Annotated in this window: 107 protein-coding genes and 2 pseudogenes (2 of these 109 running past the window's edge); 51 read left to right on the top strand and 58 right to left on the bottom strand. The window is 57.6% G+C overall.

Features of this window, described 5'->3' with window-relative positions:
* Together ligA and gap are read right to left on the bottom strand one after the other, a co-directional pair.
* Positions 1 to 1,239, bottom strand: the 5' portion of a protein-coding gene (gene ligA / locus LKE28_03995; protein MCH3907416.1) for an NAD-dependent DNA ligase LigA. 846 nt of this gene lie to the left of the window's left edge; only the first 1,239 of its 2,085 coding nucleotides appear in the window; the start codon lies at positions 1,237 to 1,239; its stop codon lies off the left edge, out of view.
* A 99-nt stretch (positions 1,240 to 1,338) separates the two neighbouring features.
* Positions 1,339 to 2,352: a type I glyceraldehyde-3-phosphate dehydrogenase gene (gap, locus tag LKE28_03990; protein MCH3907415.1), complete on the bottom strand. Its 1,014-nt coding sequence runs from the start codon at positions 2,350 to 2,352 to the stop codon at positions 1,339 to 1,341.
* Between the two features lie 296 nt (positions 2,353 to 2,648).
* On the opposite strand from gap, the gene LKE28_03985 reads away from it, so the two are divergent.
* From LKE28_03985 to LKE28_03950, 8 genes are all read left to right on the top strand, one after another.
* Entirely contained in the window at positions 2,649 to 4,589 is a 1,941-nt protein-coding gene (locus tag LKE28_03985) for a molybdopterin-dependent oxidoreductase (protein MCH3907414.1), read from the top strand.
* The gene (locus LKE28_03980) at positions 4,586 to 5,140 is read left to right on the top strand and encodes a ferredoxin (protein MCH3907413.1); all 555 of its coding nucleotides are present in this window, start codon (positions 4,586 to 4,588) and stop codon (positions 5,138 to 5,140) included. The genes LKE28_03985 and LKE28_03980 overlap by 4 nt, the downstream gene beginning before the upstream one ends.
* A complete protein-coding gene (locus LKE28_03975) occupies positions 5,124 to 6,014 on the top strand; it encodes an FAD binding domain-containing protein (protein ID MCH3907412.1) in 891 nt (296 codons plus the stop codon). Before LKE28_03980 ends, LKE28_03975 begins: the two co-directional genes overlap by 17 nt.
* A 2-nt stretch (positions 6,015 to 6,016) precedes the next feature.
* Positions 6,017 to 9,625, top strand: coding sequence for a DNA polymerase III subunit alpha (gene dnaE, locus LKE28_03970; protein ID MCH3907411.1), 3,609 nt, complete (start codon positions 6,017 to 6,019; stop codon positions 9,623 to 9,625).
* 12 nt (positions 9,626 to 9,637) lie between these two features.
* Positions 9,638 to 10,258, top strand: a complete 621-nt coding sequence (locus LKE28_03965) for a YggT family protein (GenBank protein MCH3907410.1) — start codon at positions 9,638 to 9,640, stop codon at positions 10,256 to 10,258.
* Positions 10,258 to 12,339 (top strand): ATP-dependent DNA helicase RecG, encoded by a 2,082-nt coding sequence (recG, locus tag LKE28_03960; GenBank protein MCH3907409.1) that lies wholly within the window; start codon positions 10,258 to 10,260, stop codon positions 12,337 to 12,339. Before LKE28_03965 ends, recG begins: the two co-directional genes overlap by 1 nt.
* A gap of 236 nt (positions 12,340 to 12,575) precedes the next feature.
* Positions 12,576 to 13,574, top strand: a complete 999-nt coding sequence (locus LKE28_03955; protein MCH3907408.1) for a hypothetical protein — start codon at positions 12,576 to 12,578, stop codon at positions 13,572 to 13,574.
* A 153-nt stretch (positions 13,575 to 13,727) separates the two neighbouring features.
* Positions 13,728 to 14,327, top strand: coding sequence for a restriction endonuclease subunit S (locus tag LKE28_03950; GenBank protein MCH3907407.1), 600 nt, complete (start codon positions 13,728 to 13,730; stop codon positions 14,325 to 14,327).
* Here LKE28_03950 and LKE28_03945 read toward each other — a convergent pair.
* Positions 14,258 to 15,184 carry a site-specific integrase gene (locus LKE28_03945; protein ID MCH3907406.1) on the bottom strand — a complete coding sequence of 309 codons (927 nt, stop codon included), beginning with the start codon at positions 15,182 to 15,184 and terminating at the stop codon, positions 14,258 to 14,260. The genes LKE28_03950 and LKE28_03945 overlap by 70 nt on opposite strands.
* 258 nt (positions 15,185 to 15,442) lie before the next feature.
* Here LKE28_03945 and LKE28_03940 point away from each other — a divergent pair, with 258 nt between their 5' ends.
* Both LKE28_03940 and LKE28_03935 read left to right on the top strand, forming a co-directional pair.
* Positions 15,443 to 16,327, top strand: coding sequence for an alpha/beta fold hydrolase (locus tag LKE28_03940; GenBank protein ID MCH3907405.1), 885 nt, complete (start codon positions 15,443 to 15,445; stop codon positions 16,325 to 16,327).
* 106 nt (positions 16,328 to 16,433) lie between these two features.
* On the top strand, positions 16,434 to 17,126 hold the full coding sequence (locus LKE28_03935) for an L-ribulose-5-phosphate 4-epimerase (GenBank protein MCH3907404.1): 693 nt from the start codon (positions 16,434 to 16,436) through the stop codon (positions 17,124 to 17,126).
* Here the strand turns inward: LKE28_03935 and LKE28_03930 are convergent.
* Both LKE28_03930 and LKE28_03925 read right to left on the bottom strand, forming a co-directional pair.
* Entirely contained in the window at positions 17,105 to 17,485 is a 381-nt protein-coding gene (locus tag LKE28_03930) for a hypothetical protein (GenBank protein MCH3907403.1), read from the bottom strand. The two genes, LKE28_03935 and LKE28_03930, sit on opposite strands and share 22 nt — an antisense overlap.
* Before the next feature lie 71 nt (positions 17,486 to 17,556).
* Positions 17,557 to 18,069: an NUDIX domain-containing protein gene (locus LKE28_03925; protein MCH3907402.1), complete on the bottom strand. Its 513-nt coding sequence runs from the start codon at positions 18,067 to 18,069 to the stop codon at positions 17,557 to 17,559.
* A 90-nt stretch (positions 18,070 to 18,159) separates the two neighbouring features.
* Between LKE28_03925 and rsmD the strand changes: the two genes are divergently transcribed.
* The 5 genes from rsmD (at position 18,160) to LKE28_03900 (ending at position 25,050) form a co-directional block, all read left to right on the top strand.
* The gene (gene rsmD / locus LKE28_03920) at positions 18,160 to 18,708 is read left to right on the top strand and encodes a 16S rRNA (guanine(966)-N(2))-methyltransferase RsmD (protein ID MCH3907401.1); all 549 of its coding nucleotides are present in this window, start codon (positions 18,160 to 18,162) and stop codon (positions 18,706 to 18,708) included.
* A gap of 135 nt (positions 18,709 to 18,843) precedes the next feature.
* Complete coding sequence (locus LKE28_03915) at positions 18,844 to 19,464, top strand: GNAT family N-acetyltransferase (GenBank protein ID MCH3907400.1); 621 nt, start codon at positions 18,844 to 18,846, stop codon at positions 19,462 to 19,464.
* Positions 19,461 to 20,660 (top strand): exonuclease SbcCD subunit D C-terminal domain-containing protein, encoded by a 1,200-nt coding sequence (locus LKE28_03910; GenBank protein MCH3907399.1) that lies wholly within the window; start codon positions 19,461 to 19,463, stop codon positions 20,658 to 20,660. Before LKE28_03915 ends, LKE28_03910 begins: the two co-directional genes overlap by 4 nt.
* Positions 20,647 to 24,045 carry an AAA family ATPase gene (locus LKE28_03905; protein ID MCH3907398.1) on the top strand — a complete coding sequence of 1,133 codons (3,399 nt, stop codon included), beginning with the start codon at positions 20,647 to 20,649 and terminating at the stop codon, positions 24,043 to 24,045. Before LKE28_03910 ends, LKE28_03905 begins: the two co-directional genes overlap by 14 nt.
* 150 nt (positions 24,046 to 24,195) lie before the next feature.
* Complete coding sequence (locus LKE28_03900; protein MCH3907397.1) at positions 24,196 to 25,050, top strand: thioesterase; 855 nt, start codon at positions 24,196 to 24,198, stop codon at positions 25,048 to 25,050.
* Here the strand turns inward: LKE28_03900 and LKE28_03895 are convergent.
* The 4 genes from LKE28_03895 to LKE28_03880 are packed head-to-tail and all read right to left on the bottom strand — an operon-like array spanning position 25,040 to position 27,621.
* On the bottom strand, positions 25,040 to 26,056 hold the full coding sequence (locus LKE28_03895) for a hypothetical protein (GenBank protein ID MCH3907396.1): 1,017 nt from the start codon (positions 26,054 to 26,056) through the stop codon (positions 25,040 to 25,042). The two genes, LKE28_03900 and LKE28_03895, sit on opposite strands and share 11 nt — an antisense overlap.
* A complete protein-coding gene (locus LKE28_03890) occupies positions 26,053 to 26,343 on the bottom strand; it encodes a leader peptide processing enzyme (protein ID MCH3907395.1) in 291 nt (96 codons plus the stop codon). The genes LKE28_03895 and LKE28_03890 overlap by 4 nt, the downstream gene beginning before the upstream one ends.
* Entirely contained in the window at positions 26,327 to 26,866 is a 540-nt protein-coding gene (lspA, locus tag LKE28_03885) for a signal peptidase II (protein MCH3907394.1), read from the bottom strand. Before lspA ends, LKE28_03890 begins: the two co-directional genes overlap by 17 nt.
* Complete coding sequence (locus tag LKE28_03880; GenBank protein MCH3907393.1) at positions 26,866 to 27,621, bottom strand: Nif3-like dinuclear metal center hexameric protein; 756 nt, start codon at positions 27,619 to 27,621, stop codon at positions 26,866 to 26,868. Before LKE28_03880 ends, lspA begins: the two co-directional genes overlap by 1 nt.
* Before the next feature lie 76 nt (positions 27,622 to 27,697).
* Here LKE28_03880 and LKE28_03875 point away from each other — a divergent pair, with 76 nt between their 5' ends.
* On the top strand, positions 27,698 to 29,653 hold the full coding sequence (locus tag LKE28_03875) for an AAA family ATPase (protein ID MCH3907392.1): 1,956 nt from the start codon (positions 27,698 to 27,700) through the stop codon (positions 29,651 to 29,653).
* Between the two features lie 30 nt (positions 29,654 to 29,683).
* Here LKE28_03875 and LKE28_03870 read toward each other — a convergent pair whose 3' ends face one another.
* Positions 29,684 to 31,153, bottom strand: a complete 1,470-nt coding sequence (locus tag LKE28_03870; protein ID MCH3907391.1) for a fucose isomerase — start codon at positions 31,151 to 31,153, stop codon at positions 29,684 to 29,686.
* Positions 31,154 to 31,334: 181 nt separating this feature from the next.
* Between LKE28_03870 and LKE28_03865 the strand changes: the two genes are divergently transcribed.
* Positions 31,335 to 31,727: a hypothetical protein gene (locus tag LKE28_03865; protein ID MCH3907390.1), complete on the top strand. Its 393-nt coding sequence runs from the start codon at positions 31,335 to 31,337 to the stop codon at positions 31,725 to 31,727.
* Positions 31,724 to 32,329, top strand: coding sequence for an alpha/beta hydrolase-fold protein (locus tag LKE28_03860; protein ID MCH3907389.1), 606 nt, complete (start codon positions 31,724 to 31,726; stop codon positions 32,327 to 32,329). The genes LKE28_03865 and LKE28_03860 overlap by 4 nt, the downstream gene beginning before the upstream one ends.
* On the opposite strand, the gene LKE28_03855 is transcribed toward LKE28_03860, so the two are convergent.
* From LKE28_03855 to rsmI, 4 genes are all read right to left on the bottom strand, one after another.
* Positions 32,289 to 32,963 (bottom strand): RloB family protein, encoded by a 675-nt coding sequence (locus LKE28_03855; GenBank protein MCH3907388.1) that lies wholly within the window; start codon positions 32,961 to 32,963, stop codon positions 32,289 to 32,291. The two genes, LKE28_03860 and LKE28_03855, sit on opposite strands and share 41 nt — an antisense overlap.
* Complete coding sequence (locus LKE28_03850; protein ID MCH3907387.1) at positions 32,960 to 34,087, bottom strand: ATP-binding protein; 1,128 nt, start codon at positions 34,085 to 34,087, stop codon at positions 32,960 to 32,962. Before LKE28_03850 ends, LKE28_03855 begins: the two co-directional genes overlap by 4 nt.
* Positions 34,088 to 34,467: 380 nt before the next feature.
* A complete protein-coding gene (locus tag LKE28_03845; protein ID MCH3907386.1) occupies positions 34,468 to 35,259 on the bottom strand; it encodes a TrmH family RNA methyltransferase in 792 nt (263 codons plus the stop codon).
* Positions 35,237 to 35,923, bottom strand: a complete 687-nt coding sequence (rsmI, locus tag LKE28_03840) for a 16S rRNA (cytidine(1402)-2'-O)-methyltransferase (GenBank protein MCH3907385.1) — start codon at positions 35,921 to 35,923, stop codon at positions 35,237 to 35,239. Before rsmI ends, LKE28_03845 begins: the two co-directional genes overlap by 23 nt.
* 123 nt (positions 35,924 to 36,046) lie before the next feature.
* On the opposite strand from rsmI, the gene LKE28_03835 reads away from it, so the two are divergent.
* Both LKE28_03835 and LKE28_03830 read left to right on the top strand, forming a co-directional pair.
* Positions 36,047 to 37,066, top strand: coding sequence for a LacI family DNA-binding transcriptional regulator (locus tag LKE28_03835; protein ID MCH3907384.1), 1,020 nt, complete (start codon positions 36,047 to 36,049; stop codon positions 37,064 to 37,066).
* 17 nt (positions 37,067 to 37,083) lie between these two features.
* A complete protein-coding gene (locus LKE28_03830) occupies positions 37,084 to 38,679 on the top strand; it encodes an ATPase (GenBank protein MCH3907383.1) in 1,596 nt (531 codons plus the stop codon).
* On the opposite strand, the gene LKE28_03825 is transcribed toward LKE28_03830, so the two are convergent.
* Genes LKE28_03825 through LKE28_03805 form a run of 5 tightly spaced genes read right to left on the bottom strand, consistent with a single transcriptional unit; the run spans position 38,641 to position 42,196 of the window.
* Positions 38,641 to 39,432 carry a YhfC family intramembrane metalloprotease gene (locus tag LKE28_03825; GenBank protein MCH3907382.1) on the bottom strand — a complete coding sequence of 264 codons (792 nt, stop codon included), beginning with the start codon at positions 39,430 to 39,432 and terminating at the stop codon, positions 38,641 to 38,643. The genes LKE28_03830 and LKE28_03825 overlap by 39 nt on opposite strands.
* 35 nt (positions 39,433 to 39,467) lie before the next feature.
* Entirely contained in the window at positions 39,468 to 40,991 is a 1,524-nt protein-coding gene (hcp, locus tag LKE28_03820; GenBank protein MCH3907381.1) for a hydroxylamine reductase, read from the bottom strand.
* Positions 40,988 to 41,335, bottom strand: coding sequence for a cupin domain-containing protein (locus tag LKE28_03815; protein MCH3907380.1), 348 nt, complete (start codon positions 41,333 to 41,335; stop codon positions 40,988 to 40,990). The genes hcp and LKE28_03815 overlap by 4 nt, the downstream gene beginning before the upstream one ends.
* Complete coding sequence (locus LKE28_03810; protein ID MCH3907379.1) at positions 41,332 to 41,514, bottom strand: ferredoxin; 183 nt, start codon at positions 41,512 to 41,514, stop codon at positions 41,332 to 41,334. Before LKE28_03810 ends, LKE28_03815 begins: the two co-directional genes overlap by 4 nt.
* 10 nt (positions 41,515 to 41,524) lie before the next feature.
* Positions 41,525 to 42,196, bottom strand: a complete 672-nt coding sequence (locus LKE28_03805; protein MCH3907378.1) for a 4Fe-4S binding protein — start codon at positions 42,194 to 42,196, stop codon at positions 41,525 to 41,527.
* A gap of 120 nt (positions 42,197 to 42,316) precedes the next feature.
* Here LKE28_03805 and LKE28_03800 point away from each other — a divergent pair, with 120 nt between their 5' ends.
* Positions 42,317 to 42,964, top strand: a complete 648-nt coding sequence (locus tag LKE28_03800) for a Crp/Fnr family transcriptional regulator (protein ID MCH3907377.1) — start codon at positions 42,317 to 42,319, stop codon at positions 42,962 to 42,964.
* Here the strand turns inward: LKE28_03800 and LKE28_03795 are convergent.
* Positions 42,954 to 44,360 (bottom strand): MATE family efflux transporter, encoded by a 1,407-nt coding sequence (locus LKE28_03795; GenBank protein ID MCH3907376.1) that lies wholly within the window; start codon positions 44,358 to 44,360, stop codon positions 42,954 to 42,956. The two genes, LKE28_03800 and LKE28_03795, sit on opposite strands and share 11 nt — an antisense overlap.
* 190 nt (positions 44,361 to 44,550) lie before the next feature.
* On the opposite strand from LKE28_03795, the gene LKE28_03790 reads away from it, so the two are divergent.
* From LKE28_03790 to LKE28_03780, 3 genes are all read left to right on the top strand, one after another.
* A complete protein-coding gene (locus LKE28_03790; protein MCH3907375.1) occupies positions 44,551 to 45,219 on the top strand; it encodes a PspA/IM30 family protein in 669 nt (222 codons plus the stop codon).
* On the top strand, positions 45,209 to 45,391 hold the full coding sequence (locus LKE28_03785; GenBank protein MCH3907374.1) for a PspC domain-containing protein: 183 nt from the start codon (positions 45,209 to 45,211) through the stop codon (positions 45,389 to 45,391). The genes LKE28_03790 and LKE28_03785 overlap by 11 nt, the downstream gene beginning before the upstream one ends.
* A 127-nt stretch (positions 45,392 to 45,518) precedes the next feature.
* Positions 45,519 to 47,456, top strand: coding sequence for a heparinase II/III family protein (locus LKE28_03780; GenBank protein ID MCH3907373.1), 1,938 nt, complete (start codon positions 45,519 to 45,521; stop codon positions 47,454 to 47,456).
* On the opposite strand, the gene LKE28_03775 is transcribed toward LKE28_03780, so the two are convergent.
* A complete protein-coding gene (locus LKE28_03775) occupies positions 47,368 to 47,832 on the bottom strand; it encodes a methylated-DNA--[protein]-cysteine S-methyltransferase (GenBank protein MCH3907372.1) in 465 nt (154 codons plus the stop codon). The two genes, LKE28_03780 and LKE28_03775, sit on opposite strands and share 89 nt — an antisense overlap.
* The gene (locus tag LKE28_03770; protein MCH3907371.1) at positions 47,829 to 48,803 is read right to left on the bottom strand and encodes a sigma 54-interacting transcriptional regulator; all 975 of its coding nucleotides are present in this window, start codon (positions 48,801 to 48,803) and stop codon (positions 47,829 to 47,831) included. The genes LKE28_03775 and LKE28_03770 overlap by 4 nt, the downstream gene beginning before the upstream one ends.
* Positions 48,804 to 48,926: 123 nt before the next feature.
* On the opposite strand from LKE28_03770, the gene LKE28_03765 reads away from it, so the two are divergent.
* The 11 genes from LKE28_03765 to LKE28_03715 all read left to right on the top strand — a co-directional run bounded on the left by LKE28_03765 (position 48,927) and on the right by LKE28_03715 (position 60,869).
* Positions 48,927 to 49,580 carry a PspA/IM30 family protein gene (locus tag LKE28_03765; GenBank protein ID MCH3907370.1) on the top strand — a complete coding sequence of 218 codons (654 nt, stop codon included), beginning with the start codon at positions 48,927 to 48,929 and terminating at the stop codon, positions 49,578 to 49,580.
* Positions 49,581 to 49,584: 4 nt separating this feature from the next.
* Positions 49,585 to 49,935 (top strand): hypothetical protein, encoded by a 351-nt coding sequence (locus tag LKE28_03760; protein ID MCH3907369.1) that lies wholly within the window; start codon positions 49,585 to 49,587, stop codon positions 49,933 to 49,935.
* A gap of 2 nt (positions 49,936 to 49,937) precedes the next feature.
* Complete coding sequence (locus tag LKE28_03755; GenBank protein MCH3907368.1) at positions 49,938 to 50,288, top strand: PspC domain-containing protein; 351 nt, start codon at positions 49,938 to 49,940, stop codon at positions 50,286 to 50,288.
* A gap of 1 nt (position 50,289) precedes the next feature.
* Positions 50,290 to 51,105: a DUF4097 domain-containing protein gene (locus LKE28_03750; protein ID MCH3907367.1), complete on the top strand. Its 816-nt coding sequence runs from the start codon at positions 50,290 to 50,292 to the stop codon at positions 51,103 to 51,105.
* 59 nt (positions 51,106 to 51,164) lie between these two features.
* Positions 51,165 to 51,833, top strand: a complete 669-nt coding sequence (locus tag LKE28_03745) for a fructose-6-phosphate aldolase (protein MCH3907366.1) — start codon at positions 51,165 to 51,167, stop codon at positions 51,831 to 51,833.
* A gap of 263 nt (positions 51,834 to 52,096) precedes the next feature.
* The gene (gene mgtE, locus LKE28_03740) at positions 52,097 to 53,452 is read left to right on the top strand and encodes a magnesium transporter (GenBank protein MCH3907365.1); all 1,356 of its coding nucleotides are present in this window, start codon (positions 52,097 to 52,099) and stop codon (positions 53,450 to 53,452) included.
* Between the two features lie 117 nt (positions 53,453 to 53,569).
* Positions 53,570 to 54,694, top strand: a complete 1,125-nt coding sequence (gene carA, locus LKE28_03735) for a glutamine-hydrolyzing carbamoyl-phosphate synthase small subunit (protein MCH3907364.1) — start codon at positions 53,570 to 53,572, stop codon at positions 54,692 to 54,694.
* On the top strand, positions 54,691 to 57,912 hold the full coding sequence (carB, locus tag LKE28_03730) for a carbamoyl-phosphate synthase large subunit (protein ID MCH3907363.1): 3,222 nt from the start codon (positions 54,691 to 54,693) through the stop codon (positions 57,910 to 57,912). Before carA ends, carB begins: the two co-directional genes overlap by 4 nt.
* 85 nt (positions 57,913 to 57,997) lie before the next feature.
* A complete protein-coding gene (aspS, locus tag LKE28_03725; GenBank protein MCH3907362.1) occupies positions 57,998 to 59,830 on the top strand; it encodes an aspartate--tRNA ligase in 1,833 nt (610 codons plus the stop codon).
* Between the two features lie 80 nt (positions 59,831 to 59,910).
* Positions 59,911 to 60,297, top strand: a complete 387-nt coding sequence (locus LKE28_03720; protein ID MCH3907361.1) for an OsmC family protein — start codon at positions 59,911 to 59,913, stop codon at positions 60,295 to 60,297.
* Entirely contained in the window at positions 60,276 to 60,869 is a 594-nt protein-coding gene (locus LKE28_03715; protein MCH3907360.1) for a hypothetical protein, read from the top strand. The genes LKE28_03720 and LKE28_03715 overlap by 22 nt, the downstream gene beginning before the upstream one ends.
* A gap of 4 nt (positions 60,870 to 60,873) precedes the next feature.
* Here LKE28_03715 and adhE read toward each other — a convergent pair whose 3' ends face one another.
* The 4 genes from adhE to LKE28_03695 form a co-directional block, all read right to left on the bottom strand.
* Entirely contained in the window at positions 60,874 to 63,537 is a 2,664-nt protein-coding gene (gene adhE, locus LKE28_03710; protein MCH3907359.1) for a bifunctional acetaldehyde-CoA/alcohol dehydrogenase, read from the bottom strand.
* 171 nt (positions 63,538 to 63,708) lie between these two features.
* Positions 63,709 to 64,431, bottom strand: coding sequence for a DUF6062 family protein (locus LKE28_03705; protein MCH3907358.1), 723 nt, complete (start codon positions 64,429 to 64,431; stop codon positions 63,709 to 63,711).
* A 54-nt stretch (positions 64,432 to 64,485) separates the two neighbouring features.
* Positions 64,486 to 65,436, bottom strand: coding sequence for a 1-deoxy-D-xylulose-5-phosphate synthase (locus tag LKE28_03700; GenBank protein MCH3907357.1), 951 nt, complete (start codon positions 65,434 to 65,436; stop codon positions 64,486 to 64,488).
* Positions 65,433 to 66,266: a transketolase gene (locus tag LKE28_03695; protein ID MCH3907356.1), complete on the bottom strand. Its 834-nt coding sequence runs from the start codon at positions 66,264 to 66,266 to the stop codon at positions 65,433 to 65,435. The genes LKE28_03700 and LKE28_03695 overlap by 4 nt, the downstream gene beginning before the upstream one ends.
* Positions 66,267 to 66,436: 170 nt before the next feature.
* On the opposite strand from LKE28_03695, the gene LKE28_03690 reads away from it, so the two are divergent.
* From LKE28_03690 to LKE28_03680, 3 genes are read left to right on the top strand one after another with little or no spacing between them, the layout of a single operon-like run.
* Complete coding sequence (locus tag LKE28_03690) at positions 66,437 to 66,799, top strand: MarR family transcriptional regulator (protein ID MCH3907355.1); 363 nt, start codon at positions 66,437 to 66,439, stop codon at positions 66,797 to 66,799.
* Positions 66,796 to 68,193, top strand: coding sequence for an FAD-dependent oxidoreductase (locus LKE28_03685; GenBank protein ID MCH3907354.1), 1,398 nt, complete (start codon positions 66,796 to 66,798; stop codon positions 68,191 to 68,193). Before LKE28_03690 ends, LKE28_03685 begins: the two co-directional genes overlap by 4 nt.
* A complete protein-coding gene (locus tag LKE28_03680) occupies positions 68,187 to 69,221 on the top strand; it encodes a DsrE/DsrF/DrsH-like family protein (protein ID MCH3907353.1) in 1,035 nt (344 codons plus the stop codon). The genes LKE28_03685 and LKE28_03680 overlap by 7 nt, the downstream gene beginning before the upstream one ends.
* A 67-nt stretch (positions 69,222 to 69,288) precedes the next feature.
* Here LKE28_03680 and xylA read toward each other — a convergent pair whose 3' ends face one another.
* The 6 genes from xylA to LKE28_03650 all read right to left on the bottom strand — a co-directional run bounded on the left by xylA (position 69,289) and on the right by LKE28_03650 (position 77,081).
* On the bottom strand, positions 69,289 to 70,623 hold the full coding sequence (gene xylA, locus LKE28_03675; protein ID MCH3907352.1) for a xylose isomerase: 1,335 nt from the start codon (positions 70,621 to 70,623) through the stop codon (positions 69,289 to 69,291).
* Between the two features lie 11 nt (positions 70,624 to 70,634).
* Positions 70,635 to 72,119 (bottom strand): xylulokinase, encoded by a 1,485-nt coding sequence (gene xylB / locus LKE28_03670; protein MCH3907351.1) that lies wholly within the window; start codon positions 72,117 to 72,119, stop codon positions 70,635 to 70,637.
* The gene (locus LKE28_03665; protein MCH3907350.1) at positions 72,119 to 73,186 is read right to left on the bottom strand and encodes a LacI family DNA-binding transcriptional regulator; all 1,068 of its coding nucleotides are present in this window, start codon (positions 73,184 to 73,186) and stop codon (positions 72,119 to 72,121) included. Before LKE28_03665 ends, xylB begins: the two co-directional genes overlap by 1 nt.
* Positions 73,187 to 73,192: 6 nt before the next feature.
* Positions 73,193 to 74,374: a sugar ABC transporter permease gene (locus LKE28_03660; GenBank protein ID MCH3907349.1), complete on the bottom strand. Its 1,182-nt coding sequence runs from the start codon at positions 74,372 to 74,374 to the stop codon at positions 73,193 to 73,195.
* Positions 74,358 to 75,923 (bottom strand): sugar ABC transporter ATP-binding protein, encoded by a 1,566-nt coding sequence (locus LKE28_03655; protein MCH3907348.1) that lies wholly within the window; start codon positions 75,921 to 75,923, stop codon positions 74,358 to 74,360. The genes LKE28_03660 and LKE28_03655 overlap by 17 nt, the downstream gene beginning before the upstream one ends.
* A gap of 72 nt (positions 75,924 to 75,995) precedes the next feature.
* The gene (locus LKE28_03650) at positions 75,996 to 77,081 is read right to left on the bottom strand and encodes a sugar-binding protein (GenBank protein ID MCH3907347.1); all 1,086 of its coding nucleotides are present in this window, start codon (positions 77,079 to 77,081) and stop codon (positions 75,996 to 75,998) included.
* A 228-nt stretch (positions 77,082 to 77,309) separates the two neighbouring features.
* Here LKE28_03650 and LKE28_03645 point away from each other — a divergent pair, with 228 nt between their 5' ends.
* Both LKE28_03645 and LKE28_03640 read left to right on the top strand, forming a co-directional pair.
* Positions 77,310 to 77,936 (top strand): hypothetical protein, encoded by a 627-nt coding sequence (locus tag LKE28_03645; protein MCH3907346.1) that lies wholly within the window; start codon positions 77,310 to 77,312, stop codon positions 77,934 to 77,936.
* Entirely contained in the window at positions 77,933 to 79,078 is a 1,146-nt protein-coding gene (locus tag LKE28_03640) for a His/Gly/Thr/Pro-type tRNA ligase C-terminal domain-containing protein (protein MCH3907345.1), read from the top strand. The genes LKE28_03645 and LKE28_03640 overlap by 4 nt, the downstream gene beginning before the upstream one ends.
* A 282-nt stretch (positions 79,079 to 79,360) precedes the next feature.
* Here the strand turns inward: LKE28_03640 and lnt are convergent, their stop codons facing one another.
* The 8 genes from lnt to LKE28_03600 form a co-directional block, all read right to left on the bottom strand.
* The gene (lnt, locus tag LKE28_03635) at positions 79,361 to 80,857 is read right to left on the bottom strand and encodes an apolipoprotein N-acyltransferase (protein MCH3907344.1); all 1,497 of its coding nucleotides are present in this window, start codon (positions 80,855 to 80,857) and stop codon (positions 79,361 to 79,363) included.
* A 74-nt stretch (positions 80,858 to 80,931) separates the two neighbouring features.
* A complete protein-coding gene (locus LKE28_03630) occupies positions 80,932 to 82,434 on the bottom strand; it encodes a glycoside hydrolase family 3 C-terminal domain-containing protein (GenBank protein ID MCH3907343.1) in 1,503 nt (500 codons plus the stop codon).
* Entirely contained in the window at positions 82,352 to 83,182 is an 831-nt protein-coding gene (locus tag LKE28_03625; GenBank protein MCH3907342.1) for a hypothetical protein, read from the bottom strand. Before LKE28_03625 ends, LKE28_03630 begins: the two co-directional genes overlap by 83 nt.
* Positions 83,179 to 84,045, bottom strand: a complete 867-nt coding sequence (locus LKE28_03620; GenBank protein MCH3907341.1) for a dipeptide/oligopeptide/nickel ABC transporter ATP-binding protein — start codon at positions 84,043 to 84,045, stop codon at positions 83,179 to 83,181. Before LKE28_03620 ends, LKE28_03625 begins: the two co-directional genes overlap by 4 nt.
* Positions 84,029 to 85,045 (bottom strand): ABC transporter ATP-binding protein, encoded by a 1,017-nt coding sequence (locus LKE28_03615; GenBank protein ID MCH3907340.1) that lies wholly within the window; start codon positions 85,043 to 85,045, stop codon positions 84,029 to 84,031. Before LKE28_03615 ends, LKE28_03620 begins: the two co-directional genes overlap by 17 nt.
* A gap of 2 nt (positions 85,046 to 85,047) precedes the next feature.
* Positions 85,048 to 85,575, bottom strand: a complete 528-nt coding sequence (locus LKE28_03610) for an ABC transporter permease (GenBank protein MCH3907339.1) — start codon at positions 85,573 to 85,575, stop codon at positions 85,048 to 85,050.
* Between the two features lie 317 nt (positions 85,576 to 85,892).
* Complete coding sequence (locus tag LKE28_03605) at positions 85,893 to 86,885, bottom strand: ABC transporter permease (protein MCH3907338.1); 993 nt, start codon at positions 86,883 to 86,885, stop codon at positions 85,893 to 85,895.
* Positions 86,886 to 86,989: 104 nt separating this feature from the next.
* Positions 86,990 to 88,777: an ABC transporter substrate-binding protein gene (locus tag LKE28_03600; protein MCH3907337.1), complete on the bottom strand. Its 1,788-nt coding sequence runs from the start codon at positions 88,775 to 88,777 to the stop codon at positions 86,990 to 86,992.
* Positions 88,778 to 88,975: 198 nt separating this feature from the next.
* Here LKE28_03600 and LKE28_03595 point away from each other — a divergent pair, with 198 nt between their 5' ends.
* Together LKE28_03595 and LKE28_03590 are read left to right on the top strand one after the other, a co-directional pair.
* On the top strand, positions 88,976 to 89,437 hold the full coding sequence (locus tag LKE28_03595; GenBank protein MCH3907336.1) for a helix-turn-helix domain-containing protein: 462 nt from the start codon (positions 88,976 to 88,978) through the stop codon (positions 89,435 to 89,437).
* A 50-nt stretch (positions 89,438 to 89,487) separates the two neighbouring features.
* Complete coding sequence (locus LKE28_03590; protein ID MCH3907335.1) at positions 89,488 to 89,907, top strand: transposase; 420 nt, start codon at positions 89,488 to 89,490, stop codon at positions 89,905 to 89,907.
* Positions 89,908 to 90,267: 360 nt separating this feature from the next.
* Here LKE28_03590 and LKE28_03585 read toward each other — a convergent pair whose 3' ends face one another.
* Entirely contained in the window at positions 90,268 to 90,732 is a 465-nt protein-coding gene (locus LKE28_03585; GenBank protein MCH3907334.1) for an ankyrin repeat domain-containing protein, read from the bottom strand.
* A 362-nt stretch (positions 90,733 to 91,094) separates the two neighbouring features.
* On the opposite strand from LKE28_03585, the gene LKE28_03580 reads away from it, so the two are divergent.
* On the top strand, positions 91,095 to 92,177 hold the full coding sequence (locus LKE28_03580; GenBank protein ID MCH3907333.1) for an adenosine deaminase: 1,083 nt from the start codon (positions 91,095 to 91,097) through the stop codon (positions 92,175 to 92,177).
* On the opposite strand, the gene LKE28_03575 is transcribed toward LKE28_03580, so the two are convergent.
* A complete protein-coding gene (locus LKE28_03575) occupies positions 92,171 to 92,827 on the bottom strand; it encodes a rhomboid family intramembrane serine protease (protein MCH3907332.1) in 657 nt (218 codons plus the stop codon). The genes LKE28_03580 and LKE28_03575 overlap by 7 nt on opposite strands.
* A 485-nt stretch (positions 92,828 to 93,312) precedes the next feature.
* Positions 93,313 to 94,134: an HAD family hydrolase gene (locus LKE28_03570; protein MCH3907331.1), complete on the bottom strand. Its 822-nt coding sequence runs from the start codon at positions 94,132 to 94,134 to the stop codon at positions 93,313 to 93,315.
* 73 nt (positions 94,135 to 94,207) lie between these two features.
* Between LKE28_03570 and LKE28_03565 the strand changes: the two genes are divergently transcribed.
* Positions 94,208 to 95,275 (top strand): Gfo/Idh/MocA family oxidoreductase, encoded by a 1,068-nt coding sequence (locus LKE28_03565; protein ID MCH3907330.1) that lies wholly within the window; start codon positions 94,208 to 94,210, stop codon positions 95,273 to 95,275.
* 10 nt (positions 95,276 to 95,285) lie between these two features.
* A pseudogene (locus tag LKE28_03560) lies at positions 95,286 to 95,890 on the top strand (RlmE family RNA methyltransferase).
* Here LKE28_03560 and LKE28_03555 read toward each other — a convergent pair.
* Positions 95,891 to 96,658, bottom strand: coding sequence for a mechanosensitive ion channel family protein (locus LKE28_03555; protein ID MCH3907329.1), 768 nt, complete (start codon positions 96,656 to 96,658; stop codon positions 95,891 to 95,893).
* A gap of 190 nt (positions 96,659 to 96,848) precedes the next feature.
* A pseudogene (gene htpG, locus LKE28_03550) lies at positions 96,849 to 98,730 on the bottom strand (molecular chaperone HtpG).
* A 109-nt stretch (positions 98,731 to 98,839) separates the two neighbouring features.
* Here htpG and LKE28_03545 point away from each other — a divergent pair.
* Positions 98,840 to 99,979 (top strand): ROK family transcriptional regulator, encoded by a 1,140-nt coding sequence (locus LKE28_03545; protein MCH3907328.1) that lies wholly within the window; start codon positions 98,840 to 98,842, stop codon positions 99,977 to 99,979.
* A gap of 182 nt (positions 99,980 to 100,161) precedes the next feature.
* Here the strand turns inward: LKE28_03545 and LKE28_03540 are convergent, their stop codons facing one another.
* Both LKE28_03540 and LKE28_03535 read right to left on the bottom strand, forming a co-directional pair.
* On the bottom strand, positions 100,162 to 100,689 hold the full coding sequence (locus LKE28_03540) for a hypothetical protein (protein MCH3907327.1): 528 nt from the start codon (positions 100,687 to 100,689) through the stop codon (positions 100,162 to 100,164).
* A gap of 2 nt (positions 100,690 to 100,691) precedes the next feature.
* Positions 100,692 to 101,261 (bottom strand): hypothetical protein, encoded by a 570-nt coding sequence (locus LKE28_03535; GenBank protein MCH3907326.1) that lies wholly within the window; start codon positions 101,259 to 101,261, stop codon positions 100,692 to 100,694.
* Between the two features lie 354 nt (positions 101,262 to 101,615).
* Here LKE28_03535 and LKE28_03530 point away from each other — a divergent pair, with 354 nt between their 5' ends.
* The 4 genes from LKE28_03530 to LKE28_03515 all read left to right on the top strand — a co-directional run bounded on the left by LKE28_03530 (position 101,616) and on the right by LKE28_03515 (position 104,680).
* Positions 101,616 to 102,350, top strand: a complete 735-nt coding sequence (locus LKE28_03530) for a GntR family transcriptional regulator (GenBank protein MCH3907325.1) — start codon at positions 101,616 to 101,618, stop codon at positions 102,348 to 102,350.
* Between the two features lie 168 nt (positions 102,351 to 102,518).
* Positions 102,519 to 103,241, top strand: a complete 723-nt coding sequence (locus LKE28_03525; protein ID MCH3907324.1) for a GntR family transcriptional regulator — start codon at positions 102,519 to 102,521, stop codon at positions 103,239 to 103,241.
* Positions 103,238 to 104,017, top strand: a complete 780-nt coding sequence (locus LKE28_03520; GenBank protein MCH3907323.1) for an ATP-binding cassette domain-containing protein — start codon at positions 103,238 to 103,240, stop codon at positions 104,015 to 104,017. The genes LKE28_03525 and LKE28_03520 overlap by 4 nt, the downstream gene beginning before the upstream one ends.
* Before the next feature lie 72 nt (positions 104,018 to 104,089).
* Positions 104,090 to 104,680 (top strand): flavodoxin family protein, encoded by a 591-nt coding sequence (locus tag LKE28_03515; GenBank protein ID MCH3907322.1) that lies wholly within the window; start codon positions 104,090 to 104,092, stop codon positions 104,678 to 104,680.
* A 3-nt stretch (positions 104,681 to 104,683) separates the two neighbouring features.
* On the opposite strand, the gene LKE28_03510 is transcribed toward LKE28_03515, so the two are convergent.
* The 7 genes from LKE28_03510 to LKE28_03480 form a co-directional block, all read right to left on the bottom strand.
* Positions 104,684 to 105,592, bottom strand: coding sequence for a transcriptional regulator (locus LKE28_03510; protein MCH3907321.1), 909 nt, complete (start codon positions 105,590 to 105,592; stop codon positions 104,684 to 104,686).
* Positions 105,589 to 106,284: a metallophosphoesterase gene (locus LKE28_03505; GenBank protein MCH3907320.1), complete on the bottom strand. Its 696-nt coding sequence runs from the start codon at positions 106,282 to 106,284 to the stop codon at positions 105,589 to 105,591. Before LKE28_03505 ends, LKE28_03510 begins: the two co-directional genes overlap by 4 nt.
* Positions 106,285 to 106,288: 4 nt before the next feature.
* Positions 106,289 to 106,978 carry an SDR family oxidoreductase gene (locus tag LKE28_03500; protein ID MCH3907319.1) on the bottom strand — a complete coding sequence of 230 codons (690 nt, stop codon included), beginning with the start codon at positions 106,976 to 106,978 and terminating at the stop codon, positions 106,289 to 106,291.
* Positions 106,978 to 107,439, bottom strand: coding sequence for a cupin domain-containing protein (locus tag LKE28_03495; GenBank protein MCH3907318.1), 462 nt, complete (start codon positions 107,437 to 107,439; stop codon positions 106,978 to 106,980). The genes LKE28_03500 and LKE28_03495 overlap by 1 nt, the downstream gene beginning before the upstream one ends.
* Positions 107,427 to 108,257, bottom strand: coding sequence for a purine-nucleoside phosphorylase (locus LKE28_03490; protein MCH3907317.1), 831 nt, complete (start codon positions 108,255 to 108,257; stop codon positions 107,427 to 107,429). Before LKE28_03490 ends, LKE28_03495 begins: the two co-directional genes overlap by 13 nt.
* A 175-nt stretch (positions 108,258 to 108,432) precedes the next feature.
* Positions 108,433 to 109,752, bottom strand: coding sequence for a transposase (locus LKE28_03485; GenBank protein ID MCH3907316.1), 1,320 nt, complete (start codon positions 109,750 to 109,752; stop codon positions 108,433 to 108,435).
* Positions 109,753 to 110,142: 390 nt separating this feature from the next.
* Positions 110,143 to 110,433, bottom strand: a complete 291-nt coding sequence (locus tag LKE28_03480; GenBank protein ID MCH3907315.1) for a hypothetical protein — start codon at positions 110,431 to 110,433, stop codon at positions 110,143 to 110,145.
* Positions 110,434 to 110,489: 56 nt separating this feature from the next.
* Here LKE28_03480 and LKE28_03475 point away from each other — a divergent pair, with 56 nt between their 5' ends.
* The gene (locus LKE28_03475) at positions 110,490 to 111,605 is read left to right on the top strand and encodes an IS110 family transposase (GenBank protein MCH3907314.1); all 1,116 of its coding nucleotides are present in this window, start codon (positions 110,490 to 110,492) and stop codon (positions 111,603 to 111,605) included.
* Positions 111,606 to 111,881: 276 nt separating this feature from the next.
* Here LKE28_03475 and LKE28_03470 read toward each other — a convergent pair whose 3' ends face one another.
* The 4 genes from LKE28_03470 to LKE28_03455 form a co-directional block, all read right to left on the bottom strand.
* Positions 111,882 to 112,382 carry a methyltransferase domain-containing protein gene (locus LKE28_03470; protein MCH3907313.1) on the bottom strand — a complete coding sequence of 167 codons (501 nt, stop codon included), beginning with the start codon at positions 112,380 to 112,382 and terminating at the stop codon, positions 111,882 to 111,884.
* 220 nt (positions 112,383 to 112,602) lie between these two features.
* Positions 112,603 to 113,907 (bottom strand): ISL3 family transposase, encoded by a 1,305-nt coding sequence (locus tag LKE28_03465; protein ID MCH3907312.1) that lies wholly within the window; start codon positions 113,905 to 113,907, stop codon positions 112,603 to 112,605.
* A 205-nt stretch (positions 113,908 to 114,112) separates the two neighbouring features.
* The gene (locus tag LKE28_03460) at positions 114,113 to 115,177 is read right to left on the bottom strand and encodes a glycoside hydrolase family 88 protein (GenBank protein ID MCH3907311.1); all 1,065 of its coding nucleotides are present in this window, start codon (positions 115,175 to 115,177) and stop codon (positions 114,113 to 114,115) included.
* A gap of 59 nt (positions 115,178 to 115,236) precedes the next feature.
* Positions 115,237 to 115,343, bottom strand: the 3' portion of a protein-coding gene (locus LKE28_03455) for an extracellular solute-binding protein (protein ID MCH3907310.1). 1,471 nt of this gene lie beyond the right edge of the window; 107 of the gene's 1,578 nt are visible here — the last part of the coding sequence; its start codon lies beyond the right edge, outside the window; it ends in the stop codon at positions 115,237 to 115,239.

The raw sequence follows: 115,343 nt of genomic DNA, 5'->3' as shown, positions 1-115,343 counted from the left end.
CGGCATCTTCCAGGTGGGGTTGCCCAGTTCGTTCTTCTCGATGACCCGTTCCACCGCCGGAATCACATCGCCCCGTTTGGATATCTCCACCGTATCGCCGATGGCCAGTTCCAGCTGGTCGACGTAATCCTGGTTGTGCAGCGTCACGTTGCTGACCGTCGAGCCACCCACCTCGGTGGGCGTGACCCGGGCCACCGGCGTGATCCTCCCGGTCCGCCCCACCTGGACGTCGATCCCGTTCAGCACCGTCTGGGCCTGCGGCGCCTCGAACTTGTAGGCGATGGCCCAGCGGGGATGGTGGCCGGTGTAGCCGAACACTTCACGGACGGAGATTTCGTTGATCTTCACCACCAGCCCGTCGATCTCATAGGGCAGCGCCTTGCGGCTCCGGGTGCGCTCTGCGATGTAGGCGGGAATGTCGGAGAACGAGCCGCTTTGTCCGGAAAGCCCGGATTTTTTCAGCCGTGCCTCGGCCTCCTCCTTGCTCTTGCAGAAATATCCGATGGTCGGATTGGTCCGGAACCCGTACTGCTTCAGCGTCTCCAGGATCTGGATGTGGTCGTCAAACGGCCGGTTCCCCTGCCAGAAGCCCTCGTAGACGAAGATGTTCAACGGGACTTTGGCCGTCTCGCTGGAATGGATGCGCCGGATCGTGCCGGCGGCCAGGTTGCGGGGATTGGCGTACGGGGGATCCATCTGGGCGTTCAGCTTGGCGAACGGCGCCTTGGGAAGGTACACTTCCCCCCGGACGGCCATGGTGACCGGTTCGGGCAGCCTGAGCGGGATGGACGGGATCGTCTTGATGTTCGGCGTCACGTCGTTGCCCACCGTCCCGTTGCCCCGTGTCACCCCACGGACCAGCACTCCGTCCTCGTAGTACAGAACCATCGAGACGCCGTCGATCTTCTCCTCAATGACGAACGAGAGCTCCTCGTCCATCTTCTCCTCACACTTCTGGATCCAGGAAAGGATCGCCTCGGATGAATAAGCCTTGTCCAGGCTGAGCACCGGGATGGTATGGCGCACCTCGGGGAAATCACTGGTCAGGTCGCTGCCAACCCGCACCGTCGGGGAATCGTCCCTGCGCAGTTCGGGATGTTCCTTTTCCAATTGGGACAGACGGTCGAACAGACGGTCGTATTCCTGGTCGCTGACCAAGGGATGGTCGTCCACGTAGTATGCTTTCTGCCAGGCCCTGAGCTTGTCGGAAAGCTCCGCCACTTCTTCTTTGATGTCCATGCCTTGGATTGTACCCCAACGGAAAAGGCATCTCAAGCGGAGACATGAAAAATGCCGGTCTTCCGAAGAGGACCGGCATGATACATACCTGAGGAAACCTCAGAGAGACGCGAACTTCTTCAGCGTGCGGATCATCTGGCAGGTGAAGCCGTTCTCGTTGTCATACCAGGAAACCACCTTGACCAGCTGCTTGTCGCCGACGGTGGAGACTTCCGTCTGGGTCGGGTCAAACAGGGAACCGTAGGTGATGCCGATGACATCGGAGGAAACAATCTCGTCGCCATTGTAGCCGAAGCTGTCGTTGTTCGTCGTGGCCTTCTTCATCACGTCGTTGATCATGTCAACGGTGACGTTCTTGGCCTTCAGCTCGCAAACCAGCTCAGTGACGGAACCATCTTTCACAGGAACTCTCTGGGCATGGCCCTGAAGCTTTCCATCCAGCTCGGGAAGCACCAGACCGATCGCTTTCGCGGCACCGGTGGAGTGCGGGATGATGTTCTCGACAGCGGCGCGGCCATTGCGAAGGTTGCCCTTGCGGTCCGGTCCGTCAAGCAGCATCTGGGTGCTGGTGTAGGCGTGAATGGTGGTCATCGTGCCGATCTCAATGCCGAACGCATCATTCAGAGCCTTGGCCATCGGGGCCAGACAGTTGGTGGTGCAGGACGCGGCACTGATGATCTTGTCGTCCTTGGTCAGGGTGTTGTCGTTGACGCTGTAGACGATCGTCTTCATCTTGCCCGCAGGAGCGGAGATCAAGACTTTCTTGGCACCGGCATCCAGGTGGGCCTGGGCTTTCTCAGCGGAGGTGTAGAACCCGGTGGACTCCAGAACCACATCAACCTTCTCGGCGCCCCACGGAATGTTGTGGGCATCCTTCTCGGCGTAGATGCGGATCTTCTTGCCGTCGACGATGATCGAATCCTCAGTGGACTCAACGGTCCCCTTGAACGTCCCGTGAGTGCTGTCGTACTTGAGCAGATGGGCCAAAACCGACGGGCTGGTCAGGTCGTTGATCGCGACCACTTCCATCTCTGTTCCAACCTCCAGAATCCTTCTGAAAGCCAGACGGCCGATTCTTCCGAATCCGTTGATACCAACACGAATCTTTGCCATAGAAAAAACTCCTTCACAGGGACCTGCCCTGTATTTATTTGTTTTGCATAGGACAGCTTACTGGATAATGGGAGAAATGAAAACTCTTTCGCCTCATCTTTCCTGCTGGCCTTTCCACTGTATCGATTTGGCGCCTCTTGTGCAAGCTGTTGTCGACACTTGTGTGAACGGGTTCAGATTAACCGTCCGATTTCCCGGTTTCTTTTCGCATGTTCGTCCGTTTGGAACGTTTTTGGAATCGCTCCAACCGGCCGTCCTTTCTTGCTAAGGGTGCTGTTCCATGGTACATTGAGCGTATGGCGAAGACATATTTCTCCCGCGCGACCATCCTCAACGGCATTGTGATCCGCTCGACGGTGGACAGCGGCATCATCGACACCATCAACCTGCCGCAACTGGGCTCCCGCTTCCTCACCATCGAAGCGAAGGACGTGCGTGGAGAGAACCGTCTGAAAGTCGCCAGCGACTACATGCCGCTGCTCTCTTCCAACCAGATCTCCTACAAGGGCCAACCCATCATGGCGCTGTTCGGCTTCGACAGTGAATCCGTCCAGCTGAAGGCGAAGGAAATCGACATCAGCTACCGGCTCACCGAAGCGGGCCAGGCGCACCAAGAGTCGGCGCCGTACATCCGCCAAGCGGGGGATATGGATGCGGTGACCAAGGCGCCCGATCTGAAATACGTCACACGGACGTATGATTACACCCGTCTGAGCAGCCCATCCTACTACATCACCCGCATCATGGCGGGGATGGACGGCGGGACGCTGCACATCGTCGCTCCGACGCAGTGGATGTTCCACATGCGGGATACCGTCAGCGACATCACGTTAATCCCCAAGAAGAAAATCGTCATCCACCGCACCCCGTTCTACGCGCCCCACGACGAAATGCTGATCACCCCGTCGGTGCTGGCGGCCATCGCCGCGCTGGCCTGCATGAAAGGAAACTATCCAGTGGAGATCCAGGACAGTTATCCGGTATACCGGCCAGCCATGCATGTCGAGCGGACCACCTGGTTCATGGGTGACGGCAAACCGGTCGCCGACGACATCAAGGCCACGGTGGACCAGGGAGCCATCCCGCTGTTCTCCGAGGAAATGTCCAACCAGATGTTCGCAGGCTTCGCCCCGCCCTGCCCGCTGGACGCCTACCGGTGCGCCATCCAGTTCTCCAGCAGTGATCTCAGCCCGGCCCATTTCTACGGGGATCTGGGCTATGGAGAGGCGCTTGCAACCACTGAATCACAGTACCACATGGTGGCGCAGCAGGCGTTGCAGAACCCTTGGGCGTGGAAGAGTCAGTTCTACGGCGCATCCGACACCCATGACGCGTTGATCCACTGCGCGCGGTATCCGGAAATGAAAACGCTGGTCAACGACCTGGTCGCCCGCAGTGATTTCAACCGCAAGTACGCCACCTTCCAGGTGCTCCGGGACGAAAACGAGAAGTTCTCCCCGTTCATCAGCTACGCCCGGGGCATCGGTTTTGCCCTTGGGCCGGGGATTGCCGGTTTCTCCAGCGACTGCAAGAACATCACGCCGTTGTCCGTCCAGTTGCAGCTGGATCCCGGGGACAAGGTGAAGGTCAACACCTGCTTCTATACCAACGGGGCCAGCGCGCGCATCTGGAAGAAGGTGATCAGCGAACAGCTGGGAATCCAGGAAGCCAACATCCAGTTTCCGGCGGACACCGACGAGATGGTGGACAGTGGTCCGTCCGTCCTGGCGTCCAACAGCGGCAGGATGCCGTCCCAGATCCAGCGGGTCTGCGAGCTGGTCAAACAGAAACGGTTCGTCAACCCGCTCCCCCTGGTGGAAAGCGTCAACGGATTTCCCAAATCGGACAGCCTGTTCTCTTCCTCCAGCTGGGTGGGGATGGTCCTGGAACTGTCCGTGGACACCATCGCGTTCCAACCCTTGGTCCGACGCATCTGGGTTTCCGTTCTGACCGGCAGAATTTTCGACGAGCAGGCATATCGGGAAAAGATCCGGCACACCATCGTCACCACCCTGTTGGAAAACGGGGCGGTCCTGGCCACCGGCAAGAACCTGACCATCGACCTGACGCTGAAAAGCGACGGGGAGGATGTGGGCTCGTCGGTGACCAGCGCCGTCCGTTCGATGACGCTGGCGACCTTCTCCATGGCCCTGGACCAGGCTCTGGGCGGCGTGCAGGTCACCCTGCCGATGAAAAGTGAAATCATTCTGAACACCATCATGAGGAAACGCATATGAATCTGGATTGCATCATTGACGGAAAAGGACTCTCCCTCTCGGTGAACTCCAACAAACCGCTGCTTCTGATCCTCACCGAGGATGTGGGATGCAGGTCGCTGAACAGCAACTGCCATGGCTCGCGGTGCGGGAACTGCCTGGTGCTGGTCAACGACATCGTCGTGCTCTCCTGTCTGGTGCCGGCTTTCCGGCTGAAGGACGCCAACATCCAGACGTTTGACGGATTTTCCAAGACGCGCCAGTGCCGTGACATCGAACGGGCCTACCAGGTGACCGGCAACATGCCCTGCCCGAACTGCTACGCGTCCAAAACGATGTTGATCGAATCCATCCTGCAGAACCTCACCGGAGAACACCACGCCGGCAAGGAAATCTCCATGCCGGGACGGCTTCGCCCGCAGATCGTCGGCGAGACCACCCCGTTGGACGAGGAGGCTGTCGCCAAGGAACTGTCCCTGAATACCTGCCAGTGCATGGATACCGGAGAGCTCCTGCAGATCGTGGAGATCGCATTGTCCTACCGGAGGAGAAAGAATGTACGAAGAGCTTAGGTCCACCACCATCCACACCCCGACCACCCTCTCCGAGTACGGGCAGATCGCCAACCGGTTCCCCGACGCGCTGAACTGGGCCGGGGGAACCTATCTGATGAGCCGGCCGGACTTTTACCCGATGGATTCCAACATCGAGATCATCGACCTGTCCGCGTTGGAGGAGCTGGAGCGGATCACCCGCACCGACCGGTACATCCAGATCGGCTCGATGGTCAACGCCGCGCAGCTTCTGGACACCGGACGGCAGATCCTTCCCAAGGTGCTGCTGGATGCCCTGCTCTCCATCGGTTCCACCATCGTGCGGCGCCAGATGACCATCGGCGGCTCGCTGTGCATCCCGGACATCCGCCTGTCCATCCCCACGGCGCTGGCCGTACTGGACGCCGTGGCGGAAGTGCGGGTGTACCTGCCCAACGGCAAATGCTCCACCCGGTGGATTCCCGTCTCCCGTCTGTACGACAAGGATGGGAAACTCACCCCGTTCGAAGGAAAATTCCTGCTCACCCAGATCCGCATCGGTCTGGAATACGGCAACTACCAGCGGTTCCTGTTGATCGGAAACCCGGCACGGGAAGGGAACGCGGCCGTCCTGCTGGCCTTCCAGGCGGAGCGGACCGCCGTGGCGTTGGGCAAGGTGCAGATGTGCATCACGTTCCCCAAGAAGGGATTTTTCATCAGCAAGGAGATCATCGGGCAACTTTCCGGCATCAACCTTCCCGTCTCTCCCAAGACGATCCGCACCATCATTGGGAACCTCAAGGGGGAGCTCCAGAAAACCTACCCCAGTCTGAGCGCGCTGCAACAGGAGCGGGCGCTTCGGATGTTCGGATCCATCCTGTATGACTTGAACACCATCTATCTGCAGAGTTGACCATGGAAGAGAAACAGACCGACCAACAACAGGAACAACCGATCTCCGATGATGAGCTCCTCGCCCAACAGGCGGAGGAAGAACAGGAAATCGAGGAAGAGGAAGAGACGGCGGCAGCCGCCCCACCCCAGCCACAGGCGCCGGCGGAGGAGAAGGCGGCGGACGAGCTGCCCGACCCAGGGTTCGTCCACCTGCACGACCACAGCGACTTCTCGCTGCTGGACGGCGCGGCGAAGATCGACCGGTACGTGGCCAAGGCGAAAAGCTACGGGATGCGCAGCCTGGCGCTGACTGACCACGGCAACATGTTCGGCGCGCTTCGCTTCTACAAGGCGTGCAAGGAAGCAGGCATCAACCCGATCATCGGCTGTGAGTTCTACTGCAACCCGGCCGACCACACGTTCATTCCGGAGCCGGGGGACCACAACCATGACCACCGCTACCATCTGATCCTCCTGGCGATGAACGAGAAAGGGTACCACAATCTGATGGAACTGAACTCCGCCGCCTGGACGGAAGGGTTCTACTACAAACCGAGGATCGACGACAAACTGCTTGAAGAGCACAACGAGGGGTTGATCTGCCTGTCGGCGTGTCTGGCCGGCGAGATCCTGCAGAACCTCCTGGGAGGACAGTACGAGGAAGCCAAGCGCCGGGCGCTGTGGTTCAACTCGGTCTTCGACGACGGACGGTACTATCTGGAGATGCAGGACCATGGGCTGGAAGAACAGAAGCTGACCAACCCGCTCTTGGTCAAACTGCACGAAGAGACCGGCATCCCCTTGGTATGCACCAACGACATCCACTACATCGAAAAGGATGACGCAGAAGCGCAGGACATCCTGCTGTGCATCGGCACCAACAGCAAGCGGGACGATCCCAACCGGATGCGCTTCCCCAGCTCCGAGTTCTACTTCAAGAGCCCCGAGGAGATGAAACAGCTGTTCTCCTGGTGTCCCGAGGCGATCGAGAATACCAACAGGATCGCCCAGCGGTGCGACATCCAGATCCACTTCCCCGGCCCGAAACTGCCTGTCTTCCAGGTGCCGGATGGATTCAAGGACACGGCGGAGTACCTCAGGTACCTGGCCAATGAAGGGCTGAAGAATCGATACGGGACAATAACGCCCCAGCTGCAGCAGCGGCTGGACTACGAGCTGGACATCATCATCAAGATGGACTTCCAAGGCTACTTCCTGATCGTCATGGACTACATCCGGTGGGCGAAGAACCACGGCATCCCGGTGGGGCCGGGACGCGGCTCCGGCGCCGGAAGCCTGGTGGCGTACTCCATCAACATCACCGATGTGGATCCGATGAAGTACAACCTGCTGTTCGAACGGTTCCTCAACCCGGAACGGGTATCCATGCCGGATTTCGACGTGGACTTCTGCTTCGAACGGCGCAAGGAAGTGATCCAGTACGTGACGGAGCACTATGGCAAGAACCGGGTGGCGCAGATCGCCACGTTTGGGACGTTGAAGGCCAAGGCGGTGGTCAAGGACTGCGCCCGGGTCTTGGACATCCCGTTCGACGAGTCGACCCGGATCTGCAAGCTGATCCCCGACGACCCGAAGATGACGTTGGCGAAGGCGTTCGCCCAGAACCCCGAACTGGGGCAATTGGAGGCCAAGGGCGGAGTGTACGCCACCCTGTTCAGCGTGGCGCGGAAACTGGAAGGGATGAACCGCAACACCTCCACCCACGCCGCCGGCGTGGTCATCGGGCAGGAGCCGCTGGTCAACTACGTGCCGCTGTACCGTGATCCCAAGACGGGCAACCAGGCCACCCAGTACACGATGGACCAGATCGAGGAATGCGGTTTGGTGAAGATGGACTTTTTGGGGTTGAAGACGCTGACGTTGATCAAGCACACGGTGGATCTGATCCACAAGAAAAAACCGAACTTCGACATCAACGCCATCGACGACCACGATCCGAAGACGTTCCGGATGCTCTGCAACGGGGACTCCACGGCGGTGTTCCAGTTCGAGAGTTCCGGCATGCAGCAGATCCTCCGGCAGGCCCATCCGGACAGCATCGAGGACATCGTGGCATTGAACGCGTTGTACCGTCCCGGCCCGATGCAGTACATCCCGACGTTCATCAACTGCAAGAACGGCAAACAACCGATCCACTACCCGGACCCCGACCTGAAACCGGTGCTGGAGAACACCTACGGCGTGATCGTCTACCAGGAGCAGGTGATGAAGGTCGCCCAGGTGATCGCCGGCTATTCGCTGGGACAGGCGGACATCCTCAGGCGTATCATGGGCAAGAAGAAAGCGGAGAAGCTGGCCCACGAACTGCCGATCTTCGAGGAAGGGGCCCAGAAGCTGGGCCGGACCAAGGCGCACGCCGACGAGATCTTCGAGATGCTCAAGCCGTTTGCCGGCTACGGCTTCAACAAGAGCCACGCAGTGGCGTACTCCCTGGTGGCCTACCAGACGGCGTTCCTCAAAGCCAACTACCCCGCCGAGTTCCTTGCGGCCAACCTGACCAACGAAATGGGCAACCCGGACAAGTTCAACGAGTACCTGGAAGTGGCCAAGGAAATGGGTCTGAAGATCCAGCCGCCGGACATCAACAAGAGTGAGTGCTACTTCACCGTCGCCGATGGCGTGATCGTCTACGGACTGGCCGGCATCAAGAACGTCGGCGAGGAACCGGTCAAGCTGCTCGTCGCGGAGCGGGAAAAGAACGGCCCGTTCACCAGTTTCGTCAACTACCTGATGCGGTTGGATGGCAGGGCGTACAACTCAAAGCTTCTGGAATCGTTGATCAAGGCCGGGGCGTTCGACAGCCTGGGGGTCAACCGTCCGACGCTCCTTGCCAACATCGAGGGAGCGGTGGCGTTCGCCACCCGGAGAAAGGAAGCGACGGCCTACGGGCAGATTTCGTTGTTCGATGAAAGCACCGAACCCCAGTTTGACGAGTACCAGATGGAGATGAAGGACGACTGGGCCCTTTCGGAAAAACTGGAGACGGAGAAACAGGTACTGGGGTTCTATGTCAGCGGGCACCCGCTGGACCAGTACCGTGAGGTGATCAAAAAATGCGTCGTCGTCGACACCTCCAAACCGGAACAGCTGCCGTTCGGCCGGGACACCAACATTGTGGCGTCCCTGACCACCCTCCGGCAGTTCACCACCAAGAAGGAGACGGTGATGGCGTTCCTCACCCTGACGGACCGCAACGCCTCTTTCAGCGCGACGATGTTCCCCAAGACGTACGCCCAGTACAAGGACATCCTGCAACAGGACGGCATCTATGGGTTCACCGGGAAATTCGACAATTCCCGGGGGATGGAGAAACTCTCTTTTTTGATCGACAAGGTGTACCAGGATCCCAACCAGCTGCCTCCCATCGCCGTCAGTGAATGCCATATCGAGATGGACAAACAGATGTGCACCAAGGATGTGCTGGAGAAGCTCCATGACAGTTGTCTGGAATACCCCGGGCAGATCCGGCTGTATCTTACCGTCAACGACCAACAGCGGAACGTGAAGACCACCATCAAGTGCGGTCGGGAATTCAGCGTCTCGTACAGTGATGTCTTCACCACGGTGATGAAGGACAGCCTGCCCATCGAATCGATATATTATGATTGACGAGGAGCTGTTATGTACGTACCACAGAATCCCACCGTATTGATGCATATCGCCAACGTGTTCGCCGCGTTGATCAGCGTCTACATGTTTCTCATCTGGATCCGGGTGATCCTCACCTGGGTGCGCATCCCCGGCCAGATGATGGAGAATCCCGTCCTGTCCTTCCTGAGGAGAATCATCGATCCGTATCTTTCCTGGTTCTCCCCGCTCACCGGACTGAAACGGTCCAACTTCGACCTGACGCCGCTTGCCGCCCTGGCCGTCCTGTCCATCCTGCAGAGTATCCTCCGGATGTTCGGAACCTATGGACGGCTTACCATCGGCATGGTGCTTGCCATGCTGGTCCAGACGCTTTGGGGGTATCTGGTAAGCCCCCTGTTCTGGTTCTTTTTGATCATTCTGATCGTCCGTGTGGTGTACTGCTACCACCGCTCCCCCACCACGATGTACACCATCAAGGTTCTGGACTCGATGATCGGGGACCTGCTTGATTTCGTCCAACGGCTGTTCTTCGGCCGCAAGGCGGTGAACAACCGGACATTGGTCTGGAGCACGCTGGTGTTCACCTTGGTCATGTACCTCCTGGCCAAGTACCTGATGGGGCTGCTGGTCTCGGCTCTGGTGCGGCTGTAATGGACGGACGGTATCTGAGGAACCTCACCGACGGGGTGGAGAAGCTCAGCGGGGTCGGTCCGGCGGCACAGGCAAGCTACCGGGAGATGGACATCGTCACGAAGAGCGACCTGCTTGCCCTCTCCCCCCGCTCCTGGGAAGACCGGTCGGTGATCCGGCCCATCGACCAGTGCGCCGAGGGCGAATACGCCAACACCCGGGTCCAGGTGGTCCGTCATGAGTTCTTCGGAGGACGCTCCTTTGCCAAACGTACGCTGAAGGTCATCGTCCGGGACTGCGAGGGAGCCCGGCGCCAGCTCTCCCTGCTCTGCTTCGGCCGCAACTTTCTGGAACACACGCTCCTCGTCTCCCATTTCTACTATCTGTACGCGTTGATCCAACAGTTCCACGGCGTCATCCAGTCCACCCAGTTCGAGGTGGTGCCATGGCCGGAGGAGGACGCGCCGCCTCCCCAGTTCGGCCAGATCCTCCCGATCTATCCACTGCGCGGTTCGTTGACCCAGCGGATCATCCGGCGGGACGTCAAGGCGGTGCTGGACAGTGTGCCGCGCTTCCAGGATGAACTGCCCGCCTCCGCCCGGGAAACGTTCCATCTGATGGACACCGATACGGCCATCCGCGCCCTTCACTTCCCGACAAGCGAAGATCAGCGGGTGCAGGCACAGCGTTCCCTGGCGTTCGACGAACTGTTCTATTTGATGTGGCTGACACGGCGTCACCGTGGCGAGGAGGCGGACCGGACCAACCGGCCCAGCGCGCCAAACAAGCTGGAGTTGAAATGCATCGAGTCCCTGCCGTTCCACCTGACGGAGGACCAGATGACCAGCCTGAAGGAGATACGATCCGACCTGGACAGCGAGACGCCGATGAACCGTCTGCTCCAAGGAGACGTCGGTTCCGGCAAAACCTTGGTCGCCTGGCTGTCCGCCCTCCACGTGCTGCCCCAGGGCAGACAGGTGGCGTTCATGGCGCCGACGGAGCTTCTTGCCCGCCAGCACGCCAACTCTGCCGCCCGGCTCCTCGAGCCGCTGGGAATCCGCCTGGCGTTCCTCACCGGGAGTGTCAAAGGCAAACAGCGGACCGAACTGTTGGAACACATCAAGCAGGGGGAGGTGGACATCGTCATCGGCACCCACGCCCTGTTCTCCAAGGAGGTGGAGTTCCACGACCTTGGCTATGTGATCATCGACGAGCAGCATCGCTTCGGCGTCGACCAGCGCCTGGCGCTGACCGGCAAGGCCAAAGTGCCCGACCTCCTTCTGATGACCGCCACCCCGATCCCCCGGACTTTGTCGCTGACCGTCTTCGGCTCGGTGAACGTCTCCACACTGAAGACGATGCCTCCCGGCAGGAAGCCGGTCATCACCTACCTGGTAAGGGAATCGTCACGGGAGCGGATGTACCAATCCATCGGCGTGGAGCTGAAACGGGGGCATCAGGCGTACTTCGTCTACCCCCGGATCGATGATTCCGGCCAGAGCGACCTGCGCGATGTGACCAGCATGTACGATTTCCTCAAGACGGAGTACCCCGGAGTCCCCGCCGCCTTGATGCACAGCAAGCTGGAGGAACAGGAGAAGGTCGATATCCTGGAGAAGTTCCAGAAGGGGGAACTGCGGTACCTGGTCTCCACCAGCGTCGTCGAAGTAGGCATCGACATCCCCAACGCCACCTGCATGGTCATCGAGCACGCCGAACGGTTCGGGCTTGCCGCCCTGCACCAGCTCCGTGGCCGGGTGGGACGGAGCGAACTGCAGTCGTACTGCTTCCTTGTCTTCGGTGATGACTTGACGGAAGAGGCGAAAGAGCGTCTCTCCGTGATGAAACAGACCAACGACGGCTTCCTCATCGCCGAGAAGGATCTGGCCATCCGGGGTGCCGGTGACCTTGCCGGTGTCAAGCAGAGCGGGTTCATCAACCTGAAGTACGCGTCCCTCTCCGACATCCCGATGCTGGAAGACGTGAAAACCTACCTGGATGAGGTGATGGCAAAGGATCCCGGACTCCTGTCCGCCGACCACGAGGTCATCCGCCGCACGCTGGATGAATCCCCGATGTACCCGGTGGAGACGGCAAGCTGAACCGTCCGTTTTTGCCGTTGTAAGAGAAAAGCAACGAAAAGCGGCTTTTTCTCATCCTAAACCGTTTCAATTTGCTAAAATCCGAATCTGCACCGAGGTGATAAACGTCATCTGATAGATTGATTGAAAACGACCATTGGCAGCTGATATACTTTGCTAAGTACGAAGGAATGATTTGTTACGAGATGTGGTAGTCCAAGAACAAGTCATTCCCGAGTACCATTGGACTACCACCCATGAAAAGAGACATCAAGACCAAGTCAAGAAGAAGGACTCCCTGGACAGAGGACAAGAATCCGACACCTCTCCAATCTTTCATAGACCGCTGTACGGAGAGGGATTACGCGCACAGGCACCCGACTTTTGAGGAGATGGACGAATCCGAGTTCATCAATTCGTACGAGCTGAAGACCTGCAGGATGTGCGGGTCCGACAAGATCGTCAAAGACGGGAAATCGAGCGGCGGTATCGCCAGGTTCAAATGCAACGCATGCGGGAGACGCTTCACCGCCATCACGAACACCATATTCGACAGCCACAAGATACCGATTTCCGAATGGATCAGGTTCCTGCTGGACATATTCGGGTACGGCAGTTTCGGCCTAACTTCAAAGGTGAACAGGAATTCCAACAATACGACGATGTATTGGATGGACAAGACATTCCTGTTGCTTGAGGGGATCCAGGACGAGGTTGTCCTCAAGGACCGCATATGGATTGACGAGACGTTCTGCAAGGTCAGGTCAGACGATATCGAGCACCATGATGACGGCACAGAGTATAGGGGGCTTTCCAGGAACCAGCTTTGCATAGGCGTCGCCCGTGACAGCCACGGACAGTCGATGTTTGTCTTCGAGGGGACAGGCAAGACGTCAGGAAAGAAAACCCTGGACGCCTTTTCAAGTCATATCGCCCCAGGTTCCACATTGGTGCACGACAAGGAAAAGTCCCACCGGAAACTGGTGGAGAAACTGAATTTGAAGAGTGAGGTATATGACTCGAGGGAAATCAAGAAGCTGCCTGACGACGACAATCCACTTGACCCGATAAACGACCTTTGCAGGCTTCTCCAACTGTTCCTGCGCGCGCATTCCGGTTTCATGAGGTTTGAACTGCAGGGCTATCTCAATATGTTCTCGGTGATCATGAACAAGCCGGAAAACAAACACGAAAAGGTTGAAAAGTTGCTGTCCAGAGCAATGGACTTCCCTGTTTTGCTCCGTTATCGGAGATAAACTGCATTCCAAGCCTCCAAATGCACTTCTCCATCACCTCGGTGCAGATTCGGATTTAAAATCAACAAACCACTATGGAGAAGCACGAGGAAGAAGCCAATTAATGCATAATCATGCAAACTTACAGATTTCCACACCTGTAAACTTCCCATTTTGACTTATTCATGGGAACAGCGTAAGCTCAGTGAGTTGGGTAAGGTTCTTACAGGGAATACACCACCTACTTCTGAAAGAGAAAATTGGGCAAAAGATGAGAACGACTACGTTTGGATTACCCCAACAGATATAAATGCGCTTAAGATGTCAGGTTCGGAACGGCATTTGACTGCAGTCGGATGGGGAAAAGCGAGATTTGTTCCTTCTAATTCTGTTCTTATTACGAGTATTGCATCCATTGGTAAAAATGCTATAAATACAGTTCCAGCAGCGTTTAATCAACAGATAAATGCAATCGTTCCGATTGGAAATAGTGCATATTTTATTTTAACAGCTATGGAAAATGAAAAAGCTCGATTTGCAGGATTGGCAGGAAAGACAGCAACAGCAATAATTAATAAAACTGAGTTTGAAAAGTTTTCGTTTTTAGTTCCGAAACTTCAAGAACAAGAGCGGATTAGTGGATTTTTTGAAAATTTCGATAACCTTATCACCCTTCATCAGCGTAAGCCGTATATTTATACCAATCAGCAAAGTCCTGAGAGGGTTCTCATTACGATGTCGATATCCTTGTTCTCCAATTCGTGGATGATATGAAGGTATGTTTTCTGTGTCGTTGTCATACTTGCATGCCCAAGACGTCGTGCCACGCTGGCTATGGAGACACCGGCAAAAAGCAACAGGGACGCATGGGTATGACGAAGTCCGTGAATGGTGATTTCCGGCAAGCCTTCTTGTCTGCAATATCGTGTAAGGATGTCATTCACCGTGGCATTGTACACATTCCCTTGCACAAAGATCGGCGCGTCTTCCGGTAATCCTTTGATCAGTTCGGAAAACTGAATGACCATTTGCCAGTCAATTTGTACCTTGCGGACGGAGGATTTGTTCTTCGTCGGGAGGAACCCTCCGTTTCCTTTATAATTCCACGTCTTGTTGATCGTAATCATCTGATGGGTGAAGTCAAAATCCTTGGGAGTCAAAGCCAGCGCTTCCGAAAACCGGAGTCCGGTCTTCGCCACGAGCAAAATGAACCAATCCCAAGAGATATGAGCCCCAAGGTGTAGTGAAGCAAGAAGCGTATGCAGTTCAAACTGATTGAGAAACTTCACTTTCTTCGCTTTTGGCTGCCTCCCTTTGATGATTGCTTTTCGCGTGGGGTCACGATCGATCAAACCATCATCCACCGCATCAATGATCGCTCCTTTCAACTGATGGTGAAAATCCATCGTGGTCTGTCGTTCATGAGCCTGGGCGTATTCGTTCAAAAGCTTCTGATACTCAATCCTGGTCAACTCTCCAACTTTCAAATCCGGCGCAAGCTTTCTTACCCAATCCTGCGTCATGCGATACTTTTCCATCGTTATGTCACGTATCGCACCTTTTTTATAAACAGTAACCCACTGTTCATAATAGTCACAAAAAAGATCATTCTTGTGCACATCATTTACCATTTGATTTTCCTCTTTCATGCATGTGTTCACCGGCTTACGAAGATGAAGAATGCAACGTCATCCTACAGGTTTTTCGCAGAGAGGTCAGAGGAGAAAAACCAGGACGAACCAAAAGCAATTGTGTTCTTTCAAGCACCACAAAATCGCATGAAACAGCCCGGTGCTGAACCGTTCGTTTTTGCCGTTGTTGGGTTTGTTTTTGTTCCATCTGTACCAACACACCTTCACATGCCATACTGCCCGCCAAGGAGTTTTACCATGAAAACAACGATTCGATTGGGTGCGCTCATCGTAATGGCCATTTCATTGGTCGCGTGCGCAACACCAAAACAGACCTCCGTTGCGGTGACCGCCCCGGTGGAAGTGAACATTGCCATCCCCTCCGGCGGACTGATGATCCCGGCCACGCTGACGATTCCCGCCATCGAGAGCGGAAAGACCGTTCCGGCGGTGGTGATGATGCATGGCACCGGCAGCAGCCGCGATGAAGCGGGAAACGGCTACAAGATGCTGGCGCCGGAACTGGCAAAAGCGGGCATCGCAAGCATCCGCTTTGACTTCCCCGGCAGTGGAGAATCCACGGCGAGCTACCGCCTGTACACCAACAGCGAGGCCGTCCGGGAAGCCAGCGCCGTCGCTGATTACCTCAGAAGCCTGCCATTCATCGATGGCAAACGCATCGGCGTGATGGGCTGGTCCCAGGGAGGGACCGACGCATTGCTCGCCGCGGCGCGGGATAACCGGTTCGCTTCCGTGCTGACCTGGGCGGGAGCGCTGGAGATCGGGGACATGGCCACCGAGGAAATGCGGAAGGAAGCCAAAGAGAAAGGATACACCCTGATGACCTTTGATTGGCGTGATCCCCTTGAACTGTCCGAACAATGGATTGAGGAAGCGGACAACGATGACGTCCTCGCCGAGGTGAAAGCCATCAAGGCTCCGATCATGATGCTCCATGGTGACCAGGACACCACCGTGCCTCCCACCGATGGCCAGAAGGTCAAGGAAGCGTCGTCCAATCCGGACAGCCAGTGGGTGTTGATCCCCGGCGCCGACCACACCTTCCTGATCTTCACCGGCGACCTGACGGCCTTCCACCTGCTGGAAGAGAAGACGGTCGACTGGTTCACCAAGACACTGTAACGATTCCCTTGCGGCCATGGCGTTCCATGGCCGCTTTCGTTGACAAAGCCACATCCCTGCCGTACCGTACTTTTGTAGATTGGAAATACAAAAGGAGTACGTCATGCTGGAAGAACTGAAACAGCGCGTCTATCAAGCGAATATGGATCTGGTGAAAAACGGACTGGTGCTGTTCACCTGGGGCAACGCCAGCGGCATGGATCGGGAAAGCGGTTGCTTCGTCATCAAGCCAAGCGGCGTGGACTACGCCACCCTGAAGCCGGAAGACATGGTGGTGGTTGACCTGAAAGGGGATGTGGTGGAAGGAAAATACCGCCCGTCAAGTGACACGGCGACCCATCTTGAGATCTACAAGCAGTTCCCGCAGGTAGGAGGAATCGTCCACACCCACTCCACCTACGCCACATCATGGGCCCAGGCGGGACGGAGCATTCCCTGTTACGGAACCACCCAGGCGGATTACTTCTACGGAGACATCCCCTGCGCCCGTTCCCTGACGACGGATGAAATCAAGAACGATTACGAAAAGAACACCGGCCTTGTGATCTGCGAGACGTTCCGTGACACGGACATTCTGGCCGTGCCGGGAGTCGTCTGCGTCAACCACGGTCCGTTCGCCTTTGGAAAAGATCCCGAAGAAGCCGTCTACCACGCCACCGTCCTTGAACAGTGCGCAAAGATGGCGTTCCTCACCGAGGAGATCAACCCACGGGTACGGACGGCGCAGCAGGCCATTCTGGACAAGCACTACCTCCGCAAGCACGGCAAGAACGCCTACTACGGCCAGAAGAGCACATAAGCCAGAACGACAAGAATTCCGACGATCAACAGGATGTCCACCAACGGCGGGAAGGAACGGCGTACGGAGAAGTGTTTCCGGGCGAATTCCTCCCGCGCGACGGGATCCAGCTTCAGGTAGGATTCCATCAACTCGGGATCCATCGGAAGAAACCGATACCGGTTGGAGAGCGTCACCTTGAAGAAGGCGCACAGTTCCTTGTCGATGAAATAGGTCTCATCCTCCAGCATCACCAGATTGGTGAACCGTCCTTCCCGTTTTTCCTTCCCATAGCGGACGATGGTCTTCTTCAGCGTCTCCATCCGGTTTCGGGCCGTGAGGTAAATGGAGGATTGGATCCGTACCAGCACGTAGTCCATGGGGACAAGGTGCCGGGTTTTTGGCTCTGGTACAAGAAAATTGTTTCGGGAGGTTTCCCGCTGTCCCCACCCTAACGGGTATGGATCGACTGGGTGTGCCTCAGGTCGAACAGCAGTTTGATCAAATTGACGTGGTACGGGATGAACGACCCATCCTTGATCATCTCCCGGATGTCCCGCTCGTTGGCACCGCGCACCTCGGCCACCTCGGACTCCTGCAGCTTCACCTTCATCACGTGCAAGATCACGGACGACCACGTAGAAGTCATGGATCGTTTCGAAGAGTACATCGTCAGCGCAGGACGGTCAAAGACGATCTCCACGCCCAGTTCCTCTTTGGTTTCCCTTCCCGCGGCGTCCCTGCTTTCCTCTCCGGAGAGCACGCTGCCGCCGGAAGAAACATCCCACAGCCCAGGCCACGCCTCTTTGTTGGCGGTACGTTTCTGGATCAACAGGCTTCCCTTGCTGTTGAACAGGCAGACATGCACCGCCTTGTGGTATTCCCCATTCTGGCACTGCGCGCCACGCTCGATCGTCCTGCCTGTCTTCAGGCCATTCCTGTCGTAGATATCCCAAATCTCCATATCCACCCCTTCAGGGCAAAGTATACTTCATTCACCCCAGCTGGTCATCCGTATCTTCGCAACTTCGCCGTTTTCCTGTAGGATGGAAGCATGCGAATCACAGGTGGACTCTATCGGGGGAGAACGGTCATCTGCCCGCCGGGTGTCATCCGGCCGGCGATGGATATGATGCGGGAATCGTTGTTCGACCAATTGGGAAGCTTGTCAGGCCACAGCTGGCTTGACCTGTTCTCCGGCTCGGGGTGCGTCGGCATCGAGGCGGCAAGCCGCGGCGCCTCCCCGGTCGTCCTGGTGGAAATGGACCGCATCAAACGACCCACGATCCTGAAGAACATCAGCTTCGTGACCAGCGACATCTCCCTGGTGATGGCCGACGTGTGGGACTACATTCCCAAGGCCGAGAGGAGTTTCCACTACGTCTATGCCGATCCTCCGTTCGCCATGGACGGGAAGATACGCCTTGCCGGGGCGGTCGACCAGGCCGGGCTCCTCGTCCCCCAGGGACTGTTCATCATCCATTACCCTGCGGAGGAGAAAGGAAGCTGGCCTGAGGTGATCGGAAACCTCCGGTTTCTGGATGAACGGAAGTACGGACGGAGCATGCTCCGCTTCTACCGCAACAGCAAGGAGGACGCATGAACGACCTGCATCCCCAGATCGCCACAGCAGAAGAGAGCGCCGAGCTCAAAGCGATGTGGAACGAGATCTTCCAGGAAGAACCGGATTTCCTGGAAACCTACTTCACCCGGCGGTACCGTCCGACAGGACGTCGTGGTGATCATCCAGGACGGGGCCATTGCCAGCAGCCTGCACGCCCTTCCCTGCACGGTGGAGGGGCAGCCGTGCCGCTACATCGTCGGAGCGGCAACCTGGCCCCGGTGGCGCCGCCACGGCATGATGGGTGCCCTCCTCTCGTTCGCCCGAACCCACTACGGCGTCCCGATGGCCCTGTATCCGGAAGAGACGGCCCGGGACCTGTACGGCAAATGCGGTTTCCACAGCCAGAGCATCTGGGTGTACGATCTTCCTGGGGAAGAAGGGGCGATCCCTCCGTCCCCAAAGGTGACGGCAGAAACGCTCGACGCGTGGTACCATGCCACCGGTCCGGCTCTGGAGCGCGATGCGTTGGCGTGGGAGTTTTTCCTGGACGAATTCCACCAGAATGGCGTGGCGGTGGACGGAGCGTATGCCTTGATCCGCTCCCAAAGCGCCGTCGAGGTGGGCTACCGCGACAGGGAAGCGTTGGAACGGCTCATCCCCGCCCTCCGGCGGCGTGGGATCCAAACGATGGTGCTTCGCCAGCATCTTCCCCTTCCCTATCCTGTCCGGTCGATGCTGGGCGGCATGTACGACGACAAGAAGCTTGCAAACGTCTTTGTGGGGGAACAGTATTGAGAATCCTGCATACCTCCGACTGGCACCTGGGGTGCGAGCTGTACGGACAACGGAGAGCGGAAGCATACGACCGGTTCCTCGCCTGGCTGAAGAAGACCATCGTCACAGAACACGTGGACGCGCTCCTTCTTGCCGGCGATGTGTTCGATACGGCCAATCCCCCGCATGGAGCGGAAAAACAGTATTATTCGTTCCTCGCCTCGCTTTTGGGCACCTGCTGCAAGGATGTGGTGGTCATCGCCGGAAACCATGACTCCCCGACCAAACTGGAAGCGGCCGGAGAGTTGCTCTCCGCACTGAACATCCATGTCATCGCCGAGCCCAACGAAGAAAAGCTCATCATCCCTGTTGGCTCTGATGTCGTCGTACTGGCCGTCCCGTTCCTCCGTCCCGCCGATTTCCTTTCCGGCGTGGAAGGAGAGAGCCAGCAGGAAAAGACGGTACGCTTTTCCCAAGCGGTCAAGGCGTACTACCAAAAGCTGGTCGACCAGGCAAAAGGAACATACCCCGGACGAAAGATCATCGCCATGGGCCACTGCTTCCTCTCCGGCTCGGTGGTTCCGGACGACATCCATGGAGGAGCGGTGCCCGTGGGAGGTCTGGAGAACCTGGGAACGGACATCTTCCCCGCTTCCGTCTCCTACGTCGCCCTGGGGCACCTGCACATCCCCCAGAAGGTGGAGAAGGAATGGATCCGCTACAGCGGCTCCCCCATCCCCATCTCGTTCTCCGAAGTGGGTCGGAACAAGGAAGTGGTGCTGCTGGATACGGATACCGATCCCATCACCATCCAACCCATACCCATCCCGGAATTCTCCCACCTGGAGGTGATCAGGGAAACAACGGTATCGGCGATGACCGACCGTCTCTCCCTTCTGGCCAAGGAAACGGAACCGGTCTGGGTGGACGCCCGATACACCGGGGAGGAACCAGTGGCCACGCTGACGGAAAGCCTGCAGGATGCCGTGCAAGGCACGTCGGTGAGCATCCTGCGTATTTCCGATGAAGCGCGTACCCGGAGGATCCTTCGGGAACAGGAACAAGCCCAGGACATCTCCCAGCTCTCGCCGATGGACCTGTTCACGCTGAAATGCAAGGAAGAAGGCGTCACCACGGAGCAGATGGAAACGCTCCAGCCGTTGTTCCGGGAGATCGAAGAAGCGGTGCGGAAGGGAGGTGGCGATGCGCATCCATAAGGTATCGCTGGAGAACATCAACTCACTGTACGGACTGCATGTCATCGACTTTGACGCACCAGAAATCGTCCAGTCCGGCCTCCTGTTGATCCAAGGGGAGATGGGTTCGGGAAAGACGACCATCATGGACGCCATCACGCTGGCGTTGTACGGGATGACACCCCGGCTGGAAGGAGAAAACAAGCCCGGCGCCGTTTTGATGAGCCAAGGGACGGGATACTGCTCCGCCGAGGTGACGTTCAGCTCGGACGGCGTCACCTACCTCGCCCGCTGGAGCCAGGCGACCGCCCGGAGGAAACCCGGAGCCAATATCCAGCAACCCACCGTACAGCTTGCCATCAAGGACGGCGCTATTCTTTGTGAGCGGCTTTCCGAATACGCCCAGGCCGTCCAGACGGTCACCCATCTGGATTACGACCAGTTCGTCACCTCGGTGATGCTTCCCCAAGGCAGGTTTGCGTCGTTCTTGTTGGAAAAGAGCTCCAAGCGTTCCCCGCTTCTGGAGCAGATCACCCGCACCGGGGTGTACAGCGACATCTCGACGGCGGTCCAGGCACGCTACTCCCAGGAAAACCGTGCCGTGGAGAACCTCAAGGCACGCCTCTCCGGCATGACGCTGCTGTCCGACGAAGAGCGGAAAACCCAGACGGAAAAACGTACGGCTCTCCAACAAAAGAAGCAGGAACTCCAGAAGCAGATCGACGACCTTTCGGAAGTCAAGATGCGGTGGGAGGCGATCGCCCGGAGGGAAGCGACCCAAGCGGAGATCACCCGGCGGGAGGCGGCGCTAACCCTCGCCCGTCAGGAACATCAGAAGGATATCCAGCGGCTTCAACGGTTTGAGGAGATTAAACCGTTGCTTCCCCAGCTCCAGGCAATCCATACGGAGCATGACAACCTCGAATCCATCGAAAAGGAATTGAAACAATCCCTCGCAACCAGGGAAGCGGTCAATCACGCCGAGACGGAAGCAAAATCGGCCCTCACCGAGGCACAGGGAAAGGCCACCGCATGGGAGAACGAACGGAAACGACGGAACGACCTGGTCACCAAGGCCCGGAACCTGGATGAGAACATCACTCGCCAAAAAGAAACGGTCGCAGCGGCCAAGACGGCATGGGAGACCGCCGACAAGCAACTCCAGACGGCCCGGGAGGCCCAACAGGAAGCGGACCAACGGTACGCTGACATAATCCAGCAGTCCCTGGACGAACAAACCTGGCGGGAAGCGCACCGTTCGGACGCCACCATCCCGACGGAGCTCTCCGGACTGGAAAGCCGGGCGGACGCGTTCGCAGCGTTGGAAGCGCAGTTGCAAACGATGGAGGAGCAACGGCAAGAGCTTTCCCAGCAGATCAATGAAGCGCAAACGGCTCTGGAAGAATCCCAGCGCACACACCAAACGGCCAAGGACGCCCTCACCGAGATCACGACCAAACGGGATGCGCTCAGGATTCAACGGGAGACGTTGCTGGACGGTCATGAACTGTCCGAGCTGTACCAGGCAAAGTCAGACCTGGAACGATCCAAGAACGCATGGACCCTGGTGCAGTCTTTCGAGGAACAACGTTCCCACCTGGTCGAGGGGGAGCCCTGTCCGCTCTGCGGCGCGACAAGCCATCCCTACGCAACCAGTCTTCCCCCCGACCCCCAGACGGAGGAGGCGATCGGGCAGCTTCAGGAACGCATCAGCAAGGTGGAGAAACTCGGAAAGCAATTGACCGGACAGGAGGACGCCATCACCAAGGCACAGGAGGCCCTCCGCCCCTTGGATACGGCATTCCAGACCCAAAAAGAAGCCCTTGCACTCCTCCATGCCAAGCTCACCGACCTCTCGGCGCGATACGACCAATCCGTCAAGGACAGGGACGCCAAACGGGAGGAACTCTCCCAGGCGGTCAAACCGTTCGGATACGACGGCTGGGATGATTCGGTTCGGAAAGCGTTGAAATCCCGGGCTGACGCGTGGAGCGAGCATGACCAGAGGGGACGCGAGCTGGTCGGAACCCTTGCCACCGGGTCGTCATCGGTGGACGCCAAGCGTGAGGCCACCGACGAAAAGTGGAACCAGCAGGAAGAAGCACGGAAAGCGTGGAATGAAGCACAGGAAATCCTCTCCTCCTGGGAAACGGAACGCGCTGGCCTTTTGGACGGCAAGAGCGCCGACCAAGAGGAACAAGCCATCCTGGCGGAAGACAAACAGGTCAAAGCGGCGCTTTCCCAGGCAGAGGGAGCCTGCCAGGAGGCCCATGACCACACCACCAAACTTGAGACGTCCATCACCTCGCTCCAAGGGCAACAGACAAAGGCCGGAACCCAGCTGGATTCCCTCACGTCGGCGTTTGAAATCCAGCTTCACCAGCGGGGAATCGCCGATGAAGCGGCATTCTCCGCGTTGGTGCTGGATGATGACGAAGCGGCGCGGATCTCTGGTCTGCGCAAGGCGGATGACGACGAGCAGACGGCCATCACCACACTGAAGGAAACAGTGGAGAAAGAACCGGCCCCCCTCCGTCCCGACCAGCCGCTTGCCGTGGTGGTGGTGGAACTGTCCAGACAGCAGGCAGAGAAGGAAACAACCGTAACGGAGATCGGCGCCATTTCCGCCATCCTGCAGGCGGATGACAAGAACCGCCAGGCATACCAGACCCAGGAAGAGGCGATCAGGCAAGCGGAGGCGGTGTGCGCCCAGTGGGCCCTCCTCAACCAGCTGATCGGCTCTTCCGATGGCAAGAAGTTCCGTGACTACGCCCAGGCCATCACGTTCCGGCGCCTGATCCAAAAGGCAAACGAACAGCTGAGAAAACTCAACGACCGGTACCTGCTCGCCGACGACCCCGAAAAACCGCTGGAGTTCTTCGTCTACGACACCTGGCAGGGGGATGCCAAACGGACGGCAAAAAGCCTGTCCGGCGGCGAGTCGTTCATCGTCAGTCTTGCCCTTTCCCTGGGGCTGGCGTCGATGAATGCCGGGACGGTGAAGATCGACTCGTTGTTCCTGGACGAGGGGTTCGGCACGCTGGGGACCGGAGGAAGCCCAGTCCGTCGTCCAGTCCCTTTCCCGCCTGGGGGGAACGGACAAGACCATCACCATCATCAGCCACGTACCGGTGCTGGAGGAATACATCAGCGCCCGGATCACCGCGGTGAAGCACCCATCCGGCAAAAGCGATCTGAAAGGGGCCGGGGTTTCCGGCTGAGCGATTCCTGGCTATATTGGAGGCAGGAGGCATCCAATGGCAAGAGTTTGGGCATACTTGGGCGAGAGTTTCAACGACCTGAGCGACAAAGACAAAGAGATGTTGGGAAACCTCCAGAAGAGCGGGAAGTTTTCCAAAAAAGAAATCTTGGCGTTCAAGAAATCCTTGGCGGCGCGCCAGTATGACGAGAAGTTGCTGCAGTCAGCCGTAGACTTGCATAAGGCAGACACCAGCAGGTCCGTCAAAGAGTGGTACGCGTTTTTGGAACAGCACGCCGAGACGTAAGCAAACAACGGGTGTACTTTTCCCCGATGGAAAGGTATACTTCGACACATATGATCATCAATACCAATCTGGTCGGAGCGGACAATGTAATGCGGCTTCGGTTCATGACGTATACGTATGAAACCGATCCGCATTATCATGCCCGTCTCCCCTTCTATTTCGGCATCGTGCAGGACATCGCAGGCTTGCACGCCGCATGCCGCCATCTGTCCATTCCGGAACTGCAGAAGCAGGGAAAGACCTGGGTGATTCTCCGGACCCAGATGAAGGTGTTCCGCTACACGGCATGGCCGGAGGATGTGCTTGCCGAAACGTGGGCCCAGGAGCCAGTGGGGCTGCACATGCCCCGTGGCGTGCGCGCCTACGACGAGCAGCACCAGATCCTGTTCGAGGCCATCACCCAGTGGGCCGTTTTGGATCTGGAGCACGGATTCCGCCCCATCCGGCCGGGAGAGATCACCGACACGCTGAAAGTGCCCGCCGCGACGGATACCGTCCACCATCTGGAAGGGAACCTCCCCAAGCGGCTGTTGTACGACGCTTCGGGATGCGGCACTTTGTCCTCCTACCAGCCGGTGATCCACCTGTTCGATACGGACGGGAACCACCACGTGAACAACATTTCCTACGTGAACTGGATGCTGGACAGCCTGCCCAACACGTTCCGGGACGCCTACAAGATCAGCGAGATCGACGTTTCCTGGATGCGGCAGACGTTCTTCGGCGACCAGGTCACCGTATATACCGGCAGCACCCAGCAGGATCCCCTCACCCAGGAGGAACCGACGTTCTTCCACAAAATCGTCCGCACGGAAAAGGATGGAAGCCTGACCACCGTGTGGGAAGGGAAAACCGTCTGGAAAGAACGGTACCAGCTGGCCCGAAAGAGCCAGTTCAGTTTATAGTCGGGAATTTGCGAAGTGTGGGGTCTTTGCCCAGCAGCAGGCCGATGGATTCGGTGACGGCGCATTCCGTCCCGTGTTTCTGGTTGGCGCTGAAGTAACAGTACCAGCACTGCTCATCCGCCTTGTAGCGGACATCACAGCTGGTGATGTACCGGCTGGCCCATCCGGACGATGGGGATGACAACACCACCGGATGGGGTGTGAACGGTTGGAAATCCACGCCGTCCGGCGAGGTATACAGCACCAGGTTGCTGCGGGTCCTCCCCGTGGTACGATCCCACCCGAAACTGCAGGCGAACGCGGCGAATCCGTCCTGCATCTGCACGACGCGCACCGAACCGGTGGCCATGTTGCGGTACGGATCGTCCGCTTTGGGCCGGAACAGGATCCGGGGATCGCCATACGGACCTTCCAGCTTGGCTGAGGCAGCCCGGGCGAAGTACGTGCTGGCCTTCTGGCCGGAATCCGCAAGCACCAGATGGGAAGCGCCAAAATACAAGACATATCCGTCCTGCGTCCGGAACAGCTGGGGTCGGGATATCCTGGCCTTCTCCAGTCCATCCTTGGCGAACGGGACACTGGTCGCCTCCAGCAGAATCTTCGGCTCACTGAACAGGATCAGATCGGAAGAGGAGCGCATCTCCACCCGGCTGGTCTGGATGACCCGTGTCTCCCGGGTCCTCCGGCTGAACTGCTGCATCAGGTTGTCATGTTTCTCATACAGCAGGTACCACATGCCGTCCTGGTAAAAGATCGACGGGGAATGCCCCCGGAACTCGATCATCTTCAACGGTTCCCACCAGATGCCATTGGCGCTGGTGAAGTGCTCCAGCCCCACCCAGGTGTGAGCGAACAGATGCCACTTGCCGTCGGGAGACTGGTCCGGGAACAGAAAGCAGGGATCACACAGACGGGGCATGTACCAACGGCTTTGGATCATCGCCTCGTCGCTGAACGGATACCAGGAGACTTTTCCGAATTGGGAAAGCTGCAACGGTTCTTTCATTCTTGCTCGGAGCGGGGCTTACGGGGATGACGCGTCCACAGCGGCGCCATCTTGTCCTCAAGGTTGAATTTACGCGAGAGGGCTTTGATGATCACCGAATACAACCAGAAACTGCCGCCAATGCTGACGATGAACGACAGGGAAATCCACAGGGGAACCAGACTGCTGTTTGGATCGACCAGCGTGGAGATCAACACGAAACAGATGAAGAAGAGGACCAGCATCAGGACGAGGTTGAGTACCGTCGCCGCCACCATGAACCAAACCGTGTTACTTTTCTTTGACATCTTTCTCCCGTTCCTTTTGCTTCAGCGTATCCGATTTGGACGGAAACAACAACGTCAGCATCAGCAGGATGGCACTGACCACCAAGGATGCGTCGGCGATGTTCCACGTCGGCCAAAATTCCATACCGAACAAACCATACACCCGGTTTGCCATGAAGTCCACCACCCGGAAATGGCGGAAGATCCGGTCGGTCAGATTGCCCATCCCCCCACCCAGGAAGACGGCCAGGATCCATCGTTGCCGTTCCGTCACAAAATTCTTGGGGGAGAACATCACAAAACCGACGGCGATGAGAAGCGCCAGCGGGATGATGATGAACCCGAACAGCTTGACCCACAGCGGAAGGTTCGTCCCCATGCTGAAGGCGATGGCGGTGTTCCGCACGTGCCAGATCTCCAGGAAATCCCCCAACAGCCGGTAGCCGACGGTGTTCTCCGGGATATGGGCGACGACCCACGCCTTGGAAAGCTGGTCGCAGAGGAGAATCACCGCGGTGAGGGAGAGGGGCGCGTATCGTTTCATCACAACCCCGTCGGATGGTCGACGAACACCGTCTTCAGACCGAATTGGTCGGAAAGGAGCCGTCCCAACGCCTGCACGCCGAACACTTCACTCTGGTAGTGCCCTCCGCCGATCATCGTGATGTGCCGCTCCTCACAGGTGGAGAACTGTTCGTGCTCCGCCGCTCCGGTGACGAAGCAGTCCAACCCAAGGTCCAACGCGGCATCCACATCATCGCTTCCCGCACCGCTGACAAAACCAACGGTGTGGATCTCCTTCTCCCCGAACGGCAGCACCACGGCATCGGAGAAGCCCAGCTTCCGGCAGATCTGCCCGGGAGAAAGGGCTGTTTCGCTTCTGCCCCACCACCCCAGGTTGATGCCGTGGTACGGGGCGAACGGCTTCAGGTCGGACAGACCGAGGATGTTCGCCATCTGCGCGTTGTTCCCCACTTCGGCATGGGCGTCCAACGGAAGGTGGCTGACAAACAAGTCAAGCTGGTGGTCCATCAACAGGCGGAGCCGCTGGTACTGGTTTCCCGTGACGGGAAGCGGGCGCCCCCAGAACAGGCCATGATGGACGAGAAGCAGGTCGGCATCCTGCCGGATGGCCAACTGGAACGTTGCCAGGCTTGCATCCACCGCGCAGACGACCCGTTGGATATCCCGGTCTTCCGGAGCGCCGACAACCAGCCCGTTGGTCGAAGGATCGATGCCTTCGAACCGGTCCAGTTCCAGATAGGAAGAGAGAAAGGTGACAAGTTCCGAACGTTTCATGAAGCCAGTATACCTGTTTTCTCCGTCCTCCGCGAGAGGGATGACCATTTACCGGTTTGCTGATATATTCACAGGCATGGCAGTGCATGATTTCACCATCCGCGAACTCTCCTATGAAGAGGCTTCGTTCGAGTACAGTCCTTCCGTGGTGAAGGACTGCCGCGGACTTTCCTACGACGGGACGATCATCGGGCAGCCCAGGGCGCTCCGCGCCTTGGCCATGGCCCTGGCGATCCAGCAGAACGGATACAACGTCTACGTCAGCGGAGACAACGGCAGCGGGCGGCTTTCAGCGGTGCGCCGCATGGCAGAGCAGTTCCGTCAGGATACCCGCATGCTGAAGGACATCCTGTACACCTACAACTTCCAGGAACCGGACAGTCCGGAAATCCTGTTGATTCCTGTCGGGGAAGGACAACGGTTCTCCGACGGCATGGACCAGTTCGCCAACCAACTGAAGAGCGACCGCACGGCGGCCGAGGCGACGTTGGACGGTCTGGAGAAGCAGTACACCGAACCGGCCTGCGTCCGCTTCTTCGAGCGGGTGCGGCATGACATCCAACGCAATGGCGCGACGACGGCGGACAAATACCGGGTGCGGCTTCTGGTCAACCACAGCGGGGATACGGAGCGCCCGTTCATCGTCGAGACCCATCCCACGTTCACCAACCTGTTCGGCTCGGTGGACAAATCCTGGCAGTACGCCCATCTGGCGCTGCACGCAGGCTCCCTGCTGCGGGCAAGCGGCGGATTCATCGTGCTGGATGCCGGACAGGTCATCGAGGAGAAGGGATTGTGGGATGCATTGAAACGATACCTCTCTGCCATCGAGGACAGCCCGCATCCCATCGGGGAACTGCAGAGCCCGCCGGTCCGGCCGGCCATCGCGGCGCTCCCGCTGAAAGTGATCATGATCGGGGACGAGGACACCTACGACAACCTCTGTGAGAAGGACGACCTGTTCCTCTCCCTGTTCAAGGTATCCGCCCAGTTCGACTATTCGATGGAAGCCAACAGCAGGAACATCTCCCTGGTGGTGACGCTGCTGGACCATTTCACCCAACAGGACGGCCTGCTTCCCCTGACGGATGACGGCATGGCGCAGATGCTCCGCTACAGCGCGTGGTACGCCGAAATGCGTGATGAGCTGACCACCCAGTTCTCCCAACTGCGGGACGTGTTGTTCGAAGCGGACTACTGGGCACGGCAGGAACACAAGACGGCCATCGACCGAGAGATGGTCCTGAAAGCCAACGACGAGCGGACGTTCTTCTCCGGCATCTCCGAGGAGCGGATCAACAAGGACATCATCAACGGAGAGCTGGTCATCAGTCTGGAAGGGACCAAGGTCGGGATGGTCAACGGCTTGGCCGTGATGGACCGCGGTTCCAGTTCTTTCGGAACTCCGACGGTCATCAGCGCCACCGTCGCCCCGGGCAACGAGGGAATCGTCAACATCGAGCACGAGGCGGGCCTGTCCGGAGAGATCCACGACAAAGGCCTGTTGATCCTCCAGGGATACCTGCGCAAGCACTACGCCCGGAACTTCCCGCTTTCCATCTACGCCGGCATCGCGTTCGAACAGAACTATTCGGAGATCGACGGGGACAGCGCGTCCTCAAGCGAACTGTACGCCCTCCTCTCGGCCATCGGGGAACTGCCCGTCCGCCAGGACGTGGCGGTGACCGGGTCGGTGAACCAGATGGGCATGCTCCAACCGGTCGGAGGCATCAACGAGAAGATCGAGGGATTCTTCAAGACCTGCCGGACCACCGGATTGACCGGCCACCAGGCGGTGATCATCCCCTACCAGAACATCCGCAATCTGATCCTCCCCTACGAAGTGCTGGAAGCGATCAAGCAAAAGACGTTCCACATCTACGTGGCGAAGACGATCGATGAAGGGATGGAAATCCTGACCAACCGTCCGGCGGGAAGACGGAACGACCGGGGCAATTTCCCGGAAGACACGTTCAACTGGCAGATCGAAAACCGCCTGAAGAAGATGTATCAGGCGGTCCAGACGAAATAAGGATGCGGCGGGTTTCCCCGCCGCGCTTGTTCAATAGGCCGCAAACGGATTCTCGTTGGGATACGGGACGTTCTTCGGACGGTTGTACCCGATCTCCTTGACGCCCAGCATCCGGAACAGGCTGAACAACGACTTGCCGTAATGGCCGAACGCCACCGCCCCGTGATGGGGGAAGTGCTGTTCGATCAACACATGACGGTAGAAACGTCCCATCTCAGGGATGGCGAAGACGCCGATGCTACCGAAGCTTTCCGTCGGCATGTCCAGCACTTCCCCTTCGGCCATGTAGGAGACCAGCTGGCCACGTGCGTTGCCCTGCAGGCGGTACAGCGTCACCGCGCCCGGTTTGAGATCCCCTTCAATGGTGCCGCGGGTGATGTCCGGTTCCCCGTTCGGCTCCAGGCTCCGCTTCATGATCAACTGGTAGCCCATGTGGGGATGGCTCAACAGGCTGGAGCAGGTGTTCCCGCAGTGGAATCCCATGAACAGGTCATGCAACGTGTACGGAAGCTTCTTTCCTTTCAGATATGAAGGAGGCACCGTGTTGTTGATGTCCAGCAGTGTCACCGCTCCACCGGAGACGCAGGTACCGATGTACTCGGAAAGAGCCCCGAAGATATCCACCTCACAGCTTACCGGAATGCCACGACCGGCCAACCGGCTGTTCACGTAGCAGGGAACGAACTTGAACTCCGTCTGGAACGCCGGCCAGCACTTGTTGGCGAACGTCACGTACTGGCTGGAGCCTTTGTGCTCCTTCGCCCAATCCAGCAACGTCAGCTCATACTGGGCCAACCGGGGGATGACCCCGCTGTACGGGTTCTTTGGTCCGAGCTCCCGTTCCATATCCTTCTGCACCTCGGGGATCCGGGGATCGTCCTTGTGCTTGTTGTAGGCGACCAGCAGGTCAAGCTCGCTGTTCTCCTCGATCTCCACACCAAGGTCGTACAACGGCTGGATCGGCGCGTTGCAGGCCAGGAAGTCCTGCGGCCGGGGACCGAAGGAGATGACCTTCAGGTGCTTCACCCCGATGTACGCCCGCGCGACGGGCAGGAACTCTTTGATCATCCCGGCCACATCCTCGGCACCACCAACCGGATAGGACGGAATGTAGACATGATCCAGCGAGCGGAGCCCCAGGTTGTACGAACAGTTCAGCATGCCGCAGTAGGCATCGCCCCGTCCGTCATACAGGTTTCCGTCCCCTTCCGCCGCGGCGGCGATCATCACCGGTCCATCAAATTTCTGGACAAGCAACGTCTCGGACGTCTCAGGGCCGAAGTTCCCCAAGAACAGGATGAGCGCGTTGCAATCATGGGCTTTCAGGTCATCCAACACCTGGGCCACCTGGGTTTCCTTCTCAATGGTGATGGGACATTCATACAGGCCATCGCCGTATGCCGCGCTGATGGCATGACGGCGTTTTTCCGACAAACTCACCGGGAAACAGTCCCGAGAGACGGCTACCAACGCCGGTTTCACAACCGGAATATTCTCCATAAGTGCACTCCTTTGCGTTAACGTACACGTACAGTATTTTCCCCTTTTGCCCGGTTGTCAACCTTTTCCGACAAAAACCCACCTCCATCTCCGCTCATCCCGAGGGGGGGCATCCCCCTCTCGGGAGAATCATCGAGTTATTCGTGCTGGCGCTTTTCCCAAAGGGCGGGAGACTGTCCCCATGCGACGCACCACCATCATCCTTGTCATCATCATCTGCCTGACGGCCGCCCTGGCCATCTGGAAGAAAACGGGACCGGAACTGCCCGATGGCGACATCCCCTCTCCCACGTTTCTGGCCGCAACCCGCTGGACATCTGAGGGAGGCGCTTCCTCCCCGACCCTTCCCGAGGTGGGGTGGGTCATCAAATCCATCACCTTCTCTGATGGCGGGGATGTCATCACCCTTTCCGCCACCGGAAAACGGGATCTTGTCTTCCGGATTGCCAATGGCACGTTGTATCGGGAAGGAAAAGACAGCGGGCTGCGTCTCCGCAAGGACGGGACGGCGACGAATGTCCTGTTCCTTTTCAGCACGGAGAGCAGAAAGCGTGTATACTTTGAGACATCATGAGCACCACGTACCTGCTGGTTCCCGACTTCACCGACCTCGCTCCGTACCTCAGTCCGCTCCCCGGCGTAGCGATCATCCCGGTGGAGCCGAAACGGAGGGGCGACGCCTTCACCCCATGGCCGGCGGTCATCCCGGCGCTCCACGGTGGCGGCCGCTTCGGAGGCAAGGCAGACGCCTACCTGGACAAGCTGATGAAGACGATCCCCACCGATGGGAAGCTGGGGATCATCGGGGTGTCGCTGGGAGGGTTGTTTGCCGTGTACGCAACCATCACCCACCCGGTCTTCTCGTTCTGCGCTTCCATTTCCGGGTCGTTCTGGTATCCGGGCTGGACGACCTGGCTTGTCGATCAGCCCATTCCTCAGACGTCGTACTACTTCTGTTCCGGAGAAAACGAGGGACGGGGAAGAAAAGACGAGTTGCGGGAGAGCAGGACGGCGACGGATTTCACCAGCACCACGTTGCGGGGCACCTACCAGACCGATCCGTACGGCCACATGCACGCCTTGGACGTACGTATGGAACAGACGCTCTCGTGGATACAGAGCCAACTTTCTCCCGTCACGCCCTCGCCTTCAGTCCACAACCGTTCAGGATCATAGCGACCACGTCATGGCCCAATGCGGTAGAGGGAGCCGCCGGATAATACGCATACCGTCCAACCTTCACCGGGGTATCGGTGCGTTTCCTCTGCTCCATGATGGCATCCGCACAGGAGATCGCATTCCGCACCGAATCGAGGGAGAGCCGGCCCAGAATCTTCTGCTTGAAATTCCGTTCTCGCTTATAAGCTTCCATTTGGGAAAAACTGCACGAGAACGTTTGGTTGATGACCTCCAGATAGTGGTTCCTGGAATCGACACGGACACGAGAAAGTTTCTCTTTGGGGAGGTTATGGAGGATGATCCAGAGATCAAAGGTGAAATTACTGTAGCCGAAGATGAAATTCACCCCTTTTTGCTTTTGCATGTCACCCAAGCAGGTTCTGAACGCGGTTTCCTGTTCATGGGTGTCTTCCTCATAATCACAGAGATGAATGACAGGGGTATGCCCGACCAGGTAGGATTTGACCAATTGCGACGGCAATCTGCATTGTTTGATGACAAACCGCACGTTTGCCGTCGCCGCTTGTTCCTTGTTGATCTGCGCACACAACCACTCCAGGTACCATTGTTCTGTAGACCCTTCCACGGAAAAGTAAAACAACTTGGTTGTTTTCTGCCGGCCGGGTTTCAACTCTTTCTCCCCTTTTTTCCATCCGAACGAGATTGCGCCTTTTGGGTGAAAAGCGGGGAAAGATCAATATGACGAACCGCACCATATTTGCCGATGAGATAATTCTTCAGGTAATCCTCTCCTTTCCGTACCGCATTCGCTCCCGTGGTGGGGAAATCGGAAAGGGCATACAGCGTACTGGCTTGGGTGTGTTCATCCCGATCAATGAATTTGATCTCATCCCGCCGGAACAACTCCCCGTCCAAATACAACGGATTTTGGGTGTTGAACAAAAGTTGGGCTCCGTTGGTATTGATTTCGTCGTTATGGAAGATTTTGATGATGTTCATGACGACGAAGGAATGCAATGACGCGTCAAATTCATCGATCACCAATGTCTTTCCGTGTTTGATCGCATCGGAAAGAAGAGGGAACAGGTTCATGAAACGTACCGTGCCCAGAGATTCAAAGGTCTCCGCGGGAAGAATGCAGGTTTTCTTGGGGTCCTGAGGTGACGGGATCAGAGAACACAACTTCGCATCCGTCTCCCCTTTGGGAGTGAAGTATCCCAACGCGTTCCCGGTAATGCCGAATTTTGGCAGTACCGGTTCCAGAAGCCGGGTGACCCGCGGGCCATTTTGGGGCGCTTGCGGGAGCAGAGGGCCGGAAGCGAGGGTGTTCGAGGAAAAGAAAACCAGCAAGTATTGACGAAACCAGTCCTGGATCGCAGCTACTTGTTTTGCTGCGTACAATGATTTGAACCCACCGGTGAGAAACAGTTCTTCAGGGTCAAGATTATCAGAACTCGCCTTGCTGAGCACAATTTTATCTTTTTGGGAAAGGGTACCTTGGTCAGAAAAGGAAACGGAAAGAGGTTGTTCCGCTTCCCTCCGGAAGGCTTCTTTTCCATCAACGACCAACACTTCTTCAAGGATTTCCCGCTTGGTTTCCGTATCAAGGAATGTGCCAATGAGAAAAGAAAGATGATACGTATAGTGATGTCCAAGATGACAGAAGGTAATGGAGAAACTGGTGGGATGTGGTTCTGTGAAGGATTGGTTCGGTATCAATTCCAATCGTTGCGCTGCGGCATCAGGATCGGGAGCGTCAATCTTGTTTCTGATGTTTCCTCGCAGAATGATCATCTTGAATACATGCAGGGCGCAAATGACGTTCGATTTTCCAGAAGCATTCGGACCATAGAAAACCGAAGAACAAAGTCCCTGGCAATCCTCCTTCCAACGTGGGTATGGAGAATACTGTACAAAAGGTCCTTTTGCTTGATCACCGGCTCCAAAGAGAGCTTTGTCTCATCACGAAAAGACTTGAAGTTCGCAAAAGAAAAGCTTACAAGCATATCAGCTCCTCAACTATCTTTGTATTATTCTTTGCAATTATTCGCTTATTACACCGTATAATATAGGTTATATTGGAAAAGTTTGCAAATATTTTGCAAGTATAAGATATCGATGGACACTCACGCAAGATGAATCCCTGCAGGCAAAGGATCAACCATCCAGTGGGTTCAAACCCAATGGGAGAGCATGATCCCCACGGCGACGGAGACGTTCAGGGAACCTTTGGTGCCGGAAAGCGGGATGGAGACACGTCCCAAGCTGTGGTCACAGAGGGAGAGCAACGCCGGTGAGACGCCCATCTCCTCGCTGCCGATGACGGCATACCCTTCGGAAGGGAACGGAAAGGAATGGATGTCCGTCCCGCCCAGTTCCAGCGCGAAGACCGGCTTGCCACGAAGCAACGAAACCATCGCATCCTCGGAGAGCACCTGGTGCGCCACGGTGTCCACCGTCCCACGGGCGGTTCGGACGCACCGGGGATGGCTCACCTGTGCCGTCCCCTCCACCATCAGGATCTCAGCGATGCCGAAGCTGTCCGCCGTCCGGAAGATGGAACCGACGTTGAACGGAGCGCGAAGACGATCCAACACCAACGTGTGGGGTTTGATGACGCGCCGCTGGGCATCCAACCTCCCCTCCGGATCGGTGAAGTCCCAATCGGACGGTTCGGCCCCCAGCACGGAAAGAAACAATTGGGAAACATCTTCCAGGGTGAACGCAAGATCACGGCCTGTCCGTGTTTCCATCAGGACGGCAAGGCCATCCAGACGCGCCAGAGCCGAAGAAGACAGGAGGGCGCGCACCTTGGGCAACGCAAACACCTCCCGAATCGAGCGGACATAGCCCATGTCGACGGGACGACCCGCAACCAAATCCATCGCCGCTTCGTGCAGCACGATGGCCGTCTTATGGACGCACACCCGGTCGGGCAGCCCTTCAAGCTTCCTCAGGGTAATCATCTTTCTCCTTTCCGGGGCGCACCAGAACGGCGAATTCCCCTTTGACGGCCGGACGGGATGAAAGATCATCCGCCACCTCCTGTGCCGTGCCGGTCAGGTACTCCTCATGGATCTTGGTCATCTCCCGGCCGACGACCACCTGCCGTACTGCGTCCAGCTGGGCGATCTCCCCCAGCGTCTTCACGATGCGGAACGGAGACTCATAGATGACGAACGCCTCGTTTCGGGCGAGCAGTTCGGTCAGGCGGCTTGTCCTCCTTCCCGCTTTGGGGGAGAGGAACCCTTCGAACGTGAAGCTTTTACCGGTGAAGCCGGCGGCGCTGACCAACGTGACCACCGCGGAAGGCCCGGGGATCGGGCAGACCGGATAGCCTGCCTGACGGACCGCTTCGGCAAGGCGGGACCCAGGATCACTGACCCCCGGGGTGCCGGCGTCACTGACATAGGCGACGGACAGTCCTTGGGCAAGCAGACCGATGATTCCTTTGGCGCTGTCCGTCTCATTGTAGGCGTGACAGGCGATCTGCCGCTTGTGGATCTCATAGTGGGAGAGCAGCAACGCCGTGTGGCGGGTATCCTCGCAGGCGATCACATCCACCGCCTTCAACGTCTCCACCGCCCGGTAGGTGATGTCCCCAAGGTTTCCGATGGGTGTGGCAACCATGTACAATGTCGCGCTCACGTCCGCTCCTCCCCAAGCCAGTATAGGAACGAAAAGAACTGTTTGCAATCCGCAATCCCAGAGAGTATACTCGTACGTGTACGTTTCCAACGCAAAGGAACAGTGATGACGATCAAGGAAATAGCGGAAAAAAGCGGAGTCTCCATCGGCACGGTGGACCGGGTGGTCCACCAGCGAGACGGAGTGTGCGAAGAAACCCGTCGGCGGGTCCAGGCGATCATCGACCAGAGCGGGTACAAGCCAAACACCTACGCCCGGAACCTCAAGCTGGGCAAGCACTACCACATCGCCGTACTGCTCCCCTACCTGCAGTCGGAATCACGATACTGGGATTTGGTGGCAAGCGGCATTCTCAAGGCGGCGCAGGAGCTGGAAAGCTTCAACGTCGTGGTGGAGATCCATCAGTTCCATCGGGAAAGCACGGCGGATTTCCTCGCGCTGTTCCAATCGGTGATGGCCACCCATCCGGAAGCGGTATTGCTTCCCCCTCCCAATTCCGAATCAATGAAAAAGATCAAGACGATGGAGGATCTTCCCCCCGTCTGTTTGATCGACTCGGCCTATCCTGACTTCCCCGCCCTGTCCACCATCGCCCAGAACGCCTACCGCGGCGGATTCGTCGCCGGCAAGATCAGCAGACTGCTTACCGGCTCTTCCGGGCGATACCTCTGCCTGCAGATCCATCCGGATGCCTACAACAGCAGGCAGCGGGCCGCGGGGTTCCGGGCCAATCTGGAAGGACAGCCTGGCAATCAGGTCACCGACGTCGTCTTCCCCACCGAGCAGGCGCTTCCCGGCATTTTGGACGGAGTCTTCGCAGAGCATCAGGACATCCGGGGCATTTTCGTCACCTCGTCCATCACCGGCGCCGTCGCCTCCTATCTGGTCTCCCGAGGCAAAAAACAGAACGTCGTGCTGGTCGGCTATGATCTCGTTCCAGAGAACCGCAAGGCGCTGGAAGACGGAGGCATCGACTGCATCATCAGCCAACGCCCGGCGTACCAGGGGTACACCGGGGTGTACCAGCTGTACAAACAGGTGGTGCTCCAGCAGACCCCGGAACCCAATGTGCATATACCCATCGACATTTTCTTCAAGGAGAATCTCGTCGATACGATTGATTGAAAAAGGAGAGGAACGAAATGGATGTGAAACAGGTAATTGAGGAGGGGAAGGCGGTCGTCGGCATCGAATTCGGTTCGACCCGCATCAAGGCGGTGATGGTCGACAGCCACAACACGCCCATCGCGCAAGGTGGGTACGATTGGGAAAACCAACTGGTCGACGGCATCTGGACGTATGACCTGGCCGAGGTCCGCCATGGCCTGCAAGCCTGTTACGCCAACCTTGCCAAAGAGGTCAAGGAGAAGTATGGCCTTCCCATCCGTCACCTCCGAGCGATGGGGGTCAGCGCCATGATGCATGGCTACCTGGTCTTTGGCGCACACCAGAACCAACTGGTCCCGTTCCGCACCTGGCGGAACACCATCACGGAAGAAGCGGCACAAAAACTCACCGCACACTTCAACTTCCCCATCCCCCAACGCTGGTCGGTGGCGCACCTGTACCAGGCGATTCTCAACGGAGAACCGCACGTCAAGGAGATCGCCCACATGACCACCCTCGCCGGCTACGTCCATTTCCTGCTGACCGGTGAGAACATCCTGGGCATCGGGGACGCGTCCGGCATGTTCCCCATCGACAGTGAAACGAAAGACTACCAGGCGAAGATGCTCACCCAGTTCGATGATTTGGTGAAGGACCACCACTTTGGGTGGCGCATCAAGGAAATTCTTCCTGAGGTCCGTGTCGCCGGACAGCCTGCCGGCGTGTTGACGGAAGACGGAGCAAAGCTCCTCGATCCAACCGGGACGTTGCAGGCCGGTGTTCCGTTCTGCCCTCCCGAAGGGGATGCGGGAACCGGCATGGTGGCGACGAACAGCGTGGCGCCCCGGACGGGAAACGTCTCGGCGGGCACCAGCGTCTTCGCCATGGTGGTGTTGGAACGGCCCCTCTCCAAGGCCTATCCCGATTTGATCGACCTGGTCACCACCCCGGACGGACTGGCCGTGGCGATGAGCCACGCCAACAACTGCACCGGCGAGTACGACCACTGGATGCATCTGTTCCAGGAAGTGGTGGAGACAGTTACCGGAGCAAAAGTGAAGAAACCGCTGTTGTATGACGCCCTGCTGGAGACGTCCCTCGATGGGGACAAGGAGTGCGGAGGACTGCTTCCGTACAACTATCTTTCCGGAGAAGCGATGACCGGCATCTCCGAAGGCAGACCGATGTTCATCCGTGAGATGAAGAACTCGTTCACCCTGGCAAACTTCATGCGCGCCCAGCTGTTCACCGCCTGCGGAGCGCTCCGCATCGGCATGGACATCCTGTTCGATGACGAACAGGTGAAGCTGGATGCCATCAACGGGCACGGAGGATTCTTCAAGACGGCCGAGGTGGGCCAGCGGATGATGGCAGCCGCGCTGCACACCCCGGTCTCCGTGCTGACCACCGCCGGGGAAGGCGGCGCCTGGGGCATCGCGCTCCTTGCCGCCTATCTGGCCGACGGAAAACGGACAAGCCTGCCGGACTGGCTGAACAAGAACGTGTTCGCCTCGGCGAAAGCCAGCACGCTCGCCCCGAGCAAAGCGGACGTGGACGGGTTCAACCTTTTCCTCGCCCGATACAAAGCGGGATTACCGGTCCTGAAGAGCGCCATCGCCCACGTGAAGTGACGCATCGCCGGCGGCATCATGGCGATACCGCCACGCGGCGAACAGACAGACAAGCAACGTCGCAAGCGCCACCAACCCCTCCAACGCCATCACCGGCACGGAGAGGATTTGGTAGCGGTACAGCATGGCCAGACTGTCCACCGCGGCGTGGAGCAGAATGGCAAGCGGATACAGCCAGACGCACCCTGGGCGCTTGACCGCTTGGAACACCAACACGCTCAAGGCGATGTGCAGGGCGATGGCGATGATCCGCTCGATCCCTCCGGCAAGCAACGTCGGAACATCCCCCGCCCCCACGGCGGCGACCGTCTGCTGGAATGCCGGGGAAAGGATCGCACCTGCATTGGAACGCAGGACGACCACCAACGTCACCAGAAGCGAAAGGCCGGAGATCAACACCGACTCCAGACCCCCGTGCCCGATGCCGTACATGATGGCGTCTTCCTTCCGGTTCTGCCGCTTCAGCAAAAACCGGAACCCGACGTAGCGGCCGGTCTCCTCAAACACGCCGGCGGCAAACGACCCGTACAGGATCATCGCCCATGGGATGGTGGGCACCGGGGTGCGCCACACCACCATGTGGAGCAATTGCTCCAACACCAAAGCGAATACGAAAAAGACCAACGCCCCCACAGCGGCATCCCGCCAGGAAGCTTTGGTCCGTTTGTGCCACCACAGAAGCAACGCCACCGGCAGCCCGATGGCCACGATGACGCTGCATCCCAACGCGAGAATCTTTGATGTCGCCACCATACCCTCCCCCTTTCAGGGGACAGTATAGATGCTGTTCACTTGTGTAACAAGCGAGCCAGATCATCCTTCGGATTGGTCACCGGAGCGATGCCGTACTGGGTGACCAGGAAATCCAGCACGCCCGGAGAGACAAACGCGGGAAGCGTCGGCCCCAGGACGATCCGCTTGACCCCAAGGTACAGCAACGTCAGCAGAATGCACACCGCCTTCTGCTCGTACCAGGACAGGACGAACGAGAGCGGCAGGTCGTTGACCCCACAACCAAACGCCTGGGAGAGCGCCAACGCCACCTGGATGGCGCCATAGGCGTCGTTGCACTGGCCCATGTCCAGGATCCGCGGCAGTCCTTCGATCGTCCCCAGATCCAGATCATTGAACCGGTACTTGCCGCAGGCAAGGGTAAGGATCACCGAATCCTTGGGCGTTTCCTTGACGAAGTCGGTGAAGTAGTTCCGTCCCGGCTTGGCGCCGTCACAGCCGCCGACCAAAAAGAAATGGGAGATCTTCCCATCCTTGACCAGCTTGACCACCTTCCCCGCCTGGGAAAGGACGGCTGCCCGGCCGAAACCGGTGGTCACCGTATCTCCTCCGTTGATGCCGGTCATCCGGTGCTTCTCCGGGTATCCTCCCAGTTCCAGCGCCTTGGCGATCACCGGGGAGAAGTCTTTCTTCTCGTCGATGTGGACCAGCGACGGATACTCCACCACCTCGGTGGTGAACACCCGGTCGGCGTAGCTGGGACGGGGCGGCATCAGGCAGTTGGTGGTGAACAGCACCGGAGCGGGGATCCCGTCAAACTCCTTCTGCTGGTTCTGCCACGCCGTGCCGAAGTTCCCTTTCAGCTGGGGGTGTTTCTTCAACAGCGGGTAGCCATGGGCGGGAAGCATCTCTCCATGGGTGTACACGTTGATGCCTTTCCCATCGGTCTGTTCCAACAGCAACTGGAGATCCTTCAGGTCATGACCGGAGACGACGATGAACGGACCCGGCTCGATGGTCAGGGGGACGACAACCGGCGTGGGATCGCCATACGTGGTGGTGTTGGCCTTGTCCAGCATCGCCATGCAGGAGAGGTTCACCTCCCCGGTTTTCAGCACCAGCGGCAACAGACGCTCCGCCGTCCACGAAGTGCCCAGCGCGTACAGCGCTTCGTGGAAGTACGCGGTGACCGTCTCGTCGGCATACCCCAGCACCATGGCGTGGTAGGCGTAGGCGGCCATTCCCTTGATGCCGAACAGGATCAAGGACTTCAGGCTGCGGATGTCCTCCTCCGCCGTCCAGATGTCCTGCATGTCATAGTCGTTGTGGCCGTAGACATGGACCTGGTCGATCAACTCCTGGATTTTGGCCGCGTCAAAATCGACGTTGGTGATGGTGGCGAACAGCGAGGTGATGACCAGCCGGTCCGCCTTCCGGTTGCCGGCGATGCCGATCAAGGCGCCGACCAGCTTGTCCTGCAGGTTTGCCACCTCGGCCGGTTTGCCGCATACTCCGGCACGCCCGGTGCATCCTTTGCACTGTGCCGTCTGCTCACACTGGAAACAAAACATCTCGTTCATACCGACTCCTTTGTTTGTTCGGGAAACACCACGGTGAGAAGCATCTTGAAATCCTCCACCGCGTACACCGCGTGGGGAACGCGCGCCGGCATAACGATCGTCTCCCCTTTCTTCACTTCAAACGGCGTACCCCCGACGGTGAACCGCCCTTTGCCATCCAACACCAGCACCATGGCGTCCCCACTGCTCTGGTGGGTGCTGATCTCCTCCCCTTTGGCGAAGGAGAACAACGTGATGCTCACCGCGTCGTTCTGGGCAAGCGTCTTGGAGACCACCTGTCCCTTCGCGACGGACACCTGGCCCGCCAGATCCATCACCTCGGAAAACGGGATGTTCTTGATCATTCCGCCTCCCCGATGGCCCCTACCGGGCATCCGTCCATGGCGTCCTTTGCCGTGGAAAGATCGGTGTCCGTTTCCTTGGCCACCGCCTTGCCTTGGTCATTCAGCGAGAAAATCTCCGGGCAGGTGCCTGCGCACAACCCGCACCCGATACACGTATCCGCATCCACATGATACTTCATTTGTCTCCTCCTATTCGATCTTGTTCCCGTCGATGGTGATGGTCACCACCCGCCACGGGATGAACTTCCCTGAATTCTTCAGCGCCGTCTTCGCCGCCGCTTCCAAGCCCCCGCAACAGGGGACCTCCATCCGGACGATCACCAGGCTTCGGATGTCATTCGACTCCAAAATGGCCTGCAGTTTCTCCGTGTAATCCACCGCGTCCAGCTTTGGGCATCCGACCAACGTGACGCGGCCCTTGATGAAATCCTGATGCATCGCCGCGTAGGCATAGGCCGTACAGTCGGCGGCGACCAGCAGGTCCGCCCCCTGGAAGTACGGAGCGGTGACCGGCACCAGTTTGATCTGCACCGGCCATTGCCTCAGCTGGGAATGGAACACCGGCGCCTGACGGGCATCATCTTCCGGTTTCATCATCCGCATCCGTGTCCCCGGGCAACCGGAAGCGGCCTTGCGGGCCTGCACCGCCTGCTTGTCGTACGGGACCGTCTCCTTCTCGATGAACGAGATGGCTCCCTGGGGGCAGGACGGCAGGCAATCGCCCATGCCATCACAGTAGTCGTCCCTGAGCAACTTCGCCTTCCCGTTCACCATGCCGATGGCCCCCTCATGACAGGCCTGGGCGCACAATCCACACCCATTGCACTTCTGTTCATCGATCTGAATGACCTGACGCTTCATCCTTTTTTCCTCTCTCTCCATCAAGAATAGAGGAACTCCCGTTCTTCGTATGTTGGAATTACAACATTTTTCCTTGACCGGAATGAAGCGTACCATGATACTTGAGACGAAGGAGAACCAATGACACTGTTCCACGGCATCACCACAGAAGAGCTCCAGGAAATGTACGGGTGCCTGGGCATGCGGCAAAAACGGTACGCCAAAGACCAGGCCATCTGGCACAGCGGCACGGTGATCCGGCAGATCGCCATCGTCATCCAGGGCACCGTGTACATCAAGTCCCACGACATCTGGGACAGGGAAGGGATCATCGGAACGGCGACGGAAGGGGATGTGTTCGGAGAAGCGTACGCCTGCGCGGGAGAACCGCTTGCCGTGGAGGTCACGGCGGCCACGGACTGTGTCATCCAGTTCCTTTCCCTGCAGAAGGTGTTCACCCCCTGCGGCAAAGCGTGCGCGTTCCATTCCCGGCTGATCGCCAACCTCCTGTCCATCATGGCATCGAAGAACCTGATGCTCACCGGGAAGATCAAGGACATCTCACCCCGGACCATCCGGGAGCGGGTCCTTTCCTATCTGTACCGGGAGGCGGTGCGCCAGCATGCCGTATCGTTCGAGATTCCGTTCAACCGCCAGCAACTGGCCGACTATCTCTGCGTGGACCGCAGCGCGCTCTCCTCCACCCTGTCCCAATTGGAGAAGGAAGGGGTCCTGTACTGCGACAAGAACAGTTTTATTCTGAAACGACCTGATACGGTTACAGGATGATGTCCAGCCATTTTCCGCTGCGATAGCGGAAGAACGTCAGGATGAACCGCATGAACTGGTCCACCAGAATGCCGAACCACGCGCCGAGCAGGCCTGCGTGCAACGGATAGACGAACAGCCAGCCGGAGAACGGCCGGATGAAGGTCACCGACACCAGGCTGATCAACGCGACGGCACGGGTGTCGCCGGCGCCCCTCAGGCACCCGGAGAAGATTACCTGTGCGATCTGCAGGATGACGATCACGGCGATGACCGGCATGATGGTACCCCCATAATCCAGGATCACCGGATCCTCGGAGAACAGACGGAAGATATCCCTCCCCACCGTACTGAAGCAGATGGCAAGGGAGAACGAGAAGATCATGCCGAAACGCTGGCAGATCCTGCCGAACATCCGGGCGAGATCGGGACGCTTTTCCCCCAGACTCTCACCGACCAGCGCCACGGCGGCGATGGAAAGCCCGTTGCCGATGGAAAACGACAGCGAGATGATGTTCATCCCGATCTGGTGGGCGGCGAACGCCACCGTACCCAGATGGGCAACGATGATGGCGTACGTCATGAAGCCGATACGGAGGAACAGTTGTTCCAGCAGGGATGCCGATCCCACGCTCCACATGCTGTGCAGGGAGAACCGGTCGATCTTCCGTTTTCCCCTCTCCCCATGGAACACGTACAGGAACCCATCCTTGTGCAGCACCGAAGCGACGGACATGACGAGGGCGACGACCGTACCGGAGACGGTGGCGATGGCATCCCCCTGAACCCCCAGGGCGGGAAACCCGAAGTGTCCGCCGATCAGGCAGTAGTTCAGCACCAGGTTGACGGCGTTGGAAGTCAGGTTGGTCTTCATGGCGATCATCGTATTGCCCGCGCCCCGCTGCGCCGCGTTGATCACCAGCGAAAACACGTTGAACGCCATCCCTCCGACGACGATGCGGAAATAGGCCACGGCCGCCTGGTGGGTGTCCGGCTGGCTGCCGGCGAACCGGATCAGGGGATCGGCGAAGGCAACGCCAAGGACGGAGATCACGACGGTGAGGATGGCGGAGAATTTCAGGGAGAACAACAGAATCCGGTTGGCTGATTCCCGGTCCCCCTGCCCCTTGCGACGGGCCACCAACGCGGAGACCGCCACGTTCAGGCTGAAGAACGGGATCAATGTGATGAACTTCGGCTGTCCACACAGTCCTACGGCGGCGATGGCGTACGCCCCCAGTCCGCTGACCATCACCGTGTCGATGAAGGAGACCAGCGAGACAAGGAACTGCTCCACGATGGCCGGCCAGGCCACCCGCATCGTCCGGGAGAGAAGACGCCCCATCGGGGGGATGGGCCCACGCTCCGGAATCGAACCAAGCATGGATTTCTTGGAGAACAGCAGGTTGATCAACATCAGAGGCTCTTTGCTCGAGGATACACGTTTTCCCTGTGGGTATCCATACCAAACCGGTGGTTAATTTTACCACTTTCCATGGCAAAACCCGCCAAAACTCTGATTTTCGCGTTGTTTTTATGGTTTTATCGAGTTGGCACGACATCTGCAATGCTATTGGTGAACGATTTTCAATCGGAAGGAGCAACAGATGAGCAACGTATGGAAACGAATGAGTGACATTATGAGCGCCAATCTCAACAGCGCATTGGACAAATGGGAAGACCCGCAGAAGATGATCAACCTGATGATCACCCAGCTGGAGGAGACGTTGGACAAAGCCCGCGCGTCCCTGGCCGACCACAAGGCGGAGAAGAAGACGTTGGAGCGGGAGAAACTGGAATTCGCCGCCGCGGCCAGCCGGTGGGAGGAACGGGCGTCAATGGCCGTCGGGCAGAACCGTGATGACCTGGCCCGTGAAGCCTTGATCGAGAAACGCACCGCCACCGAACAGGTCAAACGGGTGGAAATCCATCTCGCCGCGTTGACGGAAATCATCGCCAAGGAAGAGACCCAGGTTACGGAAATCCATGACAAGCTGGAAGAAGTGAAAGGGAAACAGGCCACGTTGGTGGAACGGGCCAAAAGCGCCCGCCAGAAGCAGACGGTGGAATCCGTCCTGAAGAAGAGCGAGTCAGTGGACATCATGCGCCATTTCCGGGATCTGGAGACCAAGATCGAGCGGATGGAAGCTGAAGCCAACCTGTCCCGTTCTCCATCGGGGACCGTCTCCACCGATGAGACCTTCGCCAAGATGGAACAGGACTCGGACATCGAGGCGCAACTGAAGGCGCTGAAGGATAAAACCCATGCGAAGTGAGTACCGGTCCCCCACCGCCCCGGTGCTGCTTGGCCTGTTCGCCACGCTTTCCCGGAAAACAGGCATCAACGCCTGGATCCTCAGGATCATCGCCGTGGTGGTGGCATGCCGCATCGGCTTCATCCCGGCGGCGTTGCTGTACGTGTTGGGGGTGGCCATCACCCCATCGTGAGGACAAACGGGGATCCGACCGGAAATCGGATCCCTTTTCTTTGTCCTTCCCTTTTGCCGGAATGCAAGAAAACCAGTATCATGGGGGCGCGTTCACTGGTGGTCCATCACCCCAGAAGGAGAAACCCATGCCCAATCTTTGGACCAATGATCTGGAATTCACCACGCATCTCTCACCGGACACGTTTGCCATGGCGGATGCTGCGGTTCGTCACACCATCATCCATACGGACCACTATGAGATGGAAAAATGCAGGATTCCCGTCCCGTTCCATGGCGGGGCGGAATGGGAACAGACACCGGACGGAGACATGGAATGGGTCTACGCGCTGTGCCGCCACTCCGTGTTCGTCGCATTGGCCAAAGCATTCGCCGCGACAGGAAACGCATCATACCGGGAAACCTGCATGGTGCTGTGGGACGACTTCCTCACCACCCAGCCACACACCAAAGCACGGGAGCAGACCAGCTGGCGAAGCTTGGAGGCAGGCATCAGGGTGGAGCATTGGCTCCGGACGCTCGAGTTGTTCCGTCTGGCAGGCTCTCCCCTGCCTGAAGCCCTTACCCAGCGGATCATCAGCAGCATCGACCAGCACGCCACCTATCTTCTGGAATCCCACACCTCGTTCCACCGCATGTCCAACTGGGGGGTGATCCAAGACCACGGTCTGCTGTTGGCCGGCATCGCCAGGGACCAGGAGGCGTGGCGCAAGGAAGCCATACGTCGTCTGGAAGAGGAACTCTCGTTCCAAGTGCTTCCGGATGGCGTGCAGTGGGAACAAAGCCCGTTGTACCACGCCGAAGTTCTTCGGTGTGTCCTGGATGCTCTGCTGATCTGCCAGCACGCATCCATCCATCTGCCCTCAGGCATCAAGGAAAAAGCCTATGCCATGGCCAAAGCTCTGGATGGGATGACGTTCGGGAAGGGAATCATCTTCCCCCAGGGGGACAGTGACCTGCTGGATGTCCGAAACCTCAGGACGGAAGCGGCGATCCTCTTCAATGAACCAACACTCTTCTCTGGAGAGGAGGAGGAAACCTATCTGGATTTTCTCTCACAGGAACGCGCATCCATCGCGGGGAAGGAACCCCTGCGCCCCACCACCTCCATCGTGGCGTCACGCAACGGAAGTTGCTGTCTTCGCAAAGGGGATTTCGAACTGTACTTCCACGCCACAGCGCTGGGAAGTGGTCATGGACATCTGGACGCGGGCCAAGCCGACCTTGCCTTCCAAGGGAAACCGGTGATGATAGACAGTGGAAGATACACCTACACCGACACCCCGATCCGTATCCGGCTGAAGGATCCTGCCGCCCACAACGTGGTGGAGACCAGCCACGACGCGCGATCCCAGGAGAGCTGGTCGTATGCGTCGCTGCTCCACGTCATAGGGTTCAGAACGGCAGTATCTCCTGAAGTCGATGCCGCGGAATGCTGGATCCGTCATCCGGATGGGATGCTCACTCGTCGCAGGATCCTGTTGTTTTCCCATCTGGCAGTGGTCTGCGATGATGTGTACGGTACAGAAGCGGCAACGCTTCGCTGGCATCTTGCCGCTTCCTGCCCCTGCCAATACCATGGGGCTCTGTGGCAATGCGGCCCGCTTTCTGTCTCCCTGTTGGGGAAAGAGATTCCCAAGCAAATGCGTGGGGAGACCAGTCCTGAGTACCGCCAGTTGCTTCCAACCACCGTACTCGAGCTTCCCATCCCCCCAAACGGGCATGCCGTCACCCTCTTCAGCCAACGGCCGTTCACCTGCAACCCCGCTTCCGCTCCATTGCGTCGGAGACGGAACTTCCATCCACGAGACGGCAGGATACGGGCTGTCCATCACCACCGAAGGACATACCCTCACGATGATCAACCGTCGAGAAGAGATCATCCATCAGGTGGATTTGGTCAGGTGCGGATCGATGGAAGGATACGGCAGCCTGTTGATCAAACAGGATGCCGACCAGCCTCTTTGCATCTGGTGATCAGCTGTTGTTCTGTTCCAGACGGAGCAACGCTTTCTTGGCGTCCAGCGTGCCCACGTAACCGACAAGCGATCCGTCGGCGCCGATGACACGGTGGCAGGGAATGACGATGGCGATCGGATTGTGGTTGCACGCCATACCGACGGCCCGCCGTGCTTCCTTGTCTCCCAGGTCCTGGGCGATTTGGGTGTACGTGGTGGTCTTGCCGTACGGAATCTTCTGCAGCTCAGCCCACACGGCCATCTCGAACTCCGTGCCATGCACCTCAAGCGGAAGGTCAAATGATTTCCGTCTGCCTGCGAAATAATCGCACAGTTGCCGGTACGTCTCATCGGTCAACGGAGTCTGCTGGTTGGTCCCGGCGAATATCTGCCGGCCCCAGTCGATGACGGAAAGTTTCCCCCCATCTTCCCCGATGGTCAGATTCAGCTCCTCGTAGTAATGGTAGTTGGTAACTGTTCTCATCCAAGCGCCTCCTTGTACTTGCGGTACAACCCACGGAACTGGTCGTAGGTCAGGCCGAGCAATTCCGCAGCCCGTTTTTGGTTTCCCCGCCCCTCTTCCAGGGCTCTTTTCAGATACAGTATATCAAATTCCTGCTTTGCTTGTTCATAGTTCATCAAGTCCAATGGAGCGGATTGTTCCGATTCCTGCGGTTTCTCGTACGGATTGGTGAACGGATGGAACTCCAGACGGTCGATCACCGGGCTATCCTGCTTGTAGACGGCCCGCTCCACCACGTTCTTCAGCTCCCGCACATTGCCAGGCCAGGGATAGGCACGAAGCTGTGCCTTCACCTCGTCGGAGAAGACGGGGATATCATCCCTTCCGCACTCCATCGCCATCTTTCCGGCGAAGAAATTGGCCAGCAGCAGGATGTCATCCCCCCGTTCCCGAAGCGGGGGAAGGAACAACACCTCGAAGCTCAGGCGGTCCAGCAGATCTTCCTTGAACTTTCCTTCCTTGCACAGCTGGGGGAGATCGGCATTGGTGGCGCCGATGATCCGCACATCACAGGTATGGGTCACCGACGAGCCGACCCGCTCGAACGTCCCGTATTCCACCACCCGGAGGATCTTCTCCTGCACTTCCAGAGGGATCAGGCCGATCTCATCCAAAAACAGTGTCCCTCCTTCCGCCTCCTCGAACCGCCCCTTGCGGGTCTTCTGGGCTCCGGTGAACGCACCCTGCTCGTAGCCGAACAACTCCGTTTCGATCAACGACGGGGGAAGGGCGGCGCAGTTGATCGTCACCAGGTTCTTCTGCCACCGGGGGGAAAGGTAGTGGAGACGACGGGCGGCGATCTCCTTGCCGGTCCCCCGCTCCCCCACCAACAGCACGCTCCGGTTCATCTTGGCGGCCAATGACAGTTTCGCCTGGAAATCCAGGAACACTTCGCTTTCCCCTAACGGGCTCTGGGTCTGCATCTCTTCCATGATAGGCGAATTATACCATCACATGGCAAAGAACACCAATCTCCTGCCCCGAAAACCGATGAAAAACCGGTGAAAACCGCTTGGCACAGTTCTTGCTGTATGATGGATGAAGGAGTAGCAACCATGGGAGTATTTTCAAGATTCCTTGATATCGTGAACGCCAACATCAACAGCCTGCTCGATCGTGCGGAGGATCCCCAGAAGATGCTCCGGATGATGATCCAGGAGATGGAGGACACGCTGATCGAGATCAAGAGCAACTGCGCTGACAAGATGGCCAGCCGCACCCGGTTGGATCGGCAGCGCTCCGATGTCCAGGCGGCGGTGAACCGTTGGCAGAGCCGGGCGGAACTTGCCGTATCCAAGGCTCGTGACGATCTTGCCCGCGAGGCGCTGGTGGAAAAGAAACGGTGCGTCGCCCAAGAGGAGCGGATCAATGAGGAGATCGCCAACTACGACAGTCTGATCAAAGACAGCCAGAACGAGATATCCCAACTGGAAGAGAAGCTCGCCGAGGTGAAGAAGAAATACAAGATCCTTACCGAAAAGCAAAAACAGGAAGCCGAACGGGCCCGTGCCCAGGAGACGATGCACAAGGATCCGATGGACCACTTCACCACGATGGAGGAACGGATCGACCGGATGCAGGCGATGAACGATCTGAACGGACAATCCCACGCCCATGATACGGAGAAGGCGTTCTCCGATCTGGAGGAAGCCGACGAGATCGACGCGCAGCTTGCGGAACTGAAACGGAAACAACAACAGGAGAAATAACCCAATGAGCGAATACATCGGGCTGTTCATCATCGCCATCATTTTCGGCAGCATCACCGTCTGGGTCGTCATCGATTCCAAGGAAAACATCAAGAAAAAGAAGATCGACGCGGCGCTCCGCATGGCGGAGATGGACAAAGGATACGAGCCGGGAACGTACAGCGAGTACCGGGACCAACCCTCCCGCAGGGGGAAGGTCAAGCGCCTCCATCAGGAGATGGAAGAGGAAAAGGATCGCGCCAGGCAGAAAGAGCTGGAGCGCGAGCGATTGAAGCAAGGCATCGGCGACCTGGAGCGTCGGCTGGACAACATCCAGACGATCATGGATGGCCGCAAAGAAGAGAAGAAGGCATGATCATGGCAAAAGCGACGACAAACAGATGGTATCGGTCCCCCAGGGGGAAGATTTTCGGACTGTGCACCGGACTTGCCGAATGGCGGGATCTTGACCCCAACATGGTCAGGATCATCGTGGCGTTGATCGTCATCTTCACCGGGGTGTTTCCCGGAGCGATCATCTACCTGATCCTTTCGTTGATCATCCCGATGCAGCCGGAAGGCTACCAGGGGACAGATACGGACGGGCAGCCCAGTGATGACGAACTGAAGCGGAAATACGACGACCTGAAGAAAAAGGTCGAAACGATGGAAAACGACATGTTCGACAAGGAACGGGATTGGGACGACCGGTTCAACACGGGGAAATGAGATGCTGAAGGATTCCAAAGCCAACAAAATCTTCCTTTTGGTGCTGGTGGCGGCGCTGGCGATCTTCTTTGGGTTCGGCGCCCTCCGCACCAAGCAGAACAGCAAAATGACGGAAACTTTCGCGCTCTCCGATTCCGCCGATCTTTCCATCCGGACGGAAAGCGACGACATCACGTTGCTGTCCGACCCCCAGGCGACAGACCTTTCCTTCGTCTATCACGGTTCGGGCAAAGCGACCACCAAACGGGATGGCGAGGATCTTTCCATCATCGTCTCGGGGGGAAGAAACGGTTCGTTGACCGTGACGATCCCGCAATCCTCCACGCTGGGCGAGCTTTCCCTCAGCACAAAGAGCGGTGCCGTCGACCTGCCATCCCTGTCGGTGAAGGATGACGTGGAGATCCGCACCATCAGCGGAAAAGTACGGCTCGCCGATCTCTCCGCCAAGGAAATCGAGATATCCACGACCAACGGGGACATCTCCCTGGCATCGGTCACCGACCGGGAAGAGACGGAAATCTCCTCCACCAGCGGCGCTCTTTCGCTGGACAGCTACCATGGCTCCGACCTGTACCTGCACACCACCAGTGGAAGCATCACCGCGGCAAGCGACATGAAGCGCGGTACCATCCGGCTTCTGTCCACCAGCGGGGATCTCTCCTTCGATCTGGTGCAGGAAAAAGCGGATTACCAGCTTGAGGCGCGCAGCACCTCCGGCCAGTTGGACCTTCCCGCCACCAAAGCGGGGGACGGAAACGTCAAGGTCACCCTCCAATCGACCAGCGGGCCGATCCGGTTCTCTTCCCAGAAACCGTGAGGTTTTCCTCCCCTTTTTCCTGAATCGGCGTATAGTGATAAAGGAAAGAGGGGACTCAGATGGAACTGTTGCTGGATACCGCAGATCTGAAGGAAATCACCGAAGGACTCAGGGACTACCCCGTCTTTGGGGTCACCACCAACCCGACGATCTTCCAGGCGGAAGGAGAGATCGATTTCTTCGAACGCCTCCGGGAGATCCGCGGCCTGATCGGAGCGAAGCGGAGCCTGCACGTCCAGGTGGTCGGGGATACGGCCGACCAGATGGTTAAGGAAGCGGAACGGATCCGCTTCGAAGTGGATGATGACGTATGGATCAAAATCCCGGTGACGGAAGCGGGGCTGCAAGCCATCCGGCGCCTTTCCGCCCAAGGGGTGAACATCACCGCCACGGCGATCCTCTCTCCGCTGCAGGGACTCCTTGCCATGATGGCCGGGGCCCGCACCCTTGCGGTGTACTACAACCGGATGCAGACCAACGGAGAGGATCCTGAGGCGGCGATCCGGCTTCTCTCCAGCCGCAAGAGCGCCGGCTGCACCATCTTGGCCGCCAGTCTGAAAGGAACGGCGCAGATCATCGCGTCCTATGCCGCCGGAGCGGACGCGTGCACCGTCTCCCCTGCCCTGCTGCACCAGGCACTGATCCAGGATGCCGTCGTCAAGGCGGTGGACGGGTTCCGGGCGAGCTGGCACGCCATCCATGGGGATGCCTTGATCACCGATCTGTAATCTTCTCCCCGATTCCTTTCCCTCTCTTTTTCCGACATCCACCGGATCTGTGGAAAAACCCTTCCCATTGGGTTGCCTCATCCCCCAAATGATGCTATAAAAAGATGTCGTTCTCCCGTACCGGAGAACAGATTCCACACAAGGAGGTCCTCCGTGAAACCGAGCAGCAGAAGTTCGAATCTGGACTACCACTTGTGTGGCTTCCCACACATCTGAGTCCCTATTCGGCTTCGCCCATCACTTTTCCATCCAGGGGGTAAGCCATGCAAGATTACCAGTACGACAAGGAAGCATTGATCGCCGATGCCGAGAATCATCGGTATGCCGATCTGAAGGAAAAACTCACCCACCTCAACGAGGTGGACGTCGCGGACTTCATCGGGGCGCTTCCTCCACCCCAGGTGATGATCGTCTTCGGCCTGCTGGAGAAGGAGGTCGCGGCCGACGTATTCGCCAACCTCCCCATCGAGAACCAGGAGCAGTTGATCAACTCGCTGGATGACCAGCAGCTTTCCACCATCATCGACGATCTGTCGGTGGATGACGCCGTGGACATGATCGGGGAACTGCCGGCCAACATCGTGCGCAAAGTACTGCGCAACGCCAAACCGGAAACCCGCCAGTTGATCAACCACTACCTGCGCTATCCGGATGACAGCGTCGGGTCGATCATGACCAGTGAGTTCGTCGACCTGAAACGGGAACTGACCATCAAGGAAGCGATTGACAGGATCCGCTCCACCGGGGAAGACAAGGAGACGATCTACACCTGTTACGTCACCGACCAGGAACACCATCTGGAAGGAACGGCCTCCATCAAGGATCTGCTCCTTGCCAAGGACGACCAGCACGTCGAGGACGTGATGGAAAAAGACATCATCAGCGTCACCACGACGGACGACCAGGAAGTGGCCGCCCGGCTGTTCAACAAATACGATTTCGTCGCGCTCCCGGTGGTGGACGCGGAGAACCGTCTGGTCGGCATCGTCACGGTGGATGACGCCGTGGACGTCATGCAGGACGAGGCGACGGAGGACATCGAAAAGATGGCCGCCATGCAACCGTCGGAAAAACCGTATCTGAAGACCGGCGTGGTGGAAATGGCCAAGCACCGGATCCTCTGGCTGCTGATCCTGATGGTCAGCGGAATGATCACCGGCTCCATTCTGGAGCGGTTCACCGACGCGTTCGTCGCCATCCCGCTGCTGGTCACGTTCATCCCGATGCTGACCGATACCGGCGGCAACGCCGGCAGCCAGTCCTCCGCCTTGATCATTCGCGGACTGGCCGTCGGAGAAGTGGAACCCCGGGACTGGGTGAAAATCATGTGGAAAGAACTCCGGGTATCCATTTTGGTCGGGCTTGTCCTGGCCGCGGTGAACTTCATCCGGATCGTACTGACCTACCGGAACGTCACGATGATGATCGCCTTCACCGTCTCGCTGACGATGTTCTTCACCGTGCTGCTGGCCAAGTTGATCGGTGGACTGCTGCCGCTTCTGGCCAAGAAGATCCACGTGGATCCGGCCATCATGGCCGCCCCGTTGATCACCACCATCGTCGACGCGATGAGCCTGGTGATCTATTTCACCATCGCCAAAGAGTTGCTTGGCGTATGATTGTTGCATAAATGTTGCATATCCGAAGAGATTCTTCGGGTATGTTGCAAATTCATGCAAGAACTGTTGCATAAATTTTCTGTCTACGCTATCATATCGTCAATTTGACGAGGAATCATGCAGCATACCATACTTCTGCTTTCTGACGGATCCTGTTGGACAGGGACCGCACATGGCTACCAGGTTCCCGAGGGCGCCGAAGCGCCCATCGCGGAAGTCGTCTTCAACACCAGCATGACGGGCTACCAGGAGATCCTCACCGATCCCTCCTATCACGGTCAGATGGTGGTGATGACCTATCCGGAGATCGGCAACTACGGATGCGACACCCCCTTCACGGAGAGTGACGGCATCAAGGCCACCGCAATGATCGTCCATGAGTTGTACCAGGGGCCGCTTCCTGAAGGGCGGATCAGCCTGGAGGAGTACCTGGAAGCCCAGAGGATCCCGATGATCAGCGATGTGGACACCCGAAGCCTGACGCTCCATCTGCGCGAGGCAGGCAGCCAGAACGGCATGATCCTGTCGGTGGACGGGCCGGTCACCGAAGAGGTAAAAGCCGACGCTCTCAAGACGTTGCGCGCCTTCCCGCTGATCACCGAGCGCGATCTGATCGACGGGGTGACGGTCAAAGCCCCCCTGGTCGATCCCTTGGTCGACGGCAAGAAAGCGGAACACCCCACCCTCCGCTTCGCCGTGGTGGACTACGGCATCAAGCGCTCCATCATCCGCCAGCTGTACCGGCGGAACGTCGCCGTGACGCTGCTTCCGGCAACGGCAAGCAAGGAGGACGTCCTGGCGACCGGCGCCCAGGCGCTGTTCCTCTCCAACGGGCCGGGGGACCCCGCCCTGCTGCAGCCATCCGTCCAGATGGTACGGAGCCTGATCGGCACGATGCCGGTGCTGGGCATCTGCCTGGGCCACCAGATCATCACCTGGGCCCTGGGGGGAAAAACGGTGAAGATGAAGTTCGGACACCATGGCGGGAACCACCCGGTGTATGACCACCAGAGCGGCAAGACGTTCGTCACCAGCCAGAACCACGGCTTCATGAGCGACCCCGCCTCCCTGCCATCCTCCGTCTCCATCTGGTTCACCAACGCCAACGACGGTTCCATCGAAGGATTGATGGACGAGGGGCGCCGCATCGCGTCGGTGCAGTTCCATCCGGAAGCCTCGCCAGGCCCGTATGACGCGTCCTGGATTTTCGACCGATTCATCCAACTGGGGGGCAACGTATGAGCAAACGGGAAGACATCCATCGGATCCTGGTGGTGGGCAGCGGGCCGATCGTCATCGGACAGGCGTGTGAGTTCGACTACAGCGGCACACAGGCGGTCAAGGCACTGAAGGAAGAAGGATACGAAGTACTGCTGGTCAACCCCAACCCCGCCACGGTGCAGACCACGGCGGGCATCGCCGACCACATCTATCTGGAACCGCTGAAAACGGAGTACGTCGAGCAGATCTTCCAACGGGACAGGCCGGACGCCATCCTGACGACGATGGGAGGCCAGACCGGGTTGAACCTGGCGATGGAGCTCTCCCGCAAGGGTCTTCTGGACAAATACAACGTGCAGGTCATCGGGGCGTCCATCAAAAGCATCGAGCTTGCCGAGGACCGGGGCAAGTTCAAGCAGGTGGTCAGCTCGCTGGGACTGGAAAGCCCCCGCAGCGAAGTGGTCCACACCATCCAGGAAGGGGTGAAGGCGAAGGACGACATCGGATACCCGGTGATCATCCGGCCGAGTTTCACCCTGGGAGGCTTTGGCGGATCCATCGCCCATGACGACGCCGAGTTCACCGATTGCATTGAGCGCGCTCTGGAGACCAGCCCGGTCCATGAGGCGCTGGTGGAGGAGTCGTTGATCGGCTGGAAGGAGTTCGAGATGGAGGTGATGCGGGACCGCAAGGACAACGCCATCATCGTCTGTTCCATCGAGAACATCGATCCGATGGGCGTGCACACCGGGGATTCCATCACCATCGCGCCGATCCAGACGCTGGACGACCAGGCCTACCAGGCGATGCGGGACGCGTCGATCAACATCCTCAGGGCCGTCGGTGTGGACTGCGGAGGATCCAACGTCCAGTTCGCCGTCAACCCGGATACCGGCAAGATGGTGGTCATCGAAATGAACCCACGGGTCTCCCGCTCCTCCGCCCTGGCAAGCAAGGCGACCGGCTTCCCCATCGCCCGATGTTCGGCGAAACTGGCCGTCGGTTACACGCTGGACGAGGTGGTCAACGAGATCACCGGCAAATCAGTCTCCTGCTTCGAGCCGGCCTTGGACTACTGCGCCGTCAAGGTGCCCCGGTTCGAACTGGAAAAGTTCCCCCTTCCCTACAGCGCGCTGGGCACCCAGATGCGCTCGGTGGGTGAAGCGCTGGCCCTGGGCCGCACGGCGCTGGAAGCGCTGAACAAGGCCATCCGGGCAAGCGAACGGAAGTTCGAAGGACTGACCGACATGCGGGAAGGCGGCAAGTACACCGACGATGAGATCGACCACATCCTGCACAGCGCCCATCCCCTCAGGCTGATGAGCGCCTACACGATGATCGTGGAGCACGGTCCGTCCATCCTCCCCGAGCTCTCCAAGCTGACCGGCTTCGACCGCTGGTTCCTCTATCAGCTGGTCCGCCAGGCAGAGATGGACAAGAAACTGTCCAAAGGACCGCTGACCAAAGAGCTGATTCTGGAAGCCAAACGGTACGGCATGAGCGACAAACGGATCGCCACGCTGAGCCACCAGAGCGAGGATGCGGTGTACCGGATGCGCACCGGGGAAGGCATCGTCGCCGTGGCCCACCACGTGGACACCTGCGCCGGTGAGTTCCAGGCGCTGACCCCGTACTGCTACACCACCTATGGGGAGAAGGATGAGACCACCCCGCTGGGAAAGGATGCCGTGATCATCCTGGCTTCCGGCCCCAACCGGATCGGCCAAGGACTGGAGTTCGACACCTGCTGCACCCTCTCGTCCCTGGCGTTCCGGAAGCTGGGCAGGAAAACCATCATGGTCAACTCCAACCCGGAGACGGTATCCACCGACTTCAACATCTCCGACCGGCTGTACATCGAACCGTTGACGGCCGAGCACGTCAAGGAGATCATGCGGCTGGAAGGGACGAAGAACGTCGTCGTTCAGCTGGGAGGCCAGACGCCGCTGAACATGGCCGATGACCTCCAGGCCGCCGGGGCCAACATCATCGGCACCAGTCTGGACGGACTGGACCGGGCAGGCGACCGGGAACGGTTCAGCCAGGTGGTCCGGAAACTCGGACTTCGCAACCCGGCCAACCAGACGGCCCACAGCAGGGACGAGATCATCCCCAAGGCGCTGGAAGTGGGTTTCCCCGTACTGCTCCGCCCCTCCTTCGTGCTGGGCGGACGGGGGATGTTCATCGTGGACGACGAGGAGGGACTGCAGGACTTCCTGGAGCACAGCGGTGTGGAGATCACGCCCAAGGCCCCGGTGTTGATCGACCAGTTCCTGGAAGACGCGTTCGAGTATGACCTGGACGCCGTCAGCGACGGCAAGAGCATCTACATCGGCGGCATTCTGCAGCACATCGAGGCCGCGGGCATCCACTCCGGCGACAGCGCCGCCGTGTTCCCGCCGTACAAGGCCATCCCGTCGGTGCTCTCCCAAATGCGGGAATGGGCACTGAAGCTGGCCCAGGAACTGCAGGTCAAAGGGTTGATGAACATCCAGTTCGCCTCCAAGGAGGACAAGCTGTACATCATCGAGGTCAATCCCCGGGGCTCGCGGACCGTACCGTTCATCAGCAAGGCCAGCGGCGTCAACCTGGTGGAAGCCGCCGTCCGGGTGTGGAACGGCGAGGATCTGGTCGCCCAGGGACTGGTCGGCAGGGAGGGCACGTTCGCCGAAGGGCACTGCATCACCGGCTGGGCCATCAAGGAAGCGGTGTTCAGCTTCGACCGGTTCAGCAACGTCGACCCGGCCTTGGGGCCGGAGATGCGCTCCACCGGAGAGGCGATCGGCATGGGCCGGAGCTTCGGAGAGGCGTACGCCAAGAGCCAGGCGGCTGCGGGCAACCGGCTGCCTACCTCGGGCAACGTGGTGATCAGCGTGACCAAGAAGGACCGGCAGACCATCGTACCCATCGCACGGCAACTGCAGAAACTGGGATTCCACCTGTTCGCCACCCATGGCACGGCGCGGGATCTGTTCGACGCCGGCATCCTGTGCAACGTGGTGCTGAAGGTCCAGGACGGACACCCCAACATCGTCGACATGATGCACGCCCGCCAGGTGGATCTGGTGATCAACACGCCGATGGGCTATCATGCCCGCCGCAGTGATGATGACATCCGGACCGCCGCCATGCGGCTGAAGATCCCCTACACCACCACCACGTCGGCGGCCGCTGCCGCCGTACAGGCGATCGCGTACGAACAGGAGGGAATCTACACCGTCCGCGAGCTTCCCCAGTGATGGTTCGAGATTGCTTTTTTCCGCTGGTTGTGGATACACTGTAGGAACATTCGCAAGAGGGTTATACATGTCAGAAGAAGTGTTCATGCAGCGCACCACAACCTGCGGGGCGTTGCGAAAGGAAGATAACGGCAAGACCGTCATTCTGAACGGCTGGGTGTTCCGTGACCGCAACCACGGCGCACTCTCGTTCATCAACCTCCGTGACCGGTACGGAGTGACCCAGGTGGTCGTCGATGACGACGCTCCGGCAGAACTGCAGGAAACGGCCGGGCAATTGAAGGAAGAGTACTGCATCGCCGTCCAGGGTATCGTCCGGCTCCGCCCGGATGACATGGTCAACAAGGAGATGCCGACCGGAGACGTCGAGGTGAAAGCCGAGACGATCCAGATCCTCTCCAAGTGCGAACCCCTGCCGTTCCGCATCGATGATCCCAATCAAGTCCCCAACGAGGATCTCCGGCTCCGCTACCGCTTTCTGGATCTCAGGACGCAGGGAATGCAGGAGCGCATCCGGCTTCGCCATGAGTTCGTCCATTCCATCCGGAATTTCCTGTGCGACGAAGGGTTCTATGAGATCGAGACGCCGACGCTGGTCCGCAAGACCCCGGAAGGTGCCCGTGACTTCATCGTCCCCAGCCGCCTGTGGCCGGGCAAGTTCTACGCCCTTCCCCAAAGCCCCCAGCTGTACAAGCAGCTGTTGATGGTCGGCGGCATGGACAAGTACTTCCAGATCGCGCGGTGCTACCGTGACGAGGATGCCCGGGGGGACCGGCAACTTGAGTTCACCCAGCTGGACGTCGAGATGAGTTTCGTCAAGCGGGACGATGTCCTGCTGCTGATGGAACGGCTGTTCGGCCAGGTGTTCAAGGAAGTGGTCCATTACGACCTTCCGGAACATTTCCGGAGGATCAAATGGTACGATTCGATGAACACCTACGGGTGTGACAAACCGGATCTCCGCTTCGGTCTGGAAATGCAGGACATGGACGAGTTCGCCGCAAAGACCAACTTCGGCGTGTTCAAGGACATTTTGGCGGCCAAAGGGCATGTGAAGGCCATCTGCGCCCCCAACCCGAAACGGGTGGAGAAGAAAGCGGTCGTCGGTCCGAAGGACAAGCCGCTGGAAGAGTACACCCGCAAGTACATCGACAGCCTGGAAGAGACGGCCAAGACCTATGGGGCCAAAGGGCTTGCCTGGGCGAAGGTCGGAGCCAACGGGACGCTCTCAGGTGGCATCTCCAAGTACCTTGCCGGCCTGGAGTCCGAGCTGGTCGCCCGTTTTGACGCCAAGGAAGGCGACCTCCTGTTGTTCATCGCCCATGAGAACTGGAAGAAGTGCTGCGCAAGCCTGGGGGCCATCCGCTCCCGGCTTGGCAAAGAGTTGTATTTGATCCCGCCCCACACCTACGCGTTCTGCTGGATCATCGACTTCCCGCTGTTCGAGTACAACGAGGAGGAAGGTCACTGGGAGGCGGCGCACCACATGTTCAGCATGCCGCAGGCCGAGTACATCCCGACGCTGGAGAAGGATCCCGGTGCGGTGATCGGAGACCTGTACGACATGGTGTGCAACGGGTATGAATGCGCCAGCGGTTCGATTCGTATTCATGACATCGAGCTGCAGAAGCGGATCTTCCGCATCTGCAACTACCCGGACGAGAAGGCCCAGGCGGCCTTCGGATTCCTGCTCGACGCCTTCAAGTACGGACCGCCTCCTCATGGCGGCATCGCCCCGGGCATCGACCGGATGGTGATGATCATCAGCGAGCAGAACTCGATCCACGAGGTCATCGCGTTCCCCAAGAACACGGTGGGGGTCTGCTCGATGGATGACTCCCCGTCGCCGGTGGACGAGGCGCAACTGACCATGGACAACATCGCCGTGCGGATGCCTCCGGCCAAAGACAAAGCGTGATTTGAAGAACGGGACTCCCCAACGGAGTCCCGTTTTGATATCCGCTGGAATTCCCGTCAAAAACAGGCTATGATACAGCCATGAGCCAAGAAAGATCCGTCCGTGCCGATTTCGTGCCGGACCATTACCAGTTCACCACCCCTTCCGGGGACGCGTACGCGTACACGCCGACCACCGGCCCGTACGAGTATCTGCTCGGGGCCTTGAGCGGATGCCTGTTCATGACGTTCAAGGACATCGCGAAGGAAATGCACGTCGGTTGGGAGCACATGAGCTTCCAGACCCACGGCGTCAAGCGGGATGAAATCCCCACGTGGCTGAAGAGCGTGGACATCCACGTCACCGTCACCGGTGCCTCCGACGCCCAGCTTTTCACCAAGGCGTTTGAGAAGGCGACGCACAACTGTTCCATCTACAACACCATCGCCAAGGTGGCCACGATGGAATGGACGGTGGAATTCGCCTGATGGAACACTTCGGCTCCGATGCGCGGTATACCTCAATGGTGCTGTTCGACGTCTTCCAGGACGCCCTCGCTGATTTGATCGCATCGGACGCCTATCTGTTCACCCGGCCCAAACACCGGGCCGCCATCGCCCATCGTCTGACGGAACACCTGGAGCGGAAGCTCAGGGAGAAACTGTCGTTGACGGTGGACGACACCTCCCCGTCCTACCGGGTGTTTCCCAAGAATCTCGTCTTTGATGTGATGACGGAGAAAAGCGACATCATCCTGCATGACCGGGCGGGAAAGACCGCCATGACGGTGATGCTGTACGATGACTACATCACCGCCAAGCAGGCCTTGCTCCTGAAGGGAATGTACGCCCCCCGCCAGCTGACGCTGGCCGTGGCGTTCCTTCCCGGAAAGCCGTACCAGTTGATCTACCGGGTCGACCGGGAAACGATGGACTACTACCACTACGACAGCTCCCTGAAGGCGTCCCGCCTGCAGATGCAACGGATCCGGGAAGACAAAGAAGGGGGCCAGTTGACCTTGCTCAGGCCGCGGCCCCGAAAACGGAAATCAGAAACGTAACAGCTCACGCCTCTTCGTGCCAGGCCCTGCCGTAGTAGCTGTCAAGGTACAGCGCCTTGATCTGGCTGATCAACGGATAGCGGGGGTTGGTTCCGGTGCACTGGTCGTCGAACGCCTTCACCGACAGTTCATCCACCGCGTCCAGGAACTCCTTCTCATCCACCCCCCATTCCTTGATGGACGGCGGGATGTTCAGCACCTTCTTCAACGCTTCGATGCCTGCGATCAAGGCCTCGACCTTCTGTTCCATCGTCATGCCCGGTTTGGTCACCACGTACGGCGTATTCTTCTGGTCGTTGACCGCCATGGCGATGTAGTCCGCCGCACGGGCATACCGGGAGACCACCGAGGGGAACTCATACTGGGGGAACGCAGCCTGTTTGGTCGGGTTGTCGTTGGCGTTGAACCGGATGATGTTGGTCAGAAGCAGGCCGTTGGCCATCCCATGAGGAACATGGAACTGGGCGCCGAGCTTGTGGGCCATGGAATGGCACAATCCGAGGAACGCGTTGGCGAACGCCATGCCGGCCATCGTCGAGGCGTTGTGCACCTTTTCCCGTGCCTTGCGGTCCGTCCCGTCGGCATAGGCGGCCGGCAGGTATTTGAAGATCACCCGGGCGGCTTCCAGCGCAAGACCGTTGGTGTAGTCGGTGGACATGCTGGAGGCAAGCGCCTCCAGGGCGTGGGTCAGCACGTCGATGCCGCAGGAGGCGGTCAGCGACTTGGGCTGTCCCATGGCCAGTTCCGAATCGACGATCGCCATGGACGGCGTGAGCGCGTAATCGGCGATGGCGTACTTCATGCCGGTATTCTCATCGGTGATGATGGCGAACGGCGTCACTTCCGATCCCGTGCCGCTGGTCGTCGGGATGCAGACCAGCTTGGCCTTCTCCCCCATGTGGGGGAACGCGTAGATACGCTTGCGGATATCCATGAACCGGAGCGCCAGCCCGTCGAACTTCACCTCGGGGTGCTCGTACAGAAGCCAGAGGATCTTCGCCGCGTCCATCGGGGAACCGCCACCGACGGCGATGAAGATGTCGGGATGGAACGCGTTGACCAACCCCAGTGCCGTGTTGATCGTCCCCAGCGTGGGATCGGGCTTCACCTGGTGGAACACCTCGCACTCGATGCCCATCTTCACCAGCGGTTTGGTCACCTTGTCGATCATTCCGCTGCCGAACAGGAAGCTGTCCGTGACGATGAACGCCTTCTTTCGTCCGGCGAGTTCCTGCAGCGCGACGGGCAGGCATCCGTATTTGAAGTATACTTTGGGAGGCAATTTGAACCACAGCATGTTTTCCCTCCTGGCGGCTACCGTCTTGATGTTCAGCAGATGTTTCGGTCCGACGTTCTCCGATACGGAGTTGTTGCCCCAGCTGCCGCATCCCAACGTCAGGCTGGGTTCCAGACGGAAGTTGTAGATGTCCCCGATGGCTCCCTGGCTGGCCGGCATGTTGACCAGCACCCGGCTGGTCTTGGCCGCCTTGCCGAACGCCTCGATCTTGTCCTGTTCCTTTTCATCCACGTACAGCACGCTGGTGTGGCCAAAGCCTCCCAGGGCGATCAAATGGACGGCCATGTCGGTGCCGGAACCGAAGTTGTCGCACCGGTACATGGCAAGCACCGGAGAGAGTTTCTCATGGGCGAACGGTTCGTCCGCCTCGATGCGGGTCACCTCCCCGATCAACACCTTGGTGTCCTTGGGAACGGAGAAACCGGCCACTTCGGCGATCTTCCATGCCGGCTGTCCGACGATCGCCGGGCTCACCGTCCCCCGCTTGGGGTCGATGATCACCGCGCGGAGCTTGTCCAGTTCCTGGTTGTTCAGGAAGTGGGCCCCCTGGGCTGCCAGCTCCTTCTTCACTTCGTCGTAGATGTCCTTGTGGCAGATGATGGATTGTTCGGAAGCGCACACCACGCCGTTGTCGAACGTCTTGGACATCAAGATGGAGGCGACGGCCATCTTGATGTTGCAGCTCTTGTCCAAAAGCGCCGGGGTGTTCCCCGCTCCGACGCCGATGGCAGGTTTCCCGGAGGAATAGGCCGCCTTGACCATGCCCGGCCCCCCGGTGGCCAGGATCAGATTGATCAGCGGATGGGTCATCAGATAGTCGGTCTTCTCCATCGTCGGTTGTTCGATCCAGCCGATGATGTCTTCCGGCGCTCCCGCAGCCACGGCGGCGTCCCGCACGATGCGCGCGGCGTCACAGGTGCATTTCTTCGCCCGGGGATGGGGGGAGAAGATGATGGCGTTGCGGGTCTTCAGGGAGATCAACGATTTGAAGATCGCCGTGGAGGTGGGGTTGGTCGTCGGAATGATGCCGCAGATCACCCCTTTGGGTTCGGCGATCTTCTCGATGCCGAAACCCTCGTCTTCCTCGATGATTCCGCAGGTCTTGTCGTCCTTGTACTTATGGAAAATGTATTCGGCGGCGAAGTGGTTCTTGATGACCTTGTCTTCCACGATGCCCATGCCCGTCTCCTGGACGGCATCCTGCGCCAGCGAGATGCGGGCGTTGTTCGCCGCAATGGCCGCCGCCCGGAAAATGGCATCCACCTTCTCCTGGGAATACGAGGCGTACAGCACCTGGGCCCGCTTGACCTTCTGGATCAAAGCCTCCAGCTCGTTCTGACCTTCAAAGCGTTCCGTTTGTTCCGTTCCCATAGCTTCGTTCTCCTTACGCTTTTTGGTATACGAAGTTCCCCAAAAAGTTTCAAGAGTCTTACAAAGTAATGTGAACATTTCAAGAAAATTGTTGCTAACTTCTCGATTAAAACGCTTAATAATGTGAATACGGTAATAATATAAGATTAATAGGAATATTATTCTTCAGTTTTAACAAATTCCCTTGCATGACCGACAAGCTTCCGAACGACCCGCTTCTGGGCATCCTCGCACCCGTTCCACGGTTTGTCGAAGTTCTCCGTCTTGTACTTCTCCGTCATCCAGGTCACCTCTCCCTGCAGTCTGGTGAGGTTGTCCATCTCCACCTGGGTGATCAGATGGACGAACGAGGCGCGGTCGGCGGGAGAGAGCGCGTCGCGGGAAATGGTGAGGAGCCGTTGGAAATGGGGGATGCAGAACCCTTTGGAATGGGCAAGGGCGTCGCGGAATTCCGGGTCCGACCCGAACAGACTGGCCGTGGTGTACAGGTACCGGACCTCCCGCTCCTCGATCTGGTGGCAGATCAGGCAGTGGGGGGCGCGGGACGCGACCGCTTTGCCGAACGCCTTCCACCGCCTTGTCCAGCTTCCGGCCCGCCTTGGCGGAAAGAAGTCCTTCCAGCGAGGCTTTCCAGGCGGCGCGGTCCGCCTCCAGGTAGGTCTCGGCCATCAGGCCAAGTCCCTGCGGTTTGCCTGCGGCGATCAACGCCTCAAAGTGACGGGGACAGAATCCGTTCTCATTGACCTTCACCCGGGTTTCCGGGTTCATCACCGACGGGCCCAGGTAGAACCGTACGGCATCCGCCTCACTCTCCGCCTTCAGGTCGCAGAGGAAGCATTCCCCACCCGCCTTCAGGGCATCCCATACCGGGATGGTCTCCAACTGCACCTTCATCTGTTCCTCCGGATATAAAACGGCCCATGGGGGATACCCATGGGCTGGTGGTCATCAGCGCTTGGCCAGCGCTTCGGCGACTTCAGCGATGTGCGGCGCGGTGAATCCGAACCGTCCGGTCAGGTAGGAAAGCGTCCCCACCTCACCGAATTCCTCGCCGACATTGACGAAATCCATCTTCACCGGGTTGGTCTTTGCCAGGTACGCGGCGATCTCCTCGCCGACGCCGCCAGGATAGCGGCCGTTCTCACAGACCAGAATGCGGCCTGTCTTGGCGGCAACCTTGGAAACCAGATCGGTGTCCAGCGGCCGGATGGTATGCAGGTCAACCAGCGTCGCCTTGATGCCCTTCTCCGCCAGGAGCTTCACCGCTTCGGTTGCGGCGTTGACCATCACCTCACCGGTGGCGAAGATGCCAAGGTCCTCCCCCTCGGACAGGACAATGCCCTTGCCCAGCTTGATCTCCGTCGTCCCGACAGGATAGCGGTAGGTGTTGGTCTTCCGGCCGGAGCGGGTGTAGGAGATTTTTCCGCTCTCGTACACCTGCCGGGTCAGCTCGTACATGCTCTGCTTGTCACTGGGGTCGATGATGATCACCCCGGGGACCTGGCGCATCAGGCCGATGTCCTCAAACGGCATGTGGGTGCCGCCGTTGTACTGGGCCAGCACGCCGGGATCGCTGCCGATCAGGTGGATCACCTGGTGGGCATAGCCGACGGAGATGTAGAACTGGTCGAACGCACGCCGGCTGGCGAAGCAGCCGAAGCTGTGGACGAACGGAACCAGACCCATCGAGGAGAGGCCCGCCGCCACGGCGACCATGTTGGCTTCGGCGATGCCACAGTTGTAGAACCGGTCGGGGTACAGCTTCTGGAAGCTGGTGCTCCCGATGCAGGAGGAGAGGTCGGCGTCCAGAAAGACGATCTCCTTGTGCTCCGCGGCAAGGTCATTGACCGACGCCATCAGGGCGTCACGCATAAACGGAATGTCTTTGGTGTCTCTCATGCTTTCACCCCCTCCCGGGCGTACAGTGCGGCGACGGCTTCTTTTGCCTGCTGTTCATTGAACGCCATGCTGTGGTTCTTCGTACTGTTCTCACCAGGGATGTACCCATGGGATTTCTGTGTGTCCATGATGATCATGTGCGGCCGTCCCGGCTCCGCCTTGGCGTGACGCACGGCGTCATCGATCTGGCGGAAATCATGGCCGCAGATCCGCTGCACATGCCAGCCGAACCCGAGCCACCGCGCGTCGATGTTGTCCATCGAGACGATGTCCTCCGTCGGACCGTCCAGCTGCAGGCGGTTGAAGTCGGTGAAGGCGATCAGATTGTCCAGCTTCCACTGGGCAGCCGTCTCCGCCGCCTCCCACACTTCGCCTTCCTGGCTCTCGCCATCCCCGATGACGACGAACGTATGGGCGTCGATGTGTTTGATCTTCTGTCCCAGGGCGATGCCCACCGCCGCGCTGATCCCCTGCCCCAGCGAGCCTCCGGTGAAGTCGATGCCCGGGGTCTTGGTCATGTCGCAGTGGGACGGAAGCTTGGTTCCGCCCTGGTTGAGCGTCATCAAAAGCTCCTGCGGAAAATATCCTTTGCTGGCAAGGGTGGCGTAGACGGCCGGGCCGGCATGCCCCTTGCTGCAGACGAACCGGTCACGGTCCTCTTTCTTGGGGTTTTTCGGATCGATACGCATCTCATAGTAATACAGGTAGGTCAGCAGTTCGACGATGGACATGCTGCCGCCGATGTGCCCGGAGCCGAAATGACCGATCTCCATGATGGTCAGCTTGCGGATCTCCAGCGCCTGTTGTTTGAGTTTCTCTACATCAAGCATTCGCAACTCCTCTTGTTTCCAAATCCAATCGGATTCCAGTGTACCACGTTTTCTCCATCGTATCACCTGGACGACATTTTTCCAGTGGTACGGCAACAAAATGTTGACAGGTTTCCAATTAGTTGCTAGTATCAATAATTGTTAATATCAAATATTTATCCGAGGTGGGTATGGTGGACTTCTGCGCCTTACGGCGCCTGATCGTGGATATCCAGAAAATCGAAGACGACATCCAGCGGAAATACCAGCTGACGTTCATGCAGGCATCCCTGCTCTGCGCGCTGGAACACGGGTACGAGGATGGGAAAAGCATCGCCTGCCAGATGCGGCTTTCCCCTTCCCGGATGACCCGGCTTCTGGATGTCCTGGAACAGAAAAAGTTGGTGGTGCGCTCCAGCTCCCCGGTGGACCGGCGGAACAACGTGGTGTCCATCACGGAGGAAGGCGAGAAAGCCCTTTCCTTGATAAAAAGCAGTGATGTGGCCATCCCGGCGTATATCAACCAGATGCTCACAAAAGGAGAAACGGAATGAGTGGCAAGACCTATGTGGTGGTGGGAGGAGTCGCCGGCGGCGCGGGTGCCGCGGCGAGATTACGGAGACTGGATGAGGACGCGACCATCATCCTGTATGAGAAGGGGCCGTACGTCAGCTTCGCCAACTGCGGGCTTCCCTACTACGCCGGAGGCGTCATCCAGGACCGGGAACGGCTGCTTGTCACCCCTCCCGCGACATTCACCGATGTGTTCGGCATCCAGCTTCACACCGACACGGAAGTGACGGCCATCGACCCCAAGGGGAAAACCGTCACGGTGAAGGGAAAGGACGGGAAAGAGCAGAAACAGGCGTATGACGCGCTGGTGCTCAGTCCCGGCGCCAAGCCGTTCGTCCCGCCGCTTCCCGGCGTGGATGACCCGGCCGTCCTGACGGTACGGAACATTCCGGACATCGACCGTGTGGTGGCCACGATGAAAAAGGCCAAGAAAGCGGTGGTCGTCGGTGGTGGGTTCATCGGTCTGGAGATGGCGGAGAACCTTTCGGAGAAAGGCATCGCCGTCACGTTGGTCGAGGCCGCCCCGCAGTGCATGACGCCGCTGGATTACGACATGGCGGTGTTCGTCCATCAGGCGCTGCGCAGCCATGGGGTCGAGCTCAGGCTCTCCAGCCCCCTGCAGAAAATCGTCCGAACCGGGGATACCGTACAGGTGGTGCTTCCCGACAAGACGATCAGCGACGTCGATCTGGTGATCCTCTCCATCGGCGTGATGCCGGATTCCCACCTGGCAAAAGAGGCGGGACTCACCGTGGATGCGAAAGGGATACATCTGGTCAACGAGAAGTTCCAGACCAGCGATCCGTTCATCTGGGCCATCGGGGACGCCATCGCCTTTCCTTCTCCGTTCACCGGAAAACCGTGGGCCGTGGCCCTGGCGGGACCGGCCAACAAGATGGCGCGGCTGTGCGCCGATTCCATCGTGCTGGGCAAGCCCACCACCCCATACCCGGGCACCTACGGCGCGTCGGTGGCCAAGGTGTTTGACCTGGCGGCGGGAAGTGTCGGAATGAACGCACGTACGGCGGCCAAGGAAGGGTTGACCTTCGGAGTGGCCGTCACCCACACGCCGGACCACGCGTCCTACTACCCCGGCTCCACCCAGCTGACGGCGAAGATCGTCTATGAGAAGCCGTCCGGCAAGCTCCTGGGCGGCCAGGTGGTCGGCTACCATGGGGTGGACAAGAAGATCGACGTGCTTTCCGTACTGCTTTCCCATGGCGGGACGGTACGGGATCTGGAGTCGTTCGAACAGGCCTACGCGCCTCCGTTCAACAGCGCCAAGGACACGCTGAACATGCTGGGCTTCATCGCGTCCAACGATCTGGATGGCCTGGACCATCTGGTCGACTGGCAGCAGGCGAGGAGATGGTGAAGAACGGCGCGTACCTGGTGGATGTCCGGACGGCGATGGAGTATTCCCTCGGTTCGATCAGCGGGGCGGTGAACCTGCCCCACGCGTCCATCCGGGAACACCTGGACAAGCTGCCCAAGGACCGCCCGATCGTTCTGATGTGCGCCATCGGGCTCAGGGGACACATTGCGGGACGGGTGCTCTTGCAGCATGGGTTCACCAACGTGGTGAACGTCACCGGAGGATACAAGAGCTGGCATGCCGTCATCGCCGACAAGGAAGCGATGACGATCAAGGAGGAACCGAAGATGGAAGCAAAAGGAGACGATTCGCTGACGCTGGACGCCTGCGGCCTGCAGTGCCCCGGCCCGATCGTATCACTGAAACAGAAGATGGACTCGCTGGATGTCGGCGAGCGCCTGATCGTCAAGGCGACCGATCCCGGTTTCCGCAGTGACGTCAAATCGTGGTGCCAGATGACCGGCAACACGCTGGAGGGCGTGACGGAAGACGGAGGCATCATCACGGCATCCATCAAGAAGGGAGAGCAGAAAGAGGCGTGTTCCATCCCGGTCTGCACCAAAGCGGCGACGATCATCGTCTTCTCCAATGATTTCGACCGCGCCCTGGCGGCGTTCGTACTTGCCAACGGAGCGGCGGCATCCGGAAAACCGGTGACGATGTTCTTCACCTTCTGGGGGCTTTCCGTCCTCAGGAAGAAGCCGGACCATCGGGTGAAGAAGGACTTCATGGGCAAAATGTTCGGCGCCATGCTTCCCAAGAACATGGATGACCTGTCCCTCTCGTCGATGAACTTCTGCGGCATGGGGCCGAAAATGATGAAGGGCCGGATGAAGAAGAAACAGGTCGACCAGCTCAAGACGATGTTCCAGACGGCCAAGCAGAACAACGTGCGGTTCATCGCCTGCCAGATGTCGATGGACATCATGGGCATCACCAAGGACGAACTCCTGGACGGCGTCGAGGTCGGGGGAGTCGGCACCTACATGGGAGAAGCGAGCAAAGGAGACGTCAACCTGTTCATCTGAGACAACACAAGGCCGCCATTCCGGCGGCCTTGCTCCTGTAAGATCCATGCAACCGCATGGATTTTTTTTACCGACCAAACAGGTAGTCGTTCAACAGGTTGTTCAGGTACTCCTGCTTCCCGCTGACCAGCCTGCAGGGCGCGTGCATGCCGTGCTCGGCCAGCTGGGCGAAATCCAGCTTTCCGTCCTCGAACTGCCTGCCCAGTCCGGTGTCGTACGAGGTGTAGCGGTCCGTAACGAACTTGTCAAGCTTGCCGTCCTGGATGATCCGGTAGGCGATCTCCAGACCCAGGGCGAACGAGTCCATCCCTCCGATGTGGGCGATGAACAGGTCTTCCGGATCGGTGGAGTTGCGCCGACGCTTTGCGTCGAAGTTCAGTCCGCCGGTGTGCAGTCCTCCGCTGCGGAGGATCACCAGCATGGCACGGGTCGTCTCGTACACATCCGACGGGAACTCGTCGGTGTCCCATCCGTTGAACCGGTCTCCCTGGTTGGCGTCCACCGAACCCAAGAGGCCGTTGTCGGCGCACACCTGCAGGTCATGGTCGAACGAGTGACCGGCCAGCGTGGCGTGGTTCGCCTCGATGTTGCACTTGAAATCCTTCTCCAGCCCGAACTCCCTGATGAACGCAATGGCCGTCTGGGCATCGTAGTCGTACTGGTGCTTGGTCGGTTCCATCGGCTTCGGTTCGATGAGGAACGTCCCGGTGAACCCAATCTTCCGTCCGTAGTCACGCGCCATGGCAAGGTACCGGCCCAGATGCTCGCGCTCCCGTTTCATGTTGGTGTTCAGAAGCGTCATGTACCCTTCCCGGCCTCCCCAGAACACGTAGTTCTGGCCACCGAGCTGCACGTTGACGTCCAGGCTGGTCTTCACCTGCACGGCGGAGCGGCAGAGGATGTCGAATTCCGGGTTGGTAGCCGCGCCATTCATGTACCGGGGATGGCTGAACACGTTGGAGGTGTTCCACAGGAGCTTCACCCCGGTGGCCTTCTGCCGTTCCAGAAGCCAGTCGGCCGTCTGGTGGTAGTTCTCCACGTACGCTTCCGCGCTGTCCCCTTCCCATGACGCATCCACATCATGGAAACAGTAGAACGGCGTGCCCAGTTTGGTGATGAACTCGAACGCGGCGTCGGCCTTCTTGCGGGCCTTGGCCTTGGGATCCGGGTCGTCCCATGGGAACTGCAGCGTCCCGCTGCCAAACTGGTCGGTGCCGTTGGCGCAGAAACTGTGCCAGTATGCCGTGGCGAAGCGCAGATGCTCGGCCATCGTCTTGCCCCCGATCTTCTTCTTTGCGTCATAAAAATGGAACGCAAGCGGGTTCTGTGACTCCTTGCCTTCATACTGGATCTTCTTGATGCCGGGGAAATACTCCCGGTCTCCGACAAAATAGTCCTGCATCCTGTACCTCCTCAGGAAAACAACGGAGCGAGGGTGTCGCTGTAGCGGAGGAACCGATGATACGCCTCATCGTACGCCGCCTTCGCTTCCCGCTCCGGCACACATGCCTTACGCGTGTCCATCCGGACATGCCTCGCCACGATGGCTGCGAGGTCGCCTCCTTCCTTCCCGGACGCCCAGAGCGCCTGGATTGCCGCCCCGAACGCAGCACTCTCCCCGATGACCGGTACGGTCACCGGAAGGGAGAACACATCACTTACCATCTGGCGCCAGATCGGGCTGTTCGCCCCTCCTCCGGTCAGGACGATCGAGGTGGGGGTGAACCCCAGCGCGACGAACGCGTCCATGCCGTAGCGAAGCGAATAGACGGCGCTTTCCAACGCCGCCCGGGCGATGACGCTCTTTTTCATCGTGTCCAACGTGAAACCGGCCAGCACCGCCTTGCCGTTGGGATAGTTCGGGGTACGTTCCCCGTTGAAATACGGCAGCATCGTCACCCCGCGGGCTCCGATCGGCTCGGTGGCCGCCATGCCGTCCAGCGTGACGACGTCCAAGTCGAACAAGGACCGTACTTCCTCCGTCGCCACGGTGCAGTTCATCGTGCACAGCAGGGGAAGCCAACCACCGGAGGAACTGCAGAAACCGGCGAGACATCCCGATGGATCGGCGATGGGCTTGCCGCTGTAGCCGAACAACGTTCCGCTGGTTCCCATGCTGACCGTCATCACCCCCTGGCTGACGCATCCCGTGCCGATGGCCGCCATCATGTTGTCCCCGCCGCCGGCGGAGACCACCACGCTTTCATCCAGCCCCAGCTGGAGCGCCGCCTTGGGCGTCAGGTTCCCGATCACCTGGGAGGAAGGAACCAGCGGGGGAAGCAGCGCGTCCCAATTCGCCTCCGGGTCGATGGCCTGGAGCACCTGGGTGGACCACGTCCTCCGGCTGATGTCGAACAACGCAGTCCCGCTGGCGTCTCCCGGCTCCATCACATACCGGCCGGTGAGATAATAGTTCACGTAATCGTGGGGAAGCAGGATATGGGCAAGACGACGGAACAGGTTTGGCTGGTGCAGCTTCATCGCGAAGATCTTCCCCGCCGTGTAGCCGGGAAGGATCTGGTTGCCGATCAACGCAAAGACCGCCTTGGCCCCCCCCAGTTTTTCGGTCAATTGGGCGCATTCCTTGGCTGTCGAGGTATCGCACCACAGTTTCACCGGAGCGATGACTTCCCCGTTGGCATCCAGCGGCACGAAGCCGTGCTGCTGCCCGGAAACCCCGATGGCGGTGACGCGCTTGCGGATTTCCCCAGGAATCTGGGAGAAGCAGGACTTCACCGCGTCGGTGAACCAAGACGCCTCCTGCTCCCGCGTCCCGTCATCCTTGCTGACCAGCGCGTAGGACGCCGATGCCTTGGCGACGACCGCCTTTTGCTCAGGATCGTAGCAGACCAGCTTGGTGCTCTGCGTACCGACATCCAATCCTGCCGTAATACCCATCACGTTGCCTCCATCGTATCACACCCGCTCCTGACGTTTTCCTTGATGAAGATCAAGGGGGAGAGGATCAGGTTGCGGTTTTTTCCCATGAATCCATTGGTTCCATGTTGCTCAATGACGGCCTCAAACAACCGTTTGACCCCTTGGTACCCTTGGTCATACGGCCATTGGGTCACCGTTGCGTCAATGACACCATCCTTCAGATAGCGCACCGTATCCGGGATGTCATCAAATGAGAAGACATGCGGCTTGTTGGGAAGCCCGCTCTCCTCCAAGGCGCGGCAGACGCCGTAGACGCCTCCCGCGACGATGAACACCGTCGTCACCTCCGGATGCAGGGGAAACAGCTTGCTGGCCACCTGGTAGGCGACGACGTTGTCATCCAGCGTCTGTTCCTTGCCAACCACCTCAAACGGAATGCCTTTCTCATGCAGTTCATCCAAAAACCCTCGGATGCGTTCGTTGTGGCCGAAGATGTCAAATGATCCGGTGAACACCAGCACCTTCTGCGGCGTGCGCTCCATCATGGAGAGAAGCCCCGCCGTCGTCTTGCCTGACTTGTAGTAGTCCGTTCCCACGTAGAACAATCGTTTGGACGAGGGGACATCGGTGTTGATGCAGGCCACCGGGATGCCTTGGTCGACCAGCGTGTCGATCTTCTGGCGGATCTCCTGGGAGTTGATCGTCGTCAGGAGCAACGCGTTGCACCCCTCTTCGATCAACTCATCGATGCCCTTCAGGTGTTTTTCCCCATCAAAGCCCCGCAGGTGCTTGATGGTCAGCGAAAGCCCGTAACAGGAGAGTTCCTTCTGCGCGGCCACCAGACCGCTCATCACGTCACGAAAGAAATCGTTGCCCACATCAGGGAGCAGGCATCCCATGCGGGTGGGACGCTTGCGCGCCGCAAGCAGGACGCCGGCGGCGTTGGCGTGGTATCCCAGTTCGGCGGCGACCTGCATCACCAGGCGGACCGTCTGGGGATTCACCCCCGGTCTGCCGTGCAGGACCCGATCCACCGTCCCACGGGAAAAGCCTGTCTTCTCTGCGATTTCCTTGATGGTCACCATGGCGTCTCAGTCGTTCTTCCTTCGTTTCTTGGAAAGGACGTCAAAGATGACCGCTGCGAGCAGTACCAGACCTTTGACCGCCTTCTGCCAGTTCGCGTCGATTCCCAGAATGGACATACCGTTGTTCAGAACGCCCATCAGAAGCGCGCCGACGATGGCGCCCCCCACCGTTCCCGAACCACCGTAGGCGCTGGCGCCACCGATGAAACAGGAACCGATGGCATCCATCTCGTACGACGTACCGGCCGACGGCGTGGCGCTGTTGAAACGCGCGCAGCAGACCAGGGCCGCGATGGCGGAGAGGAAGGCCATGTTGGTGTAGGCGAAGAACAATACTTTGTTGGTGTCAATGCCGGAAAGAATGGCAGCTTTCTCATTGCCGCCCATGGCGTAGAAATACCGGCCGGGAACCGTCCTGTTGGTGAAGTAGCCATAGACGAAGATGATCACGGCCAGCCAGACCAGCACGATGGGAAGGCCTTTGTGCAGGCCGAGCAACGTGGCGAACGCCATGGCGAACGCGCAGATCAACACCGTCTTGGTGATCATCGCCCCGGAACTTTCCGTGGCATAGCCCTTGCGGATCTTGTCCTTGCGGCTGGCGATCTCGCTGATCACGTACAGGATGCAGATCACCCCGGCGACAGAGAGGGAGACGGTCATCTGCAACGCGTCGTTGTCCGACTCCGGAATGTAGCTGGTGAACAGCCTGAGGTAGTTCTCCGGGAATGGGGAAATGGTCAGTCCGTTGAGGATGACGTTGGCAAGTCCGCGGAACAACAACATGCCGGCCAGCGTGACGATGAACGGCGGGATGCGGACATAGGCGATCCAGTAGCCCTGCCAGGCGCCCAAGAGGATGCCGAACAGCAGGCAGATGATGATGGCAAGGTAGATGTTCATCCCCATGTTGACGATCAACGTACCGGCCACCGCTCCGACCAGACAGACGATCGAACCGACGGAAAGGTCGATGTTCCCACCGGTGAGGATACACAGCAGCATGCCGACGGCCAGGATCACCACGTAGGCGTTCTGGTTGATCAGGTTGGAGATGTTCGCCGGAGCGAACAAGGAACCTTTTCCTTCAGCCCTGATCAAAATCTCAAACAGCACCATCACGGAGACCAGGGCGAGCAGAATGGCGTTCGTCCTGATCCCTGATTTCTTTTCAATCTTTCCTTCCATCTAAGTTCACTCTCCCTTTTTCACTGTTGAGGATCATGGTCAGGATCTTCTCCTGGGTAGCTTCCTCGTGCGTCAATTCTCCGGCGATCCGACCTTCGCTCATCACGTAGATCCGGTCGCACATCCCCAAAAGTTCCGGCATTTCGGACGAAATCATGATGATTGACTTGCCCTTCTCCACAATGGAGTTCATCAGGCAGTAAATCTCATACTTCGCGCCGACGTCGATGCCGCGGGTCGGTTCATCCAGGAACAGGATGTCCGGCTCGGCGAACAACCACTTGCCCAGCAGCACCTTCTGCTGGTTTCCGCCGGACAGGTTGCTGACGATCTGCTCATGGGAAGAGCATTTCGTCCCCATTTCCTTGATGTACTTCTTCGCTTCGTTGACTTCCATGTCCCGGTCAATGGTGATCTTCCGTCCCTTCTTGACGATCTTGTACAGGCTGGAGAGCGTCGTGTTGGTGGTGATTGGTTCCGGCAGAATCAATCCGTTGCCCTTGCGGTCCTCCGTCACGTAGCTCAGCTTGTGCTCGATGGCTTCCTTGGGGCTCTTCATCACCACTTCCTTGCCGTTGATGTACGTATGGCCGGTGATGTTGGTGCCGTAGCTGTGGCCGAACAGGCTCATGGCGAATTCGGTGCGGCCGGCGCCCATCAGTCCGCTGATGCCCAGGATCTCCCCTTTGCGGAGCGTGATGGAGATGTCGTTGCACACCTTTTTGTCGTGGTAGGTCGGGTGGTACACCGTCCAGTCCTTCACCTCGAAGACCACCGGCCCGATGTTGGGGACGCGCTGGGGGAAGCGATGGGCCAGATCCCGCCCCACCATGGCGTTGACGATGGTCTTTTCGTCAAAGCCTTCCTCCTTGGTCATCTCACGGATCACCGCGCCGTCACGCATGATGGTGACCGAGTCGGCGCAGTAGGCGATCTCGTTGATCTTGTGGGAGATGATGATGGAGGTCATCCCCTTCTTCTTGAATCCCAGCAACAGATCCAGCAGATGCTTGCTGTCCTCTTCGTTCAGCGACGCCGTAGGTTCGTCCAGAATGAGCAGCTTCACGTCCTTGGCCAGCGCCTTGGCGATCTCCACCAACTGCTGCTTCCCTACCCCAAGATCCTTGATCAACGTATGGGAATTCTCATGCAGGCCGACCAGCTTGAGATACTGGTCCGCTTTCCCGTACGTCTCGTTCCAGTCAATGTTGAATTTCGTTCCTTGCTCGTTGCCAAGGAACATGTTCTCTCCGATGCTGAGCATGGGGACCAACGCCAACTCCTGGTGGATAATGACGATCCCCGTCTTCTCACTGTCCCTGATGCTCTGGAATGCGCATGGTTTCCCGTCGTAGATGATCTCCCCTTCATAGGAGCCGAATGGGTAGACTCCGCTGAGGACCTTCATCAACGTTGATTTGCCGGCGCCGTTCTCCCCGCAGATCGCGTGGATCTCTCCACGACGAACGCTCAGGCTGACGTCGTCAAGCGCCCGGACGCCGGGGAACGTCTTGGTGATGTGTTTCATTTCCAGGATGATGTCATCCATCTCTACTCCCCTTCATGGAAGACAGGTGGGCGGGGTGACCCCACCCACCTGAATGATGAACCAATTTGGTTGTTATTTCAGACCAATCTGAGCTTTGGTGTAATAGCCGCTGTCCACCAGCAACTCGATGATGTTGTCCTTGCTGGCATAGACCGGTGTGCACAGGTAGCTCGGGATGATCCCGGTGCCGTTGTCGTAGGTCTTGGTGTCGTTGATCTCAGGCTTGGATCCTTTCATCAACGCATCGACCATTGCGACCACTTTCGCCGCCAGCGTGCGGGTGTCCTTGAATACGGACATCGACTGGGTTCCGGCAAGCATGTTCTTGACGGAGGTAACGTCGCAGTCCTGACCGGTGACGACCGGGAAGTTGTCCTTGGTGTATCCGGCGCCAACCAGCGCGTTGGTCACACCCTGGGCAGTGGAGTCGTTGGAGCAGAGCACGGCATCCAGACGGGTTCCGTTCGGGCCGTACTTGTTGGAGGTGATCAGGTTCTCCATACGCTTCTGGGCTTCCTCAGTGGACCAGTTGGGCGTGGAGCACTGTGCCCGTTCCGTCTGGCCGGACAATACTTTGATCTTCCCGCTCTTGATGTACGGGGTCAGGATCGACATGGCGCCGCCCCAGAAGAAGACGCAGTTGTTGTCATCCGGAGCTCCGGTGAAGAACTCCATGTTGACACTGTCGGACCGGGTGTCCAGCTTCAGCGCGTCACGAATGAACTCGCCCTGGATGACACCGACGCCGAAGTTATCAAACGTGGCGTAGTAGCTCACCGCGTCGCTGTTCATGATCAGACGGTCATAGGCGATGACGGGGATGTTCTTCTTCTTGGCTTCCTTCAAGACCTCGGTCAGGGAGGATCCATCAATGGATGCGATGACCAGCACGTCATCCTTCAGGATCATGTTCTCAACCTGGTTGACCTGGGTCGGAATATCATTGTCGCCGGCATACTGCAGGTCGACCTTGTATCCGGCCTTTTCCAACTCGGCCTTCATGTTGCTTCCATCCTGGTTCCATCTCTGCAGACTCTTGGTGGGCATTGACACACCAATGGTCTTCACGTTCGACGCAGTGCTCTCTGTGGAGCCCTGGGCGAACACCATGCTCATCGCCATCAGGGCGACCAGCAATACCACAAGTCCTTTTTTCATCCTTTTTCTCCTTTTTCGTGCTCGAGCACGTTTCCACTATCTAGTACAAACCCGAAACCAGCATCTGTCAATCTTTCTTTCCTATGGTTTGCGGATATTCCCTGAAAAACCCATACCTGGCCCAATCCGCCAGCATTCGCGCAAGGTGCACGCATATCCCCCCTACAGCTTGAGGACTCCGGCCTGTTTCGCTACAATGGCTTTCGTCACATCGGAGGAGTCATTGTCATGAGAATGTCCACTATGTTCGCAAAAACCTTGCGGGAAGCTCCCAACGGGGCAGACTGCAAAGGATATGAGTACCTGCTCAGAGCCGGATTCATCAACCAGATGAGCGCGGGCCTGTTCAGCATGCTGCCGTTCGGATTCCGCTCCAACACCAAGATCGAACAGATCATCCGCGAGGAGATGGATGCCATCGGAGCGCAGGAAATGTTGATGCCGGTGGTCAACTCCGCCGATATCTGGAAGGAAACCGGCCGGTTCTACAGCATCGACAAGGAAATGTCACGGTTCAAGGACCGTGTGGGACGGGACATGGTTCTGGCGATGACCCACGAGGAAGCGGTGACGGACGTCGCCGTGGATGAGATCGACTCGTACAAGAAACTCCCCCAGCTGGTCTATCAGATCCAGACCAAGTGGCGTGACGATCCCCGCCCCCGCGCCGGGCTGATCAGGGTACGGGAGTTCACCATGCTGGACTCCTACTCGTTCGACAAGGACGCCGAAGGGCTGGACAAGGTGTACGCCGAGCACTACAAGGCGTACTTCCGGATCTTCGGACGGTGCGGGCTGCCCGTCGTCGCCGTCGGCGCGGACTCCGGCATGATGGGGGGGAAAAGTCTCCCATGAGTACATGTACCTCTCCCCGATCGGAGAAGGACACCATCGTCCTCTGCCCTGCGTGCGGCTACACGGCCAACCGCCAGGTAGCCAAGTTCAAGAAAGAGTACCTGCAGGAAGACCCCAAGCCGATGGAAAAGGTCAAGACTCCGGATTCCAAGACGATCGACGAGCTGTGCGCGTTCCTGAAGATCGACAAGACGAAGACGGCCAAGGCGCTGTTCATGGTGGGCACGTACATCGATCCCACCAACGGCGCCGAACAGGACAAGTTGATCGTCGGCCTGGTCCGTGGCGACATGGATATCGAGGAGAACAAGCTGCAGAACGCGGCCAAGTGCAACTCGATGCGTCCCGCCCACCCGGAGGAAATCCTCGCCGCCGGCATGGTGCCCGGCTTCGGCTCCCCCATCGGCGCCAAGGAAGGGGTGGTGAAGATCATCGACGACTCGGTGGCCAACAGCAACAACCTGGTGGCCGGCGCCAACGAAGAAGGCTACCACTACCTGAACACCAACTACGGACGGGATTATGATGGTCAGGTGGCGGACATCGCCAGTGCCGCCGAAGGCTATTTCTGCCCGGTCTGCGGAGCTCCGCTCAGGGTTTCCAAAGGCGTGGAAGCGGGCAACATCTTCCAGCTGGGGACCCGCTACAGCGCGGCGATGAACCTGTACTTCCAGGATGAGAACGGCGAGCGGAAACCGGTGATCATGGGAAGCTACGGCATCGGGGTCGGACGCCTTCTGGCGTGCCTGGCCGAGGAATACCATGATGACGCCGGGCTGGAACTGCCCATCACCGTGGCGCCGTACCAGGTACACTTCGTCAGTCTGGCAAAGGATCCCGAAGTGGGAGAAAAGATCTACCAGGAACTGGTCGACGCCGGCATCGAGGTGCTGTACGACGACAGGAAGGAATCGGCCGGCGTCAAGTTCAAGGACGCCGATCTGATCGGACTACCCATCCGCATCACCATCGGAAACCGCAGCCTGCAGAACGGCAAGGCGGAAGTGAAGCTGCGCCGGGATCTGTCCACCACGATGGAATTCGACCTGGACAACCTGACGGCAGAAGTGAAGGATTTGATCACCAAGCTGACCAAGGAGATCACCGACAAGATGGTCGTCAAGGAGTGGAGGAAGCGCTGATCCTTCCACCAGCAATCCATCCGGTCCCAACGGACCGGATATTTTTTTTGGGCATGCAGCAACGTTCTCCCACCTGGACTACGTCATCGCCTCTTGCCGGCTCTCCGCCTTCATCCCCAAGAGCAGACCTTCATTCGTCCCAGAACACACTCTCATCGAACAGATGGTCAAACCGGCTTCGCCGTTTGTCCTGACGATAATGGACGATGGCAGAGAAAAGAAGCACGACAGATCCGGCCATTGCAAGATAGGCGAACAGATCGGGGAAGCGTGTGTAGAACGTCAGGCCCCTGCTTCTGCCCCAGGGGCACTTCGTACAGCCGCCATCCTTTGGTGAACGGCTCCATCGGGTCGATGATCTTCCCGGAGGGAGTGACCAGGCAGGTGATGCCGCTGTTCGTTCCCCGGATCATCGGCCTTCGGTTCTCCACCGCCCGGAAGACGGCCAACCCGAGGTGCTGCATCTCGGCGGCCACCGAACCGGACCAACTGTCGTTGGTCAGGTTGACCAGCATGTCGGCGCCGTTTCGGACGAACGTGGCGTTCAGCGACCCGAAGATATCCTCGAAGCAGATCGGCGTGGAGAAGCGGACGCCGTCGTAGGAGAAGACGGTGGCTTCCGTCCCCTTCTCCCACCACTTGTAATCGTTGGCCTTCAGCAGGGCGTACAAGGCAGGGGAATTCTTTCTCATAGGGGAAGTACTCGGTGAATGGCACCAGGTGCTGCTTGCGATATGTGCCAAGGATGTTTCCGCCCCCGAACAGAATGACGGTGTTGTACGTCTTCCAGTTCCACGACCCATCTTCCAGGAACGGGGGAAGATCCTTGTCCTTGACCAACCCTTCCGGGTTTCCCGTCACCAGCGGAACGGGAAGGCTCTTGCCGAAGCTGACGAAGTCATCCACCAGCTGGGATGTCAGATAGTTGCTGGGGTGTTCGGTGTGCCAGGAGACGGACGGAACGAACGCCGTCTCCGACCAGAGGATCATGTCAGGCTTTGCCTGGAGCGCTTCCACACTGGCATTCTTCAGCACCTGGTAGTTGGCCTTGTATGTCTCGTACCCCCCTTTCCAGCTGTCGGCGGAGTGCTGGACGGCGGCGATGCGGAACGTCCGGGACGGAGTGGCTTTCTCATAGTGATGGTACGATACCAAGCCGAAGACCAGCTGGAAGGCAACCAACACCGCGTAGACGACCATATCCACACGGCTCTCCCTGAGCGTAATGCGGCGATTCAGAAACGAGGCGATCCAGCTCTGGGGGGCGGCCATCAAGAAAACCAGGCCCCACACCCCGGTGATGGAGACGATCTGGATCAACACCGGGTAGGCGTAGAACGCAGAGGCGAGGTTGCCGTACGGATAGCCAAGGAAGCCCTGCTGCGTCAGAAACGAATAGGTGACGTACAGCAGCGTCTGCAGGAGATACCCTCGCCTCCGTGGCAACGTATGCCCCAGCTTAAGGATGGGGAACAACAGCAGGTACTGCAACGCTTCCAGCGACGGGGCGATCAAAATGGCCAGGGGATGGAACGTCTTCAGCCAGTAGTTGTACACCAGGTAGAAGACGAAACCGTAGATGGCGCCCTCCAGCCAGACGACCCGCCAATGGGCCCGGTCGATCACCCAGAAGAAGGGGATCATCGTGAAACAGGCCAGGAACCCCCACCCTGCCGCATTGAGAAAATTGGGGAACGCCAGCGCATGGAGGAACGCCGCTCCGATCAAAATCCCCGTCTCACCCAAAAATCTCCCCACTTCCCGCCAAAACCGTCTCATGCCTTCCAACGTACTGATCTTTGGGAAAAAGGAAAAGGGAGGGTTTCCCCTCCCCGATGGAACGTTTCAGTCCCTCACGTCTTTTCCGCCTTGTTCAGCGCGGCGACCAACGCCAGGGCGTCCTTCTCGGAAATCAGGCCTTGGCTGAAGTCCACCACCGCCCGAAGCGGCATGGTGGTCATCATCTGCGCCACCATCTTGTCCGTACCGGCAGCGGCAAGCGGACTGTGCGACAGGCGATCCATCACCAGCTTCCGTCCCAGTGGATGGTTCATGATCTCATCCATCGGCGTATTCAGGGAGAACACCTTGGGAACCGGGCGAGTCGAAGCGACACGCACTTTCGCCGACAAGGGAAGATCCCGGGAAGAGAATCCGACGTGGATGACGTACTCCCCGGTCGGAACCCGCCAGTCTTCGATCCGTGGCTCGAAATAGGCGAACGAACGGTACCCCAATGTGAAGGAAACGGTTTTCCGTTCTCCCGGCTGCAGTTCCACCTTGGCGAACTCCTTCAGTTCCCGTACCGGCCGGATGACCTCGTTGCTGGTATCCTGGACGTACAGCTGGACGACACACTTGCCACACCGCGCCCCGATGTTGGTCACGTCCACCGTCACGGTGACGCTCCCGGTATCCTGGATCGCGCTCTTGTCCACCCGAAGGTCGGTCAGCCGGAACGTCGTGTAGGACAGTCCGTGGCCGAAGGGGAACAGCACCGGCATCTTCCGTGCGTCATAGTACCGGTATCCGACAAAGACTCCTTCCCGGTAGTCCACCTCTCCCTGGGCGCCGGGGAAGTTCAGGTAGGCCGGTGTGTCCTCCAATCGGAGCGGGAACGTCTCGGCAAGATGGCCCGATGGGTTGTCCACCCCATACAGGATGTCCGCCATCGCCTTGCCGGAGGCCTGTCCTCCCAGATAACCTTCGACGATCCCTTCGGCTTGCCCGACCCAGGGCATCTCCACCGGTGAGCCGTTGGAAAGCACCACGACGAGGTGGGGGTTCACCTTGGCCAGCGCGGTGATCAACGCGTTCTGGTTGGGAGGAAGCTGCATGTGGGTACGGTCGTACCCTTCCGACTCATAGGCATCCGGCATGCCCGCAAACACCACCACCTTCTGGTGGGTCGCAGCCAGTTCCAGCGCCTTGGCCACCGCGGCGGGATCCTCGGCGTCCGAATCAACGGAGAACCCTTCGGTGAACGTAATCTTTCCCAGCTTCTCCATGCAGGGCAATGCCGCTTCGATCTGGGTGGGATGGACGTGGGAGCTTCCGCCACCCTGGTAGCGTGGCGTACGGGCGAACGGCCCGACGACCAGCACCGTCTCGTCGCTTCCCAACGGAAGGATCTCGTTCTGGTTCTTCAACAGGACGATGCACTCCTTGGCGATTTCCGCGGCGAGGAGATGGTGGCTGGAAAGATCGCAGGTGGCCTTGGGATCCAGATGCTTCGCCCCAGCGTAAATCAGTTCCAGGACATGGGCGACGGCTTCATCCAGCGTCTCCAGGGGGAGTGTCCCTTTCTTCACCGCCTGGATGATCTTCTTGTCGTTCAGTCCGTTGTTTCCCGGCATTTCCAGATCCAGTCCGTTGATGAGTCCCGCCACCCGGTCGTTGGTGGCGCCCCAGTCGGACATCACCAGCCCCCGGTACTTCCAATCGTCCCGAAGGACGTGACTGCAGCGTGTACGGATGCTCACAGGCGTACGACCCGTTGATCTTGTTGTACGAGGCCATGATGGTCCACGGCTTCGCTTCCTTCACCGCCGTCTCGAACGCAGAGAGGTAAATCTCCCGGAGCGTCCGTTCGTCGATGTGCTCGTCGATGGTCAGCCGGTGGTCTTCCTGGTTGTTGGCGCAGAAGTGTTTCAGCGACGTCCCCACGCCCTCGTCCTGCATCCCTTTGATGTACGCTGTGGCGCACTGGGTAGCCAGGAACGGATCCTCGGAATAATACTCGAAGTTTCGTCCGCAGAGCGGCGAGCGCTTGATGTTCACCGCAGGTCCCAGCACGACGGAGACCCCTTCCGCCTTGGCCTCATCCCCCAGCGCCTTGCCAACCGTGGCAAGGACCTTCCGGTCCCACGAGGAGGCCAGCGTCGCGCCGGAGGGGAAACAGGTGGCGGGGATGCTGTCATCCGGGCCGAACGGCTGGGGGTTCTGTTTCTGGGTCCTCAGTCCGTGCGGACCGTCAGAGACCATGATGGACGGAATGCCCATCTTCTCGTACGAAACCAGGCGCCACCAATCGGCACCGCTGACCAGACGCGCTTTCTGCGCCAACGTCAGCTTTGAGAGCCACTGCTTCACGCGTTGTTTCATTGTTTTTCTCCTTGTTGCTTGTTCTTTGCGGCGACTTCCATCGCTTTGGCATGGGTGAAATCCCATGGTTCATAGATTTTGGGAACATCGTTGATCAACCGTTTGGTGTAGCTGTCCTGGGGATGGAGGATCGCCTTGTCCGGCACGCCGTGCTCGACGAACTTCCCCCGTTCCATGATGTACACCGTATCGGACACATAGTAGGCCAGACCGATGTCGTGGGTGATGAAGACGATGGTCATCTTGGTCCGGTCGCGCAGGGCCATCAGCATGTCCAGGATGGTGGCCCGGGAACAGGCGTCGATCATCGAGGTCGGTTCGTCGGCGATCAGAATCTTCGGCTGCATCAAAAAGATCCGGGCGATCATCAGCCGTTGCATCTGCCCTCCGGAGAGCTCGAACGGATACTTGTTGGAGATCTCGTCGTAGGGAAGATTGACGAACTGGCAGGACTGCCGCATCTCGTCGGTCATCTGCTCCCTCGGCACTTTTTTCCCGGACCGGAGTTTGACGCAGTCGGCCAGGACGGTGTCCACCCGCTTGAAGATGTTGAACGTGGAGAACGGATCCTGGAAGATCGCCTGGATGTTCCTCCAGTACTCCTTCTTTTTCCGACGGGAGGAAATGTCCCTTGGTTTTCCTTGGAAATAGATCGTGCCGCTGGTTGGGGTGAGAAGCCCCAGCACCATCCGGGCCAGCGTCGTCTTGCCGCTTCCGCTTTCCCCGACGATGGAGACCACCTCCCCTTCGTGGAAATCAAAATCCACGTGGTCGACGGCCGTCACCTTCCGGGAACCGGAGCCAAAAACCCGGGTCAGCCCCCGGGCGCTGAGAAACAGCTTCGCTTCAGTGTTCTGATCCATGGTGGTTCTTCTCCTTCAGTGTCTGGACATCCAGCCGGCACCGGTAGGACCGGTCGCCTCCGGCTTCCCGCATGGCGATGGGCCCCTGGCTGCATTCCTCCGTAGCGTACGGACAGCGGGGGGCGAACCTGCAGCCTTGGGGTGGATGCTTCAGGTTGGGTGGCACCCCGGGAATCGCCTGGAGTTTGTGCCCCCGCACCCCTTCTTCCGGAACAATGATCGACTCCATCAGGCCGGAGGAATAGGGATGCAGGGGATCGAACACCACCTCCCGTGCGTTTCCCCGCTCCACCAATTGGCCGGCGTACATCACCATGATGTCATCGGTGATGTTGTACAGAAGCGGCAGTTCGTGGGTGATGAACACCATGGAGCGGATGAACCCTTTCTCCATCAGCTGGAGGAGCAGCTTGATGACGATCTTCTGCGAGGTGACGTCCAGCGCCGATGAGGGTTCGTCGGCGATCAACACCTTGGGGTTGAGCATCGTCGCCACGGCGATGACCACCCGTTGCTTCATGCCGCCGGACAGTTCCACGGCGTGCTGCTGCAACACCTGGGGGAAAAGTCCCAGTACGGAGAAACGTTCCTCCGCCTTCTCTTTGATCTCCGCCTTGCTCAGCGTGGGATCGTGGGCTTTCATCACGTCCTCGATGAACCGGATGATCCGTAGCGTGGGATTCAACGCGTTCATCGCCGCCTGAGGGATGTAGGCGATCTCCCGGCCCAAGACGTGCTTGTGGATGTATTCGGGATCCAGGGTGCTGATGTCGTTTCCGTCAATGATGATGTTCCCCTTCTGGTAGAACAGCGGCGGGAAATAATAGCCCATCACGCTCATCGCCAACGTGCTTTTTCCGCACCCGGATTCCCCGGCGATCCCCAGGCTCTTGCCATCCATCAGTTCAAAGGAGACGTCATCCACCGGGATGACCTTCTCCCCTTGGCGTGTCTTGTAATAGGTGGTCAGATGCTTCACTTCCAACAATGGTCGTTCCATGGCTAGCTCCTCAACTGGGGGTTGAACACCTGGTCAAGCCCGGAGTTCATCAGATTCAGCGAAAACGTGATCAACGCGATGGTCAGCACCGGGGGCAGAAACGCCCACCACGCTCCGGTGGACAACGCGTTGAAGCTTACCGCCCAGTTCATCATCAGCCCCAGGGACGCCACGTTCTGCGGCCCCAACCCCAGCATGGACAGCGACGCCTCGGAGAGAATACCCGAAGCGATCTGCAGGATGAAGGCCATCATCACGTAGGATGCCACGTACGGCAGGATGTCCTGCAGGATGATCATCACCGTACTGTGCCCGGAAAGCTTGGACAGGTTGACGTGGTCCCGCGTCCTCAGCGACGTCGTCTGGGCCCGTACGGCTCTTGCCGTCCACGGCCAGCTGGTGATGCCGATGACCAGCGCCGTGGTCATCGGGGTGCGGGAACTGACGCTGACGGAGATCAGAATCAGAATGACGAACGACGGGATGACGATGAAGATGTTGGTAAGCGAATCCAGAATATTGTCCAGCACCCCCCCCGACGTAGCCGGCGAAGAGTCCCACCACCAGACCGATGATGGTGGCGATGACGCCGGCAAGGAAGCCGATCAACAGGGAGGTGCGCGCCCCGGAGACCAGCTCCACCAGCACGTCACGCCCGAAGTTGTCCGTCCCCAACGGGAATTCGGCGCTGGGGGACTCAAACATCCCGCCGGTCATGGACAGGGGGTCGGTATGGTTGACCATCGGAAAGATGATGATGGCCAGGAGCAACGAAACAAAGATGACGAACCCCACCAGGAACTTGCCCGAATGGAACGCCGTCCGCACGGCATTTGCGTTTCTCATTTCACTGACCCTCCTGCTGGGCGAGCTTGATCCTCGGGTCCACGAACCCATACAGGATGTCGACGACGAAGTTGGCCACCAACACCATCAGGGTGATGACCAACGTGCAGCCGGAGATCAACGGATAATCCTGGTTGCGGATGGCAGAGTACAGTACCGTTCCGATTCCCGGATAGCTGAAGACGATCTCGGCGATCAAGGAACCGCCCATCATCGTGCCCAGGGAAAGGGCAAGACCGGTGATCTGCGGCAGCATGGCGTTGTGGAACACGTACCGGATGATCTTCCGGTCGCTGATGCCAAGGAGCCGGCTGAACTTCACGTAATCGGCGTTCAGCTCGTAGATGGACATCTCCCGCATGCCCAGTGACTGGCCGCCGACGGCGACCAGCACCATCGACCAGAACGGCAACTGGTAGTGGGAAAACACCGAACGGATGAACTCCGGGTTGCTCCAATCGATCAACAGGTCGAACCGGTAGGCCAGGTTTGCCGGAGCGATGTGCAGCGTATTGGCGAAAATCCAGACGAAAATGATGGAAAGTCCGAAGGCGGGAATGGCGTTGAGGAACAAGAACACGGTGAAGACGATGTTGTCGAACACGCCCCGCTTGTAGGCGGCCAGCACGCCCAGGATGTTGCCGATGATCCACGCCACCAGAATGGCGGGAAGCTGCAGCAGCAACGTCCAGCCGAACGCCGAACCGATGATGTTGGAGACATCACGGGGATACTGGCTGAACGAGATGCCCATCTGGCCGTGGAACAGGTTCCGTACGTAGATGAAGAACTGTTTCCACAACGGCTGGTCCAGACCGAACTGCGTCATGTACGTCTCGTACATCCGTTTCATTTGGTTGGTGTCCGCCATTCCTCTTGCCAGCGAATTGACGATTGACGCGACGGGGTTCCCCTTGATCAACCGGGGAAGCACGAAATTCAGTATGACGGCCAGCACCAGGGTGATGGCGTACCACCCCAGTTTCCGCAGCATGTATTTCCTTCTGTTCTGCATCTTCACCACACTTTTCAAAACCAAAGATCCTCCGCCTCCCCAAGGAAGGCGGAAGATCGTAGGAACGAGAACCTTACCACGCGTTATTTCTTCGCATGCAGGTTGTACAGACCCCAGATGCCATATCCATCCATGCACAGTGCCGGAGGAACGTTGGTGCCGTCACCATTCATCGGGAATCCATCCCACACGGAAGTGTTGACCGTGTAGAACACGTTCGGACGATACATCAGTCCGATGCAGGGGATGTCCTTCAGATAGATCAGGTTCAGGTCGGTCCACAGTTTCTTCAACGTGGCGGGATCCGTCTCGTTGGCGATCTGCTGGATCAGCTTGTCCGCCTGCGGATTGCTGTACCGGCCGTAGTTGTGGTATGCCGTCTGTCCGATCGCGGGAAGATCCACCGAGGACATGGCCGTACGGGCACGATCCCACGGACTGGAGATGCCGATGCCGGAATAGCTGTACATGCACAGGTCGAAGTTGCCCGTCTGCATGTCGTTGATCATCACGCCGGCTTCCGGGTAATAGGTATGGATGTCCATGCCGATGGCCTTGGTGCTCTGGGAGACGACTTCCAATGAAGCCTGCCAGTCACTCCAGCCGGAGGGGCACTCCACCTTGAAGGAAAGCTTCACGCCGTTCTTCTCGCGGATGCCATCACTGCCTTTCTTCCAACCGGCGTCATCCAACAGCTTGTTGGCTCCCGCCACATCCACCGTGGCGCCCCACTGGTATGGCTTGAGGGCGTTGGTGTCGACCAAGGACTGCTCCACATCGGTGGGCAGCAGCAACGACGGAACCATCTTCGCCGTATAACCGCTCATTGCGTTCTTGGCGATCAGGCTGTAGTCGATGCTCATGGCGATGGCGCGACGCACCACCGGATCATCCAGTCCGCTCTTGTGGACGTTGATGATCAACCAAGGAATGGTGCCCGGCACGTAGTACGGCAGTTCGCTGAGATACGTCTTGACCGGAGCTCCGCCTTCCCACATCTTCCAAACCTGGGAGATGAACTGTTGGGAGATATCCACCTGGTTGGCGCGAAGAGCCGCGTCTCCGCTGGCGTTGTCCTTGAAGATGTTGTGGGCCAGGTACTTCGGCTTAGGAAGCTTCCCGAACATCGAGGGATCCTTGCCCCAATAGTTGTCGTCACGGACCAGCACGATTTTGGTGTCATCGGAAGAATACAGCTTGTACGGACCGGAAGCCACCGTGTCCTCGTTGACGATCTGCATCAGCTTGGCGCCATCGTTCCCGGCTTCCGCCTCACGTTTCTCCCAAATGTGCTTCGGCATGATGTAGATTGCGCTGATGGCGTACTCCATCATCAACCGGTTGTAGTTCTTCGAACTGCCGACGAACTCAACGGTGTAGTCATCCACCTTGCGCACATCATCCAGATAAGACCACACCGAACTGATGTTCAGCATGTACTTCTGTCCGAGTTTGTAGGTATAGACGACATCATCGGCGGTCAGCGCCACGCCATCGTTCCAGTGGGCGGCCGGTTTCAATGTGACGGACAGCACTTTGCCGTCATCCTTCCACGTATAATCCTTGCCCAGCAGACCATACAGTTTTCCATCCATCTGGTTGTAGGCGAACAGCGTCTCATAGATCACCAGACGTGGAATGGCGTTGTTGTTGGTTATGAACGCATCCACACCGGATGCTCCGATCGGGTTGTGGCTTGCCGCCGTTCCCCATTGCAATCCATTGAAATACAGGGTTTCCGAACGCGGAAGCGACGAAACCTTCGTCGTTCCGGAAGCGGTTTCCTGAGCGCCTGTGGCGAACAGCATCGCAGGCACGACACACACCAGGGTCAAGACCAGAGCCAGACCCCGAAGTCCCCTTTTCATCATGCAAATCCTCCTTTTGCCGAAAGGAGTCCGCCCACCCTTCACATCACGTAAACCTCCATACCTCCTTGCTACGTCATGAAATGCAGACGATTATACCCCTTTCATTCTCATGCTAGTAGTTTGTAACATCTAAATATTGTATAAACGGCCTCAGTGAACTATACTTCGTTATGTGGTATCATAAGGAGGAAGTGCACTATGCCGTCGATAAAATACTTGATTGAATTATCAGATAAAGATCGCAGAAAACTGGAGGGTATCGTTAAAAAAGGGGCCTCTCCAGCTCGTACAATCATGAGAGCGAATATTCTCCTTGCCTCAGACAGAAACGGGAAGAAGCCTATGACCGTCGATGAAGTATCAATTGCCTTTCATGTTTCAAATACTACGGTTCAAAAAGTACGCACTGAATATGCCGCATATGGTCTTGAGGCCTGTATTGAGAGAAAAAAACGCACTACGCCACCTGTGCCTGCGAAAGTGACCGGTGATGTAGAGGCTCATATCATCGCTCTTGCCTGTACGGATCCTCCTGAAGGGTATAGTCGCTGGACAGTACGACTACTTGCTGACAAATGTGTTGAACTGGGCTTCATAGAGTCTGTATCTGCGATGACAATCAATCGCACGTTAAAAAAAACGAATTTAAGCCTCACCTGAAGAAATGCTGGTGTATTCCTGCAAAACAGAATGCTGCATTTGTAGCGGCTATGGAAGATGTCCTGTCTGTATACGCTCGTCCGTACGATGAGAAATTTCCAGTGGTCTGTATGGATGAGAAGCCTGTGCAATTCTTTGCTGATTTGCGAAAGCGCTTTAAGAAGCATGGGGTAGAGTATTACGATAACGAATACATCCGAAATGGAACCGCCTGCATTTTCCTGTTCACAGAACCTTTAGCAGGATGGAGATATGCTGATGCTCAGGAACGAAGAACAAAAGCAGATTGGGCGAGACAGATAGAATGGCTTCTGGATGATCAGTATCCGGATGCTGAGAAGGTTGTCTTGGTCATGGATAATCTCAATACCCATTCTATCTCATCGTTATATGATACATTCCCTCCGAAGAGAGCCTTTGAGCTGGCGCAGCGATTGGAGATTCACTACACACCGAAACATGGTTCCTGATTGGATATTGCCGAGATTGAGCTATCGGCACTTGGTCGTCAATGTCTGGGGAATCGAAGAATTCCGAATCTTGAAACACTGCGAAATGAACTCTCGCATTGGTATCGACAGAGGAATGCGAATCAGAAGGGTGTGAATTGGCAGTTCACTGCCGAGGAAGCCAGGGTAAAGCTCAAAAGGCTATACCCTGTTCTAACTTTTTGATGTTACAAGGTACTAGGTCTGTTTTCCCCAGCTGTCAAGGAACAGTCTTTTTTGGGAAAAGGAAACCAAAAAATAGATTTTATCAAAGAGATCGCTTGACAAAGGTATAAAAACGGGGTGCCTTCCGACACCCCGTTCCTTTTTTGTTGGAAAGCTTCAGTTCGCGCCAAGCTTCTTCAATTCATTGACGATGTACGTCCGCTTCTGGCTCTTGGCATACTCCAGAACGGAATGGCCCTGGTAGTCACGGGCATTGATGTCGGCGCCTTTGTTGATCAACTCGGTGACCACACGGGTCTCCGGATTGGAGTTCACCGCCATGATCAGCGGAGTCTCCCCAAGGTAGTTGCGGGCGTTCAGGTCCGCGCCAGCGGCAAGCAGCGCATCAATGATCTTCGGATTGGTGCTCTTGTTGGCGGCCAGATGCAATGCGTTGGAGCGATACTTCGGCTCGGCTTCCTGGATGTCCGCGCCAGCGGCAAGCAGGACGTTCAGCACGGCGACGCTGGGATTGTACTGGGCAGCCAGCATGATCGGAGTCATTCCCCATTCGTTCTGGGCGTGAATATCTGCACCTTCCTTGAGAAGTACTTTGATCTCAGAGGCTTTCGTTGCCGACACAGCAGCAGCAAGAAGCTTTTTGTTAAGACTTTCAACACTCTTTGCCATTTGTTGTCTCTCCTTGTTAATTCTGTTAGGAATTACACTTACCGATTCAAAGTATTCCAGATATTTAAAAAAAAGTATAGCGTTTCGCATAAAAATTGGAGATTTTAAGAAAACCGGTATTTTTGCGGAATTCCGCAGAAATACCGATTGTTTTTACTGTTTTCACGTTGCTTTTGAAACAACGCGCCAAAAAATACATAGAAAGATACCGGAAAGGTATTCCACAATATATTTGGATTTTTCCGATATTCTGAAAAAATGGAGATCAAGCCTGCTCATTTGCATCACCACGGTTGTGTGCTATACTCCGAGGCATGGTAACGAACGCGATCCTGAACGAAATCCCCAAAGTGGAACTGCACGACCATCTGGACGGTGGCCTGAGGGTCCAGACGGTCATCGACCTGGCCAAACAGGAACAGATCGCCCTGCCTTCGGATGACCCAAAGGAGCTGCATGATTGGTTCGTCCGGGGTGGCAAACAGAAGAACCTCCACCTGTATCTGGAAGCGTTCGCCGTCACCACGGCGGTGATGCAGACCAGGGAAGCGTTGTACCGTGTCGCATTCGAAGCGGTGGAAGACCTGGCGGCGCAGAACGTCTGCTACGCCGAGCTCCGCTTCGCCCCGATGCTCCACCTGACCAAGGGCCTGGCTCCGGAAGAAGTGGTCCAGGCGGTGCTGGATGGCCTGATGGCCGGCAGCAAGAAGACCGGCATGAAGGTCGGCCTGATCCTCTGCGCCATGCGCAACCAGGATCCCGACGTTTCCTTGAAGGTGGCCGAGCTGGCCGTGGCGTTCCGTGACCGGGGTGTGGTGGGATTCGACCTTGCAGGGGATGAGATGGGATATCCTCCCAAGAAACACCTGAAGGCGTTCCAGTACATCCGCAACCAGAACTTCAACATCACCATCCACGCCGGAGAGGCGTTCGGTGTGGAATCCATCTGGCAGGCCATCCAGGTGTGTGGCGCCCATCGCATCGGGCACGGCACCAGGCTGACGGAAGACATGGTGCTGGATGGCAGCCGCATCGCCCAGATGGGTACCCTCTCCCACTTCATTCTTGACCGGCGGATCCCCATCGAGGTGTGCCTTACCAGCAACGTGGGCACCGGAGCGGCAGAAAGCTACGCCGCCCACCCGTTCCCTATTTTCTTCCGCAACAACTTCCGCTGTTTCCTCTGCGCCGACAACCCGCTGATGAGCGATACGACCATCACCAAAGAGATGGAAATCGCCGTGCGGTACTACGGCCTGGATTTCGATGACTTGGAAAAGCTCACGCTGAACGCCATGAAGAGCGCGTTCATCCACAACGACCAGAAGCTGGTGTTGATCTACGACGTCATCAAGAAACGGTACGCCGAGCTCCGCGCCAAGTACCAGCCTCAGTAATCGTTGTGCAGGTAATACCGGAACACTTTCACCGGATTGATCCGTAACCTGACCAGACAGTACAGGAACGCGCCCAGCGCGCCGGCAAGGTGGGTGATGTGGGCGACGTTTCCACCGGCGCCGAACAACTGGCTGTACAGCTCGATGGCCGTGTAGATGATGATCATCAACGGCGCCTTGATGGGGATCAAACCAAAGATGAAGATCCGGGCGCGGGGATAGAAGACGGCGAACAGCACCATGACCCCGAAGATCGCGCCGGAGGCTCCGACCAGCATCACGTTGACGCCGGCGGCAAGATAACAGAGAAAGCTCACCACCCCGGAGAACACTCCGGTGAGCAGGTATGCCAGCAGGAACTCGCTGCTTCCCAGCTGGTTCTCCACCGGGATGCCGAACATCACCAGGGAGAACATGTTCCAGAAAATGTGCTGCACCCCACTGTGGACGAACATGTAGGTAAAGAATTCCCAAACCCATCCCTGGAGAATAAACGACGGGACCATGGCAAGCCGCACGCCCAGATTGGGCGACACGGAGGTCATCAGAAACACGATGACGTTCACCAGGACAAGTTTCCAGGTGACGTTCCAGGAATCATACGGCAACGTCCGCATCCGGACGGTCCTGCGTTGGGGGCTCCAGTTCATGCCATCAAGGTAGGGATTCCGGACAATTGGTCAACCGAATTGATCGATTGTGAAAAAAGTGCACAGATTGCCAGAGATGCACACCTGACGGCCCCAAATTCGTGAAAATTCAGCGAAAAAGTTGGCACGGCGATTGCATGATAGATGGTGTCAGGACAATACAACGTTTTTTCATACAACAACCTCCTTTTTCATGCAAAGGTGCCGCCCCGTCGGACGGCGCCTTTCTTTTGTCTCCATGCAGTGTGCAAATCGTGCAAACTGTTACGTTTTTGCACACCTTGAAAACGAGGATTTTCAGAAAACGCGCCGTTTTCTCTGGGATTTCCCCTGTTTTTTAAGTTGGCACGGAAGTTGCTTGATAGGAGGTAGAGCAAAGAATTCTGTTTTTTTCAATCTAACCTCCTTTAGAATGTGATTTTCTGGCGCTGGCAGCGTCTCTCCCCACCCCACAATGTAACAAGCTGCCAGCGCCTCTTTTTTGCTCACTCCCCAAAGAATATCTTGTGAATGGCGTTCCCCACGCCGCCTTGAGCGACATCGTCGGTGACCAGCCTGGCCACCTCCTTCAATGCGGGCCGGGCGTTTCCCATCGCCACGGGAAAACCGGAAGCCTTCAGCATACCAAGATCATTGTCGTAATCCCCGAAGGCCATGACCTCTTGGGGGGAAATGGCGTAATGGGTGGCAAGGATCGGGATGACGTTCGCCTTGTCCATTCCCTTGGGAGCCGTCTCGATGATGTACGGGGAAGAGAGGAACACGTCCAGGTCGTCCCCCATCCGCTCCTTGAGGGACGCGATGACGCGCCCGACCTTTTGGGTGTCCAGGCTGCGGGGCGTCAGCTTGTAGATCGGCGTTCCCTCCCGTTCGCACCGATCCAGAATATCATCCAGGTTTCCTATGGTTCCTTCCTTCCCGGACATGACCACCTGCTTGTCATACCAAAAGCCATCGTTTTCCTCGGTGTACCAGTCATCCAACCCGAACAGCTGGATGACGATCTGTTCCTTGCGGATGACCGGGAGCATCCGATGCACCAGCTCAACGGGGATGGGTTTGTCGTACAGCACCTCATCCCCCGATTGGACGTACGCGCCGTTGAAACAGCACAGGTCAACCGGTACGCCCAGTTGTTCCGCCACCGGCCGGGCGCTCGCCCGGAAGCGGCCGGAGACGATGGCCAAAGGTATCTGTTTTTCCCGGACGACCCGCTGGATCCACAACCGGTTCGTCTCGGGGAGGATGAAGTCCTTGGTGACCAACGTGCCATCCACGTCGGTACAGATCAATTTCGGAGTTTGCATGCCGTCACTGTACCATGGTCACTCAACCGGAACAACCCTACCATTTCACCCCGGTTTTCCGTATACTGGGGCCATGAACGAACTACGATATGGCTTGATCGGTACCGGTGCCATCGCGGCATCCCACGCAGAGGCGCTTCAGCATATTCCCGGCAGCAGACTGGTTGCCGCCTACGGGCATCATCCCGAAGGCACGCGGACATTCTGTTCCCAATGGCAAATCCACGGATACGACGACATCAGGACGATGGTGGCGGAAGAACAGCTCCAGGCGGTGATCATCGCCACGCCGCACGCCACCCATTCCCTGCTGTCGCAGGAGGCGCTGGAGGCCGGTGTCAACGTATTGAGTGAGAAGCCCATGGCCATCACGCCGGCGGAATGCGCGAAAGAGCTGAAGATGGCGGAGAAACGCCATCTGCAGATCGGTGTCATCAGCCAGAGGCGCTGGTTCCCCTCAACGCAGCGGATGCGAGCGGCAATCGATCAGGGGAAGATCGGGAAGGTGATGCTCGGCCAGGTGATGGTCCTTGAGTGGAGGGACGCCAAGTACTACGCCTCCGCCCCATGGAGAGGCAAATGGGCCACCGAAGGTGGTGGCATCACCATCAACCAGTCGGCCCATCAGATCGACCTGCTCTGCTGGTTTCTCGGACCGGTCAAGGAGGTGTATGGCTGCTGCACCAACATCAACCACCCGTACATCGAGGTGGAGGACACCACCGTCGCCACGGTGAAGTTCCAAAGCGGCGCCACGGCCAGCCTGATGCTGTCCAACTCCCAGAATCCCGGACTGTACAATACCGTCCACCTGTTCGGGGACAACGGGGCGGCCATTGGCGTGCAGACCGACGGAGGGGCGGCGACCGCCACCCCGTCCTCGGGAGACGCGCCGTTCAACGACCTGTGGACGATCCCGGGCGAGGAATCGATGCTTCCCGTATGGAAGGAAGAGGATGCCAAGCTGTTTGCGGCCCACCCCGGTTCGTACTACTTCCTCGGCCAGCAGATCGCAGATTTCTCCGACGCCATCCGGGAAGGGCGGAAGCCGAAGGTCACCGGCTACGATGGAATGGAAGCGGTCAAGGTGATCGACGGCATCTACGCATCCTCCCGTACCGGCAGACCGGTCGTCTACTAGGGAGCGTTCCATGCCGAACATCAACAGCAGAAGAGACAAGGCGGACAGCTACACGCAACGGGCCCACAAGGAAGGATACCCAGCCCGAAGCGTCTACAAACTGGAGGAGATCCAGAAGAACTTCCGGTTGATCAAAAAGGGAGACAAGGTGCTGGATGTGGGGGCGGCCCCGGGATCCTGGACGCTGTACGTCTGCAGGGAACTCCTGAAAGGGGAAGGCTCCATGGTCAGCGTCGATCTGAACCCGCTGTCCATCTCCCCCATCCCACCGATCGTCACGGCGTTTGTCGGGGATGCCTTCTCCAAAGAGATCCGCGCGAAACTGGTGGAACTGGGGCCGTATGACGCCATCATCAGCGACGCGGCGCCGATGACCACCGGCAACCGCTCGGTGGATACCTCCCGCAGCGAATGGCTCGCCGAGCAGGTGGTGCTGCTCTCTGAAGAGCAGCTCAGACCGCACGGCAATCTGGTGCTGAAGATCTTCCAGGCGGCGGCCAGGTGGAGATCATCCGGACGATGCGGCAGCGGTTTGCCAAAGTCAAACCGTTCAAGCCAGAAGCGTGCCGGGAAGATTCGTTCGAGATATACCTGGTCGGACTGGACAAGAAGTGATCAGCCCTTGTCGTTGATGACGTGTACGTCAAGCTGATTGTACGGAATGTCAATTCCCGCTTTGGTCAGATAATCGTACCATTCACCCTGGAACCGCCATTTGATCGTCCAGACATCCGCCGGCTTGGTCCATGGACGAACCACCAGATTCATCTCGCTATCCCCCAGTTCGGCGACCTCGATCGTCGGAGCGGGATTGGGAAGCACTTCAGGATAGGTAGCCAGTTTTTGCCGGATCAACTCCTTGACCCGTGGAATATCCGAACCGTAGGCTATGGAGATCGTCATGTCGACACGACGTTTGTCCATGGAGGAGTAGTTGACGATCGGGCTTCCCCAGACCAACTTGTTTGAGATAGTGATGTCCCGGTTGTCAGGTGTGACAAGCGTCACGCAAATCAGATCCATGTCGGTGACCGTCCCGCTGAAAGAACCACTGTCGATGTAGTCACCAATCTTGAATGGCGCGTTAATGATGATCATCACCCCGGAAAGGAGATTCCCCAATGTCTCCTGGAACGCCAATCCAAGGACGACACCGGTGATTCCTAAACCGGCAAGAACAGGACGCATGTTGATGCCCATGTGGTTGAAGAACCAGACGACCAAAAAAATCCATCCCAGAATGCTGATCATCTGGCAGATGAACCGCGCCATCAAGTCATTCACACCTTTGCTCCGGGCAAACACCTTCTTCAGTACGTACAAAAGCCATGTGATGAGCAACCGCACAACAACAACACCGGCGGCACCTCCAATGAGTGTCACAAAAAAAGCAGTCCATCCTTTCGTGGCCCATCCTTCCAGATTATCCATCAACAATTGAAAAAATGAGGGTTGTGGCGTTTCTCCATCAAACAACAACATACCATCCTTCCTTATGGGGAAAAACGTACCATCGGAGCATAAAAAAAGCAAGGGCGAATCACCCCTGCTTTTGGATAGTACAATCAAACGGTTATTTGGACAAAAGTGCATGCAGTTTCTTGGTGAATCCCACCGGATCCTTGGGCATCACCCCTTCGGTGAGGAGCGCCTGGTCCAGCAGGACGGAACAGTAATCGTCCACCACCTTCTGGTCCTTCTCCGCGGCGATCTTCTTCACCATCGGATCATCCACGTTGACCTCGAGGATCGGCTTGGCTTCCTCGTACGGCTGGCCCATGCTCTTCAGGATCTGCTGCATCTGTACCGTCGGCTCGTTCTCGTCCACCACGATGATGGCGGGCGAATCGGTCAGACGGGTGCTGACCACCACGTCCTTGACCCGGTCTCCCAGGCTCTTCTTGATGGTTCCGATCAGATCCTTGGACGCGTCGGTCTTTTCCTTCTTCTCGGCGTCACTCTTCAGATCGTCCATGCTGCCGCTCTTGTTGATCGCCTTCAGCGGAAGCTCCTTGTACGTACCGATGGTGCCGACGACGAATTCGTCGATCTCCTCGCTCATCACCAGCACTTCGTAGCCTTTCTTGGTGTACGCCTCGATCAACGGGCTGTGCTTCAGCGTCTCTTCCTTGCCGCCGGTGATGTAGTAGACGCTCTTCTGGTCGGCCGGCATCCGGTCCTTGTACTCCTTCAGGCTGACATAGCCATCCTTCAGGGAAGACTTGAACCGCACCAGCTCCAGCAGGTCGTCCCGGTTCTCCCAATCCCCGTACAGCCCTTCCTTCAACGGGCGGTTGTACTGCTCGATGAACTTGGTGTACAGCGCGGGGTCCTGTTCGGAGATCCGCTTGAATTCTCCCAGCACTTTCTTCACCGAAGCGCTGCGGATCGATGCCATGATCTTGTTCTGCTGCAGGATCTCACGGGAGACGTTCAACGGCAGATCCTCGCTGTCGATGACCCCCCGGAGGAAGCGGAGGTAGGTGGGCATCAGCTCTTTGTCGTCGTCGGTGATGAACACCCGCTTCACGTACAGCTTCACGCCGGGCTTGTAGTCGGCGTAGTACAGATCGAACGGAGCCTTGGCGGGTACGTAGAACAACGTGGTGTACTCCAGCGTCCCTTCCGCCTTGGTGTGCAGGTAGAACAGGGGATCGTCACTCTCATGGAACGTCGTCTTGTAGAAGTTGTTGTAATCCTCCGGCTTCAGCTCGCTCTTGTTCCGCTTCCACAGCGCCGTGCAGCTGTTGATCTGCTCGACCTTGTGCTGCTTGGTCTGTTTGGGATTGCCTTTCTCGTCCTTCTGCTTGTCGTCGTAGGTGACATCGTCATAGGCCAGGAAGATCGGGAAGGCGATGTTGTCGCTGTACTTCTTCACCAGGTTCTTCAGTTCCCACTGGTTGGCGTACTCGCTGCCATCCTCGTTCAGGTACAGGATGATGGTGGAACCTTGGCTGTCCCTGGTAGCCTTCTCCACATTGTATGTCCCTTCCCCGGAGGAAGACCACTTGTACGCTTCCTCCTCTCCGGCTTTGCGGGAGATCACCTCGACTTTGCTGGCGACCATGAACGCCGAATAGAAGCCGACGCCGAACTGCCCGATCAGGTTGGAATCCTTCTTCTGCTCATCGGTCAAGGAAGCCAGGAACTTCCGGGTGCCGGAGGAAGCGATGGTCCCCAGGTTGGCGTTCAGATCCTCTTCGTTCATGCCGATGCCGTTGTCGCTGATCGTCAGCGTCTTCTGGTCCTTCGGTGGTGAACGAAATATCAATCCTCGGCTCAAAGGAAAGGGACTTGAGTTTCTCATCGGTCAATGTCAGGTACTTCAGCTTGTCCAGCGCGTCCGACGCGTTGGAAATCAATTCCCTGAGGAAAATTTCCTTGTTGGAATACAACGAATGAATGATCAGGTGGAGCAGATCCGCCACCTCGGTCTTGAATTTTTTTTCAGCCATAGCTCAACAAACCTCCACTGCTACGTTACGATAACATACTCACAAAACGGGGAAACGACAACTTCCAAAGAGGTTCACAAAACCCAAGCCGCAAGGTATGCTGGTATCCATGAATTTCTCGCAGCCCCATGCCATCCGGATGATCAACCGACTCCGTGTGCTGAACCTGGTCAGGACGAACGACCTGATCAGTCGCACCGACATCTCCAAGGCCCTCGGCCTGAACAAGCCTTCCTGTGGCGAAATCGTCCAGGCGTTGGTCGACGAAGGCCTTCTGGTGGAGAAGGAAAAGGCGGAGACGGCCACCGGTCGCAGGCCCACCCCGCTCTCGCTGAACAAGACGGGACGGCTGGTCGTCGCGGTGGACATGGGCAGCAGGAACTGCTCCATGGCCATATCCGACCTGACGGGGAACACGCTTCGGTTCGAACGCTTTCCCGTCTCCATCTCCCCAAAACCGGAAGAACTGCTCGTCCAGGTGCTGAAGTCGCTTCTTCGCATGACCAAGGGAGTGACCGACCAAATTGCCGGCGTGGCGGTCAGCGTCGGCGGGGTGGTCAGTCCGGATGGGAGGACCCTCGCCGAGCAGTACGATTGGAACTGGAAAAACATGCCGCTTGCCGACGCGTTCACCCACAACCTGAAGGTTCCCGCCATCGTGGTGAACAACACCGCGGCGATGGTGGCCGCCGAGCGTTGGTTCGCGTCCCCCACCCCCGACCGCTTCCTGTACGTCAATTGGGGGGAGCACATCACCAGCAGCGTGGTCTATGGCGCCGAGGTGATCAGCGGCACGACGCAGATCGGCCACATCAAGGTAACGGACCGGGGTCTGTGCCGGTGCGGAGGGATCGGATGCCTGGAGACGGTCGCCAGCGGATGGGCGCTCAGTGAGGCGTTCGGAGGAAAGACGGTCAAGCAACTTGCTTCAGATCCGCCCCAAGGGTTTGACGCCGCCATCCGTTCGGCATGCACGGCGCTTGCCTCCGTGCTGGTCGATGCCGTCGCGTCCACCGGAGTGGACCACGTCATCCTGGGCGGGGGGCTTGCCGGACTGGGAGAAGCGACCATCACCTTCCTCACCTCGGAACTCCAGCGCCTTCTGCCCCACCGGCTCTCCGGCACCAGCCTGGAATGCTCCAAGTTGGGGGAACGGGCGGGGATTCTTGGGCCGGTGGCCGTTGCGTTGGACCAATTCGTCTTCCGCCAGCAGTTCCTGGATTCGCTTGACGCCCACGCCGAGACATAAAAATACCGCTACCCGGAACGGATAGCGGCAACCTCCTACCGATAGACGCTGGCAAAATCGTCTATACAAGAAAAAACAACGACAGATGTTATTGTCGCATGGTTCTTGGATTTGTCAAATAGTATTTTTGCGTTTTCGCGAGAAAAACGAGGTAGGTTGCAACAAAATGCGCAAACTTCGCTTCAGTTTGATGTCGACATGTTCACCGTGATGGAACCGGTATACTCACCGGCTTCCAGCTGGGTGTCCGCGTCTTTCTTCGCCGTGATGGTAAGGGAACCGACCATCACATCCTCCTGGTTGCCCTTCTTGAAGTCGATGACGAAGGTGTTTCCATGGGAGATCCGGACGTCAGGATTGGCGGAGGCCAACGTAATGGAGGTATCCACCACATGGTCGGCGTCCTTACGAAGCGGCGAAAGATCAAAACTCAACATGCCCTGCTTCGCCTCGTCCAGATTGCTGGAATAGCCGAAGGAAACGGTATGCTTCACTTCCCAGGGACCGTCCGTCTGGGGAAAGGTAAACTCGATATCCACCACGTTCCCCTGTTGCAGGGATCCATTCTCATCATATACGGAGACGGTAATGTCACTTTCCAGGATATCACCGGACAACGTCGCCGTCACCGCGCTGGGAAGCGACACCTTGGCGGCAAACACTGCCGCGCCACAGAGAAGCAGGATCCATACAGAGAGCGTTTTTCTCATACTTAATCCTTATAGGTAAGGGACATCGTCACGGAAGACAGGTATTGCCCCGGAGGCGCTTCCGCAACCTGTTGCTGGTCGGCGGTAATATGGATCACATAGGTGTATTCCGTGGTACCGTACACGCTGTCGAAGTCGATCAACGGGTAGACGCTTTTCGTCGCGGTGACCAACGTCCCGTTCGTCACCACGGAACTCTGCCCTTCCGCACCGATTTCCGAAGCGGAGGTTGGCGCGATTTCCTTGCCGTTGACGGTCACCGACGCAATGGCGATGGTGACCTGCCCGGACGCTTCATCCGTCTGCCGTTGGAACGGCGTGATCTCCGCATAGACCAGCATCCCCGCCGGTTGGTTGGTCCGGATGGTATAGTACAGATCCACGCCATCCTTGCCCAGCGCGTTGTCCACCGCCGTGGTATCCCGGAGCGTGTCAGATGAAGGATCCAGGAACCCATGGAGCAGATAGCCGCTGACGGACATGTTCACGTCGGTGGTGAACGTCTTGTCCGCGAAGAGCGGAGACGCCAAGACGACGAGAAGGATCATGATGATGCAAAGCCCTTTCTTCATATCGTCGTTCCGCCTCCACACCAACGCCAATCCGGCTGGCTGTCTCGAATATACTGTACTCCCAAACATATGTCAATGGAATTGGCATTTTACCAAAAGACACGAATTTGTTTTGTTTTTATTGTTTCTATTTCCCATTCCATAAATAAGTTATGATTCTTTATCTTATGACACTTTCCACTTGTTCCGAACTTTTTACCAGAAAATACCCCTTCTGCCAATGTTTTTGCCGTAAACCGCAAATCCCGCAGAAAAATGCAGAAAACTTCGTACATTTTCTCCTACAGGGAGACTGCACAAACCATCGGTTCCGTGGTAGGATTACCCTGAAGTAGAAGCAAAAAGAGGCAACGTATGATCACACCTTTGACCACAGAGACAAAATCCACCGCAATCGCCAACAAACTGGAGGAGATGATCCTCGCCAAGAAGTACAAGGCGGGAGAAGCGCTTCCCAGCCAGCACGAACTGGCGTTGCAGTTCTCCGCCTCCAGCCGTTCCGTGCGGGAAGCGTTCAAGAATCTGGAAGCCAAAGGGTTGATCCAAGTCAGCCAGGGAAAGAAAGCAATCGTCAAGAGCAACAGCCTCGACCAGTTCGTCGAGTCCCTGTCCATGTCGATGATCAGCAAACAGGCCCCGGACAAGAAGTTGATCAGCGACCTGCTTCAGGTGCGCACCACCATCGAGGTCTCCGCAGCCAGGGAGCTGTCCCGGGAGCCGAACCGCATGCTGGTCGTCCGTTCCCTCGCCCGCTGCGCGTCCAAGATGGAGCAGCTTCTTCCCCAGCTGGAGAACGGCAAGGATCCCGAAGCGCTGAAGCAGTTCAAGCAACTGGACTTCGAGTTCCACACCACGTTGATCCGCTCCAACGACAATGTGATCCTCAACTCCATCTACGAGAACCTGGCGCCCCAGCTGTACAACGTCATCGACCGTACAGCGGAAACGTTCGCCGAACAGAAGAAGAAGGTCAACGAATACAACTACCTGGTTGAGGCGGAGGAGAACGGACAGACCGATCTTGCCGTAGCGCTCACGCTGGTCAACTTGACCAACATCAAGGACAAGGTGGAAAAACTGGACTTCTGACGTTCTGGATTGTCAAATGTTCTTCTGAAGTGTCAAATTCCTCATTCATACTTCTCACTGATGACATCATTTATCTTGATAAAATTCAAGGTCTTGCATAACTTATGAAATGTAGGTATGATACATTCAGTTGGAAACCTATTACTTATGACAGAATAGAAGGTGCATATGGAACTGGCAAATGAAACGAAAACCGCGAAGATCGCAAAAACGTTGGAAAAGCTGATCCTTGAAGGCAAACTGCCACGGGGATCTTTCCTCCCTTCCCAACAAGAATTGGCCAACCAGTTCCAGACATCCTCCCGTCCCATCCGAGAGGCGCTGAAGCTTCTGGAAGCCAAAGGGTTGATCCAGATCAACCAAGGAAGAAAAGCCCAGGTTTGTTCCAACAACCTTGACCAGTTCGTCGGTTCCCTCTCCGCCAGTCTTCTCACCCAGTACACCTTCAACCGCAAGATGATGAAGAACCTGATGCAGGTGTGCACCAGCGTCATCACCAGCGCCGCCCGTGAGTTTTCCCGGTGCGAGAACCGGAAGATGGTGACGGCGGAACTGAGGGATTGTGTCGCACGGATGGAAAAACATTCGGACAATCCGCTGCAGACGCTTTCCGAAGAACGGAAATACTTCTTTACGTTGGTCAAAGCCAACAACAACCAGATCCTCCTGGCCATCTACGAGAACATGATGCCGCTGGTGATCAACGCCATCAAACAGGTTTCGTTCACCCCTGCGGAGATTGAGAAGCAGACGAAGAACTGCATCTATCTGCTGGAAGCGTTGGAAAACGGGCAGACCGATCTGGCCGTCGCTCTCACCTTGGTCACGATCAGCACCATCCAGAACAAAGTCCTGGCGAAATTCCCTGACGAGGCGGAAGCGCTGGCGTGAGTGAGGTCATCCGCATCGAGCACGCGACGGTACGCCGCGAGGGCGTACCTATCCTTGATGACGTCTCTTTTTCCGTTCACGAAGGGGAACGGGTCGCCGTCATCGGGCCGAACGGAGCCGGAAAAAGCACGCTGGTCCAGGTGATCAGCGAAGAGATCCACCCGCTGTACAATCCCCTGGGAAAACGGATCCTGTTTGGAAACGACCACTGGCAGGTCAGTGAACTGCGCAAGCGCCTTGGCATCGTCTCCCAGGCGTTGCAGTGGATGTGCAACTCCACCGACAGCGCGTTCGATATCGTCGTCTCCGGGTTCTTCAGCTCCATAGGGCTGGATTTTCACCATCATGTCACCGAAGAAGAGCAACAAAAAGCGCTGGAAGCGATGCGGAGAACCGGCAGTCTGGAACTGAAGGACAAGCAGATGAACCGTCTTTCCAGCGGAGAGGCGCGCCGGGTCCTGTTGGCCCGCGCCTGCGTCCATGATCCCTCCGTTCTGCTGCTGGACGAAGCGGCCGGCGCCCTGGATTTTCCCGCCCGCGCCCACTATCGGGAGATCATCCGCACGTTCGCCCAGGAAGGCCGGACGTTGATCCTCGTCACCCATGAACTGTCCGAGATCATCCCGGAGATCGACCGGGTGGTGTTGATGCGCCACGGCCGCATCGTCGCCGATGGTTCCAAAACGGAGATGCTCACCGCAGAACGGCTTTCCGATCTGTACGGCACCAAGGTGTACGTGGACCGGCACGACGGGCTGTACAACGCCTGGTGCTGAACCGTTTTTGGTTTTGCCTTTCCCCCATTTCAAGAGTATACTGAAAGAAACGAATCCTTCGGGAGGGATGCCATGAAGCGATGTTCCATCATCATCCACAGCGTTACCGGAAATTGTTACATTCTCGGTTCCTACCTCAGGGACCTGATGCGTGAGCGCAACGTCGACGCCCGGTTGTACCGCGTCGAGGACCCGGATCTCCACATCTGGGCGGAAAAACAGGATACCACCAACGAATTCTACGAAGATATTCTCGCATTGCCGGTGGCGACCATCGAGCTCCTTCTGAAGAGCGACATGATCATCCTTGGCTCCCCGACCCGCTTCGGGAACGTGACGGCGGAGATGAAGGCATTCCTGGACGAAACCTTCCCGCTTTCGGAGAGCAGGGAGCTGAACGGCAAGTTCTTCGCCTGCTTCACCAGCTGCCCCCATTCGACCAACGAGGGCTCCCATGCGCTGGATGACATGATCCACTGGGCGCAGTGCCAAGGGTTGCTCCACATCCCGTTCGGCGTCCATGCGGAGATCGACGACCAGAACCAGCCGGCCGCCGGCATCGTACATCTGGCCGGCAAAGAGAACATGATCCGCCCCAGCGAACAGTTGGGCAACGTCATGTCCGTCTATGCCGACGACTTGGCCGCCTACATCCAGGAATAACGATCACTCCTTGGAGAAAAATCGCTTGATCCGTAACAGGAAGGAGACCAGTGGGCTCTTGCTGTATCGCTTCTTGTAATCGGCCGCCGCGGCGGCAATGGTCACGTCATTGCCTTTTTCATGTTTCATATTGTCCCAGTGCCGGACGATCCACATGTACATGTCCGCTTCGGTCATGCCAGGGAACGAGGAAAGCAGGTGGTCGCGGCGGATTTCTTCGACGATCGGCTTGTAGACGTTGGCGTACCAGCTCTTCGCCGCGTCGGCGAAGCTGATCTCCTCCTTGATCCCTTGGTTGATGTAGTACTTGTGGACCAGAATATGGTTGATCATCTCCGGATAGAAACCGGCGGTGTTTGATTTGATCTCATCCATCGGCAGGTACGCCTCGGGATGGTACTGCTCGATGAACCGCTGGCGCTCGTACTCGCAGACCCGCTGGTTCAGTTCCTTCATCGTCATGCCTGGTTCCAGCTTGATCTCGCTGTCCAGCTCGACCACCTCGGCGTCGATGAACTCCACCCCCTGGGTCTTCGCCACGGAAACGCGATGATTCCCGTCCCGGACGAAGTAATAATCCCCCAGCTTGTACACGGAGATCGGAGGGAGGATGACATTCTCCTTCTGCGCTTCGTCGATGCTGCGCCAACGGGCGCGAAGCATCTCCTTCTTGGGATAAAACGCCAGGGAAAAATCATGGTATCGGCCTTCCGAGCCGATGATGTTCTTCACCGGAATGGTCTGCATGCCGCGATACGTCTCCCCTTTGGGTTTGATCAACTTGGTGACGTCGTACAAGGAGAGCAAGTCGGTGTTCTTCCAGGAAAGGCCGGACATCAACGCCTGCATCCTTCCCCTGCGCTTGGCGCGCTCGAAATCATCGTTGGCTTGGTTGAAAGCTTCTGTAATCATTTCCTTTTTCCCAATTCCGGGTCATCCAACACGAAGTTTTGATAGATGTTGATGACCTTGGTTTGTCCGTATTGCACCACACGTTCGTGATTCAAATCAAGCAGATGGACGTGGCCGTGCAGGAGGTACTTCGGCTTGTACCTGCGCATGAACAGCAAAAACGCGGCGAATCCGGTATGGCAACGGTCAATGTCATCGTTGATGCCCAGCGGGGGCGCGTGGGTCACCAGGATATCCAGATAGCGTCCATGGACCAGTTTGTTCCACAGCAGGTGGGGAGCCATCTTCATGATGCGCGAGCGCATCTCCCGTTCGGTGAACTGGTTCTTCCCTTTGTTGTACCGGATGCTTCCCCCCAGTCCCGCAATGATCAGATTGTGGCGCTTGTCGTAGATGACCCGCCCATCAAGGTAGGTTCCGCCGTAGTCCGGCATCACCTGCACCCGTTGCGGACCGTTGTCGTAACTCAGTCCCGTCACCTGCCCTTCCTTGGTGAACTGGCCCATCGCCTCCAGGTTGTGGTTGCCGAAGACGAAATACAGGTCTTTGTTCAACGTGGAGATGATGAACTCATAGTACTTCAGCGGGAGATCCCCCGCGCTGATGACCAGATCGACGTCGCCGTACCGTTTGGCGATGTTCTTTGAGTAGATCAACGGATCCGTTTCGTCACTGATGCACAGGATCTTCATACGCTCACCCCATCAGGTATCCGCAATCGACGACGATCACCTGACCGGTCATCGCCGTGTTCTCCGCTTCGAACAGCACCGTCTGGGCCACTTCCTCCGGTTTGACCATCCTGCCCAGCAACGCCCGGGACTCGAACTGTTCCCTGACGGTGTTCCCTTCTGCATGCAAGTATGGCGCATCCAGCAGGCCAGGGGCAACGGCATTGACCCGGATGGGGGCGATTTCCGCCGCCAAACTTTGCGTATAGGCGACAACCGCGCCTTTGGAGGCGTCATAACTGACCGTTTTCCCGAACCCGGGATGCAACGCGTTGATGGACGCGATGTTGACGATGGCGCCAGACGGAGCAAAGACGGGAAGGAGGCGCTGCACCACCCGGTGCAACCCCCGGATGTTCACGTCAAACACCTTGTCCCATGCGGAAAGGGGAATCTCTTTCTCCGTGTAACTCTCAAAGACCCCGCTGTTGTTGACCAGGACATCCACCGAACCAACCGCGGAGAGCGCTTCCAGACCATCCTCTGAAGTGACATCAACACACAATGGCGTCACCCCGGAAACACTCCGCAGCGTCGCAGCACGGGCTCCTTCATGGGCGTAGCACCCGTACACATGATATCCATGGGAGAGAAACAGCCGGGTGGTTGCCAGACCCAGGGTGCTGTCCGCTCCGGTGATGACGACGTTCCGCATCACAGATATTCCTCGATTCCGGGACAGTCGGGATAGGAGATCAGGAGATCCCGGGTCCCCTGACGATACCGGGTGGCGTCATACGGCGGGACCATTGTCGTGGCGCACAGGGCGTATCCATCAGACTCCTCAAGCTTCGTTCCCTGCCAGCAGCCACCGGGCACGATGGTCACCGGCTTTCGTCCATCCGAGGCGAGCCCCAACAGCGTGTACGTGTGCCGGCCGTCGGGGAACAGCACCAGTTGCCGAAGCGGAGAGCCTTCCAGGAAGTACCATACTTCATCGGTAGGGAGCCAATGGAGATGGGAGAAACTGTCCTTGTCCACCAGGTAGTAGATGGTGCCTCCCAGGATTTCCGCGCCGCTACGGAGCGTGTAGATCTTCCGGTAGTATCCGCCTTCCCCTTCCAGCGGAACCAAGCCCAAGGAGTGGATCAACGCTTCCGCTTTCACCGCGGCCACCCCTTGACGATGCTCCTCACCAGCGCGGTGAAGGTGTGCTTGACCTTCTCCCCCGTTTCCAGCACTTCTTCCGTTGTCAATGGCTGGTCGAGGATTCCCGCCGCCATGTTGGTAAGGCAGGAGATACCCATTGTCCGCATCCGCATATGGCTTGCCGCGATGGCTTCCGGGACGGTGGACATGCCCACCGCGTCGGCACCGCACATCCGGGCGAAGCGGACTTCCGCCGGAGTCTCATACTGCGGTCCGGTGAACAGCTGGTAAATACCTTCCTTGAGATCAACACCCAACTGATCCGCACACTGTTTTGCATAGGCCCGGAGGGCTTTGTCGTACGTATTGCCCATATCGAAGAACCGCTGTCCCAGCTCATCACAGTTGGGGCCGCGCATCGGGCTTTCCGGGATCAGCTTGATGTGGTCAGTGATCAGCATCAGATTGCCCGGTTTCCATGCCGTGTTGACGCATCCCGCCGCATTGGTCAAGAGCAGGTTCCGTATGCCAAGCATGTACATTGTCTGGATGGGATAGACGATCTGGTCCATCCCGTACCCTTCGTAGTAGTGGAACCGTCCCTGCATGCAGAGGACCCGTTTGCCTTCCAGCTTCCCGATGATCAGGCGGCTCTTGTGTCCTGGTGCCGTGGAAACGGGGAAATTGGGGATATCCTTGTACGGGATGATCACCGCATCAGCGATCTCATCGCCAAGACCACCCAAACCGCTGCCCAGCACGATGCCGATCTCCACCGGCTCATTCCCGATCCGTGAGACGATGAACTTCTTCGTCTCCTCCAGCTTCTCCATCAACCGTTCCATACCATCCTCCGTCTCATCCCATCATACCAGAAACTGAGGAAGAGGAGCAGTGAAAGACAAAACAAACATCGTGTAGTCTTAAAAAACCAAGAACAAAGCAAAGAAAATCACCCGCAATCCATCATTTTTTCCATGAAAATTCTTCTAATCTGTAACTTTCAAAGTTTAGGTATCCCTAACTGACTAGGGGACTGTCAATCTTGATGTCCAGGTCGGTGCACAGCTTCCTGGTATTCTTGGTGAACTGCGACAATCGCCACTGTCCGTTGATCTTGTTCGCCCGGATGCCTTCCAGGGTCCTGACGACATCCTTGAAGGAATACCTGCCAGTCAGGTTCGCCTGGGCAATATAGTCAAGGATGCCGTACAGCATCTGAAGGGCCAGATGGTTGACGAACAGCCACCCCTCGAAGGCATCCTGGTCCTGCATGAAGCTGGCGTCCAGGTCCAGGGTGTCGTCGTAGCACTTGAAGTTCTGCTCGATTTCCTGTCTTGTCTTGTACAAGGCGTAGATCTGGGACTCGTCGAGGTCCAGGCGGTCGGTCTTGAGTATGAGGGTGCCGATCTCGCTGCGCTGCTGCACATTGCGGGTGACGTCGATGCTCTGCATCGCGGCAATCTGCTCGTCGGTGAGCTTGCTCTTGCCCTTTCTGCGCCGTGCCTCCTCCTTTTCCAGGGCTGCCGCTGCGGCATTGTTCTTCTTTTCGAGACGGCAGATGAGGTCGCTCGTCTCATACATGGCAAGCAGCATGTCGTAGTAGACAACGACCTTGCACCCCTCCTTGGTGCTGGAGGTCCAGAACACGCTGCGCTGGCGGAAATTGAACGCATTGGCGTACAACGAGGCATTCGCCGGGATCTGCGCCTCGGCGGTGTTCCTCTTCAGAGGGATGATGTAATGCATCCCCGATCCTGTGATCGCGGCGAAGTCGTCGTCGGATCCAAAGCCCTTGTCCGCTATCACGGTGATGCCCGATCCCCGGATTCCCGCTTCCGCCCCGATGTCGGGCAGCGCCAGGCAGTCGGGGACGCTGCCTGCGAACTGCTTGTAGTACAGCGGCAGCCTCATCCCGTCCTTCCTGCCGAACAGGTAGAGCAGGTTGACCTGCGGCTCGTAGCGCATCCTGCTGTCGTAGCCCAGCTGCGCGAGGGGCAGGTTCCTCGACTCGCTGATGATCCGGTGCCCGTCGATGAGGATGAAGCCGCTGTAGTCGGAAAGGCCGTTCCTCATGTAGGAGCATATCCCGTCGCGGTTTTTGCCCAGCTCCCTCAGCTCACGGGTGAGCGAGGGGGCAGACAGCCCGAGGCGTGGGAACAATACGGAAAGATAGCTGGTTTCGTAGCAGGCCTGCACCCGCTTCAGCGATGTCTCGCCGATGCACTTGAGCGCAGCAAGGGTGAAAATCGTCTTCCAGGTGTCGGGGAAGAACCGCTTCAGGCTCTCCGTCATGGCCCCGTTGGCTTGGTACAGGTAGCTGCAGGCCCCGTACTCCACGCACTGGATCTCCCTCAATTCCTGCTGGGCGACCTTCTCCTTCTTGGGGATGAACCCCTCCTCGGTGATGGTGCCCAGAAGAGCACCTGATTTCTTCTTCTTGCGCTTTGTCAGTGGGTCGTAGACGCTCTTGCGCTCATAAAGGTAGTAGTGGCCGTTGATGAGCTTGATCTCGGTGCCGGCGGGCCTTTCGAAGGACTGGATGAACTGCGGTTTCTGTGTCATCTAAGGTCTTCCTATTTAGGTATACCCATTATAGCATGACACCTCCCCGACAACAAGTACGAAGATGGTTCCCTGATAAGAAATTATGAATTTTCAGGCTCCCTTTTCGGGAGCCCTAAAAACTAAAAGTTACAGTTTAGTTTCAGACAAACTGGAAGTTGTTTATTAAACCTTTTTAACCTTAACCAACAACATCATAGGTCTACGCATTTCATTACACATTCCCGGCATACCCATCATATCTGCCGGAGGCATTGCTTCCTCAATAGCCTCAATTTGAAAACCACATTTTATAAGTGGATTCAATATCTGCGTTAATGTGTGGTGCTGTTTAATTACTCGTTGACCAAGAAAATTGGTTTCTCTTTCGCCTGTGTAATAGTAATTGTCGATTGGCCAATATTTAGACAATATGAAGTGACCTCCCAGTTTGCAAATCGTGGATTCACCTTGCATACTGGGAATATCAACTAAACCGTATGCGGCTACCGCATGCAAATGGAGGTCACCACATGAATACTGTAATCAACATTGGCATCGATGTCCACAAGGATTCCTACTCACTCTGCTCCTATTCGTTTGCAACGAAGCAGGCCTTCGGCCAGACCAGGATAGCAAGCAACAGCAATCTGGTCATTAAATATGTTAGGAAACTACAGGAATCGCAACCGAACGTTGAGGTCCTGTGCGGCTATGAGGCGGGTCCGACAGGCTACGGCCTGTACCGCGACCTGGAAAAAGCGGGCATCGGATGCGTGATCATGGCGCCCACAACGCTGCCGAAGGCATCCGGGAATCATGTGAAGAATGATCGGCTTGATGCGATGGAGCTGTCGAAGCACCTTGCGTTCGGCACCTACAGTGCGGTACACGTTCCCACATCCGAGGATGAGGCGGTCAAGAACTACACCAGGCTTCGCAACACCCGTCTGCAGGCCCTGAAGAAATCGAAGCAGAATTTGCTCTCGTTTCTCTTGCGTTGTGGCAGGGATTTTTCGGAAGGAAAGAATTACTGGACCCAGATTCACTACACTTGGCTGAAACGGCAGCAGTTTACCGACCCGGTGGACCAGGAGACCTTCAATGAGTACCTGCAGGAGGTATATGACCAGCAGGAGAAGGTCGACCGGTACAACCAGAGGATAGAGCAGCTCTCCCAACTTGAGGCGTATCGGGATAAGGTGGCAAAACTTCGCTGCTTCCGGGGCATCGAGACCCATACGGCGTTGTCGCTGGTCTCAGAGATCGGGGATTTCTCCCGGTTCGCCAACGCCCAGCAGTTCTCCGCCTATCTGGGCTTGGTGCCTAGGGAGGACTCAAGCGGACAGCGGGAAAAACGGGGAGGTATCACAAAAGCCGGAAACACCCGATTGAGGTTGCTGCTCATAGAAGGGGCGAACTCAACACTACGAAGCAGCCTGTATGGACAGAAGTCAAAGAGGCTGAAAGCAAGGCAGGAAGGGAACGAGGCGGATGTCATCGCCTATGCGGACAAGGCGAACCGGAGGCTGCACCGGGTGTACAACAACCTCACCAACCGCGGCGTAATCAAGAACAAGGCGACGGTTGCCGTGGCAAGGGAACTATCCTGCTTCATCTGGGGCATGATGAACAACAGATTTGACTGAACACCAGGGAAAAGAAGGAACCGTGGGATGAGAGGGATTGATAGACAGGCAAATCGGGCAACGATCCTGCCATCTTCGAGAAACCTATGTTGACACCCCTGTGGTGATTCACGTTATTAGACAGAAAGGGCTGTAGGCGGACCATTGGCCTGTGGTAACCAATCCACGTATATCAGAATGGTCAAGTGCCGAACAACTGATTTGCTGTCTATCAATCCTTTTCATGTAGCGATAAAACTGGAGGAAAAAGAAAACAAAGATTCTGCTTGACAACGGTCACATCATATCAGGTTTCCCATTTTCATCATAAATCCAATCCTCATTAACACCTGCGGTGAAAGTCGGATGTTCAATATTGAATAGGAAATACCCACCTACTTTTAATGTGCAATACACCTTTTGATAAACATTAGCTAAATTTTCGATATAGTGCAGTACCAGGTTAGAAACAACTAGGTCATAAGTATTTTCAGGATAAATGTATTCTTCAACACCGCAAACTTTATACTTGATTTTGTCATCAGAGTTATCAGCTACTGCTTTTGCAATCATTTTTTGACTACTATCAATACCAAGAATTTCAGTAGCTCCCATTTGTGCGGCATATTTGCAATGCCAACCGTAACCACATCCTAAATCCAAAACTTTTTTTCCCTGTAATTTAGGGAATAACGGTTGCAACTGATGCCACTCTCCAGCAGCTTTCAGACCATCTTTGCTTCTTCCCATTTCCGCATATGCGGCAAAAAATTCACTATTATCGTAAATATTTCTCATTGATAATTACCTCCACAACTTCCGATTTTATGACTTCTTCTTTTTTGTGCAGGAAGTTCATCATACATAGCGACAAACAATCTTGTCAGGAAATCTTTGTTATCAACATTATCAACCAACAACATCTCTTTTGCTCCATCATAGGGCAACTCATAAATTGCATTAGGCATAAGTGAAACAGCAGATTTTACAGGCCTTTCGCTGTTTATAGTGGGTAGCTCTACATGATTGGCTGCAGGGGGAGAGACAATTCTCCACAGACGAAGTAGATCATGTTCATGAAGTTCCTCATGTTCCTGAAGCCTCTCGCACGGCTCTTGATGATGCTTATCTTCGAGTTGAACCCCTCCAGGATTGCATTGGTCCTCAGGGTCTGGAAGTAGTTAAGAATCTCCACCGCATTCCTTGTCAGGCACTGTGCAAACTTGCGGATTTCCATGACCGCCGAGTTGGCGAATCTGATGGCCAGCCGCTCAAAGTCAGACACCATGTCCTCGTCATAGGCCTTGTGGGTCTCATAGAAATCCTGCAGCTCAAGACGGCAGCTGTAGGCCTGGACCGTATCCAGATATTCGACCTGGAGCAGTTGGCCGAGCCGCTCCCGCTGCCTGTCGGTGAGGTTGTCGGGGTTCTTCAGCCAGATGTACCGCGTCTTTTTCAGGTCCTTTGTCTTTGCGGCGTTCTTGCTGCGCATTTCCCGTTTCCTGGTATTGTCCACCGCATCCGAACAATTCTTGACCACATGGAACTTGTCCACGGTGACGACGGCCTCGGGAAAGCTCTCCCCCAGGGCGCTGCGGTAGCCGTGGATCATGTCGCTGGTGGCAACCTTCACCTGCCCGGGTTTTCCGTCCTTCTCCTTGAAACGCTCAAGAAAACGTTTCACGGCATCCTTGTCTTTTCCTTCCGTCACAAAGAGTACCCTCGCTTTCCCCGCCTGCCTGCACCTTCCGGCCTCATCGGTGGCGACATCGGGATGGGAAAGAAAGACCGTTATGTAGTTGTGGCCCTTGTGGCTGTACTCATCCACCCCTATCGCACTGACATCCGAGAAGTCCTGGTCCTTGAGGGCCTCCTCCACATGGTAGTCGATCAGGCGCCACAGCTTGGTGTCGTGCTCCCCGATCTCCCGGGCAACCGTCCTGACCGGCATGTGCTTCACCAGGGTGAGTATCACCCCCTCCATCATCAAGGTGAAGCCGCTGCCGCTTCTTGCCCAGGGCACCGAAACGGTCCTCACCTTGCCGTCGGGCGTGATGATTCTGGGGACTTTTGCGGTGATGTAGCAACGGTACTGGAAGAAATTGAGATGCCTCCAGGTTCTTTCTCGGGTATCGTGGACCTTGCAGCTCTGGTCGAATCCTGGATACTGGAAACTCGACCCTTCCTTGAAATCGATCCGTATGTGGAGTTCCAACAGCGTTGGCTGCTTATCGGACGGAACCATCTCCAGTGATGTGATGCGCCAAGGTTCCTCAAGGCCCAATCCGAGGCTGAAAAGTTTCTGAATATGCGGGTCGATCATCTGCTTTGCTCCTTGCTTTAAACATAGCAAATTACCCTCTATTCATGAATACCCAATTGAATCTTACCCACCATAAACAGCGAATAACCCGGAAAGTATATGCTTCTTTTTCCTGAGAAGAAACAAAAAAAGAGGATTTATGAAAGGTCTCTGAATAATTCCAATGAAAACTTGATCTTTATGGAGAGAATGGGAAAAAACACCCCTACGCCCTCTCCACTTCCAGGCAGGCAAGGATGAAGGGGCCGACGCCTTTGAAGTCATCGGTGGCGATGGGTTCGCTGATGTAGTAGGAGAAGGAGCCGTCACGGCATGGGTTGCCGCCGAGTCCTGCCACGGAGCAGATGCCCCCCAGGCGCAGGTCGTTTGCCAGGTAGCGCTGTTTCATGCCGTTGAAGGCTTTCAGCGCGGCATCCTTGTCGGTGGGGTCGGTGGTGATGCCCAGTCTCCGGGCTTTAAGCAGAATGGTGACGAACATGCTGGTGGCGCTGGTCTCCAGATAGTTGCCTTCCCTCTTCCCTTGGTCCAGCACCTGGTACCACATTCCGCTCTCTGGATCCTGCACCTTCCGGATGGCACTGATGTAGGAACGGATGATATCCCCCAGGGCGCTTCGTCCCGGATGATCCTTGGGAAGGTAATCCAGCACATCCAGGACGGCCATCCCATACCATCCCATGGCGCGTCCCCAGAAATGGGGGGAAAGGCCGGTCTTCGGGTCGGACCAGCGCATCCCGCGGGATTCGTCGTAGGCATGATACAACAATCCCGTCTTGGGGTCGCGGAGCGTATGGAACGTGGTGACCAACTGGGTGACAACATCATCCATTCCCTGGGTATCATTGGTGAATTGGCTGTACTGGGCGTAGAACGGACCTTCCATGTACTGGCCGTCCAGCCAGATCTGCCACGGATAAATTTCCTTGTGCCAGAACACACCGCTCTTTGTCCGGGGCTGGTGGGCAAGCTGGTCACGCAGGATGCGCGAGGCGGCGATGAACCGTTGTTCTCCCGTTTTCTCGTAGAACGTGAACAGGTTCCGCCCGGCATTGATCTGATCCAAATTGAACTCACCTTCCCGATACGTGGCGATCGTGCCATCCTGGGCGATCATCGGGTCATACAGCTGGTACGCCCATGAAAACAGAGCAGGGTCTGCCGCAAGGCTGGCCATAATGACCAATCCATGTTCGTAATGCCACTTCATCATGCCAGGACGATAGATTTCCTGGACGTGGCGGGCCATCTGGAGGGAAAGCGGTTCGTGCATTGATTTCTTCCTGAAAAAAGGATCCGGCCATCATTACGGATGGCCGGATAGATAGATTATCACACCAACAGATCGTTGTCCTGGGCGTACTGCACACCGGCGTCATTCCACGCCTGGCCGCCCTGCTTCTTGAACTCAGCGATCCACGCATCCCAGTTCGCCTTGG

Source organism: Sphaerochaeta sp. (genome assembly GCA_022482495.1).
Lineage (GTDB): Bacteria > Spirochaetota > Spirochaetia > Sphaerochaetales > Sphaerochaetaceae > RUG023.
Note: the sequence above shows the minus strand (reverse complement) of the source record. Positions and strands in the feature narration are given on the sequence as shown.

What these genes read in the sequence shown, in the direction of transcription:
- carA (MCH3907364.1), top strand. Translation starts at nt 53,570, where the DNA reads ATGCAGCATACCATACTTCTGCTTTCTGACGGATCCTGTTGGACAGGG.
- rsmD (MCH3907401.1), top strand. Translation starts at nt 18,160, where the DNA reads ATGCGAATCACAGGTGGACTCTATCGGGGGAGAACGGTCATCTGCCCG.
- LKE28_03745 (MCH3907366.1), top strand. Translation starts at nt 51,165, where the DNA reads ATGGAACTGTTGCTGGATACCGCAGATCTGAAGGAAATCACCGAAGGA.
- lspA (MCH3907394.1), bottom strand. Translation starts at nt 26,866, where the DNA reads ATGAAACGATACGCGCCCCTCTCCCTCACCGCGGTGATTCTCCTCTGC.
- LKE28_03640 (MCH3907345.1), top strand. Translation starts at nt 77,933, where the DNA reads ATGAGTACATGTACCTCTCCCCGATCGGAGAAGGACACCATCGTCCTC.
- LKE28_03750 (MCH3907367.1), top strand. Translation starts at nt 50,290, where the DNA reads ATGCTGAAGGATTCCAAAGCCAACAAAATCTTCCTTTTGGTGCTGGTG.
- LKE28_03465 (MCH3907312.1), bottom strand. Translation starts at nt 113,907, where the DNA reads ATGATCGACCCGCATATTCAGAAACTTTTCAGCCTCGGATTGGGCCTT.
- LKE28_03655 (MCH3907348.1), bottom strand. Translation starts at nt 75,923, where the DNA reads ATGGATGACATCATCCTGGAAATGAAACACATCACCAAGACGTTCCCC.
- LKE28_03755 (MCH3907368.1), top strand. Translation starts at nt 49,938, where the DNA reads ATGGCAAAAGCGACGACAAACAGATGGTATCGGTCCCCCAGGGGGAAG.
- LKE28_03530 (MCH3907325.1), top strand. Translation starts at nt 101,616, where the DNA reads ATGATCACACCTTTGACCACAGAGACAAAATCCACCGCAATCGCCAAC.
- LKE28_03900 (MCH3907397.1), top strand. Translation starts at nt 24,196, where the DNA reads ATGATCATCAATACCAATCTGGTCGGAGCGGACAATGTAATGCGGCTT.
- LKE28_03850 (MCH3907387.1), bottom strand. Translation starts at nt 34,087, where the DNA reads ATGATCATTCTGCGAGGAAACATCAGAAACAAGATTGACGCTCCCGAT.
- LKE28_03720 (MCH3907361.1), top strand. Translation starts at nt 59,911, where the DNA reads ATGAGCCAAGAAAGATCCGTCCGTGCCGATTTCGTGCCGGACCATTAC.
- LKE28_03830 (MCH3907383.1), top strand. Translation starts at nt 37,084, where the DNA reads ATGGATGTGAAACAGGTAATTGAGGAGGGGAAGGCGGTCGTCGGCATC.
- LKE28_03600 (MCH3907337.1), bottom strand. Translation starts at nt 88,777, where the DNA reads ATGATGAAAAGGGGACTTCGGGGTCTGGCTCTGGTCTTGACCCTGGTG.
- LKE28_03845 (MCH3907386.1), bottom strand. Translation starts at nt 35,259, where the DNA reads ATGATTACCCTGAGGAAGCTTGAAGGGCTGCCCGACCGGGTGTGCGTC.
- LKE28_03815 (MCH3907380.1), bottom strand. Translation starts at nt 41,335, where the DNA reads ATGATCAAGAACATCCCGTTTTCCGAGGTGATGGATCTGGCGGGCCAG.
- xylA (MCH3907352.1), bottom strand. Translation starts at nt 70,623, where the DNA reads ATGCAGGACTATTTTGTCGGAGACCGGGAGTATTTCCCCGGCATCAAG.
- LKE28_03895 (MCH3907396.1), bottom strand. Translation starts at nt 26,056, where the DNA reads ATGAAAGAACCGTTGCAGCTTTCCCAATTCGGAAAAGTCTCCTGGTAT.
- LKE28_03975 (MCH3907412.1), top strand. Translation starts at nt 5,124, where the DNA reads ATGTACGAAGAGCTTAGGTCCACCACCATCCACACCCCGACCACCCTC.
- LKE28_03795 (MCH3907376.1), bottom strand. Translation starts at nt 44,360, where the DNA reads ATGTTGATCAACCTGCTGTTCTCCAAGAAATCCATGCTTGGTTCGATT.
- LKE28_03680 (MCH3907353.1), top strand. Translation starts at nt 68,187, where the DNA reads ATGGTGAAGAACGGCGCGTACCTGGTGGATGTCCGGACGGCGATGGAG.
- LKE28_03525 (MCH3907324.1), top strand. Translation starts at nt 102,519, where the DNA reads ATGGAACTGGCAAATGAAACGAAAACCGCGAAGATCGCAAAAACGTTG.
- LKE28_03770 (MCH3907371.1), bottom strand. Translation starts at nt 48,803, where the DNA reads ATGGAAGAGATGCAGACCCAGAGCCCGTTAGGGGAAAGCGAAGTGTTC.
- LKE28_03625 (MCH3907342.1), bottom strand. Translation starts at nt 83,182, where the DNA reads ATGAAACAACGCGTGAAGCAGTGGCTCTCAAAGCTGACGTTGGCGCAG.
- LKE28_03875 (MCH3907392.1), top strand. Translation starts at nt 27,698, where the DNA reads ATGGCAGTGCATGATTTCACCATCCGCGAACTCTCCTATGAAGAGGCT.
- hcp (MCH3907381.1), bottom strand. Translation starts at nt 40,991, where the DNA reads ATGAACGAGATGTTTTGTTTCCAGTGTGAGCAGACGGCACAGTGCAAA.
- LKE28_03790 (MCH3907375.1), top strand. Translation starts at nt 44,551, where the DNA reads ATGAGCAACGTATGGAAACGAATGAGTGACATTATGAGCGCCAATCTC.
- LKE28_03965 (MCH3907410.1), top strand. Translation starts at nt 9,638, where the DNA reads ATGTACGTACCACAGAATCCCACCGTATTGATGCATATCGCCAACGTG.
- LKE28_03470 (MCH3907313.1), bottom strand. Translation starts at nt 112,382, where the DNA reads ATGAGAAATATTTACGATAATAGTGAATTTTTTGCCGCATATGCGGAA.
- aspS (MCH3907362.1), top strand. Translation starts at nt 57,998, where the DNA reads ATGCAGCGCACCACAACCTGCGGGGCGTTGCGAAAGGAAGATAACGGC.
- LKE28_03695 (MCH3907356.1), bottom strand. Translation starts at nt 66,266, where the DNA reads ATGCTTGATGTAGAGAAACTCAAACAACAGGCGCTGGAGATCCGCAAG.
- LKE28_03800 (MCH3907377.1), top strand. Translation starts at nt 42,317, where the DNA reads ATGACACTGTTCCACGGCATCACCACAGAAGAGCTCCAGGAAATGTAC.
- LKE28_03605 (MCH3907338.1), bottom strand. Translation starts at nt 86,885, where the DNA reads ATGCTGCGGAAACTGGGGTGGTACGCCATCACCCTGGTGCTGGCCGTC.
- LKE28_03500 (MCH3907319.1), bottom strand. Translation starts at nt 106,978, where the DNA reads ATGCGGAACGTCGTCATCACCGGAGCGGACAGCACCCTGGGTCTGGCA.
- LKE28_03615 (MCH3907340.1), bottom strand. Translation starts at nt 85,045, where the DNA reads ATGGAACGACCATTGTTGGAAGTGAAGCATCTGACCACCTATTACAAG.
- LKE28_03685 (MCH3907354.1), top strand. Translation starts at nt 66,796, where the DNA reads ATGAGTGGCAAGACCTATGTGGTGGTGGGAGGAGTCGCCGGCGGCGCG.
- LKE28_03945 (MCH3907406.1), bottom strand. Translation starts at nt 15,184, where the DNA reads ATGGTAAATGATGTGCACAAGAATGATCTTTTTTGTGACTATTATGAA.
- LKE28_03705 (MCH3907358.1), bottom strand. Translation starts at nt 64,431, where the DNA reads ATGAAGGTGCAGTTGGAGACCATCCCGGTATGGGATGCCCTGAAGGCG.
- gap (MCH3907415.1), bottom strand. Translation starts at nt 2,352, where the DNA reads ATGGCAAAGATTCGTGTTGGTATCAACGGATTCGGAAGAATCGGCCGT.
- LKE28_03715 (MCH3907360.1), top strand. Translation starts at nt 60,276, where the DNA reads ATGGACGGTGGAATTCGCCTGATGGAACACTTCGGCTCCGATGCGCGG.
- LKE28_03980 (MCH3907413.1), top strand. Translation starts at nt 4,586, where the DNA reads ATGAATCTGGATTGCATCATTGACGGAAAAGGACTCTCCCTCTCGGTG.
- LKE28_03955 (MCH3907408.1), top strand. Translation starts at nt 12,576, where the DNA reads ATGAAAAGAGACATCAAGACCAAGTCAAGAAGAAGGACTCCCTGGACA.
- LKE28_03805 (MCH3907378.1), bottom strand. Translation starts at nt 42,196, where the DNA reads ATGAAGCGTCAGGTCATTCAGATCGATGAACAGAAGTGCAATGGGTGT.
- dnaE (MCH3907411.1), top strand. Translation starts at nt 6,017, where the DNA reads ATGGAAGAGAAACAGACCGACCAACAACAGGAACAACCGATCTCCGAT.
- LKE28_03505 (MCH3907320.1), bottom strand. Translation starts at nt 106,284, where the DNA reads ATGAAGATCCTGTGCATCAGTGACGAAACGGATCCGTTGATCTACTCA.
- LKE28_03665 (MCH3907350.1), bottom strand. Translation starts at nt 73,186, where the DNA reads ATGGTGACCATCAAGGAAATCGCAGAGAAGACAGGCTTTTCCCGTGGG.
- LKE28_03785 (MCH3907374.1), top strand. Translation starts at nt 45,209, where the DNA reads ATGCGAAGTGAGTACCGGTCCCCCACCGCCCCGGTGCTGCTTGGCCTG.
- LKE28_03700 (MCH3907357.1), bottom strand. Translation starts at nt 65,436, where the DNA reads ATGAGAGACACCAAAGACATTCCGTTTATGCGTGACGCCCTGATGGCG.
- LKE28_03580 (MCH3907333.1), top strand. Translation starts at nt 91,095, where the DNA reads ATGGTAACGAACGCGATCCTGAACGAAATCCCCAAAGTGGAACTGCAC.
- LKE28_03540 (MCH3907327.1), bottom strand. Translation starts at nt 100,689, where the DNA reads ATGAGAAAAACGCTCTCTGTATGGATCCTGCTTCTCTGTGGCGCGGCA.
- LKE28_03545 (MCH3907328.1), top strand. Translation starts at nt 98,840, where the DNA reads ATGAATTTCTCGCAGCCCCATGCCATCCGGATGATCAACCGACTCCGT.
- LKE28_03775 (MCH3907372.1), bottom strand. Translation starts at nt 47,832, where the DNA reads ATGAGAACAGTTACCAACTACCATTACTACGAGGAGCTGAATCTGACC.
- LKE28_03940 (MCH3907405.1), top strand. Translation starts at nt 15,443, where the DNA reads ATGAAAACAACGATTCGATTGGGTGCGCTCATCGTAATGGCCATTTCA.
- LKE28_03690 (MCH3907355.1), top strand. Translation starts at nt 66,437, where the DNA reads ATGGTGGACTTCTGCGCCTTACGGCGCCTGATCGTGGATATCCAGAAA.
- LKE28_03570 (MCH3907331.1), bottom strand. Translation starts at nt 94,134, where the DNA reads ATGCAAACTCCGAAATTGATCTGTACCGACGTGGATGGCACGTTGGTC.
- LKE28_03590 (MCH3907335.1), top strand. Translation starts at nt 89,488, where the DNA reads ATGGAAGATGTCCTGTCTGTATACGCTCGTCCGTACGATGAGAAATTT.
- LKE28_03475 (MCH3907314.1), top strand. Translation starts at nt 110,490, where the DNA reads ATGAATACTGTAATCAACATTGGCATCGATGTCCACAAGGATTCCTAC.
- LKE28_03620 (MCH3907341.1), bottom strand. Translation starts at nt 84,045, where the DNA reads ATGGATCAGAACACTGAAGCGAAGCTGTTTCTCAGCGCCCGGGGGCTG.
- LKE28_03760 (MCH3907369.1), top strand. Translation starts at nt 49,585, where the DNA reads ATGAGCGAATACATCGGGCTGTTCATCATCGCCATCATTTTCGGCAGC.
- LKE28_03565 (MCH3907330.1), top strand. Translation starts at nt 94,208, where the DNA reads ATGAACGAACTACGATATGGCTTGATCGGTACCGGTGCCATCGCGGCA.
- LKE28_03660 (MCH3907349.1), bottom strand. Translation starts at nt 74,374, where the DNA reads ATGGAAGGAAAGATTGAAAAGAAATCAGGGATCAGGACGAACGCCATT.
- LKE28_03835 (MCH3907384.1), top strand. Translation starts at nt 36,047, where the DNA reads ATGACGATCAAGGAAATAGCGGAAAAAAGCGGAGTCTCCATCGGCACG.
- LKE28_03645 (MCH3907346.1), top strand. Translation starts at nt 77,310, where the DNA reads ATGAGAATGTCCACTATGTTCGCAAAAACCTTGCGGGAAGCTCCCAAC.
- LKE28_03810 (MCH3907379.1), bottom strand. Translation starts at nt 41,514, where the DNA reads ATGAAGTATCATGTGGATGCGGATACGTGTATCGGGTGCGGGTTGTGC.
- LKE28_03630 (MCH3907343.1), bottom strand. Translation starts at nt 82,434, where the DNA reads ATGCCGGGAAACAACGGACTGAACGACAAGAAGATCATCCAGGCGGTG.
- adhE (MCH3907359.1), bottom strand. Translation starts at nt 63,537, where the DNA reads ATGGGAACGGAACAAACGGAACGCTTTGAAGGTCAGAACGAGCTGGAG.
- LKE28_03890 (MCH3907395.1), bottom strand. Translation starts at nt 26,343, where the DNA reads ATGTCAAAGAAAAGTAACACGGTTTGGTTCATGGTGGCGGCGACGGTA.
- LKE28_03925 (MCH3907402.1), bottom strand. Translation starts at nt 18,069, where the DNA reads ATGGAGATTTGGGATATCTACGACAGGAATGGCCTGAAGACAGGCAGG.
- LKE28_03510 (MCH3907321.1), bottom strand. Translation starts at nt 105,592, where the DNA reads ATGATTACAGAAGCTTTCAACCAAGCCAACGATGATTTCGAGCGCGCC.
- recG (MCH3907409.1), top strand. Translation starts at nt 10,258, where the DNA reads ATGGACGGACGGTATCTGAGGAACCTCACCGACGGGGTGGAGAAGCTC.
- LKE28_03865 (MCH3907390.1), top strand. Translation starts at nt 31,335, where the DNA reads ATGCGACGCACCACCATCATCCTTGTCATCATCATCTGCCTGACGGCC.
- LKE28_03765 (MCH3907370.1), top strand. Translation starts at nt 48,927, where the DNA reads ATGGGAGTATTTTCAAGATTCCTTGATATCGTGAACGCCAACATCAAC.
- LKE28_03780 (MCH3907373.1), top strand. Translation starts at nt 45,519, where the DNA reads ATGCCCAATCTTTGGACCAATGATCTGGAATTCACCACGCATCTCTCA.
- LKE28_03905 (MCH3907398.1), top strand. Translation starts at nt 20,647, where the DNA reads ATGCGCATCCATAAGGTATCGCTGGAGAACATCAACTCACTGTACGGA.
- LKE28_03490 (MCH3907317.1), bottom strand. Translation starts at nt 108,257, where the DNA reads ATGGAACGGTTGATGGAGAAGCTGGAGGAGACGAAGAAGTTCATCGTC.
- LKE28_03870 (MCH3907391.1), bottom strand. Translation starts at nt 31,153, where the DNA reads ATGGAGAATATTCCGGTTGTGAAACCGGCGTTGGTAGCCGTCTCTCGG.
- LKE28_03860 (MCH3907389.1), top strand. Translation starts at nt 31,724, where the DNA reads ATGAGCACCACGTACCTGCTGGTTCCCGACTTCACCGACCTCGCTCCG.
- LKE28_03880 (MCH3907393.1), bottom strand. Translation starts at nt 27,621, where the DNA reads ATGAAACGTTCGGAACTTGTCACCTTTCTCTCTTCCTATCTGGAACTG.
- LKE28_03480 (MCH3907315.1), bottom strand. Translation starts at nt 110,433, where the DNA reads ATGCAAGGTGAATCCACGATTTGCAAACTGGGAGGTCACTTCATATTG.
- carB (MCH3907363.1), top strand. Translation starts at nt 54,691, where the DNA reads ATGAGCAAACGGGAAGACATCCATCGGATCCTGGTGGTGGGCAGCGGG.
- LKE28_03825 (MCH3907382.1), bottom strand. Translation starts at nt 39,432, where the DNA reads ATGGTGGCGACATCAAAGATTCTCGCGTTGGGATGCAGCGTCATCGTG.
- lnt (MCH3907344.1), bottom strand. Translation starts at nt 80,857, where the DNA reads ATGAGACGGTTTTGGCGGGAAGTGGGGAGATTTTTGGGTGAGACGGGG.
- LKE28_03515 (MCH3907322.1), top strand. Translation starts at nt 104,090, where the DNA reads ATGAAGCGATGTTCCATCATCATCCACAGCGTTACCGGAAATTGTTAC.
- LKE28_03985 (MCH3907414.1), top strand. Translation starts at nt 2,649, where the DNA reads ATGGCGAAGACATATTTCTCCCGCGCGACCATCCTCAACGGCATTGTG.
- LKE28_03575 (MCH3907332.1), bottom strand. Translation starts at nt 92,827, where the DNA reads ATGAACTGGAGCCCCCAACGCAGGACCGTCCGGATGCGGACGTTGCCG.
- xylB (MCH3907351.1), bottom strand. Translation starts at nt 72,119, where the DNA reads ATGGGTATTACGGCAGGATTGGATGTCGGTACGCAGAGCACCAAGCTG.
- mgtE (MCH3907365.1), top strand. Translation starts at nt 52,097, where the DNA reads ATGCAAGATTACCAGTACGACAAGGAAGCATTGATCGCCGATGCCGAG.
- LKE28_03595 (MCH3907336.1), top strand. Translation starts at nt 88,976, where the DNA reads ATGCCGTCGATAAAATACTTGATTGAATTATCAGATAAAGATCGCAGA.
- LKE28_03650 (MCH3907347.1), bottom strand. Translation starts at nt 77,081, where the DNA reads ATGAAAAAAGGACTTGTGGTATTGCTGGTCGCCCTGATGGCGATGAGC.
- rsmI (MCH3907385.1), bottom strand. Translation starts at nt 35,923, where the DNA reads ATGGTTGCCACACCCATCGGAAACCTTGGGGACATCACCTACCGGGCG.
- LKE28_03930 (MCH3907403.1), bottom strand. Translation starts at nt 17,485, where the DNA reads ATGGACTACGTGCTGGTACGGATCCAATCCTCCATTTACCTCACGGCC.
- LKE28_03460 (MCH3907311.1), bottom strand. Translation starts at nt 115,177, where the DNA reads ATGCACGAACCGCTTTCCCTCCAGATGGCCCGCCACGTCCAGGAAATC.
- LKE28_03535 (MCH3907326.1), bottom strand. Translation starts at nt 101,261, where the DNA reads ATGAAGAAAGGGCTTTGCATCATCATGATCCTTCTCGTCGTCTTGGCG.